The organism is Spirochaeta isovalerica (assembly GCF_014207565.1).
Classification (GTDB): Bacteria; Spirochaetota; Spirochaetia; order DSM-2461; family DSM-2461; genus Spirochaeta_F; species Spirochaeta_F isovalerica.
On the sequence record NZ_JACHGJ010000003.1, the window covers coordinates 111944 to 227286 of the forward strand.

Consider the following 115343-nt stretch of genomic DNA (forward strand, 5'->3'; position numbering starts at 1 on the left):
AGGCTTCTACCTACAGGACCGTTCGAGTCCGTTCGGCAGTAATTATAAAAAGAAAAGGTTCAACTTAAAAAGCTGAACCTGAAATAGCTCCCCCGAACACAAAATCCGGCTGCCCCGGATTTTGCACCGAAGCCGATCATTTGAGGCTTCTACCTACAGGACCGTTCGAGTCCGTTCGGCAGTAATTATAAAAAGAAAAGGTTCAACTTAAAAAGCTGAACCTGAAATAGCTCCCCCGAACGGACTCGAACCGCTGACCTAGTGATTAACAGTCACCCGCTCTACCAACTGAGCTACAGGGGAATGATTGCTGACAAGGAGGATATTACCTTATAGAAATATTTTGGTCAATAATCTTTTAACAAAAAAATTACTAACGTATGGAGGAATTTATTCCTGCTTCCAGAGCTATGGAAAGAAGTTTCTCCATATAGCTTGAGGACGGCGGTATTTTGTGAGAATATGCCGGGTCGAGAGTCTCTCCCGGTTTGAAGGGGGTGAGAAACCACTGTTCAGCATCTTTCAGGAGTAAAGCCATCTTTTCCATATCATCTATGGTGACGATTTCTTCCGTAACAGTGGTTCTGAATTCATGGGGGATTCCTGCGCCGGTAATGAACTCGATGGAATCCTTTAATTTGTCTTTATTTCCCTGTAGCCCCAATCGGTAATAGTGTTCCGGACTTGTTTTCAGATCCATGGCAATATAATCGGCATTAAGCTGTTTCAATCGATCCGGGAACAGGCCGTTTGTATCGATTTTTACTTTCAGGTTGAGAGAATGAATGAAATCAATGGCATTGACAAGATCGTCATGGAGAAGAGGTTCTCCACCGGTTATCACAACTCCTCCGATTAAATGCGCTCTTTTACTGAGAAATGACTTTATTTCTTCGATCGGTAATAGATCTGCTGAAAAACGAAGAGGATCAACCAGCCCCGGATTGTGGCAGTAAGGACATCTCAGGTTGCATCCTGGAGTGAAAATAACCGAAGCGACCTCCCCGGGAAAATCGAGGAGCGTCGTCTTCAGTAATCCGGCTTCCGTTAGAGTCATCAGGCAGATTGAACTTTCAGAAAGCTCTTCAGTTTGTCCGCATTTCCGGTTCTGTATATCTCGGAACCTTCCGCATTATAGAGAATGACTGTCGGGGCACTGTAAACAGAAGAATTCATAGCTTCCGTCAGGCCGTTGGAGCTGTCAACATTGATTTTAGTACCTTCCAGCTCAACCGAATCTATAACGGCTTTGACAGGAGGGCAATTGGGACAGGTTTCTTTAAAAAAGAAAGAATAGGTCGCCACATCACCGTTTTCCATCGCCATCTTTTTCTCTGCAAAATTAATTTCGATGGCTTCTGTTTCTGCCTCAATAGCAACGGGTTCTGTTTTTACAGGTTTTTCAGCGGTTTTTATTCTCATAGCGGTATCGTGGCTAAGTTCGGAAAAATTGACTCTTTCGCCGTATTCTTCGCTTTTCCCCAGATTCCAGTTCGCAACGGATCTGTAATAACCGACAATCCTGGCGTAAACCTCAGACTTTCCGCCTTTTACATTTTCCAGCTGTCTTTTCAGTTCATCTATTCTGTTGTCTATTTCAGCGACTTTAGTCATTACACTTTCTCCTTGATCAATTCGGCTTTTTCTTTTTCCAGTTTCTTTATTTCTTTCTGAATGGCTTCTCTTTCCTCTTCCGCGCATTTCGGACAATTGAAATGCTCTCCCTCCAGGTATCCGTGAACCGGACAGATGGAGAAAACCGGAGAAATGGTGAAGTAGGGCAGGCGGTAATTATTGGCTATGGTCTCTACCAGTTTCCGGCAGGATTGCCAGTCTTTTATTGCCTCGCCCAGCATCCCGTGAAATACGGTTCCGCCGGTGTAGCGGGTCTGGAGCCGCTCCTGAAGATCCAGCGCGTCGAAGATATCCGGTGTGAAGTCAACGGGGAGCTGGGTCGAATTGGTGTAGTACGGCTCGTTCGTTCCCGCGGTTATGATATCGGGGAAATGCTTTTTATCGTGACGGGCCAGCCTGTAACTTGTGCTCTCGGCCGGTGTGGCTTCGAGATTGAACAGGTCTCCGGTCGTTTCCTGATAATCGGCCAGCCTGTCTCTCATATGAACAAGAATCCTGTCAGCGAAATCCTGACCGCGCTCTGTGGTCAGATCGATTCCCATGAAATTTTTCAATGTCTCGTTCATCCCCACCAGACCTATGGTCGAGAAGTGGTTATTCAAATGCTTGAGATAGCGTCTCGTATAGGGGAACAGACCGCTGTCCAGAAGTTTGGTTATGACTTTTCTCTTAACAATGAGAGAGTCTTTGGCCAGATCCATCAGTTTGTCCAGACGGCTGAAAAATTCCTCTTCCGAAGAGGACAGATAGCCGATCCTGGGCAGATTGATGGTTACGACACCGACGGAACCGGTAAACTCATCAGCGCCGAAAAGACCGCCGCCTTTTTTGCGCAGCTCTCTCTTGTCCAGCTGGAGACGGCAGCACATGGAACGCACATCTTCGGGATTGAGGTCGGAATTAATGAAATTCTGGAAGTAGGGCGTTCCGTATTTCGCGGTCATCTCGAAGAGGAGACGGGCGTTTTCCGAATCCCAGTCAAAGTCTTCCGTGATGTTGTAAGTAGGAATGGGGTAGGCGAAACCTCTTCCGTTGGCATCGCCCTGGATCATCAACTCGATAAAAGCCTTGTTGATCATGGCCATCTCTTCGGGGCAGTCTCCGTATGTGAAATCCTGTTCCTCTCCTCCGACGATAGCTTTTCTCTCCGCCAGGTCTCTCGGGCAGACCCAGTCCAGGGTTATGTTGGTGAAAGGAGCCTGTGATCCCCATCGCGAAGGTGTGTTGACTCCGAAGATAAAGCTCTGAATGGCCTGTTTCACTTCTTTATAGGACAGCTTGTCCATTTTAACAAATGGCGCCAGATAGGTGTCGAAGCTGGAGAGAGCCTGGGCTCCCGCCCACTCATTCTGCATAATTCCCAGAAAGTTGACGATCTGAAAGACCAGAGTGGAAAGGTGGGACGCCGGCTTGGATGTTATCTTGTCCGGAACACCGCCGAGACCTTCTTCTATGAGCTGACGGATCGACCATCCGGCGCAGTAGCCGCTGAACATGGACAGATCGTGAATGTGCATGGCTCCGCTTCTGTGTGCTTCGGCAACCTCTTCGCTGTAGATATTCTTGAGCCAGTAGTTGGCTGTCACAGTTCCGGAGTTATGAAGAATGAGTCCTCCCAGTGAGAAATTGACATTCGCATTCTCATTCACTCTCCAATCGGACTGGGACAGATATCCCTCCATTGTCTCATCAATATCCAGCATAAGCTTCTGAGCGTCTCTGATCGCTTCATGCCTGGCTCTGTACAGAATGTAATTCTTGGCCAGTTCGGGTTGATCCGAAGCAATCAGAACATTCTCCACTATGTCCTGAATCTCCTCTACGGCAGGCGCCGAATTGGGATGCCTTTTCGACATGATGTTTTCCAGTTTGATTTCGACGATCCCGGTTTGCTTCTGGACAAAAATTTCCGCATCTTTGATTCCCGTTGCCAAGGCCGATTTGCGTATGGCATTGGCTATGATGTTTCTGTCATAGGGGACCACCTGGCCGTTACGCTTTACGACCTGTCTGATAATTCCCTTTTCGACATTTTCACCAACGGTCAGACCGAGAAATTCCTTCCAGTCTCTACTGTCTTTCTTTTCCACAAAACCCTCTTACTTCTTGAAATTCCGGCTTATATTTTCTATTTCTTTTATAAATTCATTAACATCTTCAAATTTTCTGTAAACCGATGCGAAACGAATGTAGCCCACATGGTCTATTGTGTAGAGTTTCTCCAGAATCAAAGCACCGATTTCTGAAGACTTGATTTCATTGTTGCTCTTTCCTCTCAGGTGGACTTCATCTTCCAGCTCGTGAAGGAGGTTTTCAACATCCATCTGTGTCACCGGGCGTTTCTCCAGTGACCGCCAAAGTCCGTTTTCAATCTTTTTCAGATCGAAATCCTGACGATGACCATCTCTTTTTATGACTTTCAAAGGGACTTCTTCAATTCTTTCGTAAGAGGTGAAACGATAACTGCAGGACAGACATTCACGACGTCGTCTGATCGTGGAACCGCTGTTATTCTGGCGGGACTCGATGACTTTGTCGTCAAGACTGCCGCAAAAAGGACATTTCATTTAAACCTCAAAATACACCATATATAGAGTCACTTACATTAAAAACTACTATAAAACACCATCATTTCAAAATCAAGCGGAAATACCGATAAATAATAAAATCATTATTTATCTATTAAAAACAAACAAAGTGTGCTTTTTTATTCGTCTGAAAGCAGAGGTAAAGGGGGTTTCAGATATCACCCGATTTGTAAAGAATTAAGATTTTTTTTTACGGGAAAATGTTTGTCATATTTCCTGTTTTAATGACAGGGAAACGGGAGCATTTATTAAAATGAAAAAAATGCGATTCCCCATAAAAAAAGGAAAGCGCATCTCATTACCGACTAAGATTAGTAAGTCAGAGTCTGCTGGAAAAGAACAACAGGTTCTTCAACATAAGTGACCGAATCATTGAGTTTCCAGATTTCAGAAGTTCTTCTGCCTGTGCTATCAAATTCGCGCTCAGTGAAGAATTTCATATATCCTTTGGGATGATTTCTGGTGAAAGTCATGCCGTTCTGAATGATTTTTCCTCCAGCTACATTCCAGTCATAAACAAAGGAGACGTTGTACTCATCTTTCATCTCTCCATCGCCTTTCATCATTCCGGGCTGGCTGTCCGCGATGCTGAGGTTGAATCCATAATTGAACTTATCGTAGGAATAGTAAAACTTCTTAATTACAATGTTGTCGTATCCCAGTGAGAGCACTTTATCGACGGAAAGGCCGGTGTAAATTCCGAATGATTCTTCTTTGGTTACGAAGCGGTTATCGTTTCTGAAGGGCACTTCAAAGTTTTCAAGATCCAGATCCCATTCGATGATAGGCTGGGAACCGACGAAGAGCGCCATCAGGAAGTTTCCACCGTTATTCTGAACAAAGTTCGGAGTTCCCGCGAGAGGATAGATCTTCCCTTCATGGTCCGATTCAAGAATCTCGTATTCAACTTCGAGGTAAACAATTCCGTTGATCGATACGGATTTGGGAAGAGTCGTCTCACCGATTTTCTGGTATTCGACAACCCACTCATCGTATTTTTCACCGTTATCGAAGTACTTGGTCTGGATATGCTTCATAACGTTTCCGTTTTCATCATATTCAAACTCATCATCGAATGTGGGGTAAAGCGTATCTTCTCCCAGAGATGTCTTTTTCATCTGCTGTACAGTCACAGCTCCGTCTTCAGTAAATCCTACATAACCTGATCGGGCCGTGTATCTTGTCGATGTACAGCTGGTTGCCAGAACAATTACTGCGGCTAAAACAGCCCATGCTTTTGCGTTTTTCATCAAAAACTCCTTTTGTTTGTGTAAAAATATCTAAATCCATTTAGGAATTTGATAGCTCGATCAATCGAGTGTTATGTCCACTCTCTGTTCCGGGTCATCGGTAACCCTGTAGTTAGCTGACCCTTTTTTGAATCTTCCTTTCTGAGCCTTGATTCTGAGAATCCGTCCGGGAGGCATCTCTACCGAGATTGGCGAAAAACCGATACTGGTATTGCCGACAAAAATCTCTGCGCCTACCGGTTCGGTATAGATCCATATCGTCGGATCCTTAAGGACGAGAACCTCAAGTGTCCTGTCAAGTACGTTTTCTTCCTCTACGTCCCAGGGACCGACAGTCTCCTCCAGCGGGGAGTAACCTTCTTTTTCAATTCTGAACTCATAATTGGTATTAAAAAGATCGAGAGAGACAGGTGTTTCTCCCTTGTATTCGCCATTTATAAAAACCCGGGAACCGGCAGGATTGCTATTTATCCTCAGGTTGACTGTATTATTCCGGTAATCGAGGAATTTTATCAGGATATCGACCGGTATGGCGTAGTTGAAATTGTACCCCTGTATCACAGCTGTTGCGATTCCGATAACTTCCCCTCTGCTGTTAAGGACAGGGCCTCCGGAATTTCCGGGAGCCAGATCGGCGCTCATATCAATCATTTCACCCAATCCGGATTCTGTTTGAAAAGCTTGAATCATTCCGGGAGTAGCTTTGAAATTTTTGCCCAGGGGATAGCCTGCAACCACTATTTCGGACATAAGCCCGTTTCCCCCGTCGGAATCCAGTACAAGGGGATTCTCAATGGATTCATTCATCCGGAGCAGAGCCAGATCGAGGTACTCGTTGTATCTTTCTATCGTGGCGGTAAGTGATGACTCTTCGGTTTTATTCCTGTTGCCGTAGTCGAAGGCAATCTCTACGCGGTCACTCATATCGAACCGGGCATGGCGGACGACATGAGCGTTGGTTACAAATAGCTGATTTCCTTCCAGATCCCGGATGACAAATCCCGTACCCTGGCTTATCAGCGATCCTCTGCTGTCTTTTATCAGCACCCTTCCGATCGAAGGACCGGAATTTTCGATGACCGAAGCCCAATCCGCTGCAGATATTACGGAATGGAGACTTATAATAAATAGTAATAATACTGTTTTCTTAATGGCAGATCCTGATAAACCCAAGTGCAAACCCTCTTGGAAAAATGTTTTTTTTAAATAAAGCCAGTCGTATCATAATAGAAAATGATTAAAGATAATTCAATACTTGTATACATTAAAAAGGTGTATTAATTGTTTTCATGGAAAATAAAAAACCGCCCCGGAGAGGGGCGGCTCTATAATATCGAATCTCAATGTCAGAGAGTGAACAGAAGATCCTCATAAGAGGGGTAAGGCCACATGGCCTTGTCTGTTATCTTTTCAAGGGCATCGCCGAATGTTCTGAGTTCTGCCATGGCGGGAATCACATTTTCGCGATAGGCCTTGGCCTGCGCAAGCAGATCCTCTTCCATTTCCAGAGCTTTGTTCATTTCTTTTGTAACAACAGATGAAGCTTTGAGCAGGCCGTTAAGGCTTTCGCCCAGTTTCGCTACAAGCTTTTCCTGAGCCTCTGTGGAAACAGAAGGCGCGGCAGATTTGATGGCCGCTATCGACTTGCTCACCTTTTCTGCGTATCGGCTTGCGGCGGGGAAGATCAGCCTTTCAGCCATTTCAACCATGACACCGGCTTCGATGTTAATCTGCTTGCTGTAGGTTTCCAGATTGATTTCATATCTGGCTTCCAGCTCGGGCTTGGTGAAAACCTTGTGGTCTTCGAAGAGCTTCACTGCTGTGTCGGAGATCATTTCCGGCATACAGGCTACAGTTGACTTCAGGTTGGGGAGACCCCTTTTCTCCGCTTCGACAACCCATTCGTCTGAATAACCGTTTCCATTGAAAACGACTCTTTTATGAGCTTTATATGTTGCAGCAACGATTTCTTCTACAGCTTTATTGACGTCCGAAGCTTTCTCCAGTTTGTCGGCGAATTCGCTGAGAACTTCGGCGATTACTGTGTTGAGAACAACATTGGGTCCGGAAATTGACTGAGTCGAGCCTACCATTCTGAACTCGAACTTGTTTCCCGTAAAGGCGAAGGGTGATGTTCTGTTCCTGTCTGTAGAATCAAGAGGCAGTTCGGGCAGAATTGTCTGGCCGATTTTCATTATGCCGCCTTCGCTTGAGAGGATCTCCTCGCCGGCTTCCAGTTTTTCCAGAATCTCTTCCAGCTCGGAACCGAGAAAAATGGAGATGATGGCGGGAGGCGCTTCGTTGGCTCCCAGTCTGTGATCGTTTCCGGCGTTGGCAGCAGAGAGCCTGAGCAAAGGAGCGTATTTATCAACAGCTTTGATAATAGCAGCCAGGAAGATCAGGAACCGCGCATTGGTGTGGGGGTTATCGCCGGGATCGAGCATATTGAGGCCGTCATCCGTACCGAGTGACCAGTTGTTGTGTTTTCCAGAGCCGTTTACACCGGCAAAAGGTTTTTCGTGGAGAAGGCAGACCATACCGTGTCTTTCCGCAACTTTTTTCAGTGTTTCCATAACGAGCTGGTTGTTATCGGTGGCTACGTTAGTCGTTGTATAAATTGTTGCCAGTTCAAACTGGTTGGGAGCCACTTCGTTGTGCTGGGTTTTGGCGCTGACGCCCAGTTTCCAGAGCTCGCAGTTCACTTCTCGCATGTAACCGGCTACTTTTTCCTTAATGGCTCCGAAGTAGTGGTCATCCATTTCCTGACCTTTGGCAGACATTGTTCCGAAAACGGTTCTCCCTGTCAGTCTGAGGTCAGGTCTCATATCGTAGAGTTTCTTATCGACCAGGAAATACTCCTGCTCCGGTCCTGTCTGAGCGTAGATTTTCGTGGAAGTCGTATTTCCAAGAGCTCTCAGGACTCTCAGGGCCGGTCCGTTTACAGCTTCCATAGAGCGGAGAAGAGGAACTTTTTTGTCCAGAGCCTCTCCCGTATAGGAAATGAAAGCTGTGGGGATAGTCAGAGTGAGACCGTTGCTGTCTGTTTTGAGAAAAGCGGGGGAAGTCGTATCCCAGGCCGTATATCCCCTTGCTTCGAATGTAGCTCTCAGACCTCCGTTAGGAAAAGAGGAAGCATCAGGCTCGCCCTGAACCAGCTCTTTGCCGGAGAACTCCATCAGCACTGTTCCGTCTCCGGCGGGGGAGATAAAGGAGTCGTGTTTCTCCGCTGTCAGACCTGTAAGAGGCTGGAACCAGTGTGTAAAATGGGTCGCACCCTTGGAGATCGCCCAGTCCTTCATGGCTGAAGCCACCACTTCGGCGACTTCTTTAGAGAGCTTCTGTTCACCTTTCTGAACTTTCTGAAGTTCTTTAAAAATGCTTTTGGGAAGCCTCTGTTTCATCAGAGATGTACTGAAGCAGTTTTCTCCGTAAATTTCCTCAACAGATGAGGAACAAGTGATAGATTCATTGTCCATTATAAATTCTCCATTCATTTATTATCTTGAAAACATTTATGCATTTAATATGCCAACTAATTTCAGGAAATACTCTTAAATGTATAAATGTTTATATGAAAAAGAAATATAAAATATAAAATATGATGTTACAAATACTTAAGTTACTGAAGTATTGTTAAATAGTTACATTTGTGTATGAATATTCCGGTGTATTTACAAAAATGTATGAAATCATCTCTGAAGATCTCCCCCTCATCTCAACCGGGAGACAACGGGGTATTTCAAAGGTGAAATCATACATTTATGTATTTTATCACCCTATGGCTTCTTCGCCTGTTTCTCCGCTTCTGATACGGATGGTCTCTTCGATGGGGAGTACAAATATCTTTCCATCTCCGATTTCTCCGGTTCTGGCGCCTTTGATAATGGCGGCAGTTGTTCTTCCGACGAAGTCGTCATTTACAGCGATTTCAATTCTCACTTTATCGAGAAGGTTCACTTCGATATCCACACCTCTGTAAGACTCGACATACCCTTTCTGCTGACCGCATCCTTTGGAATTGGTTACCGATATTTTATGTATTTCATCTTTGAACAGTTCCTGCTTTACGGCATTCAGTTTATGGGGCTGAATATAAGCTATAATCAATTTCATGGTTCAGTACTCCTTTTTTTATACGTTTGTAAAGATCTGGAATCCCGCATAGGATTCGGAACCGTGTTCGTGCATATCCAGGCCGGACAGCTCAACATCTTCATCAACTCTCAGACCGACCGTGTATTTAATAGCCAGGAACAATAATCCCGAAGAAATGACTACCCAGAGGAATGCGACCAGGACACCCAGAGCCTGAATTCCCAGTAATCCCGCCCCTCCGCCGTAGAACAGACCTACCAGTCCATCATCGGGTCTGTTGGCAAACAATCCTACTGCAATGGTGCCGAAAGCACCGCAGACACCGTGTACCGAAATAGCTCCGACGGGGTCGTCAATATGCAGAACCTTGTCGAAAAACTCAACAGAAAACACAACCAGGATTCCGGCAATCGAACCGATTATGATGGAAGCGGCAGGGGTAACAGCCCATGTTCCGGCTGTAATGCCGACCAGGCCGGCAAGGGCTCCGTTCAATGACATGGAAACATCAGGTTTTTTCATTGTCACCCAGGTCGTCATCATGGCGAATACGGCACCCGCTGAAGCCGCCAGTGTGGTTGTTACCGCTACGTGAGCGATAGAAAGGTCTGTTCCGGAAAGTGTTGAACCGGCATTAAATCCGAACCAACCGAACCAGAGGATGAAAACACCCAGTGAAGCGAGGGGCAGGTTATGTCCCTGAATGGCTTTGACAGTGATGGTTTTCCCGTTCTTAACGTATTTCCCGATACGGGGTCCGAGAATCGTGGCACCCATCATGGCAGACCATCCACCGACGGAGTGAACGATTGTAGACCCGGCAAAGTCATGGAATCCCATTTCCGCCAGGAATCCGCCGCCCCATGTGAAGCTACCGAATACAGGGTAGATAACACCGGAAATCACAACGGAATAGATCAGGTAGGAACTGAACTTTGTTCTTTCCGCCATGGAACCGGAAACGATTGTTGCCGCGGTAGCCGCAAAAACGACCTGGAAAATCCAGTCTCTCATGACTGATGAATCAGATACTTTGAGCATCACGTTATTGCCGAAGCCTCCGTAGGCGGAACCGTACATGATGGCCCATCCGACCAGCCAGAATATGATGGAACCGACTGAAAAATCCATAAGGTTTTTCATGATGATGTTACCGGCGTTCTTGGCTCGTGTTAATCCGAGTTCCACCATGGCGAAACCGGCCTGCATAAAAAATACGAGGGCAGCGGCCAGTGTAAGCCAGATCATATCCATAGCCATGGAAAGCTCTTCGACAGAAGCGTCTCCTGCGAAAACCGATGTGCTGACAGCCAGCAGTAGAAACAGTGGTAAAATGACTTTTTTCATAAAATCCTCCATATCCCAGTAAATTGCAGAGTTCGTGCCAAATTCATGAGCGGATAGAGGAATATAATTCTGTTAAAAGTATCTTCAACTGAATAAAGTCTTACTGTATAAGATAATAAAAATAATAAAAAATATATTCACGTACCGGTATATATAATACATGGAAGTAGGATCTTTTTAAATAACGTACAAAAATGTATGAAGAAGTTGTGTAAAATACAATAATGTAGGAATATTGTAAGGTGCGAAATTCGAAAAAAGTCTCTGTTATTCTTCAGAATGAAATAAAAAACCCGGCTCATCACCGGGTTTGGACACTATCTGTTTTTATATTTACTGCAATCGATTCCGTACTTATCGACCCTGAGCCCTATGATTCTTTCGGATATTCCTAAAGCCCTTGCCGCCGATGCCCTATTGCCTCTGGCTGTTTTCAAAGCGTCTTTGATCAGCTCCTTTTCCAGTGAATCGACTGCTTCCTGAAGAGTGGAATGGAGCGATGTATCGGTACTTTCCGCCGATTGGAGCGATGGTGGAAGATGGTAGGCGTGGATCACTTCGTCCGTACTGAGCAGTGCAGCTCTTTCAATGACATTTTCCAGTTCTCTCACGTTGCCCGGCCAGTGATAGCTCTGGAACAGATCTATAGAGGTGCTGGTAATGCGCTTGATATTCTTCCCGTTCTTTTTTCCGTACTTTTCGGCAAAGTAATCGGCCAGAAGCATAATATCTGTCTTTCTCTGGCGGAGCGGCGGTATGTGGATGGGGAAAACATTGAGTCTGTAGTACAGATCCTCGCGGAAACTCCCGTTCTTGATTTCCTCTTCAAGGTTTCTGTTGGTGGCGGTAATGACCCTGACATTTATTTTAATGGTGTTCATGGAACCGACGCGCTCAATTTCCCTTTCCTGAAGAACCCTGAGGAGCTTGACCTGAGTCATATGGGAGAGCTCTCCAATTTCATCGAGAAAGATCGTTCCACCGTCAGCCATCTCGAAACGGCCTTTCCTTGTCGATACTGCCCCGGTAAAGGAGCCTTTCTCATGTCCGAATAACTCACTTTCAATAACGCTTTCGGGAAGGGCGGCACAGTTGACGCGGACAAAGGGTTTATCGGCTCTGAGGCTGTTGTAGTGGATGGCGCTGGCCACCAGTTCCTTGCCCGTTCCGCTTTCCCCCCGGATCAGGACAGTTGCGTCGCTTTTCGAAACCTGATTGATCAGAGAGTAGACTTCCTGCATATTCTGGGAGTTTCCGATCATATTGTCGGGGCGGTACTTTTCCTTGAGTTCCCTATGAAGACGGTTGTTTTCCTGGGTCAGCCGTCTCTTTTCCTCACTCGCTTTTTTTCTCAATTCAGCAGCTCTGGCTATAAGGGATGCCAGAATCGTCAGAATCCGGAGGTCCTCATCTAGCTCCGCTTCACTGGTAAACAGACGTCCGGCTCCCAGAGCGCCGAGAATCTTCGATCCCTGCTTGATCGGGACACAGATGAATGAACGATCCTCTGTTTTCCCGCTGCGCTGGTCCAGTTTATCCAGATAATCGGTTTCCTCGTTGATATGGGGAATAACCATTGCCTCGCCCGATTGTACGACCTTACCGGTAATACCTTCGCCAAGGCGGTATACGACATCTTTCGTAACGTCTTCCGATAGGCCGAGAGATGATTCAATGGAAATTTGTCCGGTGTTTTCATCGATCAGCGTCAGAACTATCGTCTTATAATTTGTGCTGTCGGAAATGGTCTGGAGAACCGGAGTGATTACCTCTGTGAGGTCCATGCTTTTGTCCAGAAGCTGACTGACTTCAAAAAGAAGAGTCATATTCTGAATCTGTTTTCGGTAATGTATGGAGTCTTGAGTTGCAGTCATGAGATTATCATACATTAATGTAGGAACTGTTACGAGAGAGAAAAGGATTTTTTTATTCTATTTCCACTCAATCAGGCAGTTGAAGATTTCTTTTCCGTCGCTTTCTCTCATAGCATTGACGATATCAGAGTTTTTAGCGTCAGGAAGAGGGGCGCGGCTTATTTCCAGCTCATCCATAAAGTGCGTTTCGCCTTTGTAAGAAATCGTCAGCGCCTTGACCTGTCCTGTCTCGTGTTCCCTGTAATTGTAGCAATCGAGTATAAATTCTATATAGCGGGAATTGTTGACATGTTTATTTATATCGATATCCGAATAGAGAACTTTCCGTTTGCTGATTTGAGCCTCTCCGCCGTGAAAGTCAAATTTCCCGGGATACTCTTCAAGGGCATGTTCATCGGGGAAAGCCGGTAAATCGAGTCCCATGCGGTTCAGGTCTGTGAGCCTTTTGGTCTCGGCATCCAGAAGCAGCCAGGCCGAAGTTCCCCGTATGATGATTTCTCCGGCGTTGTTTCTCAGCAGAAAGTCTCTCATGTAAAAAAGCCGGTGTTTGCCTTTGGCCCAGGTTTCGATCGTAAGGGATTCTCCATAGGATGGAAGAGGCCCTTCAATCTCCACTTTCGCCCAGGAGAGAACCCAGAAGATTTTCTTTTCCTGCAGAACATGATATCCAACGCCGAGTTCATCGGCGTGTTTAGCTGCAATATCCTGCATATAATTGAAAATGGAGCTTATTTTCAGTTTATTGTGAAGGTCCGCATCAAAAGATTCGACCCTTCTTTCCGATTGGATTTTAAGATTCATTTTTTCTCCAGGCTTTCATGGCAGCCCTGACGGACCTGTTCATTTCCTTCATAAAAGAACTCGCATGTTTTCGCAGGTAGAAGTGTTGGCCGATGTTTGATGCCCCTTCGAAATATTTGCCTCCGGAAAAATATCTCTCCTGCATCGGCTGATACATCTCGTTGAACTCTTCGGGGCTGAGTCTCTTATATTTATTTTTGTAGTGAATGTATTTTTTCGGAAACCGGGAAGCCGGCTTTTTTTCTTGGTAATTGTCATTAGGATAACCGAAACAGAGGAGAGTCACGGGAAAGGCGTAATCGGGCAGATCGAACAGCTCCCGGTGAAATTCGTAATTTTCCATTATATCGCCAATGTAACAGGACCCGATTCCTAAGGACTCGGCAGCGATAACAGAGGTCTGAGCGGAGATAAGAGCATCGTTACAGGCGAGCATCATATCACCTTCTTCGGGGTGTCTCATCGGTTCTCCCCGGCTTTCCATCAGTTCGGGCACGCCGGAAATCGTGAAATAATCGTCCCATCTCTGGTAATCGGCAACGAAGAGCAGAAGGAGCGGAGCTTTGGCAATGAAAGGCTGGTTGTCACAGCTGACCGCCAGCTTGTCCTTCATCTCCTGATCATCAATTTCAATCATGGAGTAAAGCATCATGTTTCCCGCCGTGGGGGCGCGCATGGCCGCTTCAATTATTCTGTCTTTGAAATCCCGGGGGATTTCTTTATCCGCATAAGCGCGGACCGATTTTCTGTTGTCGATTAATTTCAGTGTCCCGTTCATATCCATATATACGGATCACAGTATCATAAAAAACACTATTTTTTCTAAAGTCTTTTTCAAAAATGCCGAAAATTGCTTTTTCAGTCCAGTTCTTCTCCGCCGACCGAGTCATCAACAGGTCTGATTGCTGTTTCATGTCTTGTCAGAGGAGATGATTTTGCACCGCTTAAGTCCGCTGACTCTTCGAAAAGGGGAAACCTGGTAATATCTTCAAGGGTCATTTCCCATTCTTTCTTCATGTTCTCGAGCAGAGAAAGCGTTTTCTCTATTTTGTTTCTGTCTTTGAGGGTTTCTGAAGATATGTCAAAATCCTCCGGTTGCTCCAGCTGTCCCAGAAAGTCCAGGAGTTGATCGATCTCTCTGAAGGATGCGATCATTTCCCTGATGGTTCCTCCGATGACGGCAAAAGTTTCCTCTTCGCCGTTATCTGTTTCAGTAAAACGCGATTCATACATGGTGTCGGTTACGGAGAATAACGCCTGATTTATGATTTCCGCATGTTCCGCTGTCATATCGGCCAGAACGCCTACCTCTTCCGCCACGACGGAAAACCCCTTTCCCGCTTCTCCCGCATGGGCGCTTTCAATAGCCGCATTGAGCGAAAGAATAGAAGCTTTTTCCGCCACTTCGTTTATAATGCCGGTGACTTCTTTTATATTGCCGATTCCATGTATAACCGTATGGATTTTTTCTACCCTCTCTTCATCTTTCTCATAAAGAGCATTAAGGACTGTTTCGGCATCACGGCCTCTTGATTCTTCTCTTCCGCAGATAGAACGGGAATTGTTAACGGAATCCCTGATGCTGCCGTATTGCCGGCTGTAACCGGAATAGGTTTTCATCAAAGAGTCTATCATCCCTTTTTCCCTTCCGCAGGCATCGACCAGCGATGAAAGACCGGAGATTATTTCATTGAATGCATCGCTGTTTCCTCTCATCCTGTCCCGGACTTCGATAACCTGGCGGTTCAGGTTGCGTTCCATCGATTTTACTTTGCGGCGCAGCTCTTCCGCTTCCTTTTCCAGTTTGTCTTTTTCCGAAAGGATATTTTCAGTCTGTTTTACTGAATCTTCAAGTTGTTCTATGAGGTTTGAAATCTCATGATTGATGATGTGCTTCTCTCCGTCATCGAGAGAGGAAAAATCCCGTTCCGTACTTCTGGTCAGGATGTCACTGGTTCTGAAAAGAAGTTTTTGAATGCGGTTTGCTTCTATCAAATGATATACTCCCGTTCCGGCGAGCAGTAAGGCCAGCACCGATGTGATGTATATCTGAAAGGGGAATGATATAAATACGGACGCCGTGAGAAGCATTATGAGAAGAAAGGAGATAATGGTTGTTCTTCTTATCCATTCGAATCTGATGTTCATAATTTAAATATTAAATGATGAAACCCCATTAGGGAAGGATATTTCCCGCGGCTCTGTATAATTCATACCACTGTTCCCGGGTCAGCTCGATTCCCGAGGCTGCGGACATTTCCTTAACCCTGCCCGGTTTCGTTGTTCCGATTATGGTTTGTATTCCTGCGGGATGACGGAGTATCCACGCTACGGCGACAGCTGACGGCGTTACACCATATTCTTCAGCAAGCCTGTCCAGGACTCTGTTCACTTCGGGAAATTTCTCATTCCCGACAAAAACGCCCTCAAAGAAACCATACTGAAAAGGCGACCATGCCTGTACGGTTATGGCGTTGAGCCGGCAGTAGTCGAGTATCGCTCCGTCATGGTCCACCGATGCGGGCACTTTCATATTGACGTTGAGTCCCGCGTCAATCATGCCCGTCCTCATAAGGCTGAACTGGAGCTGATTGAAGAGCAGAGGCTGACGGACATAACGGCTGAGAAGCTCTATCTGCATGGGATTCTGATTGCTGACACCGAAATGTAAAACTTTACCGCTTTTGTGCAGTATGTCAAATGCCTCGGCGACTTCTTCCGGTTCCATCAGCGTATCGGGGCGGTGGAGGAGCAGGATATCGAGAAAGTCCGTATCCAGCCTCTTGAGAATACCCTCTACCGAATGGATTATATGGCCTTTTGAGAAATCAAAATAGCCTTCTCTGATGCCGCACTTTGACTGGATGATGATATTCTCACGGGAAATCGGGAGCTCTTTGAGGGCTTTCGCAAAGGCCTCTTCGGATTTCCCTCCGCCATATATATCGGCATGGTCGAAAAAATTAATTCCCTCTTCAAGGGAACAGGCGATCAATCGGGCTACATCTTTCACCGGCATTTCGGAGATTCTCATACAGCCCAGCGCGATTGCGGGTATTTGCAGTTTGCTTTCCGCAACGGGTATTTGTTTCATTTCATTATTCCTTATTACAAGTATAGCGGGATTTCTATAATTTCCGCCAGTACCGCCGCGAGCGGGAACCCGTTTGATCTAAAGCAGTAACGATTCAGGATCGCCGCTGTGGTAGAGATAGTGATTGGGAATGATAAGGTCAAAACTTCCATCTACGCAGGGTATATCACTGCAGACCAATTCGATTAATCATAATAATGTATCATATTCTTTTTTGAGAAACATCATTTCCCGTCGTTCAAAGCCGTACTTCGCATAGAGTCCATGGGCGTCTTTCGTAGCCAGAATTGTCATGCGTACCTGAGTCGATTCATGCCCGGCAACGGCAGACATGAGAAATTTACCCAATCCTCTGCCTCTGTGGTCCGGTGAAATGTAAACATCGCACAGCCAGGCGAAGCAGGCGTAGTCGCTGACGATCCTGGCGAAACCGACCTGATCGGTTCCATGGAAAAGGGAGAGAACAACGGAATTGTCAAAGGATTTCCTGATCAGCTCTTCCGGTCTGCCCTCCGCCCAGTAGGTGCTTTGGAGAGACCGGATAATAAATAGCCAGTCGATATTGTCTCGGGAATCGGTAATTGTGTAGCCGTCTCTGGTTTCAAGCATGAATCCAGTGTATCTCTAATTGTTAAAAAATGAAACAATCTTCCGGCTATTCCTTAAGAATCCTCATGGAATTCAGTACGGCCAGTAACGCTACACCCACATCGGCGAAAACTGCTTCATACATGGTCGCCATGCCCAGCGCTCCCAGAGAGAGAAAGAAGAGTTTGACCCCCAGGGCGAACACAATGTTCTGAAGCACGATTTTTCTTGTCTTCCGCGCGATATGCATAGCGTCGATGAGTTTGGAAGGTTCATCTGTCATTAAGACTATATCAGCCGCTTCAATGGCCGCATCCGAGCCGAGCCCGCCCATGGCCACACCGATATGGGCCCCAGCCAGTACGGGTGCATCATTGATACCGTCTCCGGCAAATAACACTTTCCTCCCTTGTGCGGTCATTGCTTCGACATAGGAGAGTTTGTCCTCCGGCAGGAGTTCCGATCTGTATTCATCAATTTCCAGCTCTTCAGCAACAGACTTTGCAATGGCAGCCCTGTCCCCTGTAAGCATGACTGTCTTTTTTGCACCGAGGGCTTTCAATTTGGCGCTGAGCCCGATTGAAGAGGGTTTTATCTCGTCCCGTATATTGATCGTCCCTTTGAAGCGGCCGTCATATGCTATGTGGATAAGGGTCGTTTCCCCTGTCGTAGCGGGTATCGAATGCTCAATTCCGAAAGTCCGGAGGAGCTTTTCATTTCCCGCCAGAAGTTCTTTGTCCCTGTATACACATTTTATACCGCAGCCGGGAATTTCTTCCACTCCCGAAAGATCATGCAGACCGGGAGCCTTTCCGTAGGCTTCCATTACGGCCCGTGCTATGGGATGAGTGGAATGCTGTTCTGCCAGGGCCGCCAGCTCCAGTACCTCGTCGGAACTATAGGATTCAACGGAGAAATTCCCTTTGGTCAAAGTTCCGGTCTTATCAAATACGAATGTATCGGTATTGTTCAGGGCTTCGAGATAGTTGCCGCCCTTGATGAGGATCCCTTTCCGGCTGGCCGTTCCCAGGCCTCCGAAATAACCCAGGGGCACGCTGAGAACCAGAGCGCAGGGGCAGCTGATAACAAGAAAGATGAGAGCTCTGGAAATCCAATCGCCAAAGGTTCCCATGGATAAAAGAGGGGGAACAAAAGCCAGGATAAGGGCGGCGGTGACGACAATGGGCGTGTAGATTTTAGCGAATTTTGTAATAAACTGCTCCGTCACGGCCTTTTTCCCCGCGGCGTTTTCCACCATATGGAGAATCCTCGAAACAGCGGAATTGATGAATTCCTTCCGGACTTCCACTACCACGGGCGTTCCTCTGTTGATGAATCCGCTCAGGATTTCCTCTCCTTCCGTCGCGGAGCGGGGACGGCTTTCCCCTGTCAGAGCCGACGTATCAAAGCGCGTTTTCCCTTCTCTGATCAGACCGTCAACCGGTACTTTCTCACCGTTTTTCACCATAATCAAATCCCCGGGTACAAGATCTTCCGGTTTAACCCGGGATATCACCCCGTCTTTGATTCTGTTGGCAAATTCGGCTCTGATGTTCAGAAGGGATTTAATGCTTCTCCTGCTTTTATCCACCGCATAATCCTGAAAACCCTCTCCCACTTTATAGAAAAGCATAACCGCTACGGCCTCAGTCCACTCGCCCAGAGCAAAAGCTCCCACCGTGGCCAGGGTCATGAGGAAATTCTCATCAAAGAGTTTCCCTTTGATGAGATCTTTAAGCGCTTTCCATACAATATCCCCTCCTATCAGAATATAGGATAATCCGTATAGAAAGAGACGGACCGGATCGGGGAAGGTGAAGATGGTGATAGATAAAAAAATCAAGGCCCCTGAGAGTACGGACCCGTGCTTTCTGAGGAATTTCCGGAAGGAGAAGGAAAGCTCTTCCCGATCTCTGTTTTCTCCGAATGAAACAGTGACTCCTTCCTCTATTTTATCGACTTCCCTCTGTATGAGATCTTTCAGTTCCTCTCTTTCAATATGACTGGTCACTGTCAGTTTTTTTGTGGCAAAGCTGAAATTGACCTCTTTGAGGAAATCATTGGCTTTGAGAGATTCTTCTATTTTCGCCGCACAGCTGGCGCAGTTTAGACCGTCTAATTGCAACTCTGTCATATCTGGTTCCTGTTATCGAATTTTATGTTTTATGTGGAGAAGGGCCACATCTATCATCTCTTCAATGTGTTCGTCATCGAGAGCGTAATACACCATTTTGCCTTCGCGTCTGGTTTTGACAATATGACTTTTTTTCAGAAGCCTGAGCTGATGGGACACACCGGACATGGAAATTTCCATGAGAGCCGACAGGTCCCCCACGCAGAGTTCCTTAATCCGTAAAGCCGCGACAATGCGCATACGGGAAGGGTCTCCAAGCAGTTTGAAAATCTCTGAGATATCGACAATATCCTCTTCCGGAATAAGGTCCCGCTCGACGGCGTCGACATTTTCCCGGTTTATGCAGCATTCAGTTTTCAATTTCCCTCTCCTTTGTTGAACAATTGAGCATATGTTCAAGTGTTCAAATAAAAAATACTGCCGAAACTGCAAATTGTCAATGACCTTACCGCTCTGAGTCCCTATTTCGTGTAACTGATCATTTCCAGTGTTATGGCGTTTTCAGCCCCGGGTCCTCTGCTGCCTGTCATTTTGAGAAGATGTCGCGAGTCCTCTTTGCTGAACCACATATAGGTTTTGGGGATCATAGAGGAGAACAGAGCCATGGCTCCACTCATTTCAGCCTTCATTTCCAGTTTCCAGGAATCGTATTGCCTGTTGTTCAGAGTTATGGTTTCTTCCCCGATGTAAGTCACGCTGAATGACATGTTTTCCATTTCCTGACCTGTCGCCAGAAAAATGAGGTTCATATCTCTGGGATTTGTGAAGGGGTAGGCTCTTAAGACATTGGCAAGATCATTGGTGTCCAGAACGGCAATTTCATCGGGTGAAAGCTGAGGTTCTTTCAAAAGCGAGACATTGGTGTTTATATCGCTTCTCTGGCCGTAAACAGTTTTATTCAAGGCTACTGGTATGAAGGAATCTGTGGTGATCCTCGTTTCGGTAAGCTGATCGCTGGAGTTCGTTTTTACAAGGAAGAAGTCTCTGTTTTCTTCCCTTATGCGATAGATCGACTGGCTGGAATATTCTATCCGGCTGTTTCTCTTTCCCATAAGGGTTTTGTACCGTATCACCTCTCCATCGGGTATAACCGGGAAATCCTGGCTGAATAATACTGTCGTTAATGTCATTAAAAAGCATGCGATAGCTGTTGTTGTTTTCATATGTTTTATTATATCCCCTTTTAAGAAAAACATTGACCGTTATGTTGGCCCGTCATAGTATTAAGAAACAATAACAATATCTTCGAACTGTCTCAGCCTAAAATCAAGCGGGATAATGGCATGCAGTCGATAGGGTATGGCGGGAAACGGCCATGCCTCCCTGTGGAAAGGAGATTTATTTCATGATTAGTAAAAGGATTATCGTTGCTTCTATCGTTTTTGTTTTATTCCATTTTGCCCTTGTCGCGGGGAACAAACCCCTCTCTCTGAGTTCTTCCTCTCCGGAGAATGGAGCTTCAGGTATTTCTGTTGATGCGGTTCTTGAGTTGGAATTTTCCAATAATGTCGTCAATCTTTCGGTACAGGAAAACAATAAGGCTTCTATAGTCTTAAGGGACGGTGACGGAAAGGTTCTCGAAATCGAAGTTATTTTTCCCGATGATCAGCTTGAGCCGGAGAAGAAAAGGATGATTGCCGTCCGCCCTGTGTCGCCCCTTGAAAAAGGAACTCTTTACACTCTGGAAATAGCCCCCACATTTCAGGCTAAAAACGGGTCTTCCCTTGCAGAACCGGTCGAGCTGACATTTACTACTGTTAAATAGAAAATGTTTATCAGCAAAAGGAGTGAGCGGCTCGTTTTTTTTCTGACTGTTCTCTCCCTGCTCCTCATCGGGATTCTCTCTCTCTGCCTGGGGCGTTATCCGCTCAAGCCGGCAGAAGTTTTCTCTGTTCTGGCCAACGCTCTTGCGGGGCGGGCGTCCGATCCCGTTCACGAAGGAATCGTTCTCTATGTAAGACTGCCGCGCATACTTCTGGGTTTTCTTGTCGGAGGGAGCCTGGCGACCTCCGGTGCGGCGTTTCAGGGCGTATTCCGCAATCCTCTGGTCAGCTCGGGTATGCTCGGAGTCAGCTCGGGAGCGGGATTCGGAGCTGCTCTGGCTATCGTGATTTTCGGCAGGACTCCTTTTATTTATCCCCTGTCCTTTTTTTTCGGGATATTGGCCGTCGTTCTCAGCTTTTTCGTAGGAAAATACACCCGTTCCGAGACTCGAATATCTCTTGTTCTCGGCGGCGTGGTCATTGGAAGCCTTTTTTCCGCCATGATCAGCTTTCTTAAATATGTTGCCGATCCCTTCGAAGAACTGCCGGCTATTGTTTTCTGGCTTATGGGAAGTCTGGCATCGGCGAGATACAGCGATATTCTACTGGCGGGAATCCCCATGATTACTGGGGCTTTCGGGCTGGTGGTGCTCGGCTACAGAATCAATGTCCTTTCCATGGGCGACCGCGAGGCCAGATCCATGGGGATTCATGTGAACATGATCCGGGGGCTGGTAATTGTTTTTGCTTCTCTCGCCTCGGCAGGCGCCGTTTCGGTCGCCGGCGTTATCGGGTGGATCGGGCTGATTGTCCCCCACATGGTCAGAATGGTGGTGGGAAGCGACAATCGAAAAGTCGTTCCCCTCAGTTTCGCCGCCGGAGGGGCCATTCTGATTCTTGTTGACGATCTGGCCAGGTTGCTCACGGGAAGCGAAATGCCTCTGGGGATTCTAACCGCATTTGTGGGAGCGCCTTTCTTCATCTATCTCCTGACCCGAACGAAGGTGAAGGGGTGGTAATGGAAAAAGAACATCTTCTTGAAGCCCGCGATCTGACTTTTCAATATGGCGAAAGGGTGGTTTTTTCCGATCTCTCCCTTGAACTGGAGAAGGGCGGAATAACCTGTCTTCTGGGGCCGAACGGCTGTGGAAAAACGACTTTGATCGATACGCTTCTGGGCTTTCATTCTCCGGTGAAAGGAGTTATAGAGTTAGGCGGCAGAAATCTGGCGGAAATGAAAGCCCGGGAAATCGCCAGAATGGCGGCTTATGTCCCCCAGACTCATGAAAAGCATTTTCCCTATTCCGTTGCCGATGTTATTCTCATGGGACGGACAGCCCATCTCGGTTTTTTTCAAGCACCCGGAAAAGAGGATCGGGAGATGGTGCGGGATCTTCTGGAGAAAACCGGCCGGCTGTCCCTGGCGGAACGGGATTACAGGGAGCTTTCCGGAGGGGAGACTCAGATCGTTCTGATTCTCCGGGCCCTTGTTCAGGAGTCGCCTCTGATCATTATGGACGAGCCGACAAGCCATCTTGACTTCAAGAACGAACTCGTACTTCTGGAAATGATTCACGAACTGGCGGAAAGCCGTAACAGAGGGGTCCTTATGTCGACCCATTCTCCTAACCAGGCTCTTTTTCTGGCAAACCGGGATCTTTCTGTCAGAGTCGTTCTTATGGACGAATCGGGTCGTCTTATCTCCGGAACGCCCCGGGAAATACTTACAGTTGAAAATATGGCATCCTTCTACGGGATTAAAGCCGTCCAGCTTAAAAACGAGGAGGGAAACCTGACAAGCCTCTTCCCTCTGGAAATTATCAGGAGTCAGACATGAAAACAGGCCGAATCATCATTGTGATCTCGTTTTTTTTTATACTGGTTTCCGCGGGACAGAATGATGAACTGGAAAAGAGTGCCCTGCCGGAGAGACAAACCGTTATAGACAGCTGGGGAAGAGAGGTCTCCATTCCCGATGATATCGAGCGCATAGGATGTCTCTACGCTTTTACGGCCCATGTGGTTACCATGCTCGGTCGCGGCGATGATATCGAAGCCGTCGTATACGGTTCAAAGAGAGACCGTCTCCTTATTGAGATCAATCCCCATATCGCCGAAGCGGGTATACCTTCCGATGACGGAATTATCAACATCGAAGAACTGCTGAAGCTGGACCTGGACGTGATTTTCCTCAAAGGTGAGACGGCTCTTCTCGATACGGAGGTCGAGAAGCTGGAGCGCTTCGGCCTGGACTATATCGTTATCGATTACGAAACCGTAGAAGAACAGCAGAGAGCAATTGAAATTATCGGAGCCGTTATAGGCCGTGAGAAAGAAGCCGCCGCATATAACAGCTTTTACAATGATGCTTTCCGACGGGTGGAGGAGGCTCTGGTTTCCCTTGAAGAAGAGGAAAAGCTCCGGGTTTTTCATTCGGTAAATGAAGCGTCGCGGACAGATGCTCCCGGGACGCTCGGAGCCCAGTGGACCGCCGCAGCCGGTGTGATCAATGTGAGTATCAACGATCCATTGCGGTTTCACGATAATAAGCACTTCGCCTCGCTTGAACAGATATACCTCTGGGATCCCGATGTCATTATTTACAATCAGGAAGGCGTCGGGGATTATATTCTGGGAAGTGAAAAGTGGAGCGGTCTCAAAGCGGTCCGCAAGGGAAAAGTCTACCAGATTCCCGTGGGCATATCCCGGTGGGGCCATCCCGGGGGTATGGAAACTCCGCTGGCTCTTCTCTGGACGGCCTCGACGCTCTATCCCGCTTATTTTCCCGACCTGGATATGCATGAGGAGATCCGGAAATTCTACGGTACTTTCTTTGACTATAGGCCGGACGATGTGATGATTGAGTCCATTCTGTCGGGAAAGGGGATGAGAATGCCCAAAGGAGCTGTTCGTGCGGAAGAATAAGAAGATGAAGATACTGATCGCCATGGATGATACGGACAATCTGGAAAGCCCCGGCACAGGGCACATCCTGGAGGAATTCCGCAGTTATTTCCGTGAAAGAGAATGGGGTGCCACCGAGGCCATTTCCCGGCATCAGCTTCTGGTGGATCCGCGGGTGCCCTATACATCGCACAACAGCACTATGTGTTTCTCCGCCGAAATTGAACCGGATTCATTGGATGGGATCCGGAAAAAAGCTGCGGATTTCCTCGTAGGCTCCTGCGCTTCCGGGTCCGATCCCGGATTGGCAATTGCTGTTTTGGATAATCTTTCCCTTGGGGAAGAGCTGGAGGATTTCGGCAGAATGGCGCAATCAGCGGTTCTGACCAAGGAGAAAGCCTACGGACTGGCGGATAAGGCCGGCGTTTTTCTATCAGAGCACGGCGGAACAGGGGACGGGATAATCGGAGCTCTGGCGGGAATCGGATTGAGACTCTCGGGAGACGACGGGAGGTTCCGGGGGCAACTTGAAGGCTTAAGTCCCGATAAAACATACAGCTTAAAAGAGATAGTCGATCACAAACAGATCGATAGCGTCATCATCGCAGATCCCGGAGAGCTGCCGGAAGATCGATCTCCTTCATCTTTAACTCGATTTCTGGAAGCAAAACGATACGGTACATTGCCTGATTGTGATGTTTTTCTCTATGATAAAATTAAGACAGTCTTCCGCTTTCACCAGTCTGTTCTCCTCCTCTGTTACAGAGACGGGAGACTGACGAACTGGAGTAAAGAGGAGTTAAAAGCTTTCTAGGAGAGCCTAATGCTTGTTGAGAGATATAAAAGGAACGGTTCCACAATATCTGAGTCAGAACAGAAGGTTCTTAAGGGGAAAAAGGTTCTGGTCGCGGGCTGCGGGGGACTGGGCGGTTATGTTATCGAGCTGCTGGCCAGAGCCGGCGTGGGTACTATCGGAGCTGTTGATCCCGACATTTTCGATGTGACCAATTTGAACCGGCAGCTTCTCTCGGAAGAAAAATTGTTGGGTTCGTCCAAGGCGGAAGCGGCTTATCGAAGATGCGCCGCCATTAACAGTGACATCACAGTCATTTCCCGGAAAACAAAAATAGACAGGGTTAATGTCCTGGAGATTCTCGACGGATATGACCTGGCTGTCGATGCTCTTGACAATATTCCGGGAAGGCTGGCTCTGCAGTCCGGGGCGGAAAAAAAGAACATCCCTCTGGTTCACGGGGCTATCAGCGGCTGGTACGGTCAGGTTTCCCTTATCGAACCGGGAGACAGGCTGTTTGATATAATCTATCCCGAAGGGGTAGATACAATCGTTGACGGAACAGCGGGAAATCCCTCATTCTCTCCCGCAGTCGTAGCCGGTTTCCAGGCGGCCGAGGTTCTCAAATCCCTTCTCGGGAAAGGGGAGAGACTCAGAAATAAACTGTTATATTTCGATCTTCTGGAAAACCGGTATCAGATTATGAACCTTTAGCCTCATGATTTCCGGTGGTTTTCGGAAAAAACCGATCAGCTTTCCAGTATGAGAACATCCTTTCCGGCGATGGAGAGGTCTCCCTGCAGTTTCTCTCCCGTTAGAATATTAGTCCAGGAACCCCGGGGATCAACTTTTTTCAGTTTATCGGAGTGATTCAGAAGGAAGAGATATTGCTTCCCTTCTTTAACGCGGACTGTTACTTCCAGGTCATCCTGAGGTTCAACAATTCTGTCGATCCCCGCAGCGGCTCCGTAATCATCCAGAATATATTTCAGGTACTCCCTGTCGGGCTGCGTTCCCAGATAGAGAACTTTACCTTTTCCAAAGCTGTTCTCTGTAACCGCCGGCATACCGGCATAGTAATCCTCCCGGAAACAGGCTATGGCTTCAGCTCCTTCCAGGTGGATGACTTCGCAAATAAGACCGCAATCGTATTTCTCTCCGCCTGTCTCTATCTGATTGGTCTGGTCCCGATAGAGGGCGTCTACCTCCTCTACCCATATTCCTGTGAGATTTCTCAGGGCACCGGGGTAGCCTCCCATATAAACCTGGTCGTTTTCGTCGACTATACCGCTGAAATAGGTGGTGATAAGGTATCCGCCGGCAGCCACATAGCTTTCCAGGTTTTCTTTCTCGCTCATCCTGACCATATTCAAAAGCGGCGCGACAACCATTTTATAGCCCTGCAGATCATCGCCGGGACGGACGATATCCACGGAAATATTCAGGCTGTTCAGAACCCGGTAGTATTCCAGGAGAATATCAAAGTAATTCAGGTCGATGGAGGGGCCGCTCGAATAGTTTACCGACCACCAGTTGTCCCAGTTCATAACCAGAGCCGCATCTGTCTTCACCCGGGCTCCCAGAAGAGTGTCACCCAGTTTCTCCAGTTCCCCTCCCAGTTCCTTCAGTTCCCGTCCCATGCGCGTATCGAGACGGTCCGCGTGGGGAATCAGTGCCGCGTGGTATTTCTCACAGGCGCCCCGCCCCTGGCGGACCTGGAAAAACAGCAGGCCTTCCGATCCGTGGGCCACCGTCTGATAACTGAGAAGACGCATAACTCCGGGTCTCTTCTGGGCGTTGAAATCCTGCCAGTTCTGCTGGCTTGGAGTCTGCTCCATAATAATGAAGTTTTCCCCTTTTTTGATGGACCGGACGATATCGTGGCGGAAAGAGGAACCGGACCAGTGTTCCGTATTGGAGGGATAGCTGTCCCAGGATGCCACATCGATAATCTCTCCCTGTTCGAAAAGATCGATCCAGGGTGTTATCCCCCAGATATTTGTGGTTATGGGAATGTCCGGCGTAATACCCCGTATAACATCGGCTTCGTTTTTCAGGCAGCTGTTTATGCTGGCCGACATGAAGCGGTGGTAATCAATGGTCATGGCCTGAAACGTCGTGCCGTCCCGATCCCCCAGCCGGCCCGGCAGCAGTTCGGAAAGAGCGGAAACTGTCTGAATCTCATCCCAGTCGTGATAGGTATGACCCCAGAACGCCGTGTACCATTTGTCATTGAGATTTTCCAGGGATTTGTATTTCTCTTTCAGCCAGCTTATAAACTCCTGGCGGCAGGTTTCGCAATAACAGTAGGTTCCGTATTCATTATTGATATGCCAGAGGGCGAGGGATTTCCGTTTGCCGTAACGCTCAGCCAATTTTCCGGCTATAGAAGCGGACAGGCGACGGTAATCCCTGTTGTTCGGGCAGAACTGGGTCCTGGCTCCGTAATTCCGCCTGCGGCCGTATTTATCCACAGGCTGCATTTCCGGGTAGAATTTGGCCATCCAGGGGGGCTGGGCTGCGGTCGGCGTCGCCAGGTTGATCCGCATGCCGTTTTCTTCCGCCAGATCGAATATCCGGTCCAGCTCATCGAAATTCCAGCTGTTTTCAGCCGGCTGGATTTTAGACCAGGAAAAAACATTGATTGTCAGAGTATCGGCCTTCAGCTCCTTGAGCATTTCCATATCGCGGAACCAGTATTCCTCGGGCCACTGTTCGGGATTGTAATCTCCTCCGAAGGAAATTCTGCTTTGGTTGTTCCACTTCATAAGGTAATGCTCCTCAAATCGTTCTATTTACAAGTATAACTCCCCTTGGGGATTTCCGGAACAGGGGAGGCTCCGGTTCCGTAGCTGCCGGCTTTTTGGTGCACTTATTTTCCCGGCAGTAATTGGCAATAGGCTCTATTTATCTCCTTGGATTTTTCCAGACCTTCGGGATTGATGTCCGGATGATATTTTTTCATCAGGTTTTTGTAGCGGTCTTTCAGATCCTTTAAAATGATGGGCTGATCGGGAGAGTAGGCGAAGAGGCGCCTCGCAATCTTTTCCTCCTCGCTGACCGGAGAACGGGGTCTGGCCGGCGGTTCGATTCTTCCTTTTGATATGAGGTAATTCTTCAGTTCCGGGATGAATCGGGAAAAGAGGTTTCTGTATGGGATAATTTCCCGGCGGAAGAGTTCATAGGCCAGCGACCGGAGTAGTCTTATCCTGTTTTCCCCCGGGTCAACGTTGATGGAAGTCAGCAGTTTCCCGATAGCTCTATCTGTTATAGGGCCATGAGGAAAGTACTCTTCCAGATATATATCGATGGACCTGTGGAAATTGCCGAATCTGTCAAAAATAGAGAGGAAGGACTCATATTCGATCAGATGATTGTTTCTCTCTTCCCAAATCTGTTCTATCAGAAAAGACTGGAGATCTGTCTGCACGGCAAAGGGTATCCACAAACCGGCATTCCAGAATGCTTCGGGAGCTTTATCCAGACCAATCGTTTCCAACAGGCTTATGAGAGCTCCCGCATCATTGTGCGTAAATTGAGAAATGCTGAAGCTGACCAGGGGATTCGTACTGGAAACTATCTGCCTGTAGACATCTGTCATGTCCAGATCGAGGAGTTCCAGAATCCTGTCCCGGGATATTTGCCAGTGACCGTTTTCATTGCTGATAGATATTATGTAATTTGTCAGTTCGGAAAGAGCGATGTCTTCAATCATATAGTTCTGATTCTTCAATATTCGGTTTTTCCTGTCATAAAGTAGAATAATTTTATCGATTTCATCACCCGAATAAAAAGGCCCCTTAATCCGGTTGTCCATGGCAGGTTGGACTTCCCGGATTAAGGGGCCTGTACATCAGTTTTAATTCTTATAGATCAGTCGTCGTCTTCATCTTCCTCCAGGATGCCGTCATCATCGGAATCGACACCGAAGTCGGCTGATTCCTCGATATTTTTTTCAATGACTTTCATCAGGTCCAATTCATCGACTGACAGCGATCCATTGTCCTCAAGAAGATTAATGTCTCCGGCGATAGCGGTTAAATCGATATTCTTTTCCGTTTCTGGATTGCTGAAATCGAACCATCTATCCATCCGGAAGGCAACGATCAGTTCTGACAGCCCGGAGATGGCGAATGAATTAACCGAATCGGAATCTTTCAATTGTATTTCCTCTTCGGAAGTGTAAGCCAGGACGAAAGGCTGATCCGCTCCGACCAGTGGGGAATATGTGCCTTCAAGGTAGAGCGATCTGCCGAACATGGGATCTCCGTCAACGGCCAGGGCATTACTGCTGTCGTCAGTCTCTGTCCCTGTCAGCCGATCGATTTTCATCTGGACTTCATCGTACTCTCCATCGGGGAGGTCAATGGCGGGGAAATCGGGGGTCACGGTACTGTTCATCAGATCGACCAGATAGGTTCCCGAGTATTCGCTTTCCTCATCATCCTCGCCTTCGAGCTCAATTTCAATCTCTTTTACTGCCATATAGGCTTTTGTTAAGGTCAGGGTGCCGCCATCGGATCCGTCTTTGTTTGTAACGGTTATGGAAACCGACGGGCTTCCGGCGACCCTGCTGATGGATGAGCTGACCGATGATGATCCGGAAACAGCTTCTCCCGGTTTTGTAGCCTGAATTGAAAAGGTGGTCAATGTAGGGCTGCTTGGGCTGCTGGGGCTGTTGTCACAAGAAGCGGCCAGAATTAAAACGGATAATGCCATAATCAGAATAATAGATGTTGTTAAGTTAATGGATTTGATTTTCATATTTGTCCTCCAAAGACTTTTCTGTCTTGCTTATGGAACACAATATATTTTCGAAATTTGCCAGAAATATGCCATTGTAAAAAAAAATGATTTTTTTATTTTCCGGTGTCAATCATAGGAAATGTCAAGATGAAGGTGCTCCCTTTTCCGGCAGGAGATTCCACCGTGAGACGACCCTTATGCATTTCCATAATAGATCTGGCAATTGATAACCCGAGGCCTCTGCCGCCTGTACCCCTGTTTCGGGAATCATCGAGGCGGTATAGACGCTCAAAGATCTCATCAATCTCACCGGCAGGAATTCCCGGTCCCTGATCGGTTACAGATATCGAAATCTGTTTTTTTGTTCTGAAAAGACGGATGACAATTTCTTCAGATTCCGGGGCATATTTCAGACAGTTCTCCAATAGATTCGAGATAACCTGCCGGATCCTTATCCCGTCGCCCTGAATGATTGTTTCGCCATCCAGCTCATTCTGGAAAATCAGTGCTATATTAAGCCGGTCGGCATTAAATTGCCATCTTTCCGTTTCTTTTTTGATAATCCCCGGGAGATCGACAGTCTGTATTTCAAGACTTATTTCACCGGCATCTGTTTCCGCCAGCCAGTCCAGATCCTTGATCAGACCTGATAATTTGTCAATTTCAGCTCTTATGCTTTCAAGCCCTTCGTCTTTATCAATAAGTCCGTTCTGGATGCCTCTAGCGTCGAGATCAATAATATTGAGAGGTGTATTGATTTCATGGGACAGGTCTCCGATCAGTCTTTGCCGCAATTCTTTCTGTTTTTTCAAAGTCTGGGACATCTGGTTGAAGGATTCGGTAAGAGCCGCCAATTCTGCTGTTTTATAGGTTTCTGTTATCTGTATATTGTTACCTGATCGGATTTCCCCGGATGCCCTTGAGAGTCTGGTTAAGGGACGTGAGAGCCTGTTTGATAAGACCGCGGCAGGGATCAAAGCAATCAGAATGGCTCCGAGCGTAAGGATAAACTGCTCTTTTAATGCGGACAGCAAATAGTCGGTTGTTTTTGTTTCAAGGTATTTTTCATCGACATACAGTACGATCCGCCCTATTGTCAAATTGGTGACATAATCTGTCAGGTTTTCCGATTTCCCTTCTATGAGAACAGTATCGCGGCTGTCAAACAGCTCGGTAAAGCTGTTGTAAAGTTTTTTTCCAGTGCTGTCTTCAACGATAACTCTGAATGCATGTCCTTCTTTATTATCAGGCATAGTGGATGTCAGATCTCTTACGGTGGATGCAAGATTGTTCCAGTTCCCCTGTCTGGAGTAGAGAAGGCTGAGAATGTTTGCCATATTGGCCGATTGCACTTCTGTAAGGAGTATGGGAAGCCGCCTCGTTGTATTGAAATGCTCAATCCCTATGCTGAGAAAAAAAGACATGACAATTATAAAGGCGAAAGAAGTTGAAATATTCAGGAAAAGACTGATCTTTCTTTTTAGCATTCCAGTTTGTATCCACCGCCGTAAACCGTTTTAATTGGGTTGAAGTCCTGTCTGTTTATAAGATGTCTGATTCTTTTTATATGGTTATCAATAGCTCTCTCATATCCGGAAAATCGGGATTGGAATGCTAATTCGATCAATCTTGAGCGGCTGAGAATAACATTGGGATTCTCCATAAATACGAGCATTATGGAGAGCTGGGCCTGACTTAATTCGATTAATTCTCCATTAACCGAGAACACCCCTTCATCTCTGTTGTATTCCAAAGGCCCGCACTGCAGTATTCTGGCTGTCTCTTTACGGCTCCTGCGCAGAAGGGCCTTTATTCTGCCGATCAGCTCCTCAGGATCAAAAGGTTTGGTTATATAATCGTCAGCACCTATGTCGAGACCGTTCAGAAGGTCCCGCTTGGTATTTTTGGCGGTGAGGATGATTATGGGGATATCATGTCTCTGCCTGATTCTGCTGCAGACTTCCTCTCCTCTTATTCCCGGAATCATCAAGTCGAGAAGAATCAGATCGGGTTTCGTGTTTCTGGCCATTTCCAGACCGTCTCTGCCGTCATAAGCAGTCGATGTTTGAAAACCGGCTTTCTCAAGATATATTTTGATCCATTGGGCTATCTTCTTTTCATCCTCGATAATCAGGATTCTGCTGTTCCTGTCCATCAGCTTTCATCCGGCTCATCGGGATCATCCGGCTCATCGGGATCATCCGGCTCATCGGGATCGTCCGGTTCATCGGGATCGTCCGGTTCATCGGGATCGTCCGGTTCATCGGGATCGTCCGGTTCATCGGGATCGTCCGGTTCATCGGTGTCGTCCGATTCATCGGGATCATGACTTCCACCAGATGAAGAAGAGGATCTCTTCTTAGAATCGCTGAGCGAGTTTTCCCATTCGTCTCTGGTTCTGTTGTATCGGCTTCGAAGCTGGGAACTGGAGAGAGATCCGGTCTGGTAGGCAACCAGGAGATTCTGCAGATTAACAAACATTCTGTTTCTTAAAAAACCTGATGATCTCTGGTAGCTCTCCATTTTGAGAATTGCCTCTTCCACGGAGATTGTATCCATGGTCAGTTCCATCAACACCTTTTTATAGGTATCGAGCAGTTCTTTCTGGTACTCCAGTACGGAACTGTTTCCCTCTTGAATTCTCAGATCCGGTATTCTTTTATCCCGCAGGTAGGAAAAATAGAGCAGCGCGTTTTCCCGGGAAATCTCCCCGTCGCCCAGCTGGTCGATAAATGAGTCAATGATTCCCGACTCGTCATTATAGGATATGTTATGGGCTTCCCTCAGTTCCCTGAGCTGTTTTTTTGCCTGGGCTACTGTCAATTCTCCGGCTTCAAGAGAATCGATTATCTGCGGATACTGAACGGATAGCTCGGACTGAAATTCTTTCCTTTCCATTATTCCAGAGGAAAACAATGAGTGGAGTTGTAAGGAGAGTGCCGCCAGTATTATAAAATATCTTTTCATTCTATATTTCCAGAATAATCAATCCACCTATCTTTTGTAAAGAATCGTTATTTATATCATGTCATCAAAAGGAATGGAGTTTTTCTTTTCTCCCCCGGTCCTGTCAATCAATTGCATGATCGTCATGACCCACATTGCTATCATAATTGCAATTATTGTTATCGTTACTACCATAATTCCCTTTATTGGCGACAATCCGGGCAATCATCGCTTTAGCCGTTTCGGCGTCAATCTGTCTACTGGCCAGGTCCTCCAGAACTGATTCAAGTTGAAAGTCCGCCGTCTGATCCTTTTCAATAAGCCGGTTCATAACTGGAAACCTCCTCATTGTCAATTTAGAATCAAATCTTGTCAGAATTATGTCATTACTGAGTTAATTGGTAAAAAAATGCTTTATCAGAATTCGTTTCTTCCGTATCTCAAAAACTGATGCACCTTCTTCAGTTCATCGGGGATGGCAATTGTCTGGGGACAGTGTGACAGACATTTCCCACACTCGATGCAGAGCGAAGCATTGCCGTCGGGAACTGTTTTATTGACTTTCACTTTGTTGGAAGCCAGTTTCCTGTACTTCCGTTTGGTATTAAAGAGCATTATCCTGTCCCAGAGCGTTTCCGGCTTCATATTGGCAGAATTGGCCAGAGCAAAGTTTTCCGGGATATTCACGCCGGCGGGACAGGGCATGCAGTACTGGCAGGCTGTACAGGGCACGAGTATTTTTTCCCGATAGATGGAGATAATGGAGTTTATGGTTCCATTTTCTTCTTCAGTCAGTTTCCCGATTCCCGATTTTTCCGCGCTTTCCAGGTTCTGCTCCAGCTGTTCCCCAGTACTCATGCCGCTGAGAACGACCGAAACTTCCGGCAGGTTCCACAGATACTGGAGCGCCCAGTCGACTGGTGTTCGCTTAACGGAACTCGCTTCAAGCAGCTTCCTCGCTTCTTTGGGCGGCTTGGCGAGCATTCCCCCCTTCAGCGGTTCCATAATGGTGACAGCCATGCCTTTTTCCGCGGCGTATTTCAGCCCTTCTTCTCCGGCCTGGACAGTCGTGTCCAGGTAGTTGTATTGGATCTGGGTCAGATCCCAATCGTAAAAGTCGATTATTTTCTTGAATACGGGCAGCGTATCATGGAAGGAGAAACCTATATTTCTGATCCTTCCTGCATCCCGTTCTTTTTCCATCTCTTTTATTAGTTCGAAATCTTTCACTTTATTGAAATTCTTCTCATTCAAAGCGTGAAAGAGATAGCAGTCGACATAATCCGTCTGAAGTTTCTCCAGCTGGGCATGGAAATACTTCCCGAAATCCTCTTGTTTATTGACGAGAAACATAGGCAATTTGGTAACGAGAAAAACCTTTTCCCGGTATCCGTCCAGTAGAGCTTTCCCCAGAATCTTTTCGCTGGCGCCCAGATGGTAGGGCCAGGCCGTATCAATATAATTGACTCCGCTGTCAATGGCGTGCCTGATCATGCGGATCGCTTCTTTTTCATCAACCCGCGGATCGAGAGGGTTTTTCATAGAGGGGAGTCTCATGGCTCCGAATCCGAGTGCTGATACTTTGAAATCGATTTTTCCTAATTGACGGTACTGCATTCATATCTCCTCATCTCATTGCGCGGATAAACATTTCTGTAAGGGCAGGGAATTCAAAGAGCCTGCTCATTCGGGATTTAACTGATGGGGCAGCTTTGGAAAATCATCAAAGGAGCAGGCTGATTGCAAAATAACCCTACATTATTATATTGTCAATTGATTTACACCGGGTCTGATTCCCCGGAGCGAATCAGTAGTCTTTAAACTATGTCTTCTCAGAGAAGAAGAATACCCATCATATAAGCACCTTCGCTTTCGGAGATGACGAACATTCCCATTTTTCTGTAAAAGGCAACAGCACCGGGGTTCTGTTTCGATACGCCCAGATGGACTCCTTCCGTCCCTTTCCTGCGGCAGCTGTTGAAAAACATTTCCATAAGCTTCCGCCCGAGTCCTTTGCCCTGAAGTTCCGGCAGCAGATCGATATGAAGGTGCCCCGGATATTCGCTGAGGGATTTATCCACCAGTGTATCATTTTTAATGCAGTCGTTGATAAACTGCTGAAAAGGTTCGGACGATTCTGATGGGATATCGTAGAGCCTTCGCACTTTCGGCAGCCATTCGCTGTTGAGCCATTTCGTATAACCAACCGTGTCTGCTGTTCCCACAATATATCCGGCGGGAATGTTATCCCTGGTTACAACGAAACAGCAATCTCTGTCGAAATAGACATAAGGCGCAGCAAAATAATGGCCGACTTTGTATTTATCATCAATTACACCTTCTACTGAGTTGCCGTTCAGCGCCGTTTTCCAGCAAATTTCATAGAGATAGGGTAGATCTGTTAATTCGTAAGGCCTTATTTCAATCATTGTTCAATCCTGTTCTTTTGGTTTATAGAAGTTCAATGCCGTTTTTTTCGGCAATATACCGGACCACACTGTCATTTCTATGATGCCCTATTATTTTATCGGCTGCCGCTTTCACAGGCGGAAGCGCGTTTTCAACAGCAACTCCGCAATCCGCCGCCTTCAGCATTTTCAAATCATTGGTATTGTCGCCGAAGGCGGTAATGGCATAATTTTCCATACCTACAGATAGTGCCAGCGTTCTGATAGCCTGGTCTTTGGTCGCTTTTGATGAATGGACTGTCAGCCAGTACCAACCGGGAGTATACTGGTTTTCCTGTATATGGATTTCAACCGATTCTCCGGTTTTCTCCAGAATCAGGGCTATGGGCTCCAGCTCTTCGATCCTGTTAATTACAGTGAGGCAGACTATCATCTCATTGAAGTGATTTCTCCTGTCAACAGTCTCTGTCAACCGGCGGTCTCCCGCTTTTTCTCTGTCTAGAACATACCATTGTTCTCCTTCATTGTCGGTTCGGCTGTAATAGAGCCTGTCCTGGTGTCCGTCAAAAGTGGAGAGGAAGTAATGGAGTCCTTTCGAATCGAACAGATCAGCCGCTGCCAGAAGATCCGATGGGCTCAGTTGGTTTATCACCTGATGGGTTCCCGTTTTAAGATCCGAAATGAAAGAGCCGTTGAATTCGATAACGGGAAGCTTTAACTCAAGTTTATTGAGGATAATCTGCTGAGATACAACGGATCTCGCCGAGGCAACCGTGAAATTGATACCTTTTGCTATCATATTGTTGAGATTCCTTGTGGCAAAAGGAGAGAGAGTGCCATCGGGCTGAAGAAGGGTCTGATCCAGGTCGGTTATGTAAAGCTGTTCTTTCATTCTACCTCTGATTCTGATTTAAAAAGAGTAGACAGATTTCTGAAAGTTCCATCCAATGGCAGAGACGTTTCCTGAATCAATCCGTCTATGACTTCAAGTTTCAGAGCGTAAGCCTCTTCAGATGATTTGTGAAATCTGCATTTATCATCGCTGATCTCCAAAGCGCAGAAGTTGCTCAGCGCCAGTGCCGTCCGCTCTTTTTCCCTGACCAGAAGGGGCAAGTCCACAGCCCTGTGGTCTTCATTATGATGGGGAGCATGGAGCAGGGGAATGAAACCCAACCCGTCCACGCAACTGTACCGGCCTTCCGGAACGTCTATGGCGAAATCGGAATCGCTCTGACCGCAATCGAACCAGCAGATCGATCCGGCACTGAGTCCCGAAAGGATGATTCCCTTATCGTATGCTTCCCGCAGGGCTTTATCCACAGCATGCTTCCGCCATGTTTCCATCATGAAGCGGGTGTTGCCCCCTCCGACATAAATGATATCGCTGTCCAGTATTTCAGATCTGACGGCATGGGTATCCACGGGTCTGTTTATCAGAAAGAGAGTCTCGACCCTGCAGCCCAGTTCGCCTCCGAAATACTCATCGACAGTTTTAATATAAGCTTCAGCTTCCCGGCTTGCCGTAGGTATGAACAGGAGTTTCGGGTTCTTTTTTCCCGAAGCTTCCACAATCTTCCGGTCTATTTCACGTGTTTCCCCGAACCGTATTTCTCCTCCGCCGATTGCGAAAATCTTTCCCATGGTATTTTCTCCCTAAGCCTTGCGACCCACATAGACAAGGTGATCCGTTCCGTAAATGGCCCCTTTCGTCTCTGCGGTCCGACAGGCGAAACCTATCCATTCTGCCAGAAGCTCTTCTCCCAGATCGATAAGTTTCATCTCGCTCTGGCTTATAAGACTCTCCGCACCGAAAAAGGCTAATTCTTTCAGACCGAAGGAAGAGAAAAAAGGTACGATTTCATCTGGGTCGGCAAAGTAGGCATCGATGAAACCGGGCTCATTTTCACTCAGTATATGAGTTCCTTCTTTGAGGAAGCCGAGTAGGTTTTCGCTCTGTTCCTTTATTGTGTGGGGGTAGTTCCTCAAATTATCATATATAGGCGCATAATGGGAAATAAATGCGCCTGCAAGAATCCCCTGAGGTTTCAAGAGCTTCAGCGTCTGATCGATCACTTTCTCCCGGTCTCCTTTTTGGCTGAGGTGGTAAAAGGGACCCATAATCAGAATCGCATCGAACAGTTCTCCATCGAGAGAAGAAAGGTCTCTCGCATCGCCTTGTATGAAATTTTCCACTGCCAGATTCATCTGATCCGCTTTCTCTTTAGCCATGGCGATATTGGCTTCTGCCAGATCGAATAACGTGACATTATGACCCGCCTCGGCGAGAGCCAGAGTATACCGACCCGGACCGCCGCCTATATCGAGAATACGGCTGCCCGGTTTGAGAAATCGCTCCAGAAAGTGCATGGTAACGGGGAATTCGAATCGGTGCCTTTCGTGACGGTCCCATTCCCGCTGAACATCATTGTTGTAGTACTGTCGTATCCTTTCCACATTCGTTGAAGCAGCCATGGAAAACTCCTTTATTTTTAAAATAATAAGTTTTCAGTTTATGATGCCCTTCCTGCCGAATCAAGGGAAAAATCGATTATATTATTCTCAAGGCGAATTTAGGGCAGACCGGAACGCAATAACCGCAGAGAATACATTTCTCTTTATCCACTTCAGCTATTTTATCTGCATTTACTTTAATGGCTGACTGTTCGCAGGTTTCCCCGCATTTCCCGCAGCCGATACAGAGGGCCTCGAATACGAAGAGCTTTTTTTCTACAGTTCCCAGCCTGTTTTTTATTTCTTCACTAACGGGGCGGTTCGAGAACACATCGATATTCATATCGACTTCTTCCCGCGACATCATGCCGAGAGCCACGGCATCGACCAGTCTGTGGTCTTTTACCCATTTGAGGGCATCTTCCGCCGTGGATTTCAGATATCCGCCCCCAAGGGGTTTCATCACGTAAAATCCGGCGCCGCGATTTTTGATTTTCTCGATAGCCTGAATCTGTTCATCCAGAGTCCCATCGGTCAATCCCGTACCCCGGATATTAAACATCAGATGATACCAGTCGATTCTGCTGTCTTCAGCGAGAACCAATGCGCTTTTTGTGGAATGAGAGGAAAGCCCGACGGCTCCGATCCGCCCCTGTTCCTTTGCTTCAAGCAAAGCGGTCAGAGCTTCTTCTCTCTCTCCGAAATCTTCCAGAGACCGGACGGCGTGAAGCAGAAACAGATCGATGTAGTCAAGCTTCATCTCTTCCATGGCTTCATCGATAGCCCTATTCATCTCAGCGTAGCTTTTTACGGCTGATTTTGTTGATATGACCAGTTCTTTTCTATCTATTCCCGATTGGGATATACCTCTGAGTACATGGGGATAGGATCCGTACATTTGTGCCGTATCAATCCAGCGGATGCCTTTTTTCAGTGCATAGGCAATGATATCGCCCCCTTCTTCAGGGGGCATATTTCTCTGCAGCGGTGCCATAGTCAGAGATCCGAATATAAGGTGAGGGACTTCTTTTTCCAAAAAACGAACAGATTTGATTTCCATTTTTCAACTCTACCCGATCTCGTGGAAAATTCAATAAGAATTGAATAATCATTAGCTGAAAAAATAAAAATGTATTATATTAATATTTGTAAATCTTTTCCGGATAAATCAAGAATATGCAGGAGGTAATCTGTATGAGTGATAAAGGAAAAAAAGATAAACGCAGCCATGAGTCAAGAAAAGAAGCCCAGCACTCGCTGAAGGAGAAGCGCAAACTTAAAAAAGCGAAAAAAGAAGCTACAAGCTGATTAATGAAGACCGCCTCTGAAGGCGGTCTTCCATATTTATAATACTTTAGAGCAACCTGTATTCATTCTGTATAGTTTCCCCGGCAGGCTCGTCTCTATTTTTCTGAAGTTATCCTCTCCTGTGCAGTGCCCTGTATAAAAGTCAGTATCAAGTGCTTTCAAAGCATCAGTCAGGCTTTTGAGATAGTCGTTTGTTACTGCGGCTTTGCCTCCCCGGCTGTATATGTGAAACCCTCCCAGGACGGCCTGTACCGGTAACTCCGGTTTTTTTTGTTTAACCAGATTGACCATATTCACTACACCTGTATGGGAACAGCCGGTTATGATGTAAATGCCGGCGTTCTCTTCAAGAGACAGTACAATTTCGTGGCGGAAATCGTCAGGACCCATTTGTCCGTTTTTTTTCATAAAGAGGTTATGATTTGTCATGGGGCGGGGGAAGTTTTCCGGTATATTTTCAAAAACATCCAGTCCCGGGAGAATCTCCTGATTTTCATCGATAAATCTCACACGGTTTTCATATCTTTTCAAAAGGACCGGATCAACGCCGATCGGGACAATCCTTCCATCAGCTTTGCGGGAGTAGTGGGGAATCAGGGCTTCTCTGTGCAGATAGAGCGGGGCTTTTGAGTTCTGTCTGAAAAACTCTTCAAGGCCGCCGCTGTGATCACTGTGTCCGTGGGAGAGAAAAGCCATATCAATGAGGCTTAGATCTATCCCCATTTTTTCTGCATTCATAGCAAAGGAGGAATCGGGACCGGTATCAAAAAGTATTCGTCTCCCTTTCCATTCGATATAGAGAGACAGACCGTGATCGGTTTTCAGGCTTTCTCTCTGCTTTGATAGATTATCCAGGCTGTTTTCGAGCAGAACGGCGAATTTCACAATAGACCTCCGGAAGAGTTGAATAATTTTATCATATCATTTTTACCGGAGATCATTAAGAGTGAAGCGGTCAAGGACCTGTCTGTTAAGAGAAATCGCAACGAAGCTGAATTGTGTTCATAATTGACGTATTTCATTGCTGTCGCTTCGAAAGGGGTTTTCTCAAGTAGGGGATAATCTCTTTTTATGATCTGAAAAGCCAGCTGCTGATAATAACTTAAAAAAGGACTTCCGCTAAATTAATGTTCACCATCCTGATGTAAATACTAGATGAATAAAATTATATAGATTATACTACCTGTATAGAAGAATTGTGAAAACAGATTTAATTGACCATGCATAAGAGGTGCGAAAATGGAAAAGAAAAAACACATTGTTGTTCTTGGAGGCGGTTACGGCGGTGTTCTCACGGCTAAGAAACTGATCAATAAGACAAAGAAAGATAAAAATGTCAAAATCACTCTGATTGATAAAAAACCTTATCATACGATGCTGACTGAGCTCCATGAAGTTGCGGCCGGTCGTATCCCCGAAGATGGAATCCGTATTGATTTCGAAACGATTTTCTCCAGAAGAAATATAGATGTCGTTCTCGATACAGTTCACAATATCGATTTCGAAAAGAAAGTTGTCAACGGTAACAACACATGTACAACCTATGACTATCTGGTATTGGGAACCGGTTCAAAACCGGCTTTCTACTGCTGTCAGGGAGCCAAAGATAATGCTTTCAACCTGTGGTCCTATGAAGATGCCCTGAGAATCAGACATCACATGCTTGAAGTCTTCGGAAAAGCCAGTGTCGAAACCGATCCTTTCAAAAGAAAAAGACTTCTCACTTTCGTTGTAATCGGGTGCGGTTTTACAGGAATCGAAATGGCCGGTGAGCTGGCCGAGTGGAGAGCAGAGCTCTGCCGTGAGTTTTCCATTAAAGAGAAGGAAGTCCGCATAATCATTGCCGACCTTCTCCCTGAAGTTCTTCCCGCTTTTGATGACAAGCTGAAGAAGAAGACCGTTAAAAGACTTCAGAAAATGAACGTCGAAATCATGCTCAAGTCCGGTATCGATAATGTGGGCGAGCACCACATCGATATTACAGGGGCCGGCAAAATCGATTGTGATACTGTTATCTGGACGGCCGGAGTCGAAGGATCGGAAATCGTCGAAAATCTCGGAGATAATGTCGCCAAGACAAAGCGCCACCAGATCGAAACGGACAAGTATCTCCACGCCAAAGATATGGAAGATGTTTATGTCGTCGGAGACAATATCTTCTACATACCCGAAGGACATGACAAGCCGGTACCCCAGATGGTGGAAAATGCCGAGCATTCTGCCGATACGGTTGCAAAAAATATATATGCCAGTCTGCACAATAAGAAAAAATCGGAATACAAACCGAAATTCCATGGAGCCATGGTTTCAATCGGTGGCCGTTACGGTGTCGCCCAGATCAATATGGGCAAAACCAATATGGTTTTCTCCGGTTTCATCGCCATGTTTATCAAACATTTTATCAATTTTATTTATTTCGTTCAGGTCGCGGGTTTCAACAAGCTCTGGACATATATGCAGCATGAGTTCTTCCATGTGGAAGAGAGAAGAAGTTTTGTCGGCGGTTACTTCGCCAAAAGATCTCCTAACTTTTTCCTGGTTCCCTTAAGAATATTTCTCGGTGGTATGTGGATTTATGAAGGATGGGAGAAGCTGCTCCGCGTAATGGAGAATCCCTACGATATTTTCCTGATCGCATCGAAAGTCGCCACGTCCAGCGCTTCTGTCGCTGAAGAGGCCGCGACATGGGGAGAGGCGCTGCCGGTTCCCGAATTCATCACATCGATCGTCGACTGGTTTATGAACCTGATGTTCTACTTCCCCTCGGGAGAGTTCACCTATATGGCTGTCGTCTTCCAGACGGGAATGGTTATCGCTGAAATCGTTGTTGGTCTCTGTCTGCTCGGCGGTCTGTTTACCATGCTTGCTTCTCTTGTTTCCATTGCCATGGGCCTGATGATCTGGTCCTCCGGCATGGCTCCTTTCGAGATGCTCTGGTATATTTTCGGAGGCATCGCGATGATCGGAGGAAGCGGCTCCACATTCGGAATGGATTATTATGTACTTCCCTGGCTCAAGAAGCAGTGGGTGAAGATCCCCTTCGTAAAAAAATGGTATCTCTATACGTAAAAGAAGGGACTGATGGTGCATTTAGACAGTCCTGAAATACAAAGCCTTCTCTCTGAAGTTGAAGGGAAGATAGTCGACAACCTGAAAGAGGGGAACGAATATATGAAAAGTTCCGTCGATTATCTCTTCAGTTCCGGAGGGAAGCTGCTTAGGCCTCTGCTCCTTATAATAGGCAGCGAGGCCGGACGGAAAAAGGACAGAAGTGAAATTATTAATCTGGCTGCGGCTATCGAGACACTCCATGTGGCGACTCTGATTCATGATGATATAATCGATGAATCGGAGATGCGCAGGGGCATCCAGTCGATCCAGTCGAAATATTCCAAGGATTATGCCGTCTATATGGGGGATTTCCTGCTTAGCCGGTCTTTTCTGATCCTCGCTGAGCTGGATATTCCCCGCGAGCTCGGAGTGACTCTGGCAAAAGCCGTTTCCCGTATCTGCACAGGGGAAATGCGCCAGTACTCCAACAGGTTCAATCTCGATATTACTCCCATGGAATACCTGAAAATAGTATCGGGTAAAACGGCCGCGCTTTTTTCCATGGGATTGAGCGCCGGGGCATACATGTGCGATGCCGATGAGGCTGTCGTGAAAAAGCTCGGGCATATCGGTTACAGGCTCGGACTGGCTTTTCAGCTTCAGGATGACCTTCTCGATTATACAGGAGATGATGCCGTCGTCGGTAAAGAGCTGCAAGTCGATCTTATAAGAGGCTACTACGGATTGCCTGTCATACATGCCCTTATGGGAGATCATGGCGCACGAGTCAGGACTCTGCTGGCCGATGGTTTATCCGATGATGATGTCGATGAGGTCATTCACCTTATCCGGGAAGGGGGATCCATCGAGTTTACGAAGGATCTCGTAGTCCGTTACAGAAATAAAACCGAAAAGATGATTCAAGGGCTTCCTGAAACTCCCGCCCGGTCTATGCTTCTGGAATTACTACCGCGTTTCTTCGATCGGATACATTAAGAGGCAGTCCGGGTGAATCTGAAATCTTTTTTCGATTTTGTTGAGATCAGGACAAAAGTGGCCAGTGTTATCCCTCTTGCGGTCGGGTTGCTTTTCGCCTATTACAGATACAGGGAATTTCACTGGGAAAATACTCTCATTTTTTTTGTGAGCCTCATTACGCTCGATATGGCTACAACAGCTATAAATCATTATGAAGGTTTCAAAAAAGGGGAGGATTTTAATCCTGTAGAAAGCCGGGATATCCCGAGAGGAACAGCCGTCGGTGTCATTTCGGCCTTGCTGGCTGTTTCCGCAGCAGCCGGATTGCTGCTGGTCTGCAGAACGGATAATTTTATACTGGCAGTCGGGATTGTAAGCATGGGAATAGCCGTCCTTTACTCCTTCGGTCCCGTGCCTATATCCGGTACGCCTTTCGGCGAGCTGGCTTCCGGTGGACTAATGGGGTTCGTCATTTTCTTCATTTCCCTGTATATTCAGGTTTTTGATGCCGGTTTTATCGTTTTTTCTTTGAAAAGCGGTGTGTTGTCCGCCCGGATCGATCTTCTGGAATTACTACCGGTTTTTATTGTCTCTCTCCCTCTTGTATTTATGATCGCGAATATCATGCTGGCCAATAATATTTGTGATGTGAAGAGCGATATTGAAAAAGGACGTTATACACTTCCTCAATACCTGGGGAACAAAGCCAGCGTATATCTCTGGATAATTCTCTACGGTCTGTCTTATCTGGTTATCCTGGCAGCTGTAGCTTTGGGGATTCTTCCTCAGACTTCTCTTCTTGTTCTGCTCTCTCTTATTCCCAATATTTCTTTAATCAGGGAATTCGCCGGTAAACAGGATAAGAAGGAGACCTTTGTCAATTCTATCAAAGTGTTTATAATTATATCCGGGTTGTGGATATTAAGCTTTTTAATGCAATTTTTATTTAAGGGGTTTTTATGAAAAAGATTACTTTGGTGCTTCTGGTTTTTTCCGTTCTTCTTTTCTCCTGCAGCAAAGAAGAAAAACCTGCTGCTGAAACAAAAGCTGTAGCTGAAATGCCTTCTTACAAAGACGGTGTTTATTTCGCACAGGAAGATGAGTTCAGCGGTTCCGGTTGGAAATACAATGTTACATTGGAAGTCAAAGACGGCAAGATCGTCAAGGCTGTCTGGAACGGCGCGAATATCAACGCTGGAAAAGACAAGGTTTCCGTGTCAAAAGACGGCGAATATGGAATGGTCGAAAAAGGCGGAGCCAGTGCTCCCTGGTTTGAGCAGGCCGCCGCTGCTGAAGTGTATCTCCTGAAAACACAGGATCCTGCTTCTGTTAACTATGTTGACGAGGATGGACATACCGATTCTTTCTCCGGCGCTTCGATTCATGTCATTGAGTTTTTCTCTCTCGCAGAAGAAGCTCTTGCAGCCGGCCCTGTCGGTTACGGTCCCTATAAAGATGGTGTTTACCATGCGGAACAGCCTGCTTTTGATCACGGGTACAAATACTTTGCCGATATAACAGTCATCAGTGGCTACATTGTAGCTATCAATCTCGATGCTCTCGCTGAAGACGGCGGTACCAATAAAGCTCAGAGATCAATGGATGGCGAATACGGTATGGTAGAGAACGGAGGAGCTTCCGCTCCCTGGTTTGAACAGGCTGCCGCTATTGAGAATAACTTTCTGGCAACTCAGGATATCAATATGCCTGATGCCGTTTCCGGTGCAACAATCGGTCTCGATCCTTTCTATGAACTGGTAAACGAGGCTCTTGCCAACGCCAGAAAATAACAGGATTTCACTCAATGGAAGGAAACACCCCGAATCTCGGGGTGTTTTTTCTTTGCTGGCACATGCGGTAAAAGGGAGAAAAGAGATAAAGATACTTGAAAGAATGTGAAAAAGGGATTAGCTTTATTTGCGTGCGCAAATATGTGGAGATCGAATGAAAATACTGGTAACCGGAGCCGGCGGAAATGTCGGATCGTATGTAGTCAAATATCTTGAAAAAAAGGGTTGTTCTGTCGTGGCTCCGAAAGGGAGAGCCGAATTCAGTTTTACAGACAGAACTACCTGGAACAGCACTCTTGACGGCGTGTCCCGTGTCTTTCTCATGCGGCCCCCTCATATTTCAAATATCAAGAGGGATATGCTTCCATTCCTCCGTTTTCTGAAAGAGAGGAAGATCGAGCAGATAGTTTTACTTTCTGTGCAGGGCGCGGAAAATAATAAGTTGATACCTCACAATAAAATTGAAAAATACTGCCGTACTCTCGAACTTCCCTATGTTTTTCTACGCCCTTCCTTTTTTATGCAGAATCTAACGACAACTCATCTGGAAGAGATCCGTGACGATAATGTGGTTTATGTTCCTTCCGGTGAAGGTAGGACGAATTTTATTGATACGGAAGATATCGGAGAGATAGCTGCCGGGCTTCTTACCCATAGCGATTTATCGCCCCGGGCTTATACCCTTACAGGTTCCCGGAGTTTCAGCCATAGAGAAATCGCCGGGCATTTGAGCAGGGGGCTGGGGCGGGAAATCCGTTTCATCAATCCCGGTCCGCTTCGCTTTATATTTCATCATTTGAGAACGGGGAGAACTCCGGGAATGACACTCGTCATGCTGGCTCTATATACAGTTGTAAAGACTGGAAAAGGGGATGTTACGACAGATGACTCCCGACTGCTTCTGGGGAGGGCTCCGGTTCAGCTGGATGATTTTATTAAACGGAACATCTCGGTTCTTTCCGGGAAGGCTCTATGAGGGTTTTAGATGATAGTTTCGGCCGTTCCCTTTCCATACTCAGCCGCGCTGCTACCGCCTATTTTCAACGTGAACTGAAACCTTTTGGAATCGGACCGGGACAGCAGGCTTATCTTTTATCCATTCTGCCGGGAGAAATTCTTATCCTCGATGAGCTGGCGCGAAGGATGGCCGTGGATAATGCGAATGTTACCAGAGCGGTAAAAGCGTTGGAATCATCGGGTTATCTGGAAAAAAGGCCTTCGGAAATAGACAGAAGGGCCTGGAACATCACTCTTACTGAAGAGGGGGCAGCTGTAAGGGAAAAAGTTGAGGAAACGGCAAAACAATGGGTTTCCGGGATTCGTTCGGCGATCGATGACGACAGCTGGCACACCACAGTGAAAACACTGGATGCCATTGCCGATTCCCTCACTTGACTGTGAGAATTTCGTAACCTTCGGACGTAACAGCAACAGTGTGTTCGAAATGGCAGGAAGGCTTTTTATCTGCTGTCTCCACAGTCCATCCGTCACCCAGAACATTGACTTCATAGGTTCCCATGTTTATCATCGGCTCAACAGTGATAACCATATTTTCCTTTAGCCGGTTCCTGTACCTCGTGGAATAGTAGTTGAGAACCGTCGGTTCTTCATGGATTTCGTAACCGACGCCGTGTCCGCAGAAATCGCGGACAATACCGTAGCCGAACTGGTTTATATAGTTTTCGACAGCCCGCCCGATGTCATTGACTCTTCCGCCTGCTTTTACGGCATCTATGCCTATATAGAGAGATTTTTCCGTTCTCTCCATCAGTTTCTGCTTTTTTTTATCGATTTTCCCGACAGCGAAAGTCCGGGCAGAGTCTGTCATCAGTCCTTTGATGCTGATAGTGCAGTCCAGGCCTACTATGTCTCCCTCTTCCAGTTTCTTTTTTGACGGGATACCGTGTATAACCTGCTCGTTCGTGGAAATGCAGAGAGTCGCCGGATAGCCATGATAGCCCTTCTGTTCCGGCACGGCTTTGTTTTTGACAATAAAGTCTTCGGCTATTTTATCCAGTTCCAGACCGGTCATGCCCGGTTGTACATAGGGCTCCAGATATTCATACATTTCTGCCAGAAGGGTTCCGCATTCCCTCATTATTTTTATTTCGTCATTAGATTTTACATATACCATGATTATTCCTTTTCACTTACCGGAGATAGCTCCAGTTCTCTCATAAGACAGTTTGCAAAATAGGTGCATTCCAGGCACCTGTCTTCTTCCGGATCGATCGTCCTGTTTACGCACAGTCTTGAAAAGCCCGTCATTTCCTTTTCGATCCGCCGGACTATTTTACTGTCTATCAAAGTGTTGAGTTCTTTTGCCTTTTTCTTTTCCAACAGCATTACTGCTGTTTTTCTGAGGGATTCGTTCCGGCTTCTGGTCCTGCCCACCTGCTCTTCAAATATCTCCCTTGCCTGTTCAGCAGTTCCGAATCTGTTTCTGAACCGCAAATATGTGGCCGCATTCTTCAGATAAGGCAGATAGATTATCGCCGTGATCAGCATCATGACCAGAAAGGGGATTATGGCGAAATAAAACTTCATAGACAAAAACAAAAATAGCAGAGAGTAGGCCCGGCCTATCATGGGAGATAATATGAGGCGGAAAAAACCGGCGTAAAGGAGTAGGTAGAGCAGGATCCCTCCATAACGGGATATTCTGTCAAATCGGATCCGGTTTTCCGCAGAAAGTCCGTGGCGGAGAATCTTCGATCCATCGAGCGGGGGTATGGGAAGGAGATTGAACAGAAAAAGAGAGATATTTATTATGTAATAGAGAGTGAAAAACTCGTATAGAGAACCCATAAGACCGGAATTGAACAGCCGGGCTGCCATGTAAAGAAGCTTGATCAATATGATGGCTGCGGAAGCCTGAAGGAGGTTGCTGAGGGGGCCTGCCGCAGCGGAAAGAGCCATTCCTTTCGATTGGTGCCGGAAATTACCCGGATTGACCGGAACAGGTTTCATCCACCCGATTACTGGTATCCCGGAGAAAGCCCGGAAGAGAGGAAACAGAACCGTACCCAGTAAATCCACGTGTGCCACGGGACTCAATGTCATACGTCCGCTGTCATAAGCTGTCCTGTCTCCCATGATAAAGGCGGAAAAAGCATGAGCCCATTCATGAAGAGATCCGGCCAGTATAAAAGCCGTCATATTCATAAGAGTGTCGATAATATCTATATTCATACAGAGGCAGTATAACAGTTAGAACAGGCTGTTTCCATTGTCGGAGTCCTCAGGGTAAGGAATTATATTTTGCGGTCATCTCTTCGATAAGCCCCCGGGATTTGACTATCTCGAAAGCATTCCTGATGCGATCCACAAGAACAGGAGAGGACTGGCGATTGAAAGCCATGTACGCCAAAGCTTCTGTCTCGAATATCTGCAGCACCGGAACGATTGTTCCTTCGGGAATATCCATTTTTTTCAGTTCAAGGGCGGTGGCTATCTGATCTCCGGGAAAAAGGTCAATCCTTCCGGCCAGCAGCATCTGAATGCTGAGGTCGGTTGATCTGTTTAAAGTGATATTTTCTTCGTCAAATCCTTCTTCTATCAGCTTCTGATGGGCGTAATTGTTGGAGAGAAGGCCAATTTTATAATCTTTGGCATCTTCTATAGCTTTCAGGTTGATATCTTCGCGGGATTTGAGTTTGTAGAAATAATGGCGGGGAGCTGAGTTTATCGGGCCGATCCAGAAGAACTTGTTCTCCCGCTCTTCGTTGCGATAAATGGTGTAGATCAGTGTGTCCGGAGTGTTCAGGGCCTTGTAATAGGCACGACTCCAGGGATTTACGGTAAAAATGGGAGTCAGTCCGGCCGCTTCGAGGGTCGCTTTCACTATCTCCGTGGAAATTCCAACAACCTCTCCGTTTCTTATATAATTATAGGGCTCCCATTCCTCTGTCACGACCTGAACGGCAATCTGGCCGAAAAGAATTGAGGAAAGGAAGAATAGACAAATTGTAAACAGGTATTTCAATAAAACGATCCTTTCCTCAATTTTAAGAGCTTATTACATTTCTTTCAAATCGAAATCCATCACTTTTTCAGCAGCTTAGGGAACATCTCCTCCAGGTGGCGGAGTTTCGGTGCATCCCAGTAAACGATATAGGGGTGATCGGGGTTGAGAGCCATAAAATCCTGATGATATTCCTCCGCGGGATAGAACGCCTCCAGTTCCGTCACTTCTGTTGCTATTGGCTGGCCGTACACTTTTTCCCTTTCCAGTTTTTCTATATAGTCTTCCGCTTTTTCCTTCTGGCTTTCACTGTTGTAGAAAATCGCCGATCTGTACTGCGGCCCGATATCCGGGCCCTGATAGTTAAACTGCGTCGGGTCATGAGCTACCAGAAAAAAGACGTCCAGAAGCTTTTCATAGGAAATGACCGACGGGTCATATTCGACTATGACAGACTCGGCATGGCCGGTTGTTCCTGTTCCCACCATCCTGTAGCTGGCCAGCCGGGCCGGGCCGCCCGAATATCCGGATTGAACGTCTTCCACCCCTTTCAGGCTTTCGAAAACGGCTTCAACTCCCCAGAAACAGCCGCCTGCAAAAACGGCTGTTTCCTTTGCGCCCCCGGACATATAGGGCAGGGGCTCTTCCATTTCCTTTCCCGGATCGCTCTGTCCGAATGCAGCCAGAGGGATCAGGGCGGAAGTTATCAGAATCAATATAAACAGTCTCTTTTTCATGTTATTCTCCTTCGAATAGAGAAAGATACTGCCCGTATCCCTCTTCTTTCAGCCGGTCAACCGGAACGAATCTCAGCGAAGCCGAGTTGATGCAGTAGCGCAGGCCTGTGGGACGGGGGCCGTCGTTGAAAACATGTCCCAGATGGGAATCGGCAAAGATGCTTCTCACCTCAACCCGTATCATACCGAAGCTGTCATCGGTCACGGATATGATATTTCCCTCTTCCAGAGGTTTCGTAAAACTGGGCCAGCCTGTTCCGGAATCGTATTTGTCCGTAGAGCTGAAAAGCGGTTCCCCCGAAACGATATCGACGTAGATGCCCTCTTCGTGATTGTCCCAGTATTCATTGCTGAAGGCCCTTTCCGTATCATCGTACTGGGTGACGCGGAATTGAAGGTCCGTAAGATTTTTCTGCAGTTCATCTTCCGCAGGCTTCATATAAGTTTTGCCCTCATATCCGGGCGGGGGGACCGCCGGGTGGGCATCCATCATCATCTGCATGGATCCTTCCATTTTTGGCGTTTCACCGGCGACCTGTCCGGCATCATCCTGACCGCCCATTGCCGCCAGAGAAATCAAACCGGCACCGGCCAGCAGTATGGTCGAAATAATACGTATCTGTTTTTTCATAAAAATTACCTCTCTTTATCCGAAAGTGAAGGCGAATAAACGGGCTTTTCCGTCTATCTCAATTCTCAATAAATGTTTGTTTCCCTTCCCCATTCCTACCAGATGATAATGCCGGCTGTCGGTTACGTTTATTTTCCCGTCGACCAGATCCCCGGTGTCAGCGGGAACATCTCCATCGACCGTAACCGTCAGAGTCACATCTTCATCAACAGGCTCGACGACAAGAAAAACGTCTTTGGCATCGTAGAACAGTTCCAGGGTTCCCGATTCTTCGTTGACTATGTAATTTTCCGTTACAGCCCAATTCCCCTCGAGAGTCCACTGTCCGCTCTCTTTTACCTTTTGCGATTTAAAGTCTCTGTACATATTCCGGTAATCTTCCGTTGGGGCCAAAAAGCCTGTGCTCCGGCCGTATCCCAAATAGGTTTCCGGTGTTTTTGACAGATTTTCATCGGGTGAGGGGAGGTCGGCATTCCCCTGGGGAATGTTACCTGTTTCACCGAGCAGTTCTCTTATCACCGCCTCGGTCTCTTCATATCCCCCTTCTCCGAAATGGCTGTAGCGGATATTCCCGTTTTTATCAATTATATATTTGGCCGGCCAGAAACGGTTATTATAGGCACGCCACTGGAGGAAGCTGTTGTCCTGAACCACAGGCCATGTAACTCCCAGATCATCAATAGCTTTCCGAAGGTTTTCCGGTTCCCTTTCAAAGGCGAATTCAGGTGAGTGAACGCCGATGATTTCAAGGCCGTCTTTCCTATAGGTCTCGTACCAGGACCGGAGATAGGGAATCGTTCTGATGCAGTTGATGCAGCTGTAAGTCCAGAAATCGATTATGACAACCTTGCCTTCAAGACTTTCCATCGACAGAGGTTCACTGTTGAACCACTGTCCCTCCGTAACAAGGGGAGGAGCCGGCACGGCTTTATCTTCATCAATGTCCGGTCCTGAATCGCTGTTGAGTGAATTGTCCAGGGCTTTCTGTACAGGATCGAGTTGTTCGAGAAAGGTTAGCCCGTCCCCATAACCCGGAAATACATCGAGAACGGTCTGCTGGAAGTCCCTGTCCCACCCCATGGCAATGGAGAAGCCTGTGAAAATGAGCACAGCTCCGAAAAATCTCTGGATTTTCCCGCTATTCTTTAATAATCCCGGGACTCTGTTAATAAGTTTGCGGCCGCCGAACATAATGGCCAGCATAGGCAGCGATGTCCCGATTGTGTAGGCCAGTGTTATCAGAACCGAGTAACCTGTTACGCTCTGTGTTATGGAAAGGCTGATTACCGAAGCCATCAAAGGCCCGGCGCAGGGCGTCCATATCAAACCGAGGCTGAAGCCTGTCAGCAGACCGCCTGAAAAACCCTGTCTGTTTTTGTTTTTTCCCGTTCTTTTCTGAAGGAGAGATACAGTTTTCTCAAACAGTTGATTCAGCCGGGGAATGAGAAGAACAGCTCCGAATAAAACAATCAGAACCACCGCTGCAATGCGCAATGTGTCAGCGGAAAAACCGAATCTTCTGACAAGAGCGGTGAGAAAGAGAGTGAAAAACGAGAAGCTGACCACAAACCCGCTTATAATTCCCAGAGGCTTTTTGATTCCTCCGACAGAACCTGACAGCACTATGGGCAGGACCGGCAGGATGCACGGCGAGAGTATGGTAATGATTCCCGAAAGAAAAGCAACAAATGTCAATAATAGCATAGGATCTCCCTCCTGATTGGAAGGTACTATCAAAATATAACAAAAGTGTCACAAAAGTTCATTAAATTAGTAAACTTAAAGCGGGAGCTCGATAATGAAAGTGGTTCCTCTATTGCCGGAGGTCTCCAAATTAATAGTTCCCCGGTGCAGTTCCACAATTTCCCTGGTAATGGATAGCCCCAGTCCTGTTCCGGAAATACGGCGGTCCCGGCTTTTGTCACCCCGGTAGAATCGTTCGAAAACCCTTTCCGCTTCTTCCGGGGGAATGCCCTGTCCCGTATCGCTTACAGAAATGAAAAGCTTTCCCGTCTTCTCCTCGAGAGTCAAGCATACTATTCCCCCTTCTCCGGTATAATTAATGGCATTTTCAAGGAGATTCGAAAGGGCTCTTTCCAGCAGGGCTATATCTCCTGAAAAGGGGCTGTTTCTCTCGCTGTGGTTCAGCTTCAGTTCAATGTCCTTTTTTTCCGCCTGTAGCTTGTATTTCAGGATGATATCCTGAGCCAGTTCGGCGGGTATAAAAATTTCTCTGTTGATTTTAATATCCCGGCTTTCCAGTTTGCTCAGTTCAAAAAGCTGTTCCACCAGTTTCTGGAATGCCGATACGCTTTTCAAAGCCGACTCGAGGTAGGTCTTCTGCTCTTCCGCCGACAGAGCGTCTTTGAGCAGAACCGTTTCAATATTGCCTCTTATGGATGTGAGAGGGCTTCTCAGGTCGTGGGAAATATTGGTTATCAGGTCATTCCGCTGCTCTATGCTCTCTTCCACAGACCGGGCCATATCATTGAAAGCCCTTCCGAGTCCGGCTATTTCGTCAGCTCCTTTCACTTCAACGCGGTTCCCGTAATCTCCTTCCTCAAAGCCTTTTACGCTTTTACCCAGCTTGCGGAGCCGGGAGGTCAGCAGTGAGAAGAGGGAGAAGCCGGCAATGAGAGTCACTGCCAGAGCCAGAAGAAAGGATATGAGACCCGAGCGTATGTAATAGCTGCTCCTGATCATTCCGAGGGAGCGGTCGAAATTCCTTCCCCTGAGTATGACATAAACAAACCCCTGCTTTCCGGCGATTTTCAAAGGCGCAGCGGAAAAAGGTTTCACCTGATCAGTTGTCCGCGGGTCGTCTCCCCGTATCAGTTCGCTGTTCTGCCCGAACACGAAGGTCTTCACCGGTACCATATCGATCTGATGCCGTTTCACCATATCTCCCGGTCCCGTAAAATACGCCAGAACTTCACCGGTTCCGCTTATGAGGTAAATTTCCACCATGGGATTGAGGACCATCATGTACTGAATCCTATCCATTATCATATCAGTCTGAATTTCATCGGTGACGAAAGGCTGGAGCTCTACAGCCAGGCTCGAAGCGTATTTTCTGTTCAGTTCCTGTTCCACTTCGTCGAACAGATGTCCCGCCGCCTGAAAGGCTATGAAAAGGGTCGATGCCGCCAGAAGTATGACCAGGAGGAGGAAAAGCAGGGAAAGGCGTCCGTAGAAAGAGCGCAAAGGTTTAATCATGGCTTAACTCATTCTCTTCGGCAAAGCGGTACCCCACTCCCCAGACTGTTTTCAGGTACTCCGGTTTTCCCGGATCGATTTCGATTTTGGCTCTCAATCTGTTGATATGGGTATTAACCGTGTGTTCGTAACCTTCAAACTGATAACCCCAGATAAGATTGAGCAGATCGCTCCGGCTGTAAGCCCGTCCGGGATTTTTCATAAAAAGAGAAAGCAGATCGAATTCCTTCACGGTCAGATCAACTTCTTTCTTCCCCAGCAAAGCTTTTCTTTTCAGAGGATCGAGAGTGAGTTTTCCAATGGAAACGGGCTTATCTCTGTAGCCGTTCGCATCATCTGCCAGCTGCGACCGGCGGAGGAGGGCTTTGACCCGGGCGGTCATTTCCCGGACGCTGAATGGTTTGGACATATAATCGTCGGCGCCCAGTTCCAGTCCCAGAACCCGGTCCAGTTCGCTGTCTCTGGCGGTAACCATCAGGACGGGCGTACGGGCATCGCTCTTTCTCAGTTCCCTCAGGAGCGAGACCCCATCGAGCCGGGGGAGCATGATATCCAGAATGATCAAAGAGAATTTTCCGGACCGGGCCAGCTCAAGGCCGTCCTGTCCGTTATCGCAAATTCTTGTCTTCAATCCCAGATCTTCAATATTTACAGAGAGTATCTTCGATATTTCGCTGTCATCTTCCACTATCAGTACAAAATCCTGTTCCATATCTTGAATATAGAGAGATTTTTCCAATTTACCAAACTTTAATATCAGCTTTACCTTTTTCTAACATAACCGAGGTATATTCCGATATATAAAGTATTCAGTCACAGAGAAAAGCCCTTACGGCTGGAAATGCTGGCTGATTTTATTGCCCCGGGTCATTGTTACGGGGTTTCTTTTTTTATAAATGAAGCGTCTTTGATCGCCGGGCCGTTCCCCCGACCCTGACATCTGTAATTCTTTTCCCTTCTGTACCCAGGACTGCCTTTATCTCTGACGGCCGATTCATCTCATACCCCTGTTCAAATTTCAAATTTGTCAGGACTGATCCATCCAGCATACCGTGGCTGTGCATATAGGATACCGTCGCTCCCGTCGCCGTTCCCGTCGCCGCTTCTTCATTGATATCGAACAGCGGAGCGAAGTTCCGGCAATGGGCCGTCGATCCGTAAAGAGTTTCCGTCGTGAAAACATGATAGCCCGTGACATTCAGATCCCGGCTGATCTCTGAAATAAGGGAGAAATCGGGTTTAATGCTTTCCATTGCACTCAAATCCAGTACAGGAACGATAAGATCCATCAATCCTGTTGAAACCGCCTGAACCGGAAGGTTTTCAACTATTGATCCGCTGCTGATTCCCAATGAACGGGCAATCAGATCCTTTTCGGCAAAACCACCGAAGCGGGGCAGGAGCTGCTCCATCATAACCGTTCCCTCTTCATCTATTTCGATGGCGAGAATACCCGCCGCCGTTTCCTGCCTATAGGTACCCTTACCGATCATACCCAGTTCATGCATGAGGGAAAATGTGGCGATGGTGGCGTGTCCGCAGAGATCAACTTCGCTGGCCGGCGTAAAGAAACGGACTTTAAAATCTGCAGAATCCGAAGGAAAAATAAAAGCCGTTTCCGAATAGCCCACTTCGGCGGCGATAGCCTGCATTTCCCCTTCGGTCAATCCTTCTGTCTCGAGGCATATTCCCGCGGGATTACCTCCTTCCGGCACGGAAGCAAAAGCATTTGATGTGAAGACTTTCATTCGCTTATAACCGGACGGCTGAAAAACCAGGCAACAAACCAGACTCCGACCATGATAAGCGAAGGTCTTAGCGCGCCGGTTGAAAGATAGGATACCAGAGCGAACAGGGAAGATGTCTCAACAAGGCCCAGGCCGACAGTGTACAGGCCGAAAAGGGGATCGCCTCCGGTCCCGCCGGGAGACTGGCTGTAAAACCTGCTGTAAAGGGAGAAAAGGGCGGAATCCCTCTTCGAGAGTTCCCGGATAACAAGAATCCCACCGATAGCGGCGGCGATACCGACACCCAGAAAAATGTAACTGATCATGGGGATAATCTCCGGTTCCATCAATCCGGCATTATACTGCTGCCAGGCAATGAATAGGTAAATCGGCTTGGTGAAAATATCTCCGATCCAGATCAGCGTTAATAGTTTTTTCTTATCCATATAATTAATTATGAAATCATTCCCCTCTGTTGTCGAGGCCAAAAAAAAACCGCTCCCGAAGGAGCAGTTTCATCGGATGCCTTAAAAGCGGCGACCCATCATTCCACCGGCGGAAGGTCCGCCTTTTCCTCTGACCGGTCCACCCTGGGCCATGGCTCGGCCGCCCCGGTTTCCGTAAGCCTGTTCTGCTCCGCCTCTGTATCCGGAGCCATCGGCGCTATGCTCTATGGTAATCTCCTCACCGTTGACCGTAGCTTTGGTGAGCATAAGAACCTTCTCAGAATCATCCCATCTGTATCCGGCTCCCGGAGCCTCAAAGCCTTCGACTGTAACAGTCATGCCATCGGTCAGGCTGATATCTTCCAGATCAGCCCAGGGAGCGGAAATCACAAACTTCTCACCATTCTGTTCGACATAGGGAAGTTCGCCGTTTACCAGGTGAAGTGTTCCTTCCACGGTAACCGGTTCCTGATCTTCGATCCAGGAATCAATTTCAGCCTGTCTTTCAGCCTGACGGTCCGCCTGAAACTGCTCAGCCTCTGCCGCGTCATAATTGAAGCCTCTGCCCGATCCGTTTGCTCGTCCTCTGCCGAAGAAATCGCTGGCCTCATCCTGCTGTCCGTTTGCCGAAAGCGCTGCTGCCATACCTAAAGCCACTGTTAAAACCAATAATTCTTTTTTCATTTTTTTCTCCTATGGAAGCTCCTTCGGAACCTCTTCTGTTTCTTTATGTTCCAAAAGGTAAAGGAGAGTTATGAAGCAAATGTAAATGAAAACAGTTCCTTTTGTGAAAGATTCAAGAATTATTTCTGATGAGATCTCAACTATCTTTTTCTTTATTATCCCAGTGGATTCTGAAAGTCCCTTTGGCGTTTTCGCTGGAGAGCTTTAATTTCCATCTGCCTTTAACTGCGTTAAAATCGGCAATGAGGTTTTTCCGCCCCGGACTATCGAAATGATACTCCCTGGCTATTTCCCCGCCCGGTTTTGTAATAACCAGAGAACATGTTCCGCTTTCCAGATTGATTATTCCTCTGAAGTGTACCGGTTCGAGAGTCTGAGTTACATCCAGAACAGATGTGAACTTATCTGTCTCCCCGAAGCTTGAATCGTAGCTGGTCGATGAATACCCCTCTTTGAATTCAAGACAAGCAGTGAGGATAAAAGCGGCCAGCAGAACCGGGATAATATAGGCTGTTTTTTTCAAATATCACTCCTGTAAAAAATTCCCATTATAGGCCGCCGATGGTGAAAGCACGGAGATGCCCGACCATTAGTTAAAGCCTTCAGGTCTTATTATATTGCTTGTGCTGACGGAAAACCGTAGAAAGGGGACAAGATCTCCATTTTCCTGCAGTTCCCATGGATCCCATTTATGAAAAAGGCTGTCGGTCGATAATCCGTAGCTATCAATTTGTTCCTCCTCCATAGCTCTGTATACAGTCAGATCATAGCCGTCGCAATTCTGCTTTTCCCAACTGAGCAGATAATCGTCTGTGTCGCTGGGGACGCCTGTTTGCAAAGCCGGTTCCAGAGTGAAGGAATCGAGAGGAGCCGGTACCGTCAGTTCTCCGCTTATCTTTCCAATAAGTTCGTGCTCGATACTGAAGCTTATGGTTTCTCCTGTTCTGAAAACCGGCAGCTTCTTATCTATTTTGAAAAAGCCCGAGTTGACAGACTTTAATTTTGTATCGTTGAGATATACAACCGCGTCTTTAAAAATGTTATCCCTATCATCATTTTCTAAATAGAAAAAAGAGCAGAAAGCTCCATACTCGGCTGTATTCCGGTCTATCGTTTTTACCGGATAAACGGAGAAATTGAGAGTAATATCCTCCTGTCTGTAATCTTTTTTTATCTCCTTTGCTTCCTCTGTCATTCCGACTTTCTGAAAAGGACAGTAATTGTAAGCCGTCCGGCTGTAGTAGATCAGGTCCTCTCCCTGGTAATAGCATTCCGTATCCGCTTTTTTTGTATCATTGGAATAGTAGACATAAGTGGTTGGTGCGAAATCCCGCAGGATGAGGTTCTTCAGAACTGGAGACGAATCGAAATTTTCATCGGGAAGATTTATGACGATGCCTCCGGCAAGGAGATCGAGAAGGTCTTCTTTGAGGACATAGGGAAGAATCTTCCTGTTATGTTCGGGATCGATATTGTTTTGTTCTTCCGAGTCACCGACAATCCGGATCGTATTGTAGTTCTGTACTTTGATTTCTTCTGAACGCCCTGAGGCGAATGAGAGAAACGGCAGCAGAGCAAAGAATAGAAGGGCGTAAATAGAATAGTTCACTTTTTTCATAAAGTTGATTATTTGACAGTTGATAATAAAAGTAAATAGAAAATTCTAAAAATTCAGCCCCATGGCAGTTTGATTGGTATCTCTGGCCATGTAAATTCCTTCTCTGGCGACTGAGTCAAAACATTGGTGAAACTGTTCTCTGTCTTCCGATTTGATTAAGCGGATGTTGTAATCGTGATGCATATAGACTCCTTAGCCCTATGATAAGGCATAAGGATCTGTCACGCAAAAGATCTTACCAGATTTTCCTTTAAGCTGACGCAGACCTCAAAAGGACCGAAAGCGCTGGAAAAGGGGATGACGATGACCGGATTGTTATGAGGCCACGCAATGGTATGATCCTTTCCCTGTATGACAATAGGCACTGTAATATTGAGATTGTACTGGCTTATATCGCTCAGGGCGTTACCGGCGATGACGTTGGCGATTTCTCCGATCATGCTGTTTGTAAGCTCATTGAACTCGTCGACATCGGAGAAAAAGACACCCGATGCGGCCAGGAGTTTCTCTACCATGTTTTTGGTCATTCTGATGGCGATTATGCCTTCGGCGTTACCTGTGACACCAATGATTCCCGAAACATCCCATCGGTGACTGTGAAAATTCTGAAGAAGGCTTTTCTGACCGGGCATGGGCATTCTCCCTATCATATTTTCCATTAATTTCAGAGTGGAATTGAGAAATGGATTGATATGGGCGGCTTTCATGGATAACTCCGTTACTTTTATATATTACAGGCAGCTTTGCAAAAGTCATGCCATGAGACGGGAGGGGGAAAGAGGGTACTCAGGAGCTGTTAGGTTTCGACTGTCCTGTCGAGTTCGACGGGGTGGGCGAGTCCGCTCAGATTTATAAAAAACAAAAGACCAGCCGAAGCCGGTCTTTAGAATCTTGAGGCGCCGAGCTTCCCACCCTTCGATAAAAAATCGTCGTGATTTTTTATTACGGGCCGCCTTCATTCGCTGGCGCAGACATCCTGTCTGCTATTCCTCCCTATTCGGTCGGCGCTCATTCCGGATCGAGTCCGCTCAGGTTTATAAAAAAAAAGACCAGCCGAAGCCGGTCTTTAGAATCTTAAGGCGCCGAGCGGACTCGAACCGCTGAATGATGGATTTGCAATCCACTCCCTTAGCCGCTTGGGTACGGCGCCCTGTGCGTTGAAGAATATAGCAGAACTGTTTTTTTTTGTCCATACGTAGGGGAAAATTCCTGAATATAAACGGGATTTAAGTTTTGGACAGAGTTTATGGAGTTATATTTATTAAATACTATGACAAACAGAGGAAAAATATATGGATGATTACAATTACAGATGCCCCAAATGCGGTAACACGCGTTATGAAACTGATGAATTTCGCGCGACCGGAGGGATGCTTTCCAAGGTTTTTGATGTTCAGAGCAAGCGTTTTACAACCGTAAGCTGCACCCGCTGCCGTTTCACGGAGTTGTACAAAGCTGATTCGAGCATGATGGGGAACATATTCGATCTGTTTACCAATTAAAATTCTTATCGGAGAGTCTCGCCTTTTTTTACTTCGCCGCCAGTCTCGATTGAGGCAAACCGGACGGATCCGGGAAGAAGGCAGATTCTCTTCTCCTCTTCTACTATGGCACAACCCTTATGACAAACCTTCTTTTCCCCTGTTATCCTGATAGTAGCTTTCCCGAGTTTTAACATATCTCCTTCTTTTAAAAGGGACGTACTTCCTTCCAGAATAATATTGGCGGAGAATCTTTTAATGCACAGACCTTTTTCCCGATCCTCTTCCAGACCTTTCAGGTCTTCATCTCCAAGCAGAGTGATCTGCCGTTCTCCCGGTCCGCCGTAGGCATCTCCTTCGGGACCGAAATCTTTTATCAGATTGATCTTTTCTACCGTTCTGGCTTCACCTTTCTTCACTGGCTTGATATACAGTGCTTTTACAGTCATCATAAGGAGAATAATACATCATAGAAGGACAAGAGGAAACAGAATATTGATGCTATCCTCTTTAAAACAATTCATAAATAATATAAAATAGTTCTAAAACGATCAAAATAAGGCGGAAATCGAACAAAATGGATGAGTTGAAAGACAAAGCACTGAAATATCACAGTCTTAATAATAAACCCGGTAAAATCGAAGTGGTCTCCACTAAACCCTGTATGACAGCCGATGAACTGTCTTTGGCCTACACTCCCGGTGTTGCCAAGCCGGTTCTGGAAATTGCCGATCAGGAAGAAAATGCCTACTTGTACACTAGCAAGGGAAATCTTGTGGCTGTTGTTTCCAATGGAACGGCAATTCTCGGCCTGGGCGATAAAGGCGCGCTTGCCAGTAAGCCGGTCATGGAAGGAAAAGGCGTCCTTTTCAAAAGATTCGCCGATGTGGATGTTTTCGATATTGAACTTGATACAAAAGATCCGGCCAAAATTATCGAAGTTGTGAAAATGATGGAGCCTACATTCGGAGGCATCAATCTCGAAGATATAAAAGCTCCTGAATGTTTCGAAATCGAAGATGCTCTTGTCGAACTCTGCGATATTCCTGTTTTTCATGATGATCAGCACGGGACAGCTATAATTTCTACAGCCGGTCTTTTAAATGCGGCGGAAATTGCCGGCAAGAAAATGGAAGACCTGAAAATCGTCGTCAACGGAGCCGGAGCGGCGGGAATTCGCTGTACGGAGATGTTTATCGCTGCCGGTGTAAAAAGTGAAAATGTTATTATGTGCGATTCCATCGGCGTCATCTATAAGGGAAGAAAAGAGCGGATGACCGGACTTAAATCCAATTTCGCAAGGGAAACAGATGCCCGGACCCTTGCTGACGCCGTAAAAGGAGCTGATGCATTTATCGGTCTTTCCGTACCCGACTGTCTTACGGCGGATATGCTTCTTTCCATGAATCACGATCCCATTGTGTTTGCCATGTCCAATCCCAATCCCGAAATCAGTCCCGAACTGGCACACGCCACAAGAGACGATGTCATCATGGCTACAGGCCGAAGCGATTACCCCAATCAGATCAATAACGTTCTTGGTTTTCCTTTTATTTTCCGCGGAGCTCTCGATGTCCGTGCTAGAAAGATTACCGAAGGGATGAAAATGGCTGCGGCGATCTCCCTGGCCAATCTGGCAAAGGAGCCGGTTCCCCAGTCCGTAAAAAATGCTTATAAAGGTAAAGATCTGGTATTCGGAAGAGAATACCTGGTTCCCACTCCTTTTGATCACAGGGTTATTGAATGGGAATCTTTAGCTGTGGCTAAAGCCGCCTGTGACGAAGGAGTCGCAAAAAAGCCTATCTCCGACTGGGAGCATTACCGCGCCGAACTGAACCGGAGAATGGAAAAGTTCTGGAAATAAACGCAATATCCCCTCCATGATTATAGGAGGGGATATTTGATATTTTACTCATCCCCGGAAGCTCATCCCTTTTTTTGAATATTCATGTACAGCATAGTTGTCGAAATTTGATATCCATCCGTCATTTGCGGAAGAAATTGATCTTTTCTGTTGACGGCATAAAAATGCAGGCTTAAGATTGAATTGGTGGTAATACCACCAAGAGGTCTTATGAAGCGTTTAAAAGAAGATATTGTACAGGAACTGGAGTTCCGGATTCTCTCTGAAAAGTATGATCCCGGTGAAAGACTTCCCCCCGAACGGGATCTGGCGGCTGAATTCGCTGTATCGCGGCCGGTCATTCACGAGGCTCTTCTCATCCTTGAGGGACGGGGTCTCGTCACAATGCGGCCCCGCCACGGAGTCGTGGTCAATGATTTTCGTCAGGAAGGAACGCTCGATCTTCTCACCACTCTTCTTCTGCATACGGAGGAAGAGAATCTTAATCCTCACGTTTTATCAAGCCTGTACAGAGTCCGTGCCCTGATGGAGAGCGATGCTGCCGTTCTGGCCTGCAATGCAGGAAAAACTGCTGATTGGGATCTGCTGGAAGAGATCATGAGTTTTGACCATCATCTCTCCAATCCTTCAGAGCTGGCTTTAAGAGATTTCCGGATACATCAGCAGATCGCTTTGATAAGCGGAAATATTGTCTATCCCCTTTTAATCAATTCACTCAGACCCGTCTATCTGGAGTATCTGAAAAACTTCTACGGGAAAAAGGGTGACAGTCGGGAAATTCGCGATCTCCAGAGAGATCTTCTTGTTTGTTTCCGCCAGAGCGATGGGGAAAAGGCGGGGAAAATCATGAAAAAACTCAGTTCATATACGTTGGAGTGAGGAACTCTATGGATAAACTGCAAAAAGTGAAAAAAGAGCTGTCGAAGCTCGGTCTGTCGGGAACTGTCAAGGCTGACGAGTTCCGCAAATCCATCCGCCTGACAGGCCATGTCGATTCCTGGGACCGGAAAGTCGCCGCAGGTTTCGCCGCGGCTAACCGGGGATATAAAGGCGTCCTGAACGATATAACTGTCGAAGGCATTGGAGAGGAAAAAATCTACCGATTCGATCCGGGAGACCGGGTCCTTGAGGGGCGATATTTTGATGCGGTCATTATCGGCGGCGGGATCATCGGTTGTGCGACGGCCCGGGAATTGGCGCGATATAATATTTCTATTGCTCTTCTGGAGAAGGAAGAGGATCTGGCCATGCAGACTTCCAGCCGGAACGACGGCATGATCCACCCGGGGTTCGCCGCGCATCCGGGAACGAAGAAAGCCCATTACAATGTTCTGGGAAACAGAATGTATACTCAGTGGGCAGAAGAGTTGGGTTTTGAACTGAAACGCCCCGGATCCCTTGTCCTTTTTCCCTCAAAACTGGAAAAATATGTGATTCCCTTAATGAAAAGGCGGGCAAGGCAAAACGGCGTCGACGGGGATTACCGCTATATATCCCGGAAGAAAGTCTTCGAAATGGAACCCAATGTCACCGAAGATCAGCAGGGCGCTTTCTTTCTTCCCTCTGCGGGGATCATCTCCCCCTATAAAGCGACCATTGCCATGGCGGAAAATGCTGTTCAGAACGGCGCTGAGGTTTTTCTCAATTGCTTTGTCGAATCCTTTGAGATGAGGGAGGGCAGAATCGCCGCTGTCAGGACCGGCAGGGGAACGGTGAAGTGCGGAGCTGTTATCAATTGCGCCGGTAATTTCGCCGATGTCATTGCCGGGCTGGCTGATGACCGCTTTTTCAGTCTTCACGGCCGGAAAGGGACCGAGTGCATTCTCGATCGCAATACGGGGCTGACCCAGCATAGCATCCTTTCCATGCCCCGGCTCATTCAGAAAAATTCAAAAACCAAAGGCGGCGGTGTCGTTCCCTGTATCGAGGGAAATATTCTGCTGGGGCCTACGGCAGAAGAGCAACCCTGGAGAGAGGATTATTCCACAGACAGGAATAGTTTTACAGAGCTGCTGCAAAAGCTGGACCTCAATAAAAAACTGAGCGGCTCATCGGTCATCACCTATTTTTCAGGGATCCGCCCCGCTTCCTGGGAGGAGGATTTTATTATTGAACCTTCCCAAAGGGTAGAGAATCTGGTTCACGGAGCGGCCATACAGTCTCCCGGAGTGGCTTCCGCTCCGGCTATTGCTGTCGATCTTGCAAAAATGACTGTTGAGATTCTATCCAAAGATAAATCCGTCGGGGAAAGGACGGATTTCGAACCGGTGAGAAAAGCGGCATACCATCAGATTGATTCTGTTGAAGAACGGCGGGAAATGGTCGTGAAGAACCCCCTATACGGTAATATCATCTGCCGCTGCGAGACAATCTCGGAGCAGGAGATCCGCGATGTTCTTCGTGGCCCGCTTCCTGTCACGTCTCTCGATGCAATAAAGAGGCGGATTCGCGCCGGAGCGGGACGGTGTCACGGAGGATTCTGTACACCCAGAATCATGGAGATCATTTCCGACGAGCTGGGAATCCCCATGGTGGAAATTACCAGAAAAGGAGACAGTTCGCCGGTACTGTCGGGAGAGACAAAATGAACAGGGTCTACGATGTCATTGTTATCGGTGCCGGTCCGGCCGGCATGGCCGCCGCATTGGAGGTCGCAGAAAGAGGGGATTCCGTTCTGATTATTGAGCGCGAAGACAGACCCGGCGGAATACTGAATCAGTGCATTCATGACGGATTCGGATTGGTCAAATTCAAGGAAAAACTCACCGGACCTGAATATGCGGATCTCTATGTCGGCAGAGTCGAGAAGGCGGGAATAGAGATTCTGACAAGCACTTTTCTGCTGGAACTGAGAAAGAGGAAGGATCTGTTCCTTATGAAACTGGTCAGTTCCGAAAAAGGAGTCTTCCCGCTCGAAGGGAAAGCGGTCATTGTCAGCACGGGGTGCCGGGAGCGTTCGGATCGTCAGATTTTCATTCACGGAGACCGCCCGGCGGGGATTTTTACGGCAGGGCAGGCTCAGGCGTTTATCAATCGTATGGGATATATGCCGGGGAAACGGGCTGTGATTCTGGGGAGCGGGGACATCGGACTGATTATGGCACGCCGTCTGACTCTCGAAGGAGCCCTGGTTGAAGGAGTTTATGAAATCCAGTCGAAGCCGTCAGGCCTTCAGAGGAATATCAGTCAGTGCCTCAATGATTTTTCCATTCCCCTTCATCTGGGACGAACCGTGTCCCGGATATTCGGAAAAGGCCGCATTGAAGCGGTGGAAGTCGTCTATGTCGACGAGCGGATGAAGCCTGTAACCGGAACGGAAACCATCATCCCCTGCGATTGTCTCATTCTTTCGGTCGGCCTGATACCGGAAATCGATATTCTTAAGGATCTGCCCGTGGAACGGGACGGCAGCACGGGAGGGATCGTGACTGATGAACAGATGCAGAGCCCCCATGTTCCGGGACTCTTTTCCTGCGGCAACGCCCATCATGTCTACGATCTGGTCGATTACGTTTCAGATAGCGGGGAAGTTGCCGGAGCTGCGGCATCGCAATACGTGAGGGAGGCAACAGCATGAAAAGCATGACCTGTATAGTCTGCCCCAAAGGCTGTTCTCTTTCGATTGAAGAAAAAGAAAAGGGATTTCGTGTCAGCGGCGCGTTGTGTCCACGAGGGGAGGAGTATGCCCTTCAGGAAATGACCGACCCGAGGCGAACTCTGCAGACCACTATCCGGACAAATCTGCCCGGTTGCAGAAGAGTGGCTGTCCGGACATCGAAAGAAGTCCCCCTGGGAGAGATCTTTTCCTATATGGATGCCATTAAAGGCGTTATTCTGGAAGAAAAAAAGGAATGCGGTTCCGTCCTGGCCCGGGGGCTCTGCGACAGCGATGTGGACCTGATTCTGACTGAGAGGTTGTACTGATGGATAAACTGCTCCTTTCCGTGGACTGCGGAACCCAGAGCCTGAGAACCATTATTTTCGATAGCAAAGGGAACATAATCGAAAAGGCGAAGATGGAATATGAACCCTATTTCAGCTCCCGCCCCGGCTGGGCGGAGCAGGACGGCGAGCTGTTCTGGAATTCCCTTGTCGAAGGATGCCGTCTGCTGAAGGAGAAAAACCCCGGAGCTTTCGGAGCCATTGCCGCTGTGGGCATAACGGCCCAGAGGGATACGTGCATCAATCTGGGAAAGGACGGCAAGCCCCTGCGCCCTGTCATATCGTGGCTCGACAACAGAAAAGCCTCCCGGCAGTGGATTCCCAATCTTCTCTGGAAAATAATCTACGGCATTATCGGCATGACTGAGACGATCGCCAAAGTTCAGTGCGAGGGCAAGTCGAACTGGATACGCGAGCACGAGCCGGAGATATGGGAGAAGACCTGGAAGTACCTCGGGATCTCCGCTTTTCTCAATTTCAGACTGACCGGAGAATTCCGCGATTCCATCGCCTCGACCATAGGCCATTATCCGGTGAATTACAAAAAACTGCGCTGGGAGAAAGAAGGCGGACAGAACAGCAATCTCTTTCCCGTGGAGAAGGACAAGCTGTGGGAGATTGTCGATCCGGGAACTGTTGTCGGTACGATTCACAGAGAAGCGGCGGAGTTGACGGGACTGGCGGCCGGAACGCCCGTTGTCGGCTGCGGCAGCGACAAAGGGTGTGAAACTCTGGGTATGGGCGTACTCGATGAGACAAAAGCTTCTCTCAGTTTCGGAACGACAGCAACTGTTCAAACCACTTCGCACCGCTATTACGAACCGGTTCGCTTTATGCCCGCTTATCCCGCATCGGTTCCCCGCAAATTCAATCCTGAACTGATGATCTACAGGGGGTTCTGGATGATCCGCTGGTTCCGCGACGAGTTCGGATACGAGGAACTGAAGAAAGCGGAAAAGACGGGACGGATTCCCGAAGAGTATCTCAATGCGCTTCTCGACCAGGTTCCCGCCGGATCTCTCGGGCTTCTGGTTCATCCTTTCTGGGGAGCAAGTCTGAAAAAACCCTTCGAAAAAGGATCGATGATCGGTTTCGGCGGCGCCCACAAGAAATCCCATATGTACCGCGCTATTCTCGAAGGCCTCGGTTACGCCCTCAGGGAAGGTCTGGAGAAAATCGAGAAAAAAAGCGGTAAACGGGCGGAGAAGATCATGGTCTCCGGAGGAGCCAGCCAGAGCGACCGGATCTGCCAGCTGTCGGCGGATATATTCGGACGAACCATGGTCCGGGGCAGGACCTATGAAACATCGGCTCTGGGAGCGGCGATCAATACAGCCATGGGGATCGGACTCTACGACTCTTATGAGGAGGCGGTAGAGCATATGGTCCATTATGAGGAAAAGGAATTCCATCCCGATAAGGAGAACAATGCTCTTTATGAGAAACTCTATCCCATATTTCTGAAAATCAATCCGCTGCTGGAAAACATATTTGACGAGATTCAGGCTGCCACGGGCTATCCTGAAAAACTCAGCCTTTAAAAAGTAAAAAAACAGGAGACATGCAATGGCTAACAAAAAACTCACAATGCCGGTCTGGAACAATCAGGCTCCCGAGCCGGGGACTTACCGGTCCATATTCAAATGGGGAGACCCCGAGGAATTCAAACATCCGAGCGAACAGCTTTTCGACCTGATCCGTTCTGAATTCAATCTTCCTGACAGCCATTTTGAAAAGCCGGAAAATGAAGGCTTCGATTTGGTCGAGCTGCCCGATCATCCGTCGCTTCTTGATAGAAAGCATGTCGAAGCTATTGAGAATATTGTCGGCGAGGAGAATATCTCGCTTTCCGATTACGACCGTCTCAATTACTCCTCGGGTTATGCCATGGAGGAAATTATGGAGATGCGCAGCGGAGAAATCCATGAAATATCCGATCTGGTCGTTCATCCACGCCATACCGATGATGTCAGGGCTGTTGTCCGCTACTGCAATGAGAACAAAATACCCATTTACGTTTTCGGCGGCGGATCATCTGTCAATTTCGGCCTCCGTCCGACAAAGGGGGGGATAACACTTGTCATGTGCACTCATATGAACAAAGTGATTGAACTGAACGAGATGGACAAAACCTGTACGGTTCAGGCGGGAATGATGGGGCCGGCTTACGAATCGGCTCTGAACAACGCGAAAGAGCTGTTCGGAACGAAGAAGAATTACTGCTGCGGCCATTATCCCCAGTCCTTCGAATATTCTACAGTGGGCGGATGGATCGTCACTCTCGGAGCGGGTCAGCAATCTTCCTATTACGGAGATGCCTACGATATCGTTCTGGGGATGGAGTTCGTCACTCCCGTCGGAGATATTAAGACCCACAACTTCAGGGCAACGGCCACCGGTCCCAAAGTCAACGATATCCTCAAAGGTTCGGAAGGAACTTACGGCATCTGTGTGGAAGTGACCTGCAAAATCTTCTATCATCAGCCGGAAAACTACGTCCCCATGGGATTTATGTTCAAGACATTCGAAGAGGGAATCGCCGCGGCCAGGGAAATCTCACAGGGTGAGTTCGGCTTTCCCGGAGTCATGCGGATTTCCGATGGCGAGGAGACATCCATGGGACTGAAGCTTTACGGTATCGAAGGAACCTGGATGGGCACCGCCATCGACCTTTTCGGCTACAAATCGGGGGAGAGAAGCCTGTTCCTTATGCAGGCGGAAGGGGAGAAAGGGTTCGCCCGCAATGTGGCGAAAAATATTCGTAAAATCTGCCGGAAACACGGCGCCATGTACCTGACCGGATATCCCATCAAAAAATGGGAGCATGGACGGTATCGCGATCCCTATCTGAGAGAGGACCTGGGGGATTACGGACTCATTATCGACACCTTCGAAACATCGGTCAGCTGGAGCAATCTCCACAATCTTCATCAGAAGTTGAGAGAGTACATCAAGCAGCGCCCGCATACCATGGCTATGTCCCATGCCTCCCACTTCTATTCCGAAGGGACGAATCTTTATATAATATTTTTTACCCATATGGATAAGCTGGAGGAATACAGACGTTTCCAGAAGGGTATTTTTGAAACGATTGTCGCCAATGGAGGCTCATTGTCGCACCATCACGGGGTCGGCCGGATGATCGCGCCCTGGATGGAGGAACACCTGGGGAAAGTGCAGCTCGATGTCCTCAAGACCCTGAAGCGCCATTTCGATCCCAACAATATCATGAATCCCGGAGGACAGATGGGAGTTGATTACGAAGCCTCGGATCTGAAGGATCATGAGTGGAGGATTGACTGGAAGAAGATGTGATGTAAATTCCCTGCTCTCTGTGAGCGGGGGCTATGGGGATTGCATTGCGATATTCTCTTCAATATCCAGAATGCGAGTCAGATAAACAGTCTTATGATCATAGAAATCTTTGGAACGGTACATTTTTCGCAGCTCATTTCCTGTTACCCATTTGACATCTTGAACCTCAACAGGATCAAAATCGATTTCGGAAGCTCTCCCGTTCCAGGTCGTTTCAAAAACATCCATGAAGAAATCATCGAAAAAGGTTCGTTCCATAAATCTGAATTCTTCCTGTTTGAAATACAAACCCATTTCCTCTAATGTTTCTCTTTGAACGGCTTCAATATTCATTTCTCCGGCAATCGCCGAACCAGCTGTAACTGACCACGGGTCGACATATTCGCGCAAAGGTTTATTTCTTTTTTGAATCAGATACTGCCCTTTATCGTTTCTGATCCAGTTCGCTACGACCATGTGATATGATCCTTCCGGCACTGTCTCTCCCCGGCTGTGAAGGCCTTCCAGCATATTCCCGGCTTTATCGAATAGATCCATTTTTCTATACAATTCAACTCCATTAACACGCTGCTCCTCTGGTTTCCATCAGGATCGGTCCAGGAATTTTTATTTCGCTTCACAATTTTAAAACCGGCATTGGTGTATAAGCTAACAGCTCGCTTGTTCTCTTCCAATGCTTCCAGAACAATATTTCGGGCCTTTTTTTCGCTTTTAAGATATTGAATGAATGCTGAAAGAGCATCTTTGCCATATCCCAGTCCCTGTTTATCGCATTCTCCGATTTTGATTCCGATTTCAAAGATATCATCATTATCAGTCTTGTAATTGCATTCGCCTATGGCCTTGCTGTTTTCATCCAGGATTATAAATATCTGATGTCGATCATCCAGGTTTGTGATTCTCCTCTGCAAATCTTCCGGGCTGATTCCTAATCCTTTTGAATAGCCGACATGTATCATAATTCGTGGATCTGAATACCATCGGGACATATTGAACGAATCTTCGGATTGAGCTTTTCTTAATTGAACTTTTTCTCCATTAATTATGACATTCATTTTACTGCCCGGAGAAGGATTAAACCTTTCTGCTATAATAGCTCAGCTGCCCGGTATGCTTTATCCGTCCTTCCTGCCCGAAGTCCGGCGACATAAAATCTATCTCCCTGACAATTAATGATTCTTTGTTCAAAGGCGCCCTCTCAATAACATATCCATCAGGATTGATTAAACAGGTCGGCGCTAACTGGTGTTGTGAAATAGAGTTGGCAGATAAGAGATACATGACATTTTCGGCTGCGCGACTGACAAGATGAGATTGAATAACATCAATTTTATTTTTCTGCTCCTTCGGACCTATATCGGTAAACGATACAAGACAGAGATCGACTTCATCTGCAAAAAGCTCTCTGAAATATTCAGGGAATCTAACTTCAAAACAGATGCGGATGCCTATTTTTACTCCGTCTATAGAATAAATGCCCGGTTCATCTCCCGGTATGAAATTGTCTGTATCCCATCCCCACAAGGCCCGTTTATGGTAGCGGTTATATCTTTTCTCATTTGGCGAAATCAGTTGTACTGAATTGAAAGTCCCTTCATCCGAGAAAGTAATCATTCCCAAAGCAATGTACATATCATGCTTTTCTGCTAATTTTCTGATTTCCTGGACCGCTTTTTCCTGTTGGATTCTGTCGATTGAATCAATCGATTCAATTTCTACCGGGGGATAGCCGCAGACCGCGCATTCCTGAGTGAGCAATAATCGGACGTTTTGAGATGCCGCTTCTTCAATGCCTCTCTTAATGCAATGGAGATTCTCATCAATATCACTGGAAGGGGAAAACTGAAAGGCGCCAACTTTTAAACTTTTGCTATGCATGATTAGTGTCATCCTATATCAGGAATATGATAACAGTTCCCATTGCATAAATCATTAATAAAAAAGTTGAAAAATAAAAGAGTTGAGAGCTGAAAATCACTCTAAGAAAAATCCTCTCTGATACACCGAAACCGGAGAATCAGAGACAATTGAATATCTCAAATATTCTCTCTCCGTTCACAGGTTTCTCAAGTAATAGTTAATGTGTTTTAACGTGAAAACAAAATTGTAGACAACTGGAAATTTCACTGATACCCTTTTTTTTATGAACATGATATTCAGCGCCCAACTATACCTCGGTCAACAGGAGAAGAAAGTCTTTTCACAAAATCAGATTCAGGAGAAAATCACCTCTGCAGCCGAATCCCTCGACCTGAAGCGGCTTCTTCTCTGGGATACTCATCCCGGAATTCTTACGGAAGAAATCATCCGCTTCTGCCATTCCAATTCCATAGAAGTCTGGCTGTGGCACCCTGTTCTGGCCGATATGAACGACATTCCCGTCACTGCCGAAACAATGGCGGAAATTCCCGGTTTCACAAGTCTTGAAAAGCTCTCCGGTATATGGGATAAAATCGGTTCAGGAGAAGAGAATTTTCTCTTTGTCGATCCTCTTGACCCGGGCTATCACCGGCAGAACTTCGATATATTTCTTAAAACTATGGACGAGTATGATTTCGATGGCGTTTTTCTTGACCGCATCCGCTATGCCTCGCCGGCGAACGGTTTCGAATCTCTTTTTTCTACATATCTCACATCCTGGTTAAATAATCGCACGAAAGCGGGAAGAGTACACGAAGAGGTGCGCAACCTGTTATCAGTCTTCTATTCGGATCTGAATAACTGGGATGATGACCGGCTAAACAGCTTCAATTCGCTTGATGAGATGCTGCAGCCTTTCGGGGACTTTTTTCGCTTTAAAAGAGAGAATATAGAAAATACAGTCAAAACCTACAAAAATGCGGCGCATAAAATGCACAAGGGAATCGCATTGGATCTTCTTCCCTCCAGCCTCTCCTTTTTCACCGCTCAGGATTATCAAATGCTGTCTCGCCATTGCGACTGGATCAAGGACATGACCTACTGTTACGCCATGGGGCCGGCCGCATTTCCTCTTGAAATCCGGTGTCTGATTGAAGGCCTTCTCAAACTGGCTCCGAAGGTTACCGAAAGGGCTGCGTTTAAGCTATTCGAACGGCACAGCGGCCTGGAGATTCCCGATACTCTGAGTGAAATCATAAGCCGGGGCATCAATCCGGAAAACGCCGCTAAAGAATTAAGCTCTGCTGAATATCTGATAGAAGGGAAAGTTCCGGTTTTCGCCGGCCTGGAAATGGTTAACACTCCGTATTTTTCCACCAGGATCAGTGAAAAAATGCTGGAAGGATATATAAATGCTCTGAAAGGAAAAACATCAGGTGTCGTCGTCTCGTGGAATATTCTCCATATTCCCGATCGTTATTTTTCCTTATTCAGATAATTGCCTATCTCCGCCAGTCCCTGCTCAACAGTCAGCCGGCCGTTTATAACGAGGCGGATAATTTTAGGCAGAACAAAGCGGAGTTTGTCGCTCCTGTCGTCAGAGGGGAGCTCAACCGCTCTTTCCAGATCGAGAAGAAGAGTGTCTTTTGCCGCATTATCTTTGAGGAGCGTGTATACTGTTTCGTTTACCGGAAGATAACCCGTTTCCGGATCGATCCGCTGCTGAACACCGTATCCCGTAAGATAGGCGATCAGATCTTCAGCTGTACCGGTTGAACCGGTGCTTCCGGGAATCCCCATTAGAATGGATACCTTTAGAGGAGGGGGGATTTCGCCCGGCATAAGCGGGAACCTCTCGTCAAGCATTATGGGGGGGCCGGGCAGTTCGGAAAATACGGACGACATACCGTAATACCGATCGGCTTTTCCGGAAATGAAATCACCCGGATAGTCGGCGGAAATTTTGTAGGCTTCGGCTCTGTAAAGATTGCGAAGATAAGTTAACGCTTCGGAAACAGCCGGATCGTCGACTGTAAAGGGTTCTGTCAGGCCGTAATGCAGAGCCAGAGGATAAAATATATTGAGATCGGCGAAATCGGCAGCGATTATCTGATTCTCTCCATAAGTCGAACCGCTCAGATAAACTGTCCGGCTGAATTTATAGGGGACGGGCTCTTTCATCTCCCCCTCTTTGAGAAGGGGGCTGAGAGAATTTTTCTTATCACGGCTGAAAACTATCAGATCCGGTAGTGTTCTATCGTTAAAGGTGTTGTATTCCAGCAGGCTGACAATCCCGGGGTCGACGCGGAACTCTATTTCCCTGTGGTGAAGCCGTGCAAAGAGAGACAGTTCTCTCTCCATGTGGGCATCTTTTCTGTCGAACCACACAATGAGAGGTTTTTCCTCTCTTTCCGTACCTTCCAGCTCAATGCTGTCCGGTAGAAAAAGACTTCCGATTCCTTCTCCCCTCAGATAGATCTGATCTTCGTTGGTGACTATACGCAAATCTTCTGACGGGCCGGTTTCCAGAATGTAATCGCCGGAATAGAGGCGGAAGCGCCGCACATCATCCATCAGAGGAAGCAATTCGTTCAGAAACACACCTTCCTCATCTGCATAAGGCAGTTTATAGGATAAATCCTTCAGGCTGTCGCGGTTGTAACTTCCGAAATAAATCCCGTTCAGATGTATTTCCAGAGCGGATAGAGGAAGGGCAAAAATCAGCAGAACGAGTGGTGCTAAACGGTTCATACAAAACCATTCTAACTTCTCAATCCGTTCTTTACAAGTTATACTGAACAGATGAAATTCGGATTAACCAAATATACTATAGATTGTTTTTTCAAGAGAGTTGTTGAGTTGTACGCCGATGAGCTTTCCATCGGCACAGTGGAAAGAGAAGCCATTACCTACAGGGAATTCGGAGAGAGCGTCGCATCATTGGAGAATAAATTTCTTTCTCTTGGAATCGGACGGGGAAGCCGTGTCGCCATTGTGGGGGTATCCACTCCCGAGTGGGCTATGGCATATCTCGCTGTTATGTCCATCGGAGCAACCGCCGTTCCCGTCATGGAGGATTTTCCCGTAGATGACATCAAGTATTTAATCGATTTTGCGGAATCTGACGCTCTGGTTCTTTCGGAACAGATTATTGCAAAGTTCGGCGAGTACGATTACACGCCTTTTAAAGCCCTTGTCCGCATGGATGATTATGAAATCCTACACAACAGGGGGGACAAACCGGCTGCCCGTGAAGAGGTGAAAGAGGATGACCTGGCCGAAATCCTTTTTACTTCCGGAACGACCGGGCACAGCAAAGGGGTTATGCTAACCCAGAAAAATCTGGTTTCCAATATCTTTGAAGGTCCCGACAGATTGAAATGCATCACAAAGGATTCGGTGACTCTCAGTATTCTTCCCATGGCCCATGCTTTCGGATCCACATCGGCTTTTCTGTCCATCATCTATTGCGGTTCCGAACTCTATATGCTGGGGCGTAAACCGACGATCGGAGCCCTGATGAAATCCTTTGAAGTCATCAGACCTACCATATTGGGAAGCGTTCCGCTTATTTTTGAAAAAATCTATTCCAAAAAAGTTGCGCCGCTCATCGGGGGAAAGCCTCTTTTCCGCTTCCTTGTAAAGCGTGATTGGACGAAAAAGATTTTCTTCAGACTCATAGGCAGAAAGTTCAGGGAAGCTTTCGGCGGCCGACTGGAATGTGCCATTATCGGAGGCGCCGCACTGGCTGAAGAGGTGGAAGAATTCCTCAATATGGGGCAGATCCCCTTTGTTCTGGGGTATGGAATGACCGAATCGGCGCCATTGATTACCTTTCAGTCCCGGGAAGACGCCCGCCGTGGTTCTGTCGGCAGCGCCATAACCGATGTGGAGATTGCTATCGAAGATCCCGAAGAGGGAACGGGCATCGGAGAGATTCTCGTCAAAGGCCCCAGCGTCATGAAAGGCTATCTGAAAAATCCCGAAGCCACGGCTGAAATGCTCACCGATGAGGGGTGGCTCAGAACGGGAGACCGCGGTTATCTCGATCAGGACGGTTACCTCTATCTGAAAGGGCGCAGCAAGAATGTCATTGTCGGCCCGTCCGGCGAAAACATTTATCCCGAAGTGATCGAATCGCTTATCTCCGCTTCACCCTTTGTGGATGAGGTTCTCGTCTATGCGGAAGACCACAAAATTGTCAGCCGGGTTTTTCCCAATAAGGAATACGTCGACAGGATGGAGAAGGGTGAAAAAGAGGAGCAAAGAGGGCAGTGGCTTGAATCATTGAAACGCGAGGTCAATTCCAAACTTCCCATGGCATCTAAAATCGTTCATATGATAGAGGAGAAGGTCCCTTTTATAAAGACGGCCAGCAATAAAATCAAAAGGGACGAGAATATCAACCGCGATTCCTGAGAAATTCTTCCCCCGCCCGGTCCCATATGTGATCGGGTATGGTCAGGGCATCTTTTATGCCTTCTTTTTCCATCAGATTCAGGGCGTAATCGATCATGAGTAGAGAAAGGTTTTCCCCCTCTTTCAGGCTTTCGATTATAGATCGGCTCCAATGGGGACTGGCTCTGTAGAGTCCGCTTTCGTGGAATCTTTTCTCCAGATCCTTGAGTGAGTAGGGGACGCTGATCAGTTCTGCCGAGGGTCTTTCTCGGGAAATCCTTAATAAGGCGTACTGGGCTCCCTCTCCTTTATTGAAGTGAACACCGGCCGAACCGGGATTGAGGGCCCATTTTCCTTTACCTTCGACAAACCACTGATTATGGCTGTGGCCGCATATGAGCAGCTTCTCTTCTATGGAATCCATCACTTCCCCGAAGCGCTCCTTCTCTTTATCGGGATAGAGGAGTTCAGAAAGGGAATCCGGTGATCCATGGGTTATCCTTATGGACAAACCATCGATTTCTATACTTTTCTGATCTGCAAGAGTCCGGATATAAGCCCGGTTCTTCCGACTCAGCTTATCAAAAGTCCACATAAGGGCGGACATCTGTCTGGCATGGGTCCAGTGATCAAGCAGACCTGCACAGTGATCTATGAAATACTGTTCCCTATTGCCTTTTATGACGATCCAATCGGAAAGCCTCACCTGAGTCAGAACTTCATCTGAATCGGGACAGTCGGAAATCATATCGCCGGCGACGATCACTCTTTCAATTCCCCTTTTTTGCAGGTCTTCTTTAATGGCGAGGAAAGCGGGGAGATTTCCATGTATGTCGGCCATAACGGCAATAGGTTCATTCATCTCTTTCTGATCTTAGCAGGTTGCGGCGATCCGTGTTAAGCTGAAACCGATGAAAGAAACGGATCTGGATGAACCGGTCAGGAAATGGCTGGAAGGGCAGGGCTATGAGGTCTCCTGCGAGGTGAAAAACTGCGATATCGTCGCCAGGAAAGGAGACGAGCTTCTCATCGTTGAACTGAAAACGCGCTTTTCTCTCGATCTGGTTTATCAGGCTGTTAACCGGAAAGCCCTTTCCGATTCTGTTTACGTCGCCGTTCCCGTGGCTGAGGGGAAGAAAACCATTCCCCGGTATAAAGAGGTTAGAAAGCTATTGAGCCGTCTGGAGACAGGACTGATTCTCGTTCGCTTTATGAAGAGCAAAACGAAGGTTGAGGTTGCGCTCCATCCCGTTCCCTTCGCGCCAAGGAAAGCCCATCGCCGAAGGGCTTCCATTATTCGGGAGATTGACGGGCGGTATTCCGAGTTCAATAAGGCGGGAAGCGCTTCGGGCGATAGAAAGGTCAGCGCCTACAGACAGCAGGCTCTCTATATAGCTTCGGTTCTGAAAGAGCAGGGACCGCTCTCGCCTTCTGCTTTAGTGAAAAGCGGTGCGGGAAACAAGACCCAGCAGATCCTTTCGGGGAATGTTTACGGATGGTTTGACCGCATCAGCCGGGGAGTCTACGACCTCAATGACGCGGGCCGCGAAGCTCTGGAACATCAGTCGGAAATCGTCAGCCGGCTGATGGAATCGATAAACCATTAAATCAAATAATTATAAGTTGAAAATCTAATGATTCTGATGCATATTATCTCCATTATTAAATACTGAATCAGGATTAATTATGAAAAAAATCATTTACCTGCTTATGCCGCTGCTTCTGCTTTCCTGCGCTCCTTCCAATTCAGGAGTGATCCTTTTTACAACCGAATCTGTTACCAATCAGTCGAGAAGCCTCGCTTCGGAAAGCGCGGCAAGGCCCGTATCCGATAATAATTATTTTGTTTCTGAAATAGACGATTACTACACCGCACTAGGCAGTAAAGTCGAGATAGACGGGAAAACGGCATTCACTCCAACGAACTTCGTTCTCGCCATGGGATCGCCTCTTATCGGAGGTATGATTGACGGCGAAGCCCGGGGAATCATTTTCGGGGAATGGTGGAATGCTCTGGAAAACGCCCAGGCGATGGAAGAATATATGCATGTCGACTTTATCGATGATTATCCCTATGAAGTCGAGGGTACGGCTGTTAAAGGCGATTACGATACCATGAACATTTCGATTTTCATATCCTACTCGGATGTTCATCTCGGCAGCCAAAGCCGGTCATTCGACTTCGCCGCTTTCTCTTATGTCGTCATAGAAGTTCCCGGATATACCGTTGATGACTGGCCCGATATCTGTAACTTATACGATGCGGATATGAATCCTGTCTATTATGTCAGAGAGAATCTGGGAGGCAGTGTTTTTAAATTCGAGTTCCAGTATCTTCTTCCGAAAGTTAATGCATCTGATGATATCGCGGAGTATGTATTCTCCGACAGATATACTGAAGCCGAGCTCATCCAGCCGGGAATTAACGCTCAGGATCTTATAAATATTTCGGAATACGGCAATCTGGTCGGAGAAAATATAACAGGCCGGGATTGTCTTCTGCTCCCTTTTGACAAATTTGCAGTCGATGACTATACGACTCTGTCATTCTCTCTGGACCCGACAGACATTATCGAAATCTATGATAAGGGAACTCCCGGAAAAGATGATGATGTAATCACCCTTGTTAACGGCTACTGGAACAGGTTTATACTGGAAGCTCGATAGAATAGATTTTCTGTAGTAGTCCGGTAAATCGGTCAGGAGGTTTTCATGTTTCAGCTTTTGCCTTTTCTTTCCTATGCTGTGGCCATGACCTTCTCTCCCGGCCCGAACAACCTCATGTCCATGTTCAATTCGGGGCGGGACGGCTATGTCAGGACTCTCGGATTTATGGCGGGGATTTTTACAGGTTTCTTTTTTATAATGCTTTTTTCGGCCTACCTCAATCTGGCTCTTTACACATATATTCCGCAAATCACATCGATCATGAAATATATCGGAGCGGCTTATCTGCTCTATCTGGCATGGAAAGTCTCGGGGATCAGGTTCGGCGGAAAAGCATCCGATAAGGTGGAGGAGGAGAGTAGCGGCACAGTCAACTCTTTCCGCGTAGGAATGACGATGCAGTTGGTCAATGTTAAAGTTATCCTCTACGGGTTGACCATTCTTTCCGGTTTCGTCATACCCTATTACAGAGGACCTGTCCGGCTGACTCTCTTCTCTGTCCTTCTCGCTTCGTTTTCCTTTCTCTCCATAAACAGCTGGGCCCTTTTCGGATCCCTGTTCCGGAAAATCATCAGCCGTCATAAGCGGTTTTTCAATCTGCTTATGAGCGTTCTGCTTCTCTACAGCGCGCTGGCTGTAAGTCATGTCATTTAATCACCACCATTACTCCGGCAGATGAAAGTACAGGCTGAGGCGCCATCGACTATCCGCTTACCGGTTCCGCTTCTTTCGAAGGTTATTTCGTCGGGACGGTAAATGTTGAATATGGCGTTGTCTGTTTCGCAAAAGACCGTTGTCAGTTCCGGCGCACCCAGAGCGGAAAAAATATTGAAGAAACAGCACTCTCCCCTGATTTCAAAAATATAGTTTCGATCATTTTCCTCCACTATTGTCATTTTGTTCATCCGGGTCGGTCCATCGCTGTTTGTCCGCTTCTGGTATTGTATTAGATCGGTGAAAGATCTGTCGGATTCCACATAGCGGAAATTGGCCATCTGGACGGACAGAGCGAAGGGTATGGTCAGTGCTTTTGTCAGGGCCAGGGCGCGGCGGTTATCCATTTCATTCGCGTAATGATGATAAATCGAATAGATCAGGGCACTGACCTTTCGGAGATCCCGGGGATATCTGTCGGAAATTTTCCTGGATAAAGAACCTGTGGAAAAGAGAATCTTTAAAAGAACGGCAAAAGGCCGGCTTTCATATCCTTTTAACTGTCCGTATAAAATCAGAGGAATGGAAGGTTTGGCTATCCTGTCAATTGTGGTTTTTAACATAAGGCACTCCTGAATGTGTTTTTTCAGGGTATATCACGAATGGCAAAATGAAACATGAACAAACCTGCTGTTGCGAAAAATGCTTTTGAGGCTCGTACCGAAATTCTCTTTGAAAGTGCGGCTGAAATGGGCGTAGTCGGAAAACCCGGCTTCCATGGCCGCCATAGTCATTGATTCTCCTTTATCTATAAGCGATAGTCCGTCGAGCAGACGTTTCCAGAGAAGATAGCGCCTGATGGAAATACCCATTGTTTCCCGGAAGAGATGCATCAGCCTCGACTCGGACAGACCGGCTATGCGGGCCAATTCCGAAACCTGTATCTTTTTATCGGGAACAGTCGGTATGTAATTCAGAACGGCCGCTATGCGTGTATCAGCAGGGCCAATCATTTTATGTCCGGGAAAAAGCAATTCCACAATGTGATTCGATAGTGCCGCAGCGTCAGTACATCGATGCTCCTTTTCGGAGAGAAAGGACAGAATCCCGTTCAGGGTCGTTCCCAGAATATCCAAAGGAGCTGTTTGAAGAGAGCCTTCGGGGATAAGCTGAATAAATAAATCCCCCAATGGGCTTTCCGGATCAATGAACAGAGAGAGCGAAGGACTATTGATAAGGCAGCAGTGTTCCAAATTGCTGTTTATAAGCATAATATGGCCTTCTTTTTCAGAACCGTCCTTCAGGCGGGCAATAAAAGGGGCGTGGGGAGAAATCATAATCTGATAGAAATAGTGTCGGTGATAACTTCGGGAAAAATCATCCCCGGCAACCAGAAGCCGGTTGTCGAGGAAATAGATATTCAGCACCGAGCGGACTCTCGTCCCTTACTGAAGATCTGCGGGAAATCCCGGATCAAGGGATTTGACCACTTCAAGTGGATTGAGATCTTTGTTGCACATCTGGTAGACCGACTGGATCAGGGGAAGCTTCAAACCGTATTTTTCCGCCAGGCGGACGGCGTACTTCGCAGCGATGATCCCCTCAGGCAGATATCCTAATTTTCCGATATTGGCTATCATGTCATCGATATCTTTAAACTGGTCGAGAACCTTCTTGTCAATAATCTCCGCTCCGAAACGGCGGTTCCGTCCGTATAGAGATCGGCATGTTACATGAAGGTCCCCCACGGCGGCCAGTGATGTAAATGTCTCGGGGTGAGTGGCTCCCATGGCCATGCCGAGCTTCATGATTTCGTTCAATCCAACGGCAAACAGGTAGGATTCCGTGTTATCGCCCACTCTGTCTGAAATGTTTTTCAAAGCATCGAGTAAACCGAAGGCTATGGCTACGACGTTTTTGACCGCGGCGCTGATCTGAACTCCGACCACGTCTAGGGAAGAGAACACCTGAACGGTTTCTCCCGAAAGAAGTTCGCGGAAGAGTATGGACATCCTCGGATTGGCACAGGCGCTGATCAGTCCTGTGATTTTGCCGCGAGCCACTTCTTCGGCATGACTCGGTCCGGAAATATAAACAACATTCCCTTTGTAAAAACCGGGGAGGTAGTTTTCGATTCTATCCAGCAGAAGCTGCGGTCCCTGATCGCTGTCGAGAAAACCCTTAGTGATAACGGCTATTTTGCTCATCCCTTCCATAATATTGGATACGGATGTTATTTTTTTAACCGTATCGAGGATAAAGAGAGAAGGGCTGGAGAGAATGATGTATTCTCTTCCCTCCGCTGCTTCTTTCACATCGGTAACGGCCCGGACCGTTTCAGGAAGCGTTACGCCGGGGAGATAGCGGTTCGTGTGCTCCCGGTTGATCTCATCGGCCACGTCCTGCTCGAAACTCCACAGTGTGACTTCTATTCCCTTTTCCGCGATGATTTTCGCAATAGCTGTTCCGAAAGCTCCCGCGCCGAGAACGCCAACACCTTTATTCATTAGGCCCATCCTTTGCCGGGATCGTCCCATGATGTTATTTCTTCTTCTGAAAAGAAAATGGCGATCTCCCTTTCAGCGCTTTCCGGAGAATCGGACGCATGGATCACGTTGTTGGGGTTGATGCTCCCCAGGGCATAATCACCGCGGATTGTTCCCGGTTCGGCTTTTTCCACAAATGTTCCGCCGCAGAGTTTTCTCATAAGCATAATGGCTTTCGGTCCTTCCACGACCATAGGAATGACAGGTCCGCTGATGATAAAGTCCTCAACCAGTGGATACCATTCCTGTTCCAGGTGTTCCTCATAGTGTTTTCTGACGATATCTCTGTTCAGGGTCGTCATTTTCATAGCTGTGATCTGAAGGCCTTTTTTTTCGATTCTGCTGATTATTTCACCGGCAATCCGTCGCTGGATCACTCCCGGCTTAAGCATAATGAATGTTCTTTCCATTTTTTTTACCTCTGCTGCTAAAATTAAAAAGCGGAGCAGGGCTCCGCAGGGTCTTTCTTTTTTTAATACGGAAATCCCATTTACGGGATTTCTATCTGTAAGTCACTGAATATTCCAGATTGGTATCCAGAAGAAGGACTCTGATCAGGGGAACTTTGAATTCAACTGTATTGTTGTCCACTTTCGTTCCGCCTTTCTGATCCAGAATCGTTCCGTTGACATTAATGGTCATGTCCAGACTTGAGTCCATGACTCCGGCGGGACCATCTTCACCGAAAAAGAATTCGATCATATCAAGATATTCGCTTTCCTCAACCACCATATCGGGATCCGGCGCCAGCGCGGCCATGGTGGGATCGTCCATATTGGGAATAAGATGGGAAAAGCCCCGGTAGGTTTCTTTATTAACTGTCAGCGTCAGTTTCATCTTATCGCCCGATTCTTCAATCCTTATCAAGCCGGAATTCTGCACATCATCTTCGGCCTGATTGAACAGGTTTTCCACGCTGCCGAAATCAAAAGATAGTTTGATCCGGTTCTTGAGAGGACGGGAAGCCCGGACATTTCTCACTTCCGGATTTTCTTCCATCTGGGCCTTAATTGTTTCGGGGTTCAGCATTTCGTCGGGATCGACATCGGGTGAAATTTCCGCCAGATCTTCAATAGTCGGCAGTACAAAGCTTTTCAGGTTTATTTCAACACTGGCGGTTCCCGATCCGTCTTTTTCCAGATTGATTTCATTTTTCATGGTACAGGAAAAGAAGATCAGTGAGACGAGAATCGCCGCTGTAATTTTTTTCAAAAGGAAACCCTCCTAATAGGTCGTCAGAGAATCATACAAAATGATTACAATTAAGAAAAGTCTTCAGTCCTCCGGCAGTTACAAAAAACAAACCTCTATGATAAAGTATAGCCCGAAAAATAGAGGAGAATGCAAATGAATGGAGAAACTCTTGAATTTCCCCAGAACTTTACTATAAAAGTCATTGTCGAAAACATGCTGACAGACAAGGAAAACAGAAAGAACATAGAAGCGGTTCTGCTTTCGGAAAACATAATTGGGGTTGGATGGTCATCCAAACTAAGCAAAGAGGGCAAATACCTCAGCTACAGCGTTGCAGTCCGGGTCGAGGATAAAAGCCAGATGGACCGTCTTTACGGAAAGATTAAGGATATTCCGAATATCAAATATGCTATATGACATTTCATGATATTGACAAAGGGCTGCCCGTCAGAGCAGCCCTCTGGCATCAGGGGAAAACCATCAGTTTTTTTCGATCTGAATCAGCTCTGAATTGACCTGGTAGATAAAACCTTTGCTCATCATGTCGGGAGCCATTCCCGCCAGTTTTTCCAGTGAAGCATTCTTGATCATGGCGAACATGGCGTGCTCGAACATGGGAGCCATATGCTTTTTCAGAACCGCTTCTCCCTCGGGATTCTTCAGAATGTGGGAAATTTTATCCTTGATGGAGTAACGTCCCTCGGGGAATTCCATTTCAGGAACGTCGTCGCTGTAATCGGAAGCAAACCAGTTTTTGACTTCTCCGATTGGATTGGATTTTCCGTCGCTGCAAACATAGGATTCATCCGGTTTCGCCTGACCCTTGAAAATCGCCGTATCGACGAGTCCGCCGCTTCTGGCTACGACTATATTCTCCCCTTTTTTCAGTTTCACGCCTGAAAAGCGGGCGATGTTTTCATTGGACTTAACTGTACCGGCTGATTTGCCGTTTACGATAAGTTCCACGTCTTCCTTATTGGTAATGACAGTTATATCCGTTTTTCCCTTCACTCTCTTCTCATATCTTTTGGAAGCGATATGGAGGACCTCTTTATCGGACCAGTAGGACTGGTAGATATAAAAAGAGTCTTTTCTGGTTTTTCTGTCGTGGGTTACAAGGCCTTTGTTGTTCATGCCCTGAACGCCGCCTTCATCGCGCATATCGGAAGCGAAGTCGAACATATTCCACACATAAGTTCCCCAGATCCAGGGGCGTGCGTTGAATGTTTTGAGAATCTCATGGTGATAAAAAGTCTGATATTCTTCCGTATAGTCGCTCTTTTCCGGTGTGTCGCTGTGATATTTCAGGATAGCTTCACATCCATATTCGGTAATTCCCAGGGGAATATGGGGGTTTTCGCTATGGAATTTATCGAGCCAGACACCCATGGCATCTGTATAGTCATAATACCATCCGTAGTATTTGTTGTATCCGATCATGTCCGTCGCCCTGTTCAGGGGATCGTCATCGGGGTGCTGTCCCACCTGAGCCTGGGCTGTCGGACGGTTCGGATCAAGTCGCTTAGTCAGTTCGTTGAGCTTCTTCACCGTATTCATGATTATTTCATCGGTTCCACCGATGGTGATTTCGTTTTGAACGCCCCACATGGCGATTGAGGGATGATTGATGTTCTGCTTAACCAGTTCCTCCATCTGGCTCAGCGCGTTGGCACCTGTCATATCTTCCGAAGAATGAATGCTTATATAGGGAATCTCCGCCCAGGCGATGATACCTTCGCGGTCGCAGAGATCGTAGAAATACTGATTGTGCTGATAATGGGCCAGTCTGATTGAATTGGCTCCCATTTCTCTGATAATGGCGATATCTTCTTCCATCTCCTTTGGTCCCTGTGCCCAGCCCATATCCTTTCTGTCCTGATGGCGGCTCACTCCGTGAAGATCGACGACTTCTCCGTTGAGAATGAATCCCCTGGCGGGATCGACAGCAATGGATCTGAGGCCCAGAGGGATTCTTCTGAAATCGCTTATTTTCCCATGGGAGAGAAGATCAATTTCAAAAGTGTACATATAAGGGTCGACCGTCCCGTTCCACAGACGGGGTGAAACAACTTCCAGGGAAATTTCATTTTCTTTCCCCGAAGTCTCGGCCACAACGGTTCCCCGGTGATCGACCAGTCTCAGCTGGATCTCATAATCATCGCTGCCGGAGACTTCTGAAGCCACTCTCAGAAGAGCCACTTCCTCCGATACGGCATCCTGATGAATGTAAACACCTTCGGATCCGCAATCTTCAAGACTGAAATGGACGGGATTGACAACCACGATATTCACATCGCGGTAGAGGCCACCCATAAAGGTGAAGTCGGCCATCAGAGGGTAAATATCCTCGTAATGGGCGTTATCGACGCGTATTTCCAGATCGAAAGGCTTATCTGATTCGACAATTTCCGATATTTCGAAGCGGAACGTGGAATATCCGCCTTTGTGAACACCCAGTTTCTTTCCGTTGACCAGAACGGTGGCTATGCTGTTGGCCCCTTCTGCTTCGACATAGACTTTCTGTCCTTTTTCGAATGAAACAGAGAGACTTTTTTTGTAGGAACATTCTCCTCTATAGTAATTGTTCCCACCGTTCTGCCCGTCAAGGCCGTTCCATGTATGGGGTAGGGTGACAATTTCAGGAGATTCGTTCTCCTTATTGAATGTCCATGTGTTGTTGATATTGATTCTCTTCATGCATTTTAATCCTTATTTAATTGAGCGGACATGCCCCGGTCCGCCCGGTATGTATTTTGTTTTTATCCTTTTCAGGCTTCGGCGCTGATTGCCGCTGTGACTTCGGCCTGTTTTTCCGGAGTCAGGTTCCAGATAAAAAAGTAGGCTAAAAAGGCGATCGCCATCCCTATGGCCGGAACGCCTAGAGAGAGGAATTTGATTCCCGTCAGCGTTGTCTGGCTCTGCTGAGCTGCTCCGGCTACATATCCGAAAGCGGAGATTCCCACTCCTGAGATGAATCCTGCGAAAGCCTGTCCCATTTTTCTGACAAAAGAGTAAAGCCCATAAATGGCTCCTTCCTGCCTTGAGCCGGAAAGGTACTGGTTGTAGTCGATACAGTCCGATACCATTCCCCAGACAATCATATTGGGAATCATCATGAAGAATGAGGCCAGTAAGGTTCCCGCCAGATAGAGCCACACATTGTCGGGCAGGGCGAAGAGGATGGCGAAAAGAGCCGCCGAGATCAGGCTTGATACCCATGTGACTTTTTTGACACCGAAATTCCGTACCAGTTTGGGAGCCACAGGTGAAACGAGAAGCATGGGGACAATCATCACGACGCCTGTCAGTCCCATCAGCTCCAGAGCGCCCAGGTTGTCTCTGAAGTAGTAGATGCTGACGCTTCCCTGGATGAGAAGACCGGTCAGCATGGCGATGGAAGCCAGAGATATGGACTGAAAGGGTCTGTTTTTGGCCAGAACAGCAAAGCTGTCGCTGATTTTGAACTTTGATTGGGCTTCCGCTTTGGTTTCGACTTTTTCCTCAACTGTCAGATAGCTGACGATATAGGAGGCGAAGGCGATAAGCCCGAGGATGATCATAATGATAAACCACGCTTTGGCCTGTTCTTCGGCGAACTGTACCAGGAAAATCGGTACGAGAACTCTGGGAAAAATACTACCGAAAAGGCTTCCCAAACCTCTGGAAACGGAGAGCTTGGATCTTTCAATAGGATCCTGTGTCATAACAGCCGCCAGGCCTCCGTAGGGGATGTTTATAAATGTGTAGGTCATTCCCCAGGCTATGTAGGTGACATAAGCCCAGATAAGTTTTTGAGTCATGGTGAAATTTGCCGGGGCGATAAACATAAGAATCCCGGCGACGATGACAGGCCAGCTTCCTTTGAGTAGGTAGGGACGGAATTTTTCAGCTTTTCTGCCCGCTCCGTTGAGTTTCTTCAGCCGTTTGACAAAAGCTTTGTCGGCCAGGCCGCCCATGATCGGGTCGTTAACGGCGTCCCAGATTCTGGCAATGAGAAAAAGAGTTCCCGCCGCCGCGGCGGTTATTCCCAGGACATCGGTGTAAAAAGCAAGGAGAAAACCGGCTGACATGCCGAAAGTCAGACTGTTGGCCAGGTCTCCCATGCCATATCCGAAATAATTTTTAAAAGAGAGTTTTTTCATAAAAGTTCCTCTTATTTTCGTTTTTCTTCATTACATAACGAAAATAGAGATATCACATGGATTTTATTTACCCGAATAGCATTTATTTGAATATAATCAAACTATGAATCATGAAAAAATTGATTTCATTCATAATTTGACGGATTTGGAAGTCCGGTACATCCCGAAAGAAAACCATGATGTGCTTTCATCGCTATATTCTCTGGAGGGAGATTTTCCGGAAAGCGGCAAAGTGGAGCTGGTAAAAGATTCGACGGGTGTGCGTTTTATCAGCTCCGTATACGATACGGGTATTCTATTAACAGGTCCCTTTATTCTTGAGGGAGATCCTATTCCGCGTATCGGCGGCAATAATCTTGCGGGCATCGAGTTGCCTGCGAGATCCGAATCAAAGGTCCACTCTTATCTGACAGTCTTGAAGCTTCTGACGGAACAGAAAGAGCTTCCCGGTGTGGATGCGGAAAGCGAAATAGAGACGCATAATCCCGTTTTCGAAGAGAGTTACCGCCCCGATATCGAACTGATTGACAAAAGATACAAATGGGAGAGGAAAATAAGGCATTTTATTGCTTTGGGAGATCGCGCTTCGCTGAAAAAATTGATATATGACCTGGAAGAGGGGTTCGATTTTTCCTCCCGCATGCCGAATAATCCTGTACGGGCCTATAAAAATATGGCGATTGTCACTAACTCGATTGGGCGTCTGAGCGCGGAAAAGGGAGGATTGCCTCCTTTTCTTCTCCACAGTTTGTCGGAAAACATTTCCATACAAATCGAAAAACTGTCCTCTTTGAAAGACGTGATTCAATATACATCCCGCATTCCCCTGCAATATTGCGATGCCGTACACAACTACGGTATTGAAAACCACAGCGCCGTCATCGTCAAAGCCTGTCATTATATTCTGGAAAATCTCCATGAAAAAATCGGACTGGACGACCTGGCGGAACATACGGGAACAAACAGGTCTTATCTGTCGAGACGCTTTCATCAGGAAACCGGAAAAACCATTTCAGCCTATATTCGGGAAAAAAGAATCCTCGAAGCCAAATGGATGCTCCGCCATAGCGGGGAGCCGGTTACCGATGTGGCCCTTTCGCTCGGTTTTGAAGATATTAATTATTTCAGCAGGATATTCCGCAAAGAGGCGGGAGTCAGTCCCCGCGATTATAAAAACCGCTACAGCAGCGGGGATTTCGACGGGCTACCCCCTTAGCTTCCTATACTGCCCTGTTAAGGGGAAGCTCTATTGTGAAACGGGTCCCTTTGCCCTGAGAGGAATCCACTTTTATATTCCCTTTGTGGTTTTCCCTAATGATAAAATAGGACAGGCTCAAGCCGAGTCCTGTGCCCACTCCCACCTGTTTTGTTGTAAAGAAAGGTTCAAAAATCCTTTTTCTCACTTCCGGAGCCATGCCTTTCCCGTTGTCCTTTATTGAAAGAACGATAGTTCCGGCTTCTTTATCTCTGTATATCTCTATGGTGAAGCAGGGAGATTCTTCTCCCTTCGCTTCCATAGCCTGCGCGCCGTTTTTCAAAATGTTAAGGAGAACCTGCTGGATATTGGTTCGCTCACACATGATCGGAGGCAGGTTCTCTTCATATTTTTTATCGATCCGGATTTTTCTGAAATCAAAGGTTCTCTCAACATTATAATCCGTGGCCGCGAGAGTCAGGGCGCTGTCCATCAGTTCGGCCAGGTCCTCTTCGGAGAACTCCGAACTTCCCTTCCGGGCGAAAGAGAGGATGTTTTTCACCAGGTCGGAAATTCGTCGTCCCGCTGTATTGATTGCCTCAAATATCTGGGGAATCTTCCGCTCTTCCATATAAGCCATTATCTGTTCCGGGGTTAATCCGGCTTTCCGGGCCGCTTCCTCATTGATTCTTTTTCCTTCGCTTTTGAGAAGACGGTTTTGCAGGACCGATACATTTTGTATCATTCCGGCCAGGGGATTGTTTATTTCATGGGCCATTCCCGCGGCCAGGCCTCCAATGGAGAGCAGTTTTTCATTCTGAACCAGGGCTTCTTCGAGCTGTACTTCTTTGGTTACATCATCGATCCTGATAACGGCGCTTCTGATCCCGTGGGATATAATCGGATAGATCGTTATGGATTCGCAGCGGATCTGCTGATCCGCTCCTTCTATTCTCCTCGATTTGCTTATGATTTCACCTTTATTCATGCACAGCTCTATTTCCTCCGCCGACAGGGGGATATCATCGGTGATGGAGAGTATATCTTTTCCCAGTGCCGTTTCCGGCCCTATGCCATAGTGTTTTTCCGTTTCCTTGTTCCACTGGGTGATTATGCGGTTGTCGTCTATAGCCATGAAGAGAGAGGGCATGGAGTTGAGTATTTCTGACAGATATGTTTCGGTTCTTTGCAATTCAAGCAGCTGCTCCCTGCGAATCCTGTTGATGCGGAGGGAAATCATCAGATACAGGATAGCCGTGAAGACGAGGGCGTAGATCAGATAAGCCCACCACTGCCTCCAGAGGGGAGGGGTAATGGTAAAGTTCAGGGGTACTTCCATCTCTTTCCAATCTCGCTGATCCAGGGAAGCCTTTATTTTAAAAATATAGCTGCCCGGTGGTATATTGGTATAAATGGCATAGCGTCTGGTCGACGGCGTCCTCCACTCCCTGTCGAATCCTTCCAGTTTATACGTATAGCTGATTTCTCGGCTTTCGAGATAGTTAAGAGCGACAAAATCGAATGATATATAGCGGGAATCGCTGTAGCCCAGTTTTATATTGCCGGAAGGCCGGTAGGACAAAAAATCATCATATTTTTCACCGCCGATTTCCATCGATGTAACATGGATCCGCGAGATGATGCTATTTCTGTCAGCTAAGGAGCTGTGAAATCTGTAAACTCTGTCGGCTGCGCCGAAATAGAGTTGTCCGTCGGAACCTTTTAGAGCTCCGGAGGTTATCTCCGGTGATTTCAAGCCGTTATTGCTATCGATAATATCTATTTTACCGCTTTCCCGGTCATAAATGGACAGGCCGTATTTTGTCCCGATCCAGAGCTTCCCTCCGTCTCCTTCTACAAGAGACATAATAAAGTTGTCCGATAAGCCTTCATTGTTTGTTATGTGGGTAAAAGTACCATCTTCATCGTTATAACGGTTGATTCCCCCCCCTCCGGTTCCAATCCAGAGTTCTCCATTCCGGCTTTCGAGAAGCTGTCTTACGTTATTGCTGTTTATGCCCGTCCTGTTGCTCCGGTCGAGAAGAAACCTCGTGAAGAGGCCAGTCTTCCTGTCCAGCAGATTCAGCCCTTTGTTTGTGGCGATCCATAGCTGACCGTTCTTCCGCTCCAGGATGTCATATATCAGATTGTCGGAAATGGAAGACTCATTTTCGGGATCCATGGAATATAATTGACTGCTGTTCTTTGCACTGTCATATCTTATGAGTCCCGAATTATGAGTCCCCGCCCAGAAAATGCCCTCACTGTCCTGATAGATGCCGGTAAAGATATAATAGTCGTTCCGGGAATAACCGGTCAGGGCTTTGAGAGATATCCGGTGCATTTCATCATTGAGAGGGTTCCACATATTGAGGCCCTCATTGGTCGCAATCCATATGTTTCCGTCCCTGTCCTCCAGGATATCGGCGACGATGTTGTTTTCAAGTCTTCGGTTTTCATTATCCGCTTCTCTGGAGAAGCGGATAATTTCGCCGTTGTGAGGATTGACGCGGTTTATCCCCTTGTTGTAGATGCTTATCCAGAAATAGCCTTCTCTGTCTTCCAGAAGCGCGTTGACTTTTCCCTGATCTATGACCGGAGGGGCCGGGCTGTCGGCGGAGAGAAAGTTATAGTCCTGCTTTCCGGGGTTGAGAACGCTTACTCCTCCCCCGTTGGTTCCCACCCACATATCACCCGATCCATCGCGGAACAGAGAGTATATCGTGTCTGATTTCAGCGAAAGATCACCCGGGCCGCTCTGGAGGCGGACTACAGAATCGTCTTTTCTATTGTAAATAAAAAGACCTCCGCCCCAGGTTCCCACCCAGATATTCCCCGAAGAATCAGTTTCTATCGAATAAACGCTGTTGTTGGCAAAGCTTTTATGGCTGATTGACTTTCTGCTGATGGAAAATTCCGAAAGACCGCCATCCCAGGTTCCGACGAGCAATGTATCGCTGTCCAGTTCCATGATTTTCATAACGTAGGAGCTGGGGAATATATTGTAATGGATAAAGCTATCGCTTTCCTCGTCATAAAGATCCATTCCTCCCAGGGTTCCCACCCACAGGCGCCCCGCTGAATCGGTGAGCAGCGAGCGGACGACATTATCAGCCAGGGATGAAGGATCTTTCTCATCATGAAAATATTTGGTGAATCCGCCGGAGTCCCCGTCGAGTCTGTTCAGACCGTCGAGCGTTGCTGCCCAGATGCGTCCCCGGCTGTCTTTCGCGATTGCGGTGACTATACTGTTGCTGATGGATGAATCGGATTCGGTTTCATAGGAATAATTGGTAAATGTTCCTTCGAGAGGGCTGAAACGGGAAAGGCCGTTGTATGTACCGACCCAGATTATATCCTGTTCATCGATAAATAGAGTCTGAACAAGCTCGTGGGGGAGGGTGTTGGTGTCAAAGGCGTTATGGCTCCACTTTTCGAAGATGTATCCGTCATAGCGGAGTAGTCCGCTTTGAGTGCCGAACCAGAGAAACCCCTTACTGTCCTGCTGGATAGAGGATACAGAAGAATTGGAAAGTCCGTCCTCTCTTGAGATCGTATCGAAAAAATAGGATTTTTCAGATCCATCCGCCAAAAGGGGAAGGGTTAGAAATACGAGAGGGAAGATAAGGCAAATTAAGTTTCTCATACTATAATTGTATGATATCTTACGGGATTTTTGTCATCGGAAAAAAAATCAGTCATCAATGATAATGCCCAGCGGACTGAGCAGATTGACCACGTCGGGATAGGAGAATTTCGCTCCTTTCACCTTATTCTCTCCCGGATGAAAGGCATATCCGGTCGCGCCTTTGAAATTGGCCTTCTCCAGATTGCAGCTGCTGAATTTTGTATCATTAAAAGAGCACTCTGAAAAATCCGCTTCCTTTAACTGGGTATGGGCGAATTCGCAGTCATTGATCGTACACCTCCGGAAACTCTTTCCCGCCATATCCTGATCGCTGAAAAAACTGTGGGCGATAACGGTATCTTCGAAATCGGGATTAAACTGATAGCGGTTGCAGTCGTGGAAGTTTACTCCCTGGATCCGGCAGTCTTTGAACAGACAGTTGGAAAAACCTGTGCTGTCCACTTTGACAAGGGAAAAATCACAGTTTTCAAAACGGCAGTTTCGGAAAACGGTACCCGTAAAAGTGCAGTCGCTGAACCGGCAGAACCGGAAAAGGCAGTCGCTGAATGTCATTTCATCAAGTTCCGCCGTAAAAAGAGTCTGTTTATCAAAGATTTCCTCTTCGAAGTCATTCATAAGTGTAGAAGTTAAATCCATGGGATCAAGAATAGACAGATTCGCGGGACTGCGCAAGACTGTTCAGTCTTATGAAATCTTCTTCCTTTTGCAAAAAAACGTCCACTATGAGGGGATCGAAATGTTTGCCTGCCTGGGAGATAATGATCTCCCTCGCCTGCTCGTGGGGGTAGGCCTTCTTGTAGGGCCGGTTGCTTGTCAGCGCGTCATAGACATCGACGAGAGCGACGATTCTTGCGGATAAGGGAATGGATTTTTCTGACAGTCCTTCGGGGTAGCCTGTTCCGTCCCATTTTTCATGATGATAATAAGCAATTTCTCTGGCCAGAAGGTAGAGCGACCGCCCTTCTATATTGTTTTCTATTTCTTTGATCACATCGCCGCCGAAAACGGTATGCTGTTTGATTATTTCAAACTCTTCATTTGTCAGCGGACCCGGTTTCAGAAGGATGGAATCCTGTATGCCCACTTTGCCTATGTCGTGAAGAATCGAGGACAGGGAGATATCGTTGATATAGGTGGCAGTTATATAACGGCTGAAATCTCTGTTCTCCGCCAGACCTCCGGCAATAAGGGTAGTAAAGTGCTGTATTCTCTTCAGGTGGTCTCCCGTATCGGAATCCCTGTGTTCCGCCAGGCTGGCCAGGCCGATTATGGTCGCCTTTTTTGTTTCATTGGCTCTTTTGAGCAGAGTCTGGAAGCCTCTGACGAAAATAATGTGGGAAATGACTATGATAAAATTGAGTATGACGAAATTGACAGCCCGGATCAGCCAGGTATCCGCCGAAGAAAAGTAAGAGAATTCATATTGCAGAATCTGGAAATGGAGGACCAGGTAGATCATGATCTGGGTTAAGGTATTGATCGCCAGGCTGATAATCGAAGCTCTTTCGCCCAGAGTGAGTCCGGCTATGAGGGAAAAAGCGAAAAGCCAGAGGTTCCCGGCCCCGACCGGGCCCAGGGTTATAATGAGAAATAACCCGAGAAGGTAGAAAAGAGCCGATCCCATCAGGGCCCGAACCCGGTAATTGATCTTTTTATTAATGGTTATGAAAATTACCGCAGCGTAGGCTATCGTGTCGATGATGGCCACGGCGGGAAGCCCGTCGCGGATAGAGAGAAGCACGCTGGGAATATAGGCTATGATCCCGAAAACCGAAAGAAAATAGTAAATGGAATCGCAGATTTTCTTTCGCCAGAACTTCATGTTCTGCTCCATGTTCATTTCCGAGTAAATTTCTTCACTGTGGCTCCGCGAGGGAGAATTTAATGATCCCATTCCGATTTTCTTTGCTGTGAATAAATTTAGTTGAAAAAGACAGAGAATTCAAATTATAGCTGCAGGCGAGAATTGACAGTGCCGAGGCTTCCGGGAGATAATGAAATCCCATGAAGAAGTATATATTTGTTACGGGCGGAGTGTGCTCCAGCCTCGGTAAAGGTATTGCCGCTGCTTCTCTTGGGAGCCTCCTCGAGACTCGCGGCCTGCGGGTTTGTATGATCAAAGTAGATCCATATCTCAATGTCGATGCCGGCACGATGAGTCCCTTTCAGCACGGAGAAGTCTATGTTACCGACGACGGAGCGGAAACCGATCTCGATCTGGGGAATTATGGTAGATTTACCTCTTCCCGGCTCAGTAAAGCCCACTCCATTACAACCGGTCAGATCTACCAGTCTGTCATAAATAAGGAAAGAGAAGGGAAGTACCTTGGAAAGTGCGTTCAGGTCGTTCCCCATATCACCGACGAGATCAAGAGCCGGATTTATAAGCTCGGCGAAGCGGAAGATGTGGATGTCACCATCGTCGAGATCGGCGGAACTGTCGGCGATATCGAGTCGATTCCCTATCTGGAAGCAGTCAGGCAGGTTATCCACGAGAAGGGGAAATCCCACACCCTTTCGGTTCATCTGACGCTCGTTCCCGAAGTGACGGGAGGGGAAGTCAAAACCAAGCCGACACAGCATTCGGTCAAAGAGATGAGAGAAATCGGTATTCAGCCCGACGTTCTGCTCTGCCGCTGCAAGAACGAGCTCGGAGACGACCTGAAAAAGAAAATATCGCTTTTCACCAATATTGATTTTGACAGCGTTCTTTCCGCCCATGATGTCAATACGACGATTTATGAAATACCCGTTATTTACAATCAGCAGGGACTCTGCGAAGTCGTTGTTCGCAAGCTGGGACTGAAAGTGGGGAAAGCGAAGCTCGGCGAATGGCAGAAAGTGGCCGACTCCTATAAAAACGCCGACAAAACGGTCAATATTGCCATGGTCGGAAAATATATTGAACTGGCTGACGCTTACAAATCCATTGATGAAGCGGTTGTTCACGGCGCTCTTGCCAACGGCGTTAAAGTCAATATTATCAAAATCGATTCGGAAAGGTTTGAAAACGGCGTTACCCCTGATGAACTGCTCAACGGTGTCGACGGAATACTCGTCCCCGGCGGATTCGGAGAGCGGGGTATCAACGGTATGGTCATTGCGGCCAGATATGCCAGGGAGAACAGGATCCCCTATCTGGGAATCTGTCTGGGACTGCAGATTATGGTCATCGAATACAGCCGGAATGTTCTGGGACTGGAAAAAGCCAACAGCTCCGAGTTCAAGCCCGAGGGAGAGCACAGCGTTGTCACATTGCTGGAAGAGCAGGTTGATGTTACGGCTTTCGGCGGAACGATGAGGCTGGGGCTGAGCAAGTCCAAGCTGGAAAAAGGCACCAGAATCGAGAAAGCCTACGGATCATCGGAAGCCTGGGAAAGACACCGTCACCGTTATGAAGTCAACAACAAATACAAGCAGCAGCTGATGGATGCCGGTCTGGTTATTTCCGGATACACGCCCGACGGTTCTCTTGTTGAAGCAGTTGAGTGGTCCGATCATCCCTGGGGGGTCTCTGTTCAGTTTCACCCTGAATTCACTTCAAAACCGGTTAAGGCCGGCCCTCTCTTTAAAGATTTTGTAAAAGCGTCAATAAAATAGCCGGTTATCATAAATACCGGAAAAGGGCTGCTCTGCGGAAGGATCCATCGGGATTTTTTCCGGGGAGGCAGCCCTTTTTTATTTAAAACCTGAAAAACAGAGACTTTCGGAAAATAAGCTATCCTACATGCATATTTCGTAAAAAAGTTACTTTACTTGTTCCTAAAAAGTAAAATTGCTAAGTTGAAAAGTATTCTTATATATAAGAACAATTGGTTTGTTTGTGGTTTATTTTGTTTATTTAGAGTTAATCTGTTTGGGAATATTGAATAAATAACAAAAAAATCGTCAAAAAATTGAATAACTATATAAAAAACAGAATAAAAGATGAAAAAAGTCGTTATTTTCTATTGCATTACTTTTTCGTTTCCTGGAAAATCTGGTAAACACTAGTTTTCCAGGGGATATGTCTATGTTAGAGAAAAAAGGTTTATATGATCCTAAGCACGAACACGATGCCTGCGGTGTCGGATTCGTCGCCGATATCAGTGGAAAACGGTCTCATCGAATTGTCGAGGAAGGAGTTCAGATTCTCTGCAACCTCGAACACAGAGGTGCCGTGGGTGGAGATATGAAGACGGGGGACGGCGCGGGCATGCTGCTGCAGATTCCTCACAAGTTTCTCTCCCGCGTTGTCGACTTCGATCTTCCCCCTGAGGGCGAATACGGTGCGGGGATGATTTTCCTTCCCGCAGACAAGACCCGGGCCGAAGAGGCCTGCCGTCTGACGGAAGATATCGCTGCCGCGGAAGGCGCCGTTCTTCTCGGATGGAGAAATGTTCCCATCAACGCCGACTGTCTGGGCGAACAGGCCCGTTCGGTCATGCCCTCTTTCAAACAGATTTTTGTAACTTTTAAAGATATTAAGAAGAGCGATCTTGAACTCAAGCTCTATATCCTCAGAAAAGCCCTTGAGAAGGGAGCGAGGGAAAAGGGTTTTAATCAGGATCTTTATTACATACCCTCACTTTCATCGAAAACCATGATCTACAAGGGGATGTTCGTATCCACCCAGTTCGTCACTTTTTATCCCGATCTGGCGGAAAAAGATTTTGAAAGCGCCATGTCTCTGGTACATCAGCGCTACAGTACCAATACTTTTCCTTCATGGCCTCTGGCCCAGCCTTTCCGCTATATCGCCCACAACGGCGAGATCAATACGCTCAGGCGGAACGCCGGCAACATGAGCGCCCGCGAAGCGACTCTCACCTCGGAGATTTTCGGAGACGATATGCCGAAGCTCCTTCCGGTAGCCAGCAGCATGGGAAGCGATTCGGCTGTTTTCGACAATGTTTTCGAACTGATACACAAGGGCGGACGGTCGATGGAACACACCATGATGATGATGGTTCCCGAAGCGTTCGGTTCCAAATATCATATTTCCGAAGACAAACGAGCCTTTTATGAATATCATTCCGCCCTTATGGAGCCCTGGGACGGTCCGGCTGCTCTGGTGTTTACCGACGGAACCAGAATCGGCGCGACGCTGGATAGAAACGGACTAAGGCCGGGACGCTATACCCTGACCAAAAGCGGTAAAGTCGTACTCGCTTCGGAAACAGGTGTTATCGATGTGCCCGCTGAAGACGTGCTGGAAAAAGGGCGTCTGGCTCCGGGTAAGATGTTCCTCGTCGATATGGAGAGAAAGCGGGTTATCCGCGATAACGAAATCAAAAATTACATTACACGGCAGCAGCCTTACCGCCGCTGGCTTGTGGAAAACAAAATAGAGCTGAAAGGGCTCCTCGAGACGCCCGGCGATGTCAAATACGATTCCGATACGCTGCGCGAGAGGCTGAAGGCCTTCGGTTACACTTTTGAGGATTTAAGGCAGATTGTCACTCCCATGGCGAACAATGCCCAGGAGCCCGTGGGGTCCATGGGTAATGACGGGGCGCTGGCTGTTCTGTCGGAAAAACCGCAGCTTCTCTACGATTATTTCAAGCAGCTCTTCGCTCAGGTGACCAACCCACCGATCGACCCCTACAGGGAGCAGCTGGTCATGTCACTCATGTCCTATATCGGGAGGGAGAGAAACCTCCTCTCCGAGACACCCGAGCATTGCCATCAATTGAAACTGGCTCACCCTATTCTGGCCAATGATGATATAAGCTATCTCAAACGCAATGATATGAAGGATTTCAAGGTGGCCACGGTCTCCATGCTTTTTCAGATAACCGAAACCACAGGGATTCTGGAAAAGGCTATCGAAAGGCTCTGCCGCGATGCCGAGGATAAGGTCAACGAAGGAAACTCTCTTATCATTCTCTCCGACAGAGGTATAGATAAAGAGTTTACCGCCATTCCGGCCCTGCTGGCCGTGGCAGCTGTTGACCAGTACCTGATCGCCAGAGGAAAAAGGCATCTTATCGGTCTTGTCGTCGAGACAGGAGAGGCAAGGGAAGTTCATCACTTCGCCACTCTGATCAGCTTCGGGGCCAGCGCCATCAATCCCTATCTCGTTTTTGAAACACTGACCGATCTTCAGTCCAGAGGGTATATCCGCCAGGAGCTGACGGTATCCCACGCCATAGAGCATTACATCCTGGCCGTCAAGAAGGGACTGCTCAAGGTTATGTCAAAAATGGGCGTTTCAACGATCCGCAGTTACAAGGGATCGAAAATGTACGAAGCTATCGGTCTCGCCGGCGATTTCACCGATAAATACTTCAACGGCGTAACATCCAACGTGAACGGAATCGGCATCGAACAGGTGGAGATCGACCTCATTAAGCGTCATAAAGCCGCATATGAACCGTCCAATACTTATTCGCGCCGTTTTGAATCAGGTGGAAAATACAGCGCCAGAGTCAAAGCCGACAGACATCTCTTTTCGGCGAAAGCCGTCGTCACCATGCAGAAGGCTGTCCGGAATAAGGACTACGGCATTTTTAAACAGTATTCCAATGAAATAAACGATCAAAGCCGGGCGATCAACACGCTCCGCAGCCTCTTTGCCTTCAAGCCGGGCAAAAGCGTGCCCATTGATGAGGTCGAGACGGAAGATTCCATTGTCAGGAGATTCGTTTCCTCAGCCATGTCTTTCGGGTCTCTCAGCAAGGAAGCCCATGAAACCATGGCCGTCGGCATGAACCGCATTGGCGGTATGAGCAACTCCGGTGAAGGAGGGGAGGATGATACAAGGTACGACCTCCTGCCAAACGGAGATGACCGAAGGAGTCATGTAAAGCAGGTTGCTTCGGGACGTTTCGGCGTGGACAGCAATTATCTCTACAACGCGAACGAACTTCAGATCAAAATGGCCCAGGGTGCCAAGCCCGGAGAGGGCGGACAGCTTCCCGGCTACAAGGTAAATGATGTCATTGCCAGAGTGCGCCATTCGACGCCGGGGGTCATGCTTATCTCTCCGCCCCCTCATCATGATATTTACTCTATTGAGGATCTTTCCCAGCTGATCTTCGACCTGAAAAACGCCAACCCCGCTGCCCGGGTTTCCGTAAAACTCGTTTCCGAAGCGGGTGTCGGTACGGTCGCCGCCGGCGTCGCCAAAGGCAAGGCCGATATGGTCCTTATAAGCGGAGGAGACGGAGGTACGGGAGCTTCTCCTTTATCATCCATCAAATATGCCGGTTCTTACTGGGAAATCGGTCTGGCCGAAACCCAGCAGGTTCTGGTCATGAATAAACTGCGGTCCCGGATCAGGATTCAGTGCGACGGACAGATGAAAACAGGGCGGGACATAGTTATCGCCGCCATGCTCGGCGCCGAGGAATTCGGTTTCGGTTCGGCATCTCTCGTGGCGATCGGCTGTGTTATGATGCGCAAGTGTCATACCAACGCCTGTCCCGTGGGGATTGCGACGCAGAACGGCGAGCTGAGAAAGCGCTTCCCCGGAAAAGCTGAGCATCTGGAAAACTTCATGATGTTTATCGCCAGGGAAGTGCGGGAGATCATGGCGGAACTGGGGTTCCGGACTTTCGATGAAATGGTCGGACGGGTCGACAGGCTCGATGTTTCCGAAGCTATCGATCACTACAAAAAGAAAGGCCTGGACTTCTCGAAAGTACTCACCGTGCCGGAAGTGCCCGAAGGGGAAACCCTTTACTGCACATCGTCACAGAACCACGATTTCTCGCTGTCCCTCGATCCCGAGCTGATTGAGAAATCCAAGGCGGCTCTGGACAACAGGCAGCTGGTCAATATCGCCATGCCGATCCGCAACTGCAACAGAACGGTCGGAGCCATGCTCAGTTCCCGCGTCACAGCCAAATACGGAGCCAAAGGGCTCCCCAATGATACGATCTCCGTCAAGTTCGACGGAAGCGCCGGACAGAGTTTCGGAGCGTTTCTGACCAAAGGAATCACCTTCGAGCTGGAAGGGGACTCCAACGACTATCTCGGAAAGGGACTGTCGGGCGGAAAAATCATCCTCTATCCGCCTCTGAAATCCACCTTCAGCGGGTTCAGAAATATCATCACCGGAAACGTCAACCTCTTCGGAGCGACGGGCGGCGAAGTCTATATCAACGGCCGGGCCGGAGAGCGGTTCGCCGTTAGAAACAGCGGAGCCAAAGCGGTCGTCGAAGGCGTCGGGGACCACGGATGCGAGTATATGACCGGCGGAACCGTCGTCATCATCGGCAAGACCGGTGTGAACTTTGCCGCGGGAATGAGCGGCGGAGTCGCCTATGTCTACGATGAAAACCAGCTTTTCGACACGAAGTGTAACCTGGAGATGGTTGAGATCGAGCCGGTTGTCGAGGAAGAGGACAAGAATATTCTTTACGAAATGATTTCGAAGCACACTGAATATACCAACAGTAAACAGGGGCTCCGGCTTCTTGAAAACTGGGAGGAATCGCTTCCTCTTTTCGTTAAAGTTATGCCTCAGGACTACAAAAAAGCTCTGGAGAAACTGATGGAAAGAGAAATGATTGAATCGGACAGCGAAACCGTTACCGAGGAGGTTTACCTGTAATGGGAAAAACACTGGGATTTCTGGAAACCATGAGAAAAGCGCAGCAATACAGAGATGTCTCTGAAAGACTGCAGGATTATAAAGAAGTGGCCATCGGCATGACTAACGATGAGCTTATCGATCAGGGCGGAAGGTGCATGGAATGCGGCACCCCTTTCTGCCACAATCTGGGATGTCCCCTGGGTAATTTGATTCCCGAGTGGAACGATGCGGTTTACCGCAATCAGTGGAAGGAAGCCTGGGAGAGAATGGAGTTGACGAACAACTTCCCCGAGTTTACGGGAAGAATCTGTCCTGCCATCTGCGAAACTTCCTGTACGCTCTCCATCAATGACGCGCCGGTAACCATCCGCAATATCGAATGGGAGATTGCCGAAACGGCCTGGCGCGAAGGCTGGGTGAAAATCCGTAAGCCGAAAGTCGAAACGGGCATGAGTGTGGCCGTTATCGGAAGCGGACCCGCGGGCATGGCGGCAGCCCAGGAACTGAGGCGCATGGGCCATAAAGTCACTCTTTTCGAAAAAAACAATAAAATCGGAGGACTGCTCCGCTACGGGATTCCCGATTTCAAGCTCGATAAATCTGTTATAGACAGAAGAGTCGAGCAGATGAGGGCCGAAGGTGTGGAGTTCGAGACCGGAGTGAACATCGGCGACGACATTTCCATTCGCTATCTGAAGAACAAATTCGATGCGGTGCTCATCACAATCGGCGCCGGAAAGGCAAGAGATCTGCCGGTTAAGGGAAGAAATCTAAAAGGCATCCATTTTGCACTTGATTATCTTTCTCAATCCAATAAAAATGTATCAGAAGAATCCTACGATGAACCGGTGATCAACGCCATGGGCAAAAAAGTGCTTGTAATTGGCGGCGGAGACACGGGATCGGACTGTGTGGGAACAGCCAACAGACAGGGAGCCGTATCTGTGCATCAGTTTGAAATCATGCCCAAGCCTCTGGAATGGGACAAAAGCTATAATCCCCAGTGGCCCGACTGGCCGCAGATTCTGCGCACGTCCTCTTCTCATAAGGAAGGCTGTTTCCGGGACTGGTGCGTAACCACCAATGAGTTCTTCGGAAAAAAAGGTACGGTTACCAAAGGGCAGTTCCAAAAAGTGGAATGGGTTCCCGGCGATAATGGCCGTCCCCAGCTGAAGCCTGTTGAAGGTACCGAATTCGAACTGGAAGTGGATCTCGTCCTTCTCGCCATGGGATTCGAGCACGTTGAACACAACGGAATCGTCAATAATAATACAGGACTCAACCTGACTGACCGCGGCAATATTGCCGTTGATGATAATTTCATGACCAATATCGACGGCATTTTTGCCGCCGGTGATGCCAATGTGGGTGCCTCCCTTGTCGTACACGCCATAAATTACGGCCGGAAGGCATCGAATTGCATCCACGATTACTTGATGAAAAGGGTTGAGGAAAAATCCTCATAAGCATAAAAGCCGCTTTTCATCAAAGCGGCTTTTTTTAGGTATACAGGAGAACATAATGGACAAAAACGAACTGTTTAAAACGGCAGCTCTGGCAAAACTGAAAATGGACGATGAAGAAGCGGACAAACTGGCCGCAGAAGTTTCAGCCATGCTCGACAACTTTTCCGCCATGATGGAAGCTGATGTCAAAGGACTCGAGCCCACCACCCAAACCCTGCAGAAGGAGAACCGTACCCGGAGCGACAGCCCCGGGTCCTCTAATTTGTCCAATAATCTCCTGGACCGCGTTCCCGAAAGAGAGGACCGCTTTATCGTTATCCCCAATGTTATGTAATATTGAAAAATCGAAAGATTTTTTGATTAGACAAGGCATGAGGCGGAAAAAGCCCGCAGCGTACTACAGAACGTGAGGACTTTTGACAACGAACAACGCAGTATAAGCAAATAAGAAGAGGTTTTATGAGTGATATAAAAAGGTGGGCAAAGGCGCTGACGGACAGCGCCGACTCCTATAAAAAATATGTGGGATCATGGGAAGAGAAAATCGGAAGCTTCCTTCAGTTCGATCCCGAGGCCGCAAAGGCTGATTCTTCGGGAGAAGGCATACTCGCCGGCATTCCCTTCGGCGTAAAAGACAATATAGCCGTCAAAGGCTTCAATATGACCTGCGGTTCGAAAATCCTGGAGAATTTCGACTGTCCCTATACGGCGACGGCTGTAGAAAATCTTCAGAAAGCCGGAGCCGTTCCCGTCGGAAAGATGAATATGGATGAGTTCGGAATGGGCTCATCGACGGATAATTCCGCTCTGGCGGAAACCCACAACCCCTGGGATACGAGCCGGGTTGCCGGCGGATCAAGCGGCGGGAGCGCCGCAGCTGTCGCGGCGGGGCAGGTGCCCTTTGCCCTGGGTTCCGATACAGGCGGTTCGGTCCGCCAGCCCGCTTCCTTCTGCGGCGTCTACGGATTGAAACCAACGTACGGCACGGTTTCCCGTTACGGCCTGACCGCCTATGCCTCCTCTCTGGAGACAATCGGAGTCTGCGCTGAAACGGCCGGATTGACCAGAGAGGTTTTCAACGCCATGCGCGGCAAAGATATTATGGACAATACAACAGTTGATTATTCTCCTTCGGGTAAGGATGACGTTGAGACCGTCGCCGTCCTGAAAGTGGGGAAGGGAGACCTCAGCGATGATGTTCTCCGTTCTTACAACACTTCCATTACCAGGCTGAAAGAGCAGGGGTATAAAACTGTCGAAGTGGAACTTCCCACATTGAAATACGTCGTTCCCGCTTACTATGTCATAGCGACAGCGGAAGCGAGCGCCAACCTGGCGCGGTTCAATGGAATCCGTTACGGACTGGCCGCACAAGGTGCTGAAACACCCTCGGCTCTCATGGAGGAAACTCGGCACAGCGGTTTCGGTGATGAGGTGAAGCTGAGAATCCTTCTGGGAACCTATGTTCTCCGGTCCGGATTTCAGGATCAGTACTACCACCGGGCACAGAAAATCCGGACGGCTATCCTGAATGATTTCAACAGAATCTTCGAGAGTGCCGATGCGTTGATGATGCCCGTTTTCCCGACAGCGGCCTTCCGTCACGGTTCTTCTGATCTGACCCAGCTTCAGCAGAAAGCGGCGGACCTCTATACTTGTTCGGCCAACCTGGCCGGTCTTCCCGCTCTGGCTGTTCCCTCGACCATTGAAGAGGGACTTCCCGTGGGGGTTCAGTTTATGGCCCCCGCCTTCGAAGAGGAGAGGCTGTTCAGAATCGCCGAGAAACTGGAATCTGTCTTCCCCGCACAGAAACCGGAAGGGTATTCACAGGAGTGGAAAGCATGAAATATCAATCATTCGTCGGACTGGAAATCCACATTCAGCTGATTACGGAGACGAAGGTTTTCTGCAGCTGTCCCAATAACTTCGGAGATGAGCCGAATACCAATGTCTGCCCTGTCTGCATGGGCTATCCCGGCGCGCTTCCCTCGCTAAACGAGGAAGCCGTTTTTAAAGCGCTGAAAGTCTCCCGCGCCCTTAACTGCCACATTAATGAAAAGGCTGTTTTCGAAAGAAAGAACTATTTTTATCCCGATATGCCCAAGAACTACCAGATCAGCCAGTTCGAGTTTCCCTTCGGAATCAACGGTTATTTCGATCTGGAACTGGATGACGGTTCGGTCAAGAGAATCCGGATTCACGATGTCCACCTGGAAGAGGATGCGGGGAAAATGATTCACGATGCCTACCAGTCCCGGCTCGACTACAACAGGGCGGGCACACCCCTTCTGGAAATCGTTACGGAGCCGGATCTTCTGGACGGACGGGAGGCTGAGCTCTTTGTCCAGCAGTTCCGCCAGCTTGTACGCTATCTGGAAGTGACAGACGGAAACATGGAAGAGGGATCGCTCCGCTGCGACGCCAACACCTCTATCAACCTGCCCGGAAAAGGGCTGGGTACAAAAACGGAAGTGAAGAACCTCAACTCGTCGCGTTTCGTCAACAAGGCTCTGACCTATGAGATCAAGCGCCACGCAAAAGTTCTCGATAAAGGCGATTCCATCGTTCAGGAAACCCGTCTCTGGGATGAAGGCAGTTCCACGACCAGGAGCATGCGGTCCAAAGAGGATTCCCATGACTACCGCTATTTTCCCGAACCGGATCTTCCGCCATTCCGACCCGGCGCGGCATTGATGGCCCGGGTGGAGGAGGCCATGATCGAACTTCCCAACGAGAGGAAGAAGCGTTATGAGGCGGAGTTGAACCTGACGGCGGATCAGGCGGCGTTTATCACAGCCGAGAAGAATACGGCCGACTGGTTCGAAGCGGTTCTGGCCGCCGGCGCCGATGCTTCCCAGGCAGCCGGGTGGCTCTCCGGAGATATTCAGAAAGTGCTGAACAAAGAAGGCGCTGCCATCGATCAGTCTCCCTTTACCCCGGAGAGAATAAAAGAGCTCTTTGACCTGATCAACAGCAACAGGATCAGCAACAATATTGGAAAAGACGTACTGCAGGCGGTATTCGATGAAGACAAGGATCCGTCGGTTATCGTTAAAGAAAAAGGACTGGAACAGGTTTCCGATACGGGAGCTGTGGAGAAAGTCGTTGAAGAGGTGCTTGCCGCCCATCCGGCCGTCGTTGACGCGATCCGGGCGGGAGAGGACAAGCAGATCGGCTTCCTGATGGGGCAGCTGATGAAGGCCACGGGAGGGAAGGTTAATCCCCAGCTGGCCAGAGAAATGATAGAAAACAAGATTAAAGGGTCGGAATAATTTCCGCGAAGGAGTTGAACATGAAATTGAAAAGAACACATAACTGCGGAGAGCTGACCAATAATAATAACGGCGAAACCGTCAGACTCAGCGGATGGGTGGAAAACTACAGAGACCACGGCGGCGTGGCCTTTATCGACCTGAATGACAGATGGGGGACGACGCAGATCGTTTTCCATCCCGATATCGCCGGAGAGCACCATAAAATCGCCCATACCCTGAGAAGCCAGGATGTGATATCCATCGAGGGGAAAGTCTCTGCAAGGCCGGAAGGCATGGCCAATGCCAGACTGGGAACCGGAGAGATAGAGGTATACATCAGCGATTTCGAGTTGCTCAACAAATCCAAAACACCTCCCTTTGAGATCAACCACTCGGGCGAAACCAATCAGGAAGTGCTTCTGAAGCACCGCTATCTCGATCTGAGAAGCCGGAAAATGCAGAAGAACCTTATCTTCAGAAGCGAGCTGACCAATAAAATCCGGAATTACTTCAACGATCAGCAGTTTGTTGAAATCGAAACCCCTATCCTGACAAGAGCGACCCCCGAAGGCGCCAGGGACTATCTGGTTCCCAGCCGGACGAACCCCGGGAAATTCTTCGCGCTTCCCCAGAGTCCCCAGCTCTTCAAGCAGGCGCTTATGGTTTCCGGATACGACCGTTATTTCCAGATTGCCCGCTGTTTCCGCGATGAAGACCTGAGAGCGGACCGCCAGCCGGAATTCACTCAGGTGGATATCGAGATGTCATTCGTCGATCAGGAAGACGTCATGTCCGTTACGGAAGGACTTATGGCCGGGCTCATGAAGGACATGTTCAGCAAAGATCTGACTCTTCCTCTTCCCAGGATAACCTACGATCAGTCTATGTTGGAATACGGATGCGATGCACCGGATCTCCGCTTCGGACTGAAAATCAAAGATCTCAGCGACGTATTCGTCAATACGGGATTTTCCGTTTTCAAGAACGCCGTTAAAAACGGCGGGGCTGTCCGCTCCATCAACCTGAAAGGGGCCGCGGAAAAACTGAGCCGGAAAGACCTCGACGATATGACGCCCTTTGCCGCCAGGTTCAAGGCGAAAGGTGTCGCCTGGATCAAGATGACAGCCGAGGGACCCCAGTCTCCCATCGTTAAATTCTTCAGCGAAGAGGAATCGGCGGAACTCTATAAGAGAATGGAAGCGGAAACCGGAGACGTTCTCATCTTCCTGGCCGATAAAGAGGAAGTGGTCTGCCAGTCTCTGGCGGCTCTGAGACTGGATCTCGGGAAGAAGCTCGGACTCATTGATGAGAACGAACTGAACTTTACCTGGGTCGTCGATTTCCCCATGTTCGGGAAGGACCACAAAGCCCGGCCTACATCGCTCCACCATCCCTTCACGGCACCTAAAACGGAAGACCTGGACAGAATGGAGGACGATGTTTTCGACGTAAAAACAAACGCCTACGACCTGGTTCTGAACGGATGCGAGCTGGGAGGCGGATCGATCAGAATCCACCGGAAAGATGTTCAGGAGCGTGTCTTCCGCATACTGGGCATTGACGAAGAGGAAGCGAGAGACAAATTCGGATTCCTCCTCGACTCACTGGATTACGGCGCGCCTCCCCATGGAGGATTGGCGCTCGGTCTGGACAGAATGGCCATGCTGTTCCTGAAGACGCCGTCGCTCCGCGATGTCATCGCCTTCCCCAAAACACAGAAAGCCACCTGTATGATGACAGAGGCTCCCGGTAATGTGGAAGAGGAGCAGATGGAGGAGCTTTTCATCGCTTCGACAGTCGAGGATGAAGAATAAAAAAACGCCCCGTTTTGCAGCGGGGCGTTTTTATTTGCCTCTTTGATTATTGAGCTGTGATTGTAATAGACATTCGTTCCCAGAAATTCTTTGCCAGAACAGCGATATCGTCTGTCGTATCGGCGGGAGTGCTGTTATCGTATATTTCGATAAGGCCGTTTGTGTCCCAGGATATCTCAACCATTATTCCATCCGCTTTACTGGGTATAGTTACTGTATTCATAGGCATGACCAGGGCATCGATATCACCATCAAAATACCATCCCGGGGCCGTTGCTCCTATATCCGCCAAAGCGTCAGCAAATGAATCGGCATGACCTTCATTGCCTGTAAAAATTGCTTGATAATCCGATCCTGAATGAAATATGCTGAATGTTGTTGAGACAGGTTCTATACTATAGTAATCAGGATCCGCCAAGTATAAGTTGGAAGATTCTGCCAGACGATCATAGGGGTCTATCTCCCAATAATCAAATCGGAATGTATCGATAGGCAGATCGCTTTCATCTGTCCATAATGGTAAGTCATAACTTCCACTTGTTTGTCTAAAATTTATTCTATTCATAAAGTCGGGGTTTGAACTGAATCCGGGAAGATTTGCCTCTATGATAGTTCCGGCAATACTATTGGGTTCGAATTCGGGATTCAGATGCCCTCCTAATTCAGAAAAGAAATTACCGGTGTATTCGAATATGATGCTTGTGTATTCCCCCTGAGGGACGGGGACATCGGGAAATAGTGTTAATGTCCCTTCGCAAAAATCAACGGGAATAGACCATGTTTCTCCTTCCGGTAAATAGCCGTTTTCGTCGAGTTCATGATCGGGAACAAACTCATACCCCCGCAAGTCATTATAGAGGTATATCACTGAAATCATCATTCTGAAGTGCGTGGGAGTAACCTCATCGATTTTTGTCCCGAAGAGACTATAGACTTCATCATATACATCCAGACTCGAATCCGTTCCGGGCGTATAGGAAAGCGTTCTGGCCGGACTGGCATATAGAGCAGGTGTGTTGGCTTCATCGTTCCACATAAAAGAAACCGGTTTGGCCGAAGGAAGCCTTTCCGATGGCATTTCGCCGCAGGAGAGGAGAGTTCCAATTGTCTGGATCAAAATTGCAGCAATTGATAATTTTAGAAATGTAGTTGTTTTCATTAGAATGATACTCCTGCCGCGACCTGGCTGCGCATGCCGTGATACAGAATGTCAGTTGAATAGGCCGACCATCCCGGACTGATTTTGAAATAGAATAGATCGCCGGCATAGATCTTGAAAGGAACATAGAGCTCAAGCCCTACGGCGTTGCTCCAGAAATAGCCGTCCAGATCAATACCTATAGAGAAATGTTCTCCCAGTTTCCTCATCCAGTTTATTGATGCTCCCGGTACGATGGATAATTCCGAATCGACGAGCTGAAGGTTGAAATAACCGCTGAAAAGAAGATGGGATTTCTCATTATTGATCACTTTGTAGCCTAATCCGGCCCCGAACTCAATGGTCGTTAACGGATTAAGCCAGGGATCATAGGACATATATCTGGCTGAAAAATTAAAGTTCTTCCAGAACTTAGCGTCTGTAAAGACATCCATAGGCATGTTGAATTCGACGGTACTGGATACAGGGAAATAGTAATCCAATGTAACATCTACTTCGATTGATGTTTCCGATATCTCCTGACTGTATATAAAAGGAGTAATCAGAAAAAAAAGGATAAGTAAATATTTGTGTTTCATAAATTATGGATTTTATCATTTAATTATTTTTAATGCAAAAAAAATGCCAAGAGATATTTTAATCCCGGTTAATTTCATCCTGGAGAATCTGATTGACTAACTCATCGTATTTTTCTGTTTGTTTTAACTCCCTGATTTCGAGATTAAGTCTTTCAAGAAGATCTGTTCTGTTTGTATGTTTATTAAACCCCAGGTAGGTTTCGTTCTGCAAAAGAGGCGGATATATCATTCTGAATTTACCGGAATACTCTTTCTTTTCCATCATAGCCTTACCGATTTCTTCAAGTATTAAGATATAATCGATACGGCCTGAGGCGAGGAGGTCGAGGTTCGATATGTCGCTACGCATTTCGATTACTGTGAAAATCCCCGTTTCCCTGGCATCTTCAAAATCCTGTCTATAACTCCAGCCGAAGAGAATTCCCACTTTGGATCCTCTCAGTTCCTTGATGCTTCGAGGAGAGACCGCATTCTCGGCAGCGGTGAGGATATTGACTTTTTCATTAATTAAGGGATCGGAATAATCGTAAATCAGGTCTCTGGCTGTGGTTCGGTAAATTCGCTTAATACCGCTTTCTCCGGTTTCCCCTATTTTATAGGCAAATGGCGGTGAGTTTTCATCAAGGGAAATTTTAACTTCCTGAGAGAAGAGGCCCGCATGGGCGAGAAGGATGAACAGCGCTGTGAAAAAGATAAACCTTGTCTTTTTATCATAAATGAGACTCTCTTCCCCTTAAACTTTAGTCTATGGTGCGTTTATTTGCAAAAATAATGGGATCTCTCATTTTGTAAAAATTCTATCATGATACTTTGATTTACCGTTTCTATATCATTTCTTCGCCATCCTTACTGCCGTATAGACAATCCCCGCAACGATCATTAGAAGTGAGATAATCACCATGATGATAACACCTCTGTATTCCCCGCCATAACCCGATCCGCCGGCATGCTTCACCAGAATGCCGATATAGGACCAGATCAGAACCATACCGTAGGCAGGGCATACTATGCGGATCAAAGCCGCAGTGCCGATTACCGCGACGACGGGTAGAAGAATCATCATCCAGATTTCCGGGGCTATGCCGCCGCCGTTCCAGCCTATGCTGACCAGCCAGGCCGATACATTGGCCACTGTGGCTACGGTTATCCATCCGAAATACACAGAAAGAGTCGGTTTGACCCATTGCTTCACTTTGTCCCCGAAGGCTGCTTTTTTTATACGGAGCTCAATCAGCATAAGAGTCACGAACAGCAGAATCATGATCAGCAGGGAGAGGAAAACTTTATGGTAGTGCCAGGCCAGAATCCAGAAGCTGTTTAATAAAGATGAAATGACAAAAAGCCAACCGATATAGCGGACAGAATCAGCTGCGCCGTTTTCCGCTTCTGTAAAATTGAAAGTGATGTACTTGAATGTGAAAATGCCCAGAAGTATGTATATAAATCCCCAAATGGCGAAAGTGTATCCCGCCGGTGTGAACAGGTTCGGGAGCGCATCGGAAATCTCGCCGGTCGTGATTCCATTGATTGGAAGGATATTAGCCAGGGCATTTATGGTTATCATGGCCAGGAAGGAAACAGGTACAGCGATCTTACTGAATTTTGTCATATTCACTCCTATAAATATATTGTCTATAGATATTCTAATTCCAATTTTTATTTCAGTTAGAAAATAAACTCTTTTTTAATGGAAAATCCTTCCGGGACAGGGTAATCTGATGAGGTGGACTGGAAGATCGAAACATCAGGCAGGGAGCGACTCGATATCATTAAGCCTCTTTGGGAGAAACTTAATGAAATTCACAGGCATGATTCCCGGCATTTCAGGGACTATTACAGCGGATTTACTTTCGAAGAACGGATCAAAGGTTTCGCAGAACTTCCTGCTGAGGATTTCCTGCTTCAGATTGTCCACGTGAAGGATACTCCGCTTGGCTATTGCATCTCAACGGTTAGAGGAAATGATGGTGAAATTGATTCCCTCTATCTTGAGGAGGATATGAGAGGATCAGGACTGGGCAGCCATCTGGTCGAACAGGCCATGCTCTGGATGCGAGAGAAGAAATGCAGCCGCTTTCGCGTATCGGTTGCCGACGGTCATGAGTCTGTTCTCGAGTTTTACGGGAAGCTGGGTTTTCTTCCCAGGCTTTCGGTACTGGAATACTCCGGGGACTGATACCAGTGTTATTCTTCTGCAGGCGGATATTGCGTTACAATCTTTTTATTTCCGCTCTAATTGTTATCATGTCCACGGCCTTTACGCTTTTATACGGCGATGTTCCCGTCACGGCATCCCTGTTTTTTGATCAGATCTCCTCTTTTTTCATATATCTGGCTCTTCCTTGCTTTTACGGTGCGGTTTTTTTCTTCCATCTCTTCAACCGTTCAGAATGGGTTTTCTTTTTGAACCTCGGTTACTCGAGAAAAAGGCTGATTTTTTCCAGCCAGATGGTCTACGCAAGCATTTCGATTTCAGCTCTCATCGTACTGAATCTCCTGCGGGGGAGCTTATTATGAGTTCATTGAAAGTGGAAAGCCTATCCATGTCTTACGGAAGGAACCGCGTGCTTTCCGGAGCGTATTTCCATTTGGACAAAAGTGAAATCACCAGCGTTGTCGGACGGAATGGCTGCGGTAAATCGACTCTTCTGAAGGCTATGCTCGGATTATTTGCCGATAGCTGCGAAAGCCTTTTTATCGAGGGACAATATATCTCCAAAAAGGAGAGAATGCTTTATTGCGCCTATCTGTCCCAGCACTCCTTTCTGCCTAAAAACGTCAAAGTAAAGAAGTTGCTAAAGATCTTTCTGCCTGATGAACAAGCAAAAGCCCTGATGATGGACGACCGTATTTCCGGGCTGCTTGAACAGAACGCTGTCAGCCTGTCGGGAGGAGGGCTCCGGTACCTCGAGTTTCTCATGATCGCATCGTTAGACCGGAAGGCGTACTTTTTCGATGAGCCCTTCAGCGGCATTGAACCTATTTACATTAAACATATTAAAAAGAAACTTCTTGATCTGAAGAGCAGGGGACGGTATATTCTCATAACGGACCACGATTACCATTCGGTGCGGGGCGTTTCCGATCGCATCTGGCTCTCCCGTTCGGGACGTTTTGAAATGGCCGTCGATCCCGATCAGTTTCTTATCGATCGCGGATATCTTCCCGCTGCGCAGAAGGAATGAAAATGACAGTAGAAGAAAAACGTATTCATGTTGACAACATCCTGGAGGATCTTCATCTTTTTGACGATCTTATAGGACTCCCCCGGGACGTTCTCGACTTCCGCCCCTCTCCCGACCGCTGGACAATCCATGAACATCTCATTCACTGTCTCGATGTCGACGTGGCCAATTTTACCCGTTACAGGGTGGGGATCGTCCATCCCGGTTCGGATATCATCGGTATGGATGATGAATGGACGTCGGGGCTGCTCTATGAGACCATCAGTCCGGAAGAGGCCATAGAGACTATTAAACTGATTCGGAAAATGACCCATCGCCATCTTTCCGCCATAGTGGAAGAGGATTGGACGCAATACAGCATTCTCTATAAAAAGTACGGGATCCTCAATTTCGAGACCTTTATCCCTGTTATGCACAAACATCCGAAGGCTCACAGGGAGTTTATCGACAAGCTTTTGGAGGAGTTCAATTCCGCTGCATAGCGGGAAAGATATAAAAAAAGCCGGACTGTTAATCAGCCGGCTTTATTTTATGTGTGTCTGATTTCTCTTGTTCCGTTGAGCAGACCCCTCATAACATAGCGGACCCAGACCAAACTGACTATGAAAGATAACACGATCCCGGTCGCCATACCGAACCAGACACCGTAAATCCCCATGTTAAAAACGCCCACATAGAGATAGGCTGCCGGGACCGATACGATAAGAACCCGCATCAGCGTGATAAAAAAGGCCGGCATCGGGTAGCCGATGGCCTGGAAAACGCTTCGGTTGATTATACCCACTACGGCGAGACTGAAGAAAAGTTCAACTGTATAAGTCTGTCTGACCGCATAATTGACCACTTCTTCAATATTGGAGAAAAGAGGGTAGATGAATCTGGCAAGCGCTATCATGACAATTGCAAATGAGAATACAACCACAAATCCCGCGGCATAGCCCACTTTTACCGCATGATCGGCTCTTTTCAGGTTACCCCGTCCCGCATTCTGTCCCACGATGGTAATCATGGCGGCGGCCAGGGCGAAGCTGGGCATCAGAACGATCTGATCGAGCCTTCCGCAGAGGGAATAGGCCGTCATGGCAAGCGGATCGATGGAAACCACCAGCCTGTTCAGCAGGAGGAAGGCTATGGACATGGTTATCTGTCCCATGGCCTGAGGTAATCCGATTACTGTGATCTTTTTGATGATTTCCAGTCGGACATTGCTGATTGACCAGCTGATGGGGACCAGGGTTTTTTTAGCGGCGAAAATGCTCAGGGCGTATATGAGTGAAATAAACTGGGCCAGTCCCGTGGCGATGGCGGCGCCTCTGACGTCCAGATTCAGGGCGAAGATGAAAACCGGGTCCAGAACGATGTTCACGACCGTACCGATGATCATAGCCACCATCATGTGTTTCATGAGTCCCTCGCCCTGGAAAATCCCGAAAAACACATTTCCCACAAACGCGAAAAGGGCGACGGGTGTTACCCAGAGAAGGTAATTCAGGCCGTGTTTGTAGTAATCGCCTTCCGCTCCCATGGCTCTGACAATCTGGGGGCCGAAGCCGTAAACCGTTCCCATACAGATTATTGAAAGTATAATAGCCATAATAAGGCCCGATTCGGCGATCTTGTTCAGAACTTCTCTGTTCTTTTCACCGATGGCCCGGGCCACAAGTGAAGACACTCCGACGGAAACCCCTGAAGCCAATGCCATAAAAAAGAAAATGACCGGAAAAATCAGTCCCGTCCCGCCGACAAAGGAGGGGTCATTGAGATCGATGCGGCTGACCCAGATCGTATCAACTATGTTGTATAAAAGCTGGAATAGCATTCCCGCCAGCACGGGAAGAGACAATCTCGCGATAAGAGGCAGAATCGGTCCTTCAAACATGCCCGGTACTTCTCTTCTGGCCATTTCGCCGTGATCGGCGTTTTCCATCTGTTCTGTATTTTCGTTATTCATGGAGCCCATTCTCGATTATGTATTTTTTATTGTCAAGAATATTACCACATGATATAAAAGCTTCATGAATCTGCTCGGATACACCTATGAGGATATTCTCGCCCTGGTCAAGGAAAACAAAATGGGGGGACGGGAAGAAGCTAAAAAACTCTTTAGTGATTTGTATGGAGAAGGGAGATGTGAGGCTGGTCGGAAGCAAGCGTCCAGCTCGCCTATGCAGCCCGGGCCGGGTAACGGATTCGTCTGCGATCTGCCTCCTGTCAGCGGTTCGATCGAGGAAGGGGGGACTATCAAGTTTCTGTTGAAACTCGAAGACGGGCTTGAGACGGAATCAATCATCCTGCCTATGGGCGGCCGCTACAATACGCTCTGCATTTCCTCCCAGATCGGATGCCGATGGTCCTGCGCCTTCTGCGAGACGGGGAAAATGGGCCTTATCCGGAACCTGACCAAAGTGGAGATCCTCGCCCAGTTGATGACCGCCGAACTGGTTTATAAAAAACCAATCCGCAATATCGTTTTCATGGGCATGGGGGAGGCTTTTGACAATTTCGATAATGTTTTGGGGGCCATTGATATATTTACCCATCCCTGGGCCATGAACATTCCCAAAAAATCGATCTGCATTTCAACTGTCGGCAATGTGCAGGGAATCAGCCGGCTGACAGAGCTGGCCCGGAAAGAGAGAGACAAAAATTATCATAAGCTTCATCTGGCCGTGAGCCTCAACGGAGCAGATGATGCCGCAAGAAGTCATTTGATGCCCGTAAACCGCCGATGGCCTCTGGCCGAGCTGAAAGAGAGCCTGATGGAAACGGAGCAGTTCGGCAGGAAAGATCTGCTTTATTTTGAATATATCATGATCAAAGGGGTGACCGACGGCGAGGAAAACGGCCGGAAGCTCATCGATTTCGCCAAGGGGTTCCCGAAAATTACCGTCAATCTGATCCCCTTCAATCCCGGTAGAGATAGCGGGTTCGAGAAACCGACGGCTGAGGAGCTGGAGCGGTTTCACGAACAGCTGCTCACTGCGGGAATAAGAGTTTTTACCCGTAACAGCCAGGGCGAGCGCATCATGGCCGCTTGCGGCCAGCTGGGGAACCGCAAGTCAGAAAATACTGATAAAATGTGATAAATTGGAATTACCCCAATGAAGGAGCATATTCCTGTTGTCTGAGTCTAAGGGAATCCGGAAAATTTCATCAATCCTCTTACTGGGCAGCCTATCCATGCTGTTCGCTGAGGTCTTTTCCGGAGCTTCCCAATTGTGGTTCATTCAGCCATGGGGATGGCTGCTCACTTTTCCTCTCTATCTAAGCCATGTTCTGTTCTTTATGTGGATCGCCTTTAAGCTGCATAAAACCTCGTTGCTACACCTCTACCTCTTCGGGGTTCTTTTCGGACTTTATGAATCATGGATCACGAAAGTGTTATGGGCGGGGTATATGAACGAAACGGGTCCCGGATTCGGTACTCTTTTCTCCCTTGCCATGCCTGAATTCCCTATTCTTGTTTTTTTCTGGCATCCTCTCATGTCTTTTATTCTCCCTGTTCTCGTTTATGAAGTCCTGACAAAGCAGGTTCTGAATGAACATGAATGGATTCTGCGAAAAAGCGTGAAAAAGTCAATTATACTTTCCGTTCTTTTGTTTTTGTTCAGCTCATTCCTGGCTAAGGGAAATCAGTTTGATCTCATATCCGCCAACCTTTCCTTAGGCGGTACTTTGCTGCTGATCATTCTTCTGTTTTTTATTTCAGGAAACCCGGATTCTTCAATTTTCTATTACCGGCGAAAGCCATCTATTGCGATTGTGATTTATTTGATTCTTCTCTATACGGCCTCTTTTTTCTTGCTTGTCCAGGATAGAATTCCCCTTGCGATTCTTCCTTTTGTGTCGATCATAGTCTGTTATATTATCGTCTTCCTTCTGATCGGGCGCTCCAAGAGGTCCCGGAGTTCTTTCCGGCAAACAGAAAAAAACCTGTACTCTCCGGTTGATTTGATCCCCTTCGCTCTGATATCAATGATTTCAATCAATTTAACCTGTCTGTTGCCTGATGTCAGCAATGTTCTGTTAATCATGAGTTACTTAGCCCTGATCCCGGCGGGTATGGCCATATTTCTCGGGATAGCCCTTCGGATCTTTGCCGCTTCTATTTTCAGAAAATGTAATCATTGTGATTCTAAATAAACACAATTGCGATATCTGTCAGACTCATGATATTATACAACCTATGAATATGACATTTAGCCAATTAGTGGAAAACCATAATGTCTCCGATAAGGCAAAGGCTTTTGGTTTTCTGGGGAAGGATTTCCTGACCTACGGTGATGTGAAGTCACTGATAAAATCTTTAAAAAACGAATTGATTTATAGAGGAATAGAGAAGGGCGACCGCATCGCTCTGTTCAGTGAAAACCAGCCTCACTGGGGCGTGGTTTATCTGGCCGTGACATCTCTGGGGGCGGTTATCGTTCCCATTCTGCCGGAGTTCGCCTCGAAAGCTGTGGTAAACATTCTGGACCACAGCGGAGCGAAACTCCTTTTCGCTTCGGAAAAACAGCGAAGAAAACTGGAAGAGGCCGGTTTGTCCCTGCCGGTTTTCAAACTGGAGGATCTGGAGCCTGTGGATGGGAACAAAGCCGATAAAACCCTGTATGAGAAAGACTTTGCCCTTGAGGAAGACGATCTTGCCGCCATTCTCTATACATCGGGAACCACGGGCAATTCCAAAGGGGTTATGCTGAGTCACAGGAATATTCTTTCCAATGTGGAAGCATCCTATCAGATCATCGCCATTTCCGAAGAAGACCGCTTTCTCAGTCTTCTGCCCCTGGCCCATACCTACGAATGCACTCTGGGATTGCTGTTTCCCTTTACGAACGGTTCTTCGGTAACTTACATCGAAGGCGTTCCTTCGCCCCGTATTCTCATGGATG

107 protein-coding genes, 2 tRNA genes, 2 pseudogenes and 1 riboswitch (1 of these 112 cut by a window edge) are annotated in these 115343 nt (G+C 47.5%); of the genes and pseudogenes, 41 read left to right on the forward strand and 70 right to left on the reverse strand.

The genetic code is table 11. From position 1 onward, the window contains the following. Nucleotides 1-230: 230 nt before the first annotated feature. The 19 genes from HNR50_RS10090 to HNR50_RS10180 all read right to left on the reverse strand — a co-directional run bounded on the left by HNR50_RS10090 (nucleotide 231) and on the right by HNR50_RS10180 (nucleotide 20569). Nucleotides 231-303: transfer RNA gene (locus tag HNR50_RS10090), tRNA-Asn, on the reverse strand. 70 nt (nucleotides 304-373) lie between these two features. After that, nucleotides 374-1057 carry an anaerobic ribonucleoside-triphosphate reductase activating protein gene (locus HNR50_RS10095; protein ID WP_184746554.1) on the reverse strand — a complete coding sequence of 228 codons (684 nt, stop codon included), beginning with the start codon at nucleotides 1055-1057 and terminating at the stop codon, nucleotides 374-376. Further along, nucleotides 1057-1614: an anaerobic ribonucleoside-triphosphate reductase gene (locus tag HNR50_RS22605; protein ID WP_184746556.1), complete on the reverse strand. Its 558-nt coding sequence runs from the start codon at nucleotides 1612-1614 to the stop codon at nucleotides 1057-1059. Before HNR50_RS22605 ends, HNR50_RS10095 begins: the two co-directional genes overlap by 1 nt. Further along, nucleotides 1614-3725, reverse strand: a complete 2112-nt coding sequence (locus tag HNR50_RS10105) for a ribonucleoside triphosphate reductase (RefSeq protein WP_425506742.1) — start codon at nucleotides 3723-3725, stop codon at nucleotides 1614-1616. Before HNR50_RS10105 ends, HNR50_RS22605 begins: the two co-directional genes overlap by 1 nt. Nucleotides 3726-3734: 9 nt before the next feature. After that, complete coding sequence (gene nrdR / locus HNR50_RS10110) at nucleotides 3735-4202, reverse strand: transcriptional regulator NrdR (RefSeq protein ID WP_184746558.1); 468 nt, start codon at nucleotides 4200-4202, stop codon at nucleotides 3735-3737. A 332-nt stretch (nucleotides 4203-4534) separates the two neighbouring features. Then, entirely contained in the window at nucleotides 4535-5473 is a 939-nt protein-coding gene (locus tag HNR50_RS10115; protein ID WP_184746560.1) for a hypothetical protein, read from the reverse strand. 60 nt (nucleotides 5474-5533) lie between these two features. Beyond that, a complete protein-coding gene (locus HNR50_RS10120) occupies nucleotides 5534-6646 on the reverse strand; it encodes a PEGA domain-containing protein (protein WP_184746562.1) in 1113 nt (370 codons plus the stop codon). A 173-nt stretch (nucleotides 6647-6819) separates the two neighbouring features. Beyond that, nucleotides 6820-8949: a glutamine synthetase III family protein gene (locus HNR50_RS10125; RefSeq protein ID WP_184746564.1), complete on the reverse strand. Its 2130-nt coding sequence runs from the start codon at nucleotides 8947-8949 to the stop codon at nucleotides 6820-6822. A gap of 295 nt (nucleotides 8950-9244) precedes the next feature. Continuing rightward, nucleotides 9245-9586, reverse strand: a complete 342-nt coding sequence (locus HNR50_RS22395; RefSeq protein WP_184746566.1) for a P-II family nitrogen regulator — start codon at nucleotides 9584-9586, stop codon at nucleotides 9245-9247. An 18-nt stretch (nucleotides 9587-9604) separates the two neighbouring features. Further along, a complete protein-coding gene (locus HNR50_RS10135; RefSeq protein ID WP_184746568.1) occupies nucleotides 9605-10915 on the reverse strand; it encodes an ammonium transporter in 1311 nt (436 codons plus the stop codon). A gap of 317 nt (nucleotides 10916-11232) precedes the next feature. After that, nucleotides 11233-12789, reverse strand: coding sequence for a sigma-54 interaction domain-containing protein (locus HNR50_RS10140; RefSeq protein ID WP_184746570.1), 1557 nt, complete (start codon nucleotides 12787-12789; stop codon nucleotides 11233-11235). 57 nt (nucleotides 12790-12846) lie between these two features. After that, entirely contained in the window at nucleotides 12847-13590 is a 744-nt protein-coding gene (locus tag HNR50_RS10145) for an acyl-[acyl-carrier-protein] thioesterase (RefSeq protein WP_184746572.1), read from the reverse strand. After that, on the reverse strand, nucleotides 13580-14368 hold the full coding sequence (locus HNR50_RS10150) for a nitroreductase family protein (protein WP_184746904.1): 789 nt from the start codon (nucleotides 14366-14368) through the stop codon (nucleotides 13580-13582). Before HNR50_RS10150 ends, HNR50_RS10145 begins: the two co-directional genes overlap by 11 nt. An 80-nt stretch (nucleotides 14369-14448) precedes the next feature. Next, on the reverse strand, nucleotides 14449-15738 hold the full coding sequence (locus tag HNR50_RS10155; RefSeq protein ID WP_184746574.1) for a methyl-accepting chemotaxis protein: 1290 nt from the start codon (nucleotides 15736-15738) through the stop codon (nucleotides 14449-14451). A gap of 28 nt (nucleotides 15739-15766) precedes the next feature. Beyond that, complete coding sequence (locus tag HNR50_RS10160) at nucleotides 15767-16684, reverse strand: aldo/keto reductase (protein WP_184746576.1); 918 nt, start codon at nucleotides 16682-16684, stop codon at nucleotides 15767-15769. Nucleotides 16685-16873: 189 nt separating this feature from the next. Continuing rightward, entirely contained in the window at nucleotides 16874-17293 is a 420-nt protein-coding gene (locus HNR50_RS10165) for a GNAT family N-acetyltransferase (RefSeq protein WP_184746578.1), read from the reverse strand. Between the two features lie 46 nt (nucleotides 17294-17339). Beyond that, nucleotides 17340-19406 (reverse strand): heavy metal translocating P-type ATPase, encoded by a 2067-nt coding sequence (locus HNR50_RS10170; protein WP_184746581.1) that lies wholly within the window; start codon nucleotides 19404-19406, stop codon nucleotides 17340-17342. A 12-nt stretch (nucleotides 19407-19418) separates the two neighbouring features. Next, nucleotides 19419-19766: an ArsR/SmtB family transcription factor gene (locus HNR50_RS10175; protein ID WP_184746583.1), complete on the reverse strand. Its 348-nt coding sequence runs from the start codon at nucleotides 19764-19766 to the stop codon at nucleotides 19419-19421. Nucleotides 19767-19867: 101 nt separating this feature from the next. Next, nucleotides 19868-20569, reverse strand: a complete 702-nt coding sequence (locus HNR50_RS10180; protein WP_184746585.1) for a hypothetical protein — start codon at nucleotides 20567-20569, stop codon at nucleotides 19868-19870. A 68-nt stretch (nucleotides 20570-20637) separates the two neighbouring features. Then, nucleotides 20638-20758: riboswitch (molybdenum cofactor riboswitch) on the forward strand. Here HNR50_RS10180 and HNR50_RS10185 point away from each other — a divergent pair. The 6 genes from HNR50_RS10185 (at nucleotide 20752) to HNR50_RS10210 (ending at nucleotide 25580) form a co-directional block, all read left to right on the forward strand. Next, nucleotides 20752-21171, forward strand: a complete 420-nt coding sequence (locus tag HNR50_RS10185; RefSeq protein ID WP_184746587.1) for an Ig-like domain-containing domain — start codon at nucleotides 20752-20754, stop codon at nucleotides 21169-21171. (Overlaps the previous riboswitch by 7 nt.) 3 nt (nucleotides 21172-21174) lie before the next feature. After that, on the forward strand, nucleotides 21175-22188 hold the full coding sequence (locus tag HNR50_RS10190) for a FecCD family ABC transporter permease (protein ID WP_184746589.1): 1014 nt from the start codon (nucleotides 21175-21177) through the stop codon (nucleotides 22186-22188). Continuing rightward, on the forward strand, nucleotides 22188-23006 hold the full coding sequence (locus HNR50_RS10195) for an ABC transporter ATP-binding protein (protein WP_184746591.1): 819 nt from the start codon (nucleotides 22188-22190) through the stop codon (nucleotides 23004-23006). Before HNR50_RS10190 ends, HNR50_RS10195 begins: the two co-directional genes overlap by 1 nt. Continuing rightward, a complete protein-coding gene (locus HNR50_RS10200) occupies nucleotides 23003-24094 on the forward strand; it encodes an ABC transporter substrate-binding protein (RefSeq protein WP_184746593.1) in 1092 nt (363 codons plus the stop codon). Before HNR50_RS10195 ends, HNR50_RS10200 begins: the two co-directional genes overlap by 4 nt. Further along, a complete protein-coding gene (locus HNR50_RS10205; RefSeq protein WP_184746595.1) occupies nucleotides 24081-24887 on the forward strand; it encodes a hypothetical protein in 807 nt (268 codons plus the stop codon). The genes HNR50_RS10200 and HNR50_RS10205 overlap by 14 nt, the downstream gene beginning before the upstream one ends. Before the next feature lie 9 nt (nucleotides 24888-24896). Then, on the forward strand, nucleotides 24897-25580 hold the full coding sequence (locus HNR50_RS10210) for a HesA/MoeB/ThiF family protein (protein ID WP_184746597.1): 684 nt from the start codon (nucleotides 24897-24899) through the stop codon (nucleotides 25578-25580). A gap of 35 nt (nucleotides 25581-25615) precedes the next feature. Here the strand turns inward: HNR50_RS10210 and HNR50_RS10215 are convergent, their stop codons facing one another. The 14 genes from HNR50_RS10215 to HNR50_RS10280 all read right to left on the reverse strand — a co-directional run bounded on the left by HNR50_RS10215 (nucleotide 25616) and on the right by HNR50_RS10280 (nucleotide 39610). Next, entirely contained in the window at nucleotides 25616-27634 is a 2019-nt protein-coding gene (locus tag HNR50_RS10215; protein ID WP_184746599.1) for a beta-galactosidase, read from the reverse strand. Nucleotides 27635-27738: 104 nt separating this feature from the next. Continuing rightward, complete coding sequence (locus HNR50_RS10220) at nucleotides 27739-28683, reverse strand: J domain-containing protein (RefSeq protein WP_184746600.1); 945 nt, start codon at nucleotides 28681-28683, stop codon at nucleotides 27739-27741. A gap of 56 nt (nucleotides 28684-28739) precedes the next feature. Then, the gene (locus HNR50_RS10225) at nucleotides 28740-29630 is read right to left on the reverse strand and encodes a hypothetical protein (protein ID WP_184746601.1); all 891 of its coding nucleotides are present in this window, start codon (nucleotides 29628-29630) and stop codon (nucleotides 28740-28742) included. A 95-nt stretch (nucleotides 29631-29725) separates the two neighbouring features. Then, the gene (locus HNR50_RS10230) at nucleotides 29726-31099 is read right to left on the reverse strand and encodes a sensor histidine kinase (protein ID WP_184746602.1); all 1374 of its coding nucleotides are present in this window, start codon (nucleotides 31097-31099) and stop codon (nucleotides 29726-29728) included. Next, on the reverse strand, nucleotides 31093-31767 hold the full coding sequence (locus tag HNR50_RS10235) for a response regulator transcription factor (protein WP_184746603.1): 675 nt from the start codon (nucleotides 31765-31767) through the stop codon (nucleotides 31093-31095). Before HNR50_RS10235 ends, HNR50_RS10230 begins: the two co-directional genes overlap by 7 nt. After that, complete coding sequence (locus HNR50_RS22180; protein WP_221439856.1) at nucleotides 31767-32510, reverse strand: hypothetical protein; 744 nt, start codon at nucleotides 32508-32510, stop codon at nucleotides 31767-31769. The genes HNR50_RS10235 and HNR50_RS22180 overlap by 1 nt, the downstream gene beginning before the upstream one ends. A 172-nt stretch (nucleotides 32511-32682) precedes the next feature. Further along, nucleotides 32683-32889, reverse strand: a complete 207-nt coding sequence (locus HNR50_RS10245) for a hypothetical protein (RefSeq protein WP_184746605.1) — start codon at nucleotides 32887-32889, stop codon at nucleotides 32683-32685. A gap of 86 nt (nucleotides 32890-32975) precedes the next feature. Beyond that, nucleotides 32976-34175 carry an aldo/keto reductase gene (locus HNR50_RS10250; protein ID WP_184746606.1) on the reverse strand — a complete coding sequence of 400 codons (1200 nt, stop codon included), beginning with the start codon at nucleotides 34173-34175 and terminating at the stop codon, nucleotides 32976-32978. A gap of 215 nt (nucleotides 34176-34390) precedes the next feature. Further along, nucleotides 34391-34987 carry a GNAT family N-acetyltransferase gene (locus HNR50_RS10255; protein ID WP_184746608.1) on the reverse strand — a complete coding sequence of 199 codons (597 nt, stop codon included), beginning with the start codon at nucleotides 34985-34987 and terminating at the stop codon, nucleotides 34391-34393. Nucleotides 34988-35009: 22 nt separating this feature from the next. After that, nucleotides 35010-35858, reverse strand: a complete 849-nt coding sequence (locus HNR50_RS10260; RefSeq protein WP_184746609.1) for an HAD-IIB family hydrolase — start codon at nucleotides 35856-35858, stop codon at nucleotides 35010-35012. Then, nucleotides 35855-36607, reverse strand: a complete 753-nt coding sequence (locus HNR50_RS10265; RefSeq protein ID WP_184746611.1) for a Type 1 glutamine amidotransferase-like domain-containing protein — start codon at nucleotides 36605-36607, stop codon at nucleotides 35855-35857. The genes HNR50_RS10260 and HNR50_RS10265 overlap by 4 nt, the downstream gene beginning before the upstream one ends. Nucleotides 36608-36619: 12 nt before the next feature. Continuing rightward, nucleotides 36620-37438 (reverse strand): class I SAM-dependent methyltransferase, encoded by an 819-nt coding sequence (locus HNR50_RS10270; RefSeq protein ID WP_184746613.1) that lies wholly within the window; start codon nucleotides 37436-37438, stop codon nucleotides 36620-36622. A gap of 76 nt (nucleotides 37439-37514) precedes the next feature. Then, a complete protein-coding gene (locus HNR50_RS10275; protein WP_184746615.1) occupies nucleotides 37515-38477 on the reverse strand; it encodes an aldo/keto reductase in 963 nt (320 codons plus the stop codon). Between the two features lie 284 nt (nucleotides 38478-38761). Next, nucleotides 38762-39610, reverse strand: a complete 849-nt coding sequence (locus HNR50_RS10280) for an MBL fold metallo-hydrolase (protein ID WP_184746617.1) — start codon at nucleotides 39608-39610, stop codon at nucleotides 38762-38764. 354 nt (nucleotides 39611-39964) lie between these two features. On the opposite strand from HNR50_RS10280, the gene HNR50_RS10285 reads away from it, so the two are divergent. The 6 genes from HNR50_RS10285 (at nucleotide 39965) to HNR50_RS10310 (ending at nucleotide 45939) form a co-directional block, all read left to right on the forward strand. After that, nucleotides 39965-41794, forward strand: coding sequence for an FAD-dependent oxidoreductase (locus HNR50_RS10285; protein WP_184746619.1), 1830 nt, complete (start codon nucleotides 39965-39967; stop codon nucleotides 41792-41794). Between the two features lie 12 nt (nucleotides 41795-41806). Next, a complete protein-coding gene (locus tag HNR50_RS10290; protein ID WP_184746621.1) occupies nucleotides 41807-42772 on the forward strand; it encodes a polyprenyl synthetase family protein in 966 nt (321 codons plus the stop codon). 12 nt (nucleotides 42773-42784) lie between these two features. Beyond that, complete coding sequence (locus HNR50_RS10295; protein WP_184746623.1) at nucleotides 42785-43717, forward strand: UbiA family prenyltransferase; 933 nt, start codon at nucleotides 42785-42787, stop codon at nucleotides 43715-43717. Then, the gene (locus tag HNR50_RS10300) at nucleotides 43714-44544 is read left to right on the forward strand and encodes an FMN-binding protein (protein ID WP_184746624.1); all 831 of its coding nucleotides are present in this window, start codon (nucleotides 43714-43716) and stop codon (nucleotides 44542-44544) included. Before HNR50_RS10295 ends, HNR50_RS10300 begins: the two co-directional genes overlap by 4 nt. Nucleotides 44545-44698: 154 nt before the next feature. Beyond that, the gene (locus tag HNR50_RS10305) at nucleotides 44699-45520 is read left to right on the forward strand and encodes an NmrA family NAD(P)-binding protein (protein WP_184746626.1); all 822 of its coding nucleotides are present in this window, start codon (nucleotides 44699-44701) and stop codon (nucleotides 45518-45520) included. Next, nucleotides 45517-45939, forward strand: a complete 423-nt coding sequence (locus HNR50_RS10310; RefSeq protein WP_184746628.1) for a MarR family winged helix-turn-helix transcriptional regulator — start codon at nucleotides 45517-45519, stop codon at nucleotides 45937-45939. Before HNR50_RS10305 ends, HNR50_RS10310 begins: the two co-directional genes overlap by 4 nt. Here HNR50_RS10310 and map read toward each other — a convergent pair. From map to HNR50_RS10390, 16 genes and pseudogenes are all read right to left on the reverse strand, one after another. Beyond that, a complete protein-coding gene (gene map, locus HNR50_RS10315) occupies nucleotides 45932-46678 on the reverse strand; it encodes a type I methionyl aminopeptidase (RefSeq protein ID WP_184746630.1) in 747 nt (248 codons plus the stop codon). The genes HNR50_RS10310 and map overlap by 8 nt on opposite strands. 2 nt (nucleotides 46679-46680) lie before the next feature. Further along, nucleotides 46681-47736 carry a site-2 protease family protein gene (locus HNR50_RS10320; protein WP_184746632.1) on the reverse strand — a complete coding sequence of 352 codons (1056 nt, stop codon included), beginning with the start codon at nucleotides 47734-47736 and terminating at the stop codon, nucleotides 46681-46683. A gap of 49 nt (nucleotides 47737-47785) precedes the next feature. After that, nucleotides 47786-48529 (reverse strand): substrate-binding periplasmic protein, encoded by a 744-nt coding sequence (locus HNR50_RS10325; protein WP_184746633.1) that lies wholly within the window; start codon nucleotides 48527-48529, stop codon nucleotides 47786-47788. A gap of 59 nt (nucleotides 48530-48588) precedes the next feature. Further along, nucleotides 48589-49116 (reverse strand): annotated as a pseudogene (msrA, locus tag HNR50_RS10330) (peptide-methionine (S)-S-oxide reductase MsrA); the annotation flags it as partial. 130 nt (nucleotides 49117-49246) lie between these two features. Then, the gene (msrB, locus tag HNR50_RS10335; protein WP_184746643.1) at nucleotides 49247-49876 is read right to left on the reverse strand and encodes a peptide-methionine (R)-S-oxide reductase MsrB; all 630 of its coding nucleotides are present in this window, start codon (nucleotides 49874-49876) and stop codon (nucleotides 49247-49249) included. Nucleotides 49877-49891: 15 nt separating this feature from the next. After that, on the reverse strand, nucleotides 49892-51580 hold the full coding sequence (locus HNR50_RS10340) for a cytochrome c biogenesis protein DipZ (protein ID WP_184746645.1): 1689 nt from the start codon (nucleotides 51578-51580) through the stop codon (nucleotides 49892-49894). Between the two features lie 75 nt (nucleotides 51581-51655). After that, on the reverse strand, nucleotides 51656-53092 hold the full coding sequence (locus HNR50_RS10345) for a sensor histidine kinase (protein WP_184746647.1): 1437 nt from the start codon (nucleotides 53090-53092) through the stop codon (nucleotides 51656-51658). Continuing rightward, on the reverse strand, nucleotides 53085-53804 hold the full coding sequence (locus HNR50_RS10350) for a response regulator transcription factor (RefSeq protein ID WP_184746649.1): 720 nt from the start codon (nucleotides 53802-53804) through the stop codon (nucleotides 53085-53087). Before HNR50_RS10350 ends, HNR50_RS10345 begins: the two co-directional genes overlap by 8 nt. Nucleotides 53805-53982: 178 nt before the next feature. Next, entirely contained in the window at nucleotides 53983-54840 is an 858-nt protein-coding gene (locus tag HNR50_RS10355; RefSeq protein WP_184746651.1) for a PhzF family phenazine biosynthesis protein, read from the reverse strand. Continuing rightward, nucleotides 54837-55265 (reverse strand): hypothetical protein, encoded by a 429-nt coding sequence (locus HNR50_RS10360; RefSeq protein WP_184746653.1) that lies wholly within the window; start codon nucleotides 55263-55265, stop codon nucleotides 54837-54839. The genes HNR50_RS10355 and HNR50_RS10360 overlap by 4 nt, the downstream gene beginning before the upstream one ends. Nucleotides 55266-55346: 81 nt before the next feature. Beyond that, nucleotides 55347-55949, reverse strand: coding sequence for a hypothetical protein (locus HNR50_RS10365; RefSeq protein WP_184746654.1), 603 nt, complete (start codon nucleotides 55947-55949; stop codon nucleotides 55347-55349). Between the two features lie 136 nt (nucleotides 55950-56085). Further along, complete coding sequence (locus tag HNR50_RS10370; protein WP_184746656.1) at nucleotides 56086-56472, reverse strand: hypothetical protein; 387 nt, start codon at nucleotides 56470-56472, stop codon at nucleotides 56086-56088. Between the two features lie 66 nt (nucleotides 56473-56538). Next, complete coding sequence (locus HNR50_RS10375) at nucleotides 56539-57567, reverse strand: hypothetical protein (protein ID WP_184746658.1); 1029 nt, start codon at nucleotides 57565-57567, stop codon at nucleotides 56539-56541. A gap of 45 nt (nucleotides 57568-57612) precedes the next feature. Then, complete coding sequence (locus tag HNR50_RS10380) at nucleotides 57613-57750, reverse strand: hypothetical protein (RefSeq protein WP_184746660.1); 138 nt, start codon at nucleotides 57748-57750, stop codon at nucleotides 57613-57615. A gap of 38 nt (nucleotides 57751-57788) precedes the next feature. After that, on the reverse strand, nucleotides 57789-58274 hold the full coding sequence (locus HNR50_RS10385; RefSeq protein WP_184746662.1) for a chemotaxis protein CheX: 486 nt from the start codon (nucleotides 58272-58274) through the stop codon (nucleotides 57789-57791). A gap of 370 nt (nucleotides 58275-58644) precedes the next feature. Further along, a tRNA-Cys gene (locus tag HNR50_RS10390) sits at nucleotides 58645-58717 on the reverse strand. A 142-nt stretch (nucleotides 58718-58859) separates the two neighbouring features. On the opposite strand from HNR50_RS10390, the gene HNR50_RS10395 reads away from it, so the two are divergent. Next, entirely contained in the window at nucleotides 58860-59069 is a 210-nt protein-coding gene (locus tag HNR50_RS10395; RefSeq protein ID WP_184746664.1) for a zinc ribbon domain-containing protein, read from the forward strand. 5 nt (nucleotides 59070-59074) lie between these two features. Here HNR50_RS10395 and HNR50_RS10400 read toward each other — a convergent pair whose 3' ends face one another. Next, nucleotides 59075-59500, reverse strand: coding sequence for an MOSC domain-containing protein (locus tag HNR50_RS10400; protein ID WP_184746666.1), 426 nt, complete (start codon nucleotides 59498-59500; stop codon nucleotides 59075-59077). Nucleotides 59501-59625: 125 nt separating this feature from the next. On the opposite strand from HNR50_RS10400, the gene HNR50_RS10405 reads away from it, so the two are divergent. The 7 genes and pseudogenes from HNR50_RS10405 to HNR50_RS10435 all read left to right on the forward strand — a co-directional run bounded on the left by HNR50_RS10405 (nucleotide 59626) and on the right by HNR50_RS10435 (nucleotide 68169). Continuing rightward, complete coding sequence (locus HNR50_RS10405) at nucleotides 59626-60912, forward strand: malic enzyme-like NAD(P)-binding protein (RefSeq protein WP_184746668.1); 1287 nt, start codon at nucleotides 59626-59628, stop codon at nucleotides 60910-60912. A 210-nt stretch (nucleotides 60913-61122) separates the two neighbouring features. Then, a complete protein-coding gene (locus HNR50_RS10410) occupies nucleotides 61123-61791 on the forward strand; it encodes a FadR/GntR family transcriptional regulator (protein ID WP_184746670.1) in 669 nt (222 codons plus the stop codon). Nucleotides 61792-61799: 8 nt separating this feature from the next. Then, entirely contained in the window at nucleotides 61800-63500 is a 1701-nt protein-coding gene (locus HNR50_RS10415; protein WP_184746672.1) for an NAD(P)/FAD-dependent oxidoreductase, read from the forward strand. Then, nucleotides 63497-64468: pseudogene (locus tag HNR50_RS10420) on the forward strand (NAD(P)/FAD-dependent oxidoreductase); the annotation flags it as partial. The gene HNR50_RS10415 and the pseudogene HNR50_RS10420, both read left to right, overlap by 4 nt. 17 nt (nucleotides 64469-64485) lie before the next feature. Then, nucleotides 64486-64836 (forward strand): DUF1667 domain-containing protein, encoded by a 351-nt coding sequence (locus HNR50_RS10425; protein WP_184746676.1) that lies wholly within the window; start codon nucleotides 64486-64488, stop codon nucleotides 64834-64836. Continuing rightward, a complete protein-coding gene (locus HNR50_RS10430) occupies nucleotides 64836-66395 on the forward strand; it encodes an FGGY-family carbohydrate kinase (protein ID WP_184746679.1) in 1560 nt (519 codons plus the stop codon). Before HNR50_RS10425 ends, HNR50_RS10430 begins: the two co-directional genes overlap by 1 nt. Nucleotides 66396-66420: 25 nt before the next feature. After that, nucleotides 66421-68169: an FAD-binding oxidoreductase gene (locus tag HNR50_RS10435; protein WP_184746681.1), complete on the forward strand. Its 1749-nt coding sequence runs from the start codon at nucleotides 66421-66423 to the stop codon at nucleotides 68167-68169. A 30-nt stretch (nucleotides 68170-68199) separates the two neighbouring features. Here HNR50_RS10435 and HNR50_RS10440 read toward each other — a convergent pair whose 3' ends face one another. From HNR50_RS10440 to HNR50_RS10450, 3 genes are read right to left on the reverse strand one after another with little or no spacing between them, the layout of a single operon-like run. After that, entirely contained in the window at nucleotides 68200-68646 is a 447-nt protein-coding gene (locus HNR50_RS10440) for an NUDIX domain-containing protein (RefSeq protein WP_184746683.1), read from the reverse strand. Further along, nucleotides 68616-69224 carry a GNAT family N-acetyltransferase gene (locus HNR50_RS10445; RefSeq protein ID WP_184746685.1) on the reverse strand — a complete coding sequence of 203 codons (609 nt, stop codon included), beginning with the start codon at nucleotides 69222-69224 and terminating at the stop codon, nucleotides 68616-68618. Before HNR50_RS10445 ends, HNR50_RS10440 begins: the two co-directional genes overlap by 31 nt. A gap of 19 nt (nucleotides 69225-69243) precedes the next feature. Beyond that, entirely contained in the window at nucleotides 69244-70047 is an 804-nt protein-coding gene (locus HNR50_RS10450) for a carbon-nitrogen hydrolase family protein (RefSeq protein ID WP_184746687.1), read from the reverse strand. A gap of 265 nt (nucleotides 70048-70312) precedes the next feature. Here HNR50_RS10450 and HNR50_RS10455 point away from each other — a divergent pair, with 265 nt between their 5' ends. After that, entirely contained in the window at nucleotides 70313-71527 is a 1215-nt protein-coding gene (locus HNR50_RS10455) for a hypothetical protein (protein WP_184746689.1), read from the forward strand. On the opposite strand, the gene HNR50_RS10460 is transcribed toward HNR50_RS10455, so the two are convergent. Beyond that, a complete protein-coding gene (locus tag HNR50_RS10460) occupies nucleotides 71506-72780 on the reverse strand; it encodes a type 2 periplasmic-binding domain-containing protein (protein WP_184746691.1) in 1275 nt (424 codons plus the stop codon). The two genes, HNR50_RS10455 and HNR50_RS10460, sit on opposite strands and share 22 nt — an antisense overlap. A 51-nt stretch (nucleotides 72781-72831) precedes the next feature. On the opposite strand from HNR50_RS10460, the gene HNR50_RS10465 reads away from it, so the two are divergent. Then, nucleotides 72832-74448, forward strand: coding sequence for an AMP-binding protein (locus HNR50_RS10465; RefSeq protein WP_184746693.1), 1617 nt, complete (start codon nucleotides 72832-72834; stop codon nucleotides 74446-74448). Here the strand turns inward: HNR50_RS10465 and HNR50_RS10470 are convergent. Further along, a complete protein-coding gene (locus tag HNR50_RS10470; protein WP_184746695.1) occupies nucleotides 74432-75289 on the reverse strand; it encodes a metallophosphoesterase family protein in 858 nt (285 codons plus the stop codon). The genes HNR50_RS10465 and HNR50_RS10470 overlap by 17 nt on opposite strands. Before the next feature lie 49 nt (nucleotides 75290-75338). Between HNR50_RS10470 and HNR50_RS10475 the strand changes: the two genes are divergently transcribed. The 3 genes from HNR50_RS10475 to HNR50_RS10485 all read left to right on the forward strand — a co-directional run bounded on the left by HNR50_RS10475 (nucleotide 75339) and on the right by HNR50_RS10485 (nucleotide 77748). Beyond that, the gene (locus HNR50_RS10475) at nucleotides 75339-76034 is read left to right on the forward strand and encodes a DUF2161 family putative PD-(D/E)XK-type phosphodiesterase (RefSeq protein WP_184746697.1); all 696 of its coding nucleotides are present in this window, start codon (nucleotides 75339-75341) and stop codon (nucleotides 76032-76034) included. Nucleotides 76035-76113: 79 nt separating this feature from the next. Further along, a complete protein-coding gene (locus HNR50_RS10480; protein ID WP_184746699.1) occupies nucleotides 76114-77094 on the forward strand; it encodes a hypothetical protein in 981 nt (326 codons plus the stop codon). A gap of 45 nt (nucleotides 77095-77139) precedes the next feature. After that, nucleotides 77140-77748: a LysE family transporter gene (locus tag HNR50_RS10485; RefSeq protein ID WP_184746701.1), complete on the forward strand. Its 609-nt coding sequence runs from the start codon at nucleotides 77140-77142 to the stop codon at nucleotides 77746-77748. Here HNR50_RS10485 and HNR50_RS10490 read toward each other — a convergent pair. The 5 genes from HNR50_RS10490 to HNR50_RS10510 form a co-directional block, all read right to left on the reverse strand. Continuing rightward, nucleotides 77745-78371, reverse strand: a complete 627-nt coding sequence (locus tag HNR50_RS10490) for an L-2-amino-thiazoline-4-carboxylic acid hydrolase (protein ID WP_184746703.1) — start codon at nucleotides 78369-78371, stop codon at nucleotides 77745-77747. The genes HNR50_RS10485 and HNR50_RS10490 overlap by 4 nt on opposite strands. A gap of 33 nt (nucleotides 78372-78404) precedes the next feature. Next, nucleotides 78405-79175: a helix-turn-helix domain-containing protein gene (locus tag HNR50_RS10495; RefSeq protein ID WP_184746706.1), complete on the reverse strand. Its 771-nt coding sequence runs from the start codon at nucleotides 79173-79175 to the stop codon at nucleotides 78405-78407. Between the two features lie 18 nt (nucleotides 79176-79193). Next, complete coding sequence (locus HNR50_RS10500; protein ID WP_184746708.1) at nucleotides 79194-80255, reverse strand: NAD(P)H-dependent glycerol-3-phosphate dehydrogenase; 1062 nt, start codon at nucleotides 80253-80255, stop codon at nucleotides 79194-79196. After that, on the reverse strand, nucleotides 80255-80704 hold the full coding sequence (ndk, locus tag HNR50_RS10505; RefSeq protein ID WP_184746710.1) for a nucleoside-diphosphate kinase: 450 nt from the start codon (nucleotides 80702-80704) through the stop codon (nucleotides 80255-80257). The genes HNR50_RS10500 and ndk overlap by 1 nt, the downstream gene beginning before the upstream one ends. Before the next feature lie 91 nt (nucleotides 80705-80795). Then, nucleotides 80796-81506, reverse strand: coding sequence for a hypothetical protein (locus HNR50_RS10510; protein WP_184746711.1), 711 nt, complete (start codon nucleotides 81504-81506; stop codon nucleotides 80796-80798). A 135-nt stretch (nucleotides 81507-81641) separates the two neighbouring features. Between HNR50_RS10510 and HNR50_RS10515 the strand changes: the two genes are divergently transcribed. Then, a complete protein-coding gene (locus HNR50_RS10515; RefSeq protein ID WP_184746713.1) occupies nucleotides 81642-81905 on the forward strand; it encodes a YbeD family protein in 264 nt (87 codons plus the stop codon). Nucleotides 81906-81968: 63 nt separating this feature from the next. On the opposite strand, the gene HNR50_RS10520 is transcribed toward HNR50_RS10515, so the two are convergent. Continuing rightward, nucleotides 81969-84185 (reverse strand): glycoside hydrolase family 2 protein, encoded by a 2217-nt coding sequence (locus tag HNR50_RS10520; RefSeq protein WP_184746715.1) that lies wholly within the window; start codon nucleotides 84183-84185, stop codon nucleotides 81969-81971. A gap of 71 nt (nucleotides 84186-84256) precedes the next feature. Next, nucleotides 84257-85630 carry a glycoside-pentoside-hexuronide (GPH):cation symporter gene (locus HNR50_RS10525; protein ID WP_184746717.1) on the reverse strand — a complete coding sequence of 458 codons (1374 nt, stop codon included), beginning with the start codon at nucleotides 85628-85630 and terminating at the stop codon, nucleotides 84257-84259. 103 nt (nucleotides 85631-85733) lie between these two features. Between HNR50_RS10525 and HNR50_RS10530 the strand changes: the two genes are divergently transcribed. Next, nucleotides 85734-86846: an AraC family transcriptional regulator gene (locus tag HNR50_RS10530; protein ID WP_184746719.1), complete on the forward strand. Its 1113-nt coding sequence runs from the start codon at nucleotides 85734-85736 to the stop codon at nucleotides 86844-86846. Between the two features lie 4 nt (nucleotides 86847-86850). Here the strand turns inward: HNR50_RS10530 and HNR50_RS10535 are convergent, their stop codons facing one another. From HNR50_RS10535 to HNR50_RS10545, 3 genes are read right to left on the reverse strand one after another with little or no spacing between them, the layout of a single operon-like run. Next, entirely contained in the window at nucleotides 86851-90471 is a 3621-nt protein-coding gene (locus tag HNR50_RS10535; RefSeq protein WP_184746721.1) for a sensor histidine kinase, read from the reverse strand. 48 nt (nucleotides 90472-90519) lie between these two features. Next, entirely contained in the window at nucleotides 90520-91110 is a 591-nt protein-coding gene (locus tag HNR50_RS10540; protein WP_184746723.1) for a pentapeptide repeat-containing protein, read from the reverse strand. A 4-nt stretch (nucleotides 91111-91114) separates the two neighbouring features. Continuing rightward, nucleotides 91115-92368 (reverse strand): HD-GYP domain-containing protein, encoded by a 1254-nt coding sequence (locus HNR50_RS10545; protein WP_184746725.1) that lies wholly within the window; start codon nucleotides 92366-92368, stop codon nucleotides 91115-91117. A 110-nt stretch (nucleotides 92369-92478) separates the two neighbouring features. Between HNR50_RS10545 and pyrG the strand changes: the two genes are divergently transcribed. The 7 genes from pyrG (at nucleotide 92479) to aspS (ending at nucleotide 105529) form a co-directional block, all read left to right on the forward strand. Further along, nucleotides 92479-94074 carry a CTP synthase gene (gene pyrG / locus HNR50_RS10550; protein ID WP_184746727.1) on the forward strand — a complete coding sequence of 532 codons (1596 nt, stop codon included), beginning with the start codon at nucleotides 92479-92481 and terminating at the stop codon, nucleotides 94072-94074. 412 nt (nucleotides 94075-94486) lie between these two features. After that, entirely contained in the window at nucleotides 94487-99013 is a 4527-nt protein-coding gene (gene gltB / locus HNR50_RS10555; protein ID WP_184746729.1) for a glutamate synthase large subunit, read from the forward strand. Then, nucleotides 99013-100461: a glutamate synthase subunit beta gene (locus HNR50_RS10560; protein ID WP_184746730.1), complete on the forward strand. Its 1449-nt coding sequence runs from the start codon at nucleotides 99013-99015 to the stop codon at nucleotides 100459-100461. Before gltB ends, HNR50_RS10560 begins: the two co-directional genes overlap by 1 nt. 55 nt (nucleotides 100462-100516) lie before the next feature. Further along, nucleotides 100517-100795 (forward strand): Asp-tRNA(Asn)/Glu-tRNA(Gln) amidotransferase subunit GatC, encoded by a 279-nt coding sequence (gatC, locus tag HNR50_RS10565; protein WP_184746731.1) that lies wholly within the window; start codon nucleotides 100517-100519, stop codon nucleotides 100793-100795. A gap of 125 nt (nucleotides 100796-100920) precedes the next feature. Continuing rightward, nucleotides 100921-102306, forward strand: a complete 1386-nt coding sequence (gatA, locus tag HNR50_RS10570) for an Asp-tRNA(Asn)/Glu-tRNA(Gln) amidotransferase subunit GatA (protein ID WP_184746732.1) — start codon at nucleotides 100921-100923, stop codon at nucleotides 102304-102306. Continuing rightward, nucleotides 102303-103733, forward strand: a complete 1431-nt coding sequence (gene gatB, locus HNR50_RS10575) for an Asp-tRNA(Asn)/Glu-tRNA(Gln) amidotransferase subunit GatB (protein ID WP_184746733.1) — start codon at nucleotides 102303-102305, stop codon at nucleotides 103731-103733. Before gatA ends, gatB begins: the two co-directional genes overlap by 4 nt. A gap of 20 nt (nucleotides 103734-103753) precedes the next feature. Beyond that, on the forward strand, nucleotides 103754-105529 hold the full coding sequence (gene aspS, locus HNR50_RS10580; RefSeq protein WP_184746734.1) for an aspartate--tRNA ligase: 1776 nt from the start codon (nucleotides 103754-103756) through the stop codon (nucleotides 105527-105529). Between the two features lie 46 nt (nucleotides 105530-105575). On the opposite strand, the gene HNR50_RS10585 is transcribed toward aspS, so the two are convergent. The 4 genes from HNR50_RS10585 to HNR50_RS10600 form a co-directional block, all read right to left on the reverse strand. Continuing rightward, nucleotides 105576-106688 carry a hypothetical protein gene (locus tag HNR50_RS10585; RefSeq protein WP_184746735.1) on the reverse strand — a complete coding sequence of 371 codons (1113 nt, stop codon included), beginning with the start codon at nucleotides 106686-106688 and terminating at the stop codon, nucleotides 105576-105578. Continuing rightward, nucleotides 106688-107266 carry a hypothetical protein gene (locus tag HNR50_RS10590; protein ID WP_184746736.1) on the reverse strand — a complete coding sequence of 193 codons (579 nt, stop codon included), beginning with the start codon at nucleotides 107264-107266 and terminating at the stop codon, nucleotides 106688-106690. The genes HNR50_RS10585 and HNR50_RS10590 overlap by 1 nt, the downstream gene beginning before the upstream one ends. 58 nt (nucleotides 107267-107324) lie before the next feature. Further along, nucleotides 107325-107693 carry a substrate-binding periplasmic protein gene (locus HNR50_RS22835; protein ID WP_425506743.1) on the reverse strand — a complete coding sequence of 123 codons (369 nt, stop codon included), beginning with the start codon at nucleotides 107691-107693 and terminating at the stop codon, nucleotides 107325-107327. A gap of 402 nt (nucleotides 107694-108095) precedes the next feature. Beyond that, nucleotides 108096-108875: a TspO/MBR family protein gene (locus HNR50_RS10600; RefSeq protein ID WP_184746737.1), complete on the reverse strand. Its 780-nt coding sequence runs from the start codon at nucleotides 108873-108875 to the stop codon at nucleotides 108096-108098. A 114-nt stretch (nucleotides 108876-108989) separates the two neighbouring features. On the opposite strand from HNR50_RS10600, the gene HNR50_RS10605 reads away from it, so the two are divergent. From HNR50_RS10605 to HNR50_RS10620, 4 genes are read left to right on the forward strand one after another with little or no spacing between them, the layout of a single operon-like run. Continuing rightward, complete coding sequence (locus tag HNR50_RS10605) at nucleotides 108990-109442, forward strand: GNAT family N-acetyltransferase (RefSeq protein ID WP_184746738.1); 453 nt, start codon at nucleotides 108990-108992, stop codon at nucleotides 109440-109442. Nucleotides 109443-109471: 29 nt separating this feature from the next. Beyond that, nucleotides 109472-109783, forward strand: a complete 312-nt coding sequence (locus tag HNR50_RS10610) for a hypothetical protein (RefSeq protein ID WP_184746739.1) — start codon at nucleotides 109472-109474, stop codon at nucleotides 109781-109783. Then, entirely contained in the window at nucleotides 109780-110451 is a 672-nt protein-coding gene (locus HNR50_RS10615) for an ATP-binding cassette domain-containing protein (protein WP_184746740.1), read from the forward strand. The genes HNR50_RS10610 and HNR50_RS10615 overlap by 4 nt, the downstream gene beginning before the upstream one ends. A gap of 2 nt (nucleotides 110452-110453) precedes the next feature. Then, nucleotides 110454-110933 carry a DinB family protein gene (locus HNR50_RS10620; protein WP_184746741.1) on the forward strand — a complete coding sequence of 160 codons (480 nt, stop codon included), beginning with the start codon at nucleotides 110454-110456 and terminating at the stop codon, nucleotides 110931-110933. A 47-nt stretch (nucleotides 110934-110980) separates the two neighbouring features. Here HNR50_RS10620 and HNR50_RS10625 read toward each other — a convergent pair whose 3' ends face one another. Continuing rightward, complete coding sequence (locus HNR50_RS10625) at nucleotides 110981-112402, reverse strand: MATE family efflux transporter (protein WP_184746742.1); 1422 nt, start codon at nucleotides 112400-112402, stop codon at nucleotides 110981-110983. 64 nt (nucleotides 112403-112466) lie between these two features. Between HNR50_RS10625 and rlmN the strand changes: the two genes are divergently transcribed. The 3 genes in view from rlmN to HNR50_RS10640 are tightly spaced (at most 43 nt apart) and all read left to right on the forward strand, a layout consistent with a single transcriptional unit that may run on beyond the window. Then, nucleotides 112467-113534, forward strand: coding sequence for a 23S rRNA (adenine(2503)-C(2))-methyltransferase RlmN (gene rlmN, locus HNR50_RS10630; protein ID WP_184746743.1), 1068 nt, complete (start codon nucleotides 112467-112469; stop codon nucleotides 113532-113534). A gap of 37 nt (nucleotides 113535-113571) precedes the next feature. After that, the gene (locus HNR50_RS10635; RefSeq protein ID WP_184746744.1) at nucleotides 113572-114594 is read left to right on the forward strand and encodes a hypothetical protein; all 1023 of its coding nucleotides are present in this window, start codon (nucleotides 113572-113574) and stop codon (nucleotides 114592-114594) included. Between the two features lie 43 nt (nucleotides 114595-114637). Further along, nucleotides 114638-115343, forward strand: partial view of an AMP-binding protein gene (locus tag HNR50_RS10640; protein ID WP_184746745.1) — the beginning only. 899 nt of this gene lie beyond the right edge of the window; the window shows 706 of its 1605 coding nt (coding positions 1-706); its start codon is at nucleotides 114638-114640; its stop codon lies beyond the right edge, outside the window.

Coding starts and splice junctions, on each gene's coding strand:
- HNR50_RS10235 (WP_184746603.1), bottom strand. CDS start 31,767: ATGGACAGGAACAGCAGAATCCTGATTATCGAGGATGAAAAGAAGATA.
- HNR50_RS10145 (WP_184746572.1), bottom strand. CDS start 13,590: ATGAATCTTAAAATCCAATCGGAAAGAAGGGTCGAATCTTTTGATGCG.
- HNR50_RS10170 (WP_184746581.1), bottom strand. CDS start 19,406: ATGACAGAGTTGCAATTAGACGGTCTAAACTGCGCCAGCTGTGCGGCG.
- aspS (WP_184746734.1), top strand. CDS start 103,754: ATGAAATTGAAAAGAACACATAACTGCGGAGAGCTGACCAATAATAAT.
- HNR50_RS10210 (WP_184746597.1), top strand. CDS start 24,897: ATGCTTGTTGAGAGATATAAAAGGAACGGTTCCACAATATCTGAGTCA.
- HNR50_RS10490 (WP_184746703.1), bottom strand. CDS start 78,371: ATGTTAAAAACCACAATTGACAGGATAGCCAAACCTTCCATTCCTCTG.
- HNR50_RS10385 (WP_184746662.1), bottom strand. CDS start 58,274: ATGAAAGCCGCCCATATCAATCCATTTCTCAATTCCACTCTGAAATTA.
- HNR50_RS10515 (WP_184746713.1), top strand. CDS start 81,642: ATGAATGGAGAAACTCTTGAATTTCCCCAGAACTTTACTATAAAAGTC.
- HNR50_RS10180 (WP_184746585.1), bottom strand. CDS start 20,569: ATGAAAACAACAACAGCTATCGCATGCTTTTTAATGACATTAACGACA.
- HNR50_RS22395 (WP_184746566.1), bottom strand. CDS start 9,586: ATGAAATTGATTATAGCTTATATTCAGCCCCATAAACTGAATGCCGTA.
- HNR50_RS22605 (WP_184746556.1), bottom strand. CDS start 1,614: ATGACTAAAGTCGCTGAAATAGACAACAGAATAGATGAACTGAAAAGA.
- HNR50_RS10345 (WP_184746647.1), bottom strand. CDS start 53,092: ATGATTAAACCTTTGCGCTCTTTCTACGGACGCCTTTCCCTGCTTTTC.
- HNR50_RS10255 (WP_184746608.1), bottom strand. CDS start 34,987: ATGATTGAAATAAGGCCTTACGAATTAACAGATCTACCCTATCTCTAT.
- gatC (WP_184746731.1), top strand. CDS start 100,517: ATGGACAAAAACGAACTGTTTAAAACGGCAGCTCTGGCAAAACTGAAA.
- HNR50_RS10395 (WP_184746664.1), top strand. CDS start 58,860: ATGGATGATTACAATTACAGATGCCCCAAATGCGGTAACACGCGTTAT.
- HNR50_RS10190 (WP_184746589.1), top strand. CDS start 21,175: ATGTTTATCAGCAAAAGGAGTGAGCGGCTCGTTTTTTTTCTGACTGTT.
- HNR50_RS10400 (WP_184746666.1), bottom strand. CDS start 59,500: ATGATGACTGTAAAAGCACTGTATATCAAGCCAGTGAAGAAAGGTGAA.
- HNR50_RS10615 (WP_184746740.1), top strand. CDS start 109,780: ATGAGTTCATTGAAAGTGGAAAGCCTATCCATGTCTTACGGAAGGAAC.
- gatB (WP_184746733.1), top strand. CDS start 102,303: ATGAAATATCAATCATTCGTCGGACTGGAAATCCACATTCAGCTGATT.
- HNR50_RS10405 (WP_184746668.1), top strand. CDS start 59,626: ATGGATGAGTTGAAAGACAAAGCACTGAAATATCACAGTCTTAATAAT.
- HNR50_RS10310 (WP_184746628.1), top strand. CDS start 45,517: ATGAGGGTTTTAGATGATAGTTTCGGCCGTTCCCTTTCCATACTCAGC.
- HNR50_RS10415 (WP_184746672.1), top strand. CDS start 61,800: ATGGATAAACTGCAAAAAGTGAAAAAAGAGCTGTCGAAGCTCGGTCTG.
- HNR50_RS10585 (WP_184746735.1), bottom strand. CDS start 106,688: ATGAAAACAACTACATTTCTAAAATTATCAATTGCTGCAATTTTGATC.
- HNR50_RS10185 (WP_184746587.1), top strand. CDS start 20,752: ATGATTAGTAAAAGGATTATCGTTGCTTCTATCGTTTTTGTTTTATTC.
- HNR50_RS10290 (WP_184746621.1), top strand. CDS start 41,807: ATGGTGCATTTAGACAGTCCTGAAATACAAAGCCTTCTCTCTGAAGTT.
- HNR50_RS10300 (WP_184746624.1), top strand. CDS start 43,714: ATGAAAAAGATTACTTTGGTGCTTCTGGTTTTTTCCGTTCTTCTTTTC.
- HNR50_RS10375 (WP_184746658.1), bottom strand. CDS start 57,567: ATGAAAAAAGTGAACTATTCTATTTACGCCCTTCTATTCTTTGCTCTG.
- HNR50_RS10545 (WP_184746725.1), bottom strand. CDS start 92,368: ATGGGATCATTAAATTCTCCCTCGCGGAGCCACAGTGAAGAAATTTAC.
- HNR50_RS10625 (WP_184746742.1), bottom strand. CDS start 112,402: ATGAATAACGAAAATACAGAACAGATGGAAAACGCCGATCACGGCGAA.
- HNR50_RS10590 (WP_184746736.1), bottom strand. CDS start 107,266: ATGAAACACAAATATTTACTTATCCTTTTTTTTCTGATTACTCCTTTT.
- HNR50_RS10260 (WP_184746609.1), bottom strand. CDS start 35,858: ATGAAAGAACAGCTTTACATAACCGACCTGGATCAGACCCTTCTTCAG.
- HNR50_RS10160 (WP_184746576.1), bottom strand. CDS start 16,684: ATGAAACAAATACCCGTTGCGGAAAGCAAACTGCAAATACCCGCAATC.
- HNR50_RS10215 (WP_184746599.1), bottom strand. CDS start 27,634: ATGAAGTGGAACAACCAAAGCAGAATTTCCTTCGGAGGAGATTACAAT.
- HNR50_RS10165 (WP_184746578.1), bottom strand. CDS start 17,293: ATGCTTGAAACCAGAGACGGCTACACAATTACCGATTCCCGAGACAAT.
- rlmN (WP_184746743.1), top strand. CDS start 112,467: ATGAATCTGCTCGGATACACCTATGAGGATATTCTCGCCCTGGTCAAG.
- HNR50_RS10470 (WP_184746695.1), bottom strand. CDS start 75,289: ATGAATGAACCTATTGCCGTTATGGCCGACATACATGGAAATCTCCCC.
- HNR50_RS10410 (WP_184746670.1), top strand. CDS start 61,123: ATGAAGCGTTTAAAAGAAGATATTGTACAGGAACTGGAGTTCCGGATT.
- HNR50_RS10540 (WP_184746723.1), bottom strand. CDS start 91,110: ATGGATTTAACTTCTACACTTATGAATGACTTCGAAGAGGAAATCTTT.
- HNR50_RS10460 (WP_184746691.1), bottom strand. CDS start 72,780: ATGAACCGTTTAGCACCACTCGTTCTGCTGATTTTTGCCCTTCCTCTA.
- msrB (WP_184746643.1), bottom strand. CDS start 49,876: ATGAAAAAACAGATACGTATTATTTCGACCATACTGCTGGCCGGTGCC.
- pyrG (WP_184746727.1), top strand. CDS start 92,479: ATGAAGAAGTATATATTTGTTACGGGCGGAGTGTGCTCCAGCCTCGGT.
- HNR50_RS10305 (WP_184746626.1), top strand. CDS start 44,699: ATGAAAATACTGGTAACCGGAGCCGGCGGAAATGTCGGATCGTATGTA.
- HNR50_RS10250 (WP_184746606.1), bottom strand. CDS start 34,175: ATGCAGTACCGTCAATTAGGAAAAATCGATTTCAAAGTATCAGCACTC.
- HNR50_RS10265 (WP_184746611.1), bottom strand. CDS start 36,607: ATGGGAAAGATTTTCGCAATCGGCGGAGGAGAAATACGGTTCGGGGAA.
- HNR50_RS10530 (WP_184746719.1), top strand. CDS start 85,734: ATGAATCATGAAAAAATTGATTTCATTCATAATTTGACGGATTTGGAA.
- HNR50_RS10600 (WP_184746737.1), bottom strand. CDS start 108,875: ATGACAAAATTCAGTAAGATCGCTGTACCTGTTTCCTTCCTGGCCATG.
- HNR50_RS10435 (WP_184746681.1), top strand. CDS start 66,421: ATGGCTAACAAAAAACTCACAATGCCGGTCTGGAACAATCAGGCTCCC.
- HNR50_RS10350 (WP_184746649.1), bottom strand. CDS start 53,804: ATGGAACAGGATTTTGTACTGATAGTGGAAGATGACAGCGAAATATCG.
- HNR50_RS10285 (WP_184746619.1), top strand. CDS start 39,965: ATGGAAAAGAAAAAACACATTGTTGTTCTTGGAGGCGGTTACGGCGGT.
- HNR50_RS10485 (WP_184746701.1), top strand. CDS start 77,140: ATGTTTCAGCTTTTGCCTTTTCTTTCCTATGCTGTGGCCATGACCTTC.
- HNR50_RS10150 (WP_184746904.1), bottom strand. CDS start 14,368: ATGAACGGGACACTGAAATTAATCGACAACAGAAAATCGGTCCGCGCT.
- HNR50_RS10535 (WP_184746721.1), bottom strand. CDS start 90,471: ATGAGAAACTTAATTTGCCTTATCTTCCCTCTCGTATTTCTAACCCTT.
- nrdR (WP_184746558.1), bottom strand. CDS start 4,202: ATGAAATGTCCTTTTTGCGGCAGTCTTGACGACAAAGTCATCGAGTCC.
- HNR50_RS10525 (WP_184746717.1), bottom strand. CDS start 85,630: ATGAAAAAACTCTCTTTTAAAAATTATTTCGGATATGGCATGGGAGAC.
- gatA (WP_184746732.1), top strand. CDS start 100,921: ATGAGTGATATAAAAAGGTGGGCAAAGGCGCTGACGGACAGCGCCGAC.
- HNR50_RS10430 (WP_184746679.1), top strand. CDS start 64,836: ATGGATAAACTGCTCCTTTCCGTGGACTGCGGAACCCAGAGCCTGAGA.
- HNR50_RS10445 (WP_184746685.1), bottom strand. CDS start 69,224: ATGAATGTCATAATTAATGGAGAAAAAGTTCAATTAAGAAAAGCTCAA.
- HNR50_RS10355 (WP_184746651.1), bottom strand. CDS start 54,840: ATGAAAGTCTTCACATCAAATGCTTTTGCTTCCGTGCCGGAAGGAGGT.
- HNR50_RS10140 (WP_184746570.1), bottom strand. CDS start 12,789: ATGACTGCAACTCAAGACTCCATACATTACCGAAAACAGATTCAGAAT.
- HNR50_RS10275 (WP_184746615.1), bottom strand. CDS start 38,477: ATGGAAATCAAATCTGTTCGTTTTTTGGAAAAAGAAGTCCCTCACCTT.
- HNR50_RS10320 (WP_184746632.1), bottom strand. CDS start 47,736: ATGAATATAGATATTATCGACACTCTTATGAATATGACGGCTTTTATA.
- HNR50_RS10230 (WP_184746602.1), bottom strand. CDS start 31,099: ATGCTAAAAAGAAAGATCAGTCTTTTCCTGAATATTTCAACTTCTTTC.
- HNR50_RS10220 (WP_184746600.1), bottom strand. CDS start 28,683: ATGGACAACCGGATTAAGGGGCCTTTTTATTCGGGTGATGAAATCGAT.
- HNR50_RS10195 (WP_184746591.1), top strand. CDS start 22,188: ATGGAAAAAGAACATCTTCTTGAAGCCCGCGATCTGACTTTTCAATAT.
- HNR50_RS10500 (WP_184746708.1), bottom strand. CDS start 80,255: ATGAATAAAGGTGTTGGCGTTCTCGGCGCGGGAGCTTTCGGAACAGCT.
- HNR50_RS10360 (WP_184746653.1), bottom strand. CDS start 55,265: ATGGATAAGAAAAAACTATTAACGCTGATCTGGATCGGAGATATTTTC.
- HNR50_RS10480 (WP_184746699.1), top strand. CDS start 76,114: ATGAAAAAAATCATTTACCTGCTTATGCCGCTGCTTCTGCTTTCCTGC.
- HNR50_RS10200 (WP_184746593.1), top strand. CDS start 23,003: ATGAAAACAGGCCGAATCATCATTGTGATCTCGTTTTTTTTTATACTG.
- HNR50_RS10620 (WP_184746741.1), top strand. CDS start 110,454: ATGACAGTAGAAGAAAAACGTATTCATGTTGACAACATCCTGGAGGAT.
- HNR50_RS10450 (WP_184746687.1), bottom strand. CDS start 70,047: ATGCATAGCAAAAGTTTAAAAGTTGGCGCCTTTCAGTTTTCCCCTTCC.
- HNR50_RS10245 (WP_184746605.1), bottom strand. CDS start 32,889: ATGAACCGGCTTATTGAAAAGGATCAGACGGCGGACTTTCAACTTGAA.
- HNR50_RS10365 (WP_184746654.1), bottom strand. CDS start 55,949: ATGAAAAAAGAATTATTGGTTTTAACAGTGGCTTTAGGTATGGCAGCA.
- HNR50_RS10095 (WP_184746554.1), bottom strand. CDS start 1,057: ATGACTCTAACGGAAGCCGGATTACTGAAGACGACGCTCCTCGATTTT.
- HNR50_RS10135 (WP_184746568.1), bottom strand. CDS start 10,915: ATGAAAAAAGTCATTTTACCACTGTTTCTACTGCTGGCTGTCAGCACA.
- HNR50_RS10520 (WP_184746715.1), bottom strand. CDS start 84,185: ATGAAGAGAATCAATATCAACAACACATGGACATTCAATAAGGAGAAC.
- HNR50_RS22180 (WP_221439856.1), bottom strand. CDS start 32,510: ATGGAAAGGAAAGAATTTCAGTCCGAGCTATCCGTTCAGTATCCGCAG.
- HNR50_RS10425 (WP_184746676.1), top strand. CDS start 64,486: ATGAAAAGCATGACCTGTATAGTCTGCCCCAAAGGCTGTTCTCTTTCG.
- HNR50_RS10560 (WP_184746730.1), top strand. CDS start 99,013: ATGGGAAAAACACTGGGATTTCTGGAAACCATGAGAAAAGCGCAGCAA.
- ndk (WP_184746710.1), bottom strand. CDS start 80,704: ATGGAAAGAACATTCATTATGCTTAAGCCGGGAGTGATCCAGCGACGG.
- HNR50_RS10270 (WP_184746613.1), bottom strand. CDS start 37,438: ATGGCTGCTTCAACGAATGTGGAAAGGATACGACAGTACTACAACAAT.
- HNR50_RS10125 (WP_184746564.1), bottom strand. CDS start 8,949: ATGGACAATGAATCTATCACTTGTTCCTCATCTGTTGAGGAAATTTAC.
- HNR50_RS10340 (WP_184746645.1), bottom strand. CDS start 51,580: ATGCTATTATTGACATTTGTTGCTTTTCTTTCGGGAATCATTACCATA.
- HNR50_RS10455 (WP_184746689.1), top strand. CDS start 70,313: ATGAACATGATATTCAGCGCCCAACTATACCTCGGTCAACAGGAGAAG.
- gltB (WP_184746729.1), top strand. CDS start 94,487: ATGTTAGAGAAAAAAGGTTTATATGATCCTAAGCACGAACACGATGCC.
- map (WP_184746630.1), bottom strand. CDS start 46,678: ATGGTATATGTAAAATCTAATGACGAAATAAAAATAATGAGGGAATGC.
- HNR50_RS10155 (WP_184746574.1), bottom strand. CDS start 15,738: ATGAACATCAGATTCGAATGGATAAGAAGAACAACCATTATCTCCTTT.
- HNR50_RS10380 (WP_184746660.1), bottom strand. CDS start 57,750: ATGCATCACGATTACAACATCCGCTTAATCAAATCGGAAGACAGAGAA.
- HNR50_RS10475 (WP_184746697.1), top strand. CDS start 75,339: ATGAAAGAAACGGATCTGGATGAACCGGTCAGGAAATGGCTGGAAGGG.
- HNR50_RS10465 (WP_184746693.1), top strand. CDS start 72,832: ATGAAATTCGGATTAACCAAATATACTATAGATTGTTTTTTCAAGAGA.
- HNR50_RS10225 (WP_184746601.1), bottom strand. CDS start 29,630: ATGAAAATCAAATCCATTAACTTAACAACATCTATTATTCTGATTATG.
- HNR50_RS10115 (WP_184746560.1), bottom strand. CDS start 5,473: ATGAAAAACGCAAAAGCATGGGCTGTTTTAGCCGCAGTAATTGTTCTG.